Annotated in this window: 116 protein-coding genes, 2 tRNA genes and 1 riboswitch (1 of these 119 cut by a window edge); of the genes, 69 read left to right on the top strand and 49 right to left on the bottom strand. The window is 58.9% G+C overall.

The features are described from left to right. A protein-coding gene (locus tag J5Y17_RS13255; RefSeq protein ID WP_219785726.1) for a translocation/assembly module TamB domain-containing protein crosses the window boundary here: on the bottom strand, positions 1–1,038 show its start. Its footprint begins 2,250 nt before the window's first position; 1,038 of the gene's 3,288 nt are visible here — the first part of the coding sequence; its start codon is at positions 1,036–1,038; its stop codon lies off the left edge, out of view. After that, entirely contained in the window at positions 1,038–2,804 is a 1,767-nt protein-coding gene (locus J5Y17_RS13250; RefSeq protein ID WP_219785725.1) for an autotransporter assembly complex family protein, read from the bottom strand. The genes J5Y17_RS13255 and J5Y17_RS13250 overlap by 1 nt, the downstream gene beginning before the upstream one ends. 216 nt (positions 2,805–3,020) lie before the next feature. Between J5Y17_RS13250 and J5Y17_RS13245 the strand changes: the two genes are divergently transcribed. Both J5Y17_RS13245 and J5Y17_RS13240 read left to right on the top strand, forming a co-directional pair. Then, a complete protein-coding gene (locus J5Y17_RS13245; RefSeq protein WP_219785724.1) occupies positions 3,021–3,527 on the top strand; it encodes an alkylphosphonate utilization protein in 507 nt (168 codons plus the stop codon). A 143-nt stretch (positions 3,528–3,670) separates the two neighbouring features. Further along, positions 3,671–4,621, top strand: coding sequence for a class I SAM-dependent methyltransferase (locus tag J5Y17_RS13240; protein WP_219785723.1), 951 nt, complete (start codon positions 3,671–3,673; stop codon positions 4,619–4,621). 68 nt (positions 4,622–4,689) lie between these two features. Here J5Y17_RS13240 and J5Y17_RS13235 read toward each other — a convergent pair whose 3' ends face one another. Next, a complete protein-coding gene (locus J5Y17_RS13235; RefSeq protein WP_219785722.1) occupies positions 4,690–4,896 on the bottom strand; it encodes a cold-shock protein in 207 nt (68 codons plus the stop codon). A gap of 1,553 nt (positions 4,897–6,449) precedes the next feature. Beyond that, positions 6,450–8,105, bottom strand: coding sequence for an energy-dependent translational throttle protein EttA (gene ettA / locus J5Y17_RS13230; protein ID WP_219785721.1), 1,656 nt, complete (start codon positions 8,103–8,105; stop codon positions 6,450–6,452). 124 nt (positions 8,106–8,229) lie between these two features. Here ettA and J5Y17_RS13225 point away from each other — a divergent pair, with 124 nt between their 5' ends. Next, complete coding sequence (locus J5Y17_RS13225; protein ID WP_219785720.1) at positions 8,230–9,039, top strand: hypothetical protein; 810 nt, start codon at positions 8,230–8,232, stop codon at positions 9,037–9,039. Positions 9,040–9,042: 3 nt separating this feature from the next. Here the strand turns inward: J5Y17_RS13225 and J5Y17_RS13220 are convergent, their stop codons facing one another. Further along, complete coding sequence (locus tag J5Y17_RS13220) at positions 9,043–9,918, bottom strand: helix-turn-helix domain-containing GNAT family N-acetyltransferase (protein WP_219785719.1); 876 nt, start codon at positions 9,916–9,918, stop codon at positions 9,043–9,045. Between the two features lie 106 nt (positions 9,919–10,024). On the opposite strand from J5Y17_RS13220, the gene J5Y17_RS13215 reads away from it, so the two are divergent. Continuing rightward, positions 10,025–10,630 carry a nicotinate-nucleotide adenylyltransferase gene (locus J5Y17_RS13215; RefSeq protein ID WP_219785746.1) on the top strand — a complete coding sequence of 202 codons (606 nt, stop codon included), beginning with the start codon at positions 10,025–10,027 and terminating at the stop codon, positions 10,628–10,630. Between the two features lie 125 nt (positions 10,631–10,755). After that, the gene (gene dacB, locus J5Y17_RS13210) at positions 10,756–12,243 is read left to right on the top strand and encodes a D-alanyl-D-alanine carboxypeptidase/D-alanyl-D-alanine-endopeptidase (protein WP_255572083.1); all 1,488 of its coding nucleotides are present in this window, start codon (positions 10,756–10,758) and stop codon (positions 12,241–12,243) included. An 11-nt stretch (positions 12,244–12,254) separates the two neighbouring features. On the opposite strand, the gene J5Y17_RS13205 is transcribed toward dacB, so the two are convergent. Together J5Y17_RS13205 and J5Y17_RS13200 are read right to left on the bottom strand one after the other, a co-directional pair. Continuing rightward, complete coding sequence (locus tag J5Y17_RS13205; RefSeq protein ID WP_219785718.1) at positions 12,255–12,863, bottom strand: DsbA family protein; 609 nt, start codon at positions 12,861–12,863, stop codon at positions 12,255–12,257. A gap of 40 nt (positions 12,864–12,903) precedes the next feature. Continuing rightward, complete coding sequence (locus J5Y17_RS13200; protein WP_219785717.1) at positions 12,904–13,338, bottom strand: tellurite resistance TerB family protein; 435 nt, start codon at positions 13,336–13,338, stop codon at positions 12,904–12,906. 112 nt (positions 13,339–13,450) lie between these two features. On the opposite strand from J5Y17_RS13200, the gene J5Y17_RS13195 reads away from it, so the two are divergent. Beyond that, entirely contained in the window at positions 13,451–15,094 is a 1,644-nt protein-coding gene (locus tag J5Y17_RS13195; protein WP_219785716.1) for a lysine--tRNA ligase, read from the top strand. A gap of 46 nt (positions 15,095–15,140) precedes the next feature. On the opposite strand, the gene J5Y17_RS13190 is transcribed toward J5Y17_RS13195, so the two are convergent. Continuing rightward, entirely contained in the window at positions 15,141–16,025 is an 885-nt protein-coding gene (locus J5Y17_RS13190; protein ID WP_219785715.1) for a CHAD domain-containing protein, read from the bottom strand. Positions 16,026–16,290: 265 nt separating this feature from the next. Here J5Y17_RS13190 and J5Y17_RS13185 point away from each other — a divergent pair, with 265 nt between their 5' ends. Further along, complete coding sequence (locus tag J5Y17_RS13185; protein ID WP_219785714.1) at positions 16,291–18,579, top strand: glycoside hydrolase family 55 protein; 2,289 nt, start codon at positions 16,291–16,293, stop codon at positions 18,577–18,579. A 51-nt stretch (positions 18,580–18,630) separates the two neighbouring features. Here J5Y17_RS13185 and J5Y17_RS13180 read toward each other — a convergent pair whose 3' ends face one another. After that, complete coding sequence (locus J5Y17_RS13180) at positions 18,631–19,131, bottom strand: HugZ family protein (protein WP_219785713.1); 501 nt, start codon at positions 19,129–19,131, stop codon at positions 18,631–18,633. Between the two features lie 93 nt (positions 19,132–19,224). After that, on the bottom strand, positions 19,225–20,226 hold the full coding sequence (locus tag J5Y17_RS13175) for a type IV pili methyl-accepting chemotaxis transducer N-terminal domain-containing protein (protein ID WP_219785712.1): 1,002 nt from the start codon (positions 20,224–20,226) through the stop codon (positions 19,225–19,227). A 594-nt stretch (positions 20,227–20,820) separates the two neighbouring features. Between J5Y17_RS13175 and J5Y17_RS13170 the strand changes: the two genes are divergently transcribed. The 5 genes from J5Y17_RS13170 (at position 20,821) to J5Y17_RS13150 (ending at position 24,144) form a co-directional block, all read left to right on the top strand. Beyond that, complete coding sequence (locus J5Y17_RS13170; RefSeq protein ID WP_219785711.1) at positions 20,821–21,138, top strand: antibiotic biosynthesis monooxygenase; 318 nt, start codon at positions 20,821–20,823, stop codon at positions 21,136–21,138. Next, positions 21,138–21,737 (top strand): rhodanese-like domain-containing protein, encoded by a 600-nt coding sequence (locus J5Y17_RS13165; RefSeq protein ID WP_219785710.1) that lies wholly within the window; start codon positions 21,138–21,140, stop codon positions 21,735–21,737. The genes J5Y17_RS13170 and J5Y17_RS13165 overlap by 1 nt, the downstream gene beginning before the upstream one ends. A 172-nt stretch (positions 21,738–21,909) precedes the next feature. After that, the gene (locus tag J5Y17_RS13160) at positions 21,910–22,209 is read left to right on the top strand and encodes a hypothetical protein (RefSeq protein ID WP_219785709.1); all 300 of its coding nucleotides are present in this window, start codon (positions 21,910–21,912) and stop codon (positions 22,207–22,209) included. Positions 22,210–22,333: 124 nt separating this feature from the next. Then, positions 22,334–23,461 carry a mechanosensitive ion channel family protein gene (locus J5Y17_RS13155; protein ID WP_255572082.1) on the top strand — a complete coding sequence of 376 codons (1,128 nt, stop codon included), beginning with the start codon at positions 22,334–22,336 and terminating at the stop codon, positions 23,459–23,461. Positions 23,462–23,604: 143 nt separating this feature from the next. Further along, on the top strand, positions 23,605–24,144 hold the full coding sequence (locus tag J5Y17_RS13150; protein ID WP_219785708.1) for a hypothetical protein: 540 nt from the start codon (positions 23,605–23,607) through the stop codon (positions 24,142–24,144). 20 nt (positions 24,145–24,164) lie between these two features. Here the strand turns inward: J5Y17_RS13150 and uvrB are convergent, their stop codons facing one another. Next, the gene (uvrB, locus tag J5Y17_RS13145; protein ID WP_304518553.1) at positions 24,165–26,345 is read right to left on the bottom strand and encodes an excinuclease ABC subunit UvrB; all 2,181 of its coding nucleotides are present in this window, start codon (positions 26,343–26,345) and stop codon (positions 24,165–24,167) included. A gap of 425 nt (positions 26,346–26,770) precedes the next feature. On the opposite strand from uvrB, the gene J5Y17_RS13140 reads away from it, so the two are divergent. From J5Y17_RS13140 to ggpS, 8 genes are all read left to right on the top strand, one after another. Next, the gene (locus J5Y17_RS13140) at positions 26,771–27,082 is read left to right on the top strand and encodes an ETC complex I subunit (RefSeq protein ID WP_219785707.1); all 312 of its coding nucleotides are present in this window, start codon (positions 26,771–26,773) and stop codon (positions 27,080–27,082) included. Positions 27,083–27,164: 82 nt separating this feature from the next. Then, positions 27,165–27,241, top strand: a tRNA-Arg gene (locus J5Y17_RS13135). A 362-nt stretch (positions 27,242–27,603) separates the two neighbouring features. Further along, the gene (locus J5Y17_RS13130) at positions 27,604–28,080 is read left to right on the top strand and encodes a hypothetical protein (protein ID WP_219785706.1); all 477 of its coding nucleotides are present in this window, start codon (positions 27,604–27,606) and stop codon (positions 28,078–28,080) included. Between the two features lie 5 nt (positions 28,081–28,085). After that, positions 28,086–28,898: a hypothetical protein gene (locus J5Y17_RS13125; RefSeq protein ID WP_219785705.1), complete on the top strand. Its 813-nt coding sequence runs from the start codon at positions 28,086–28,088 to the stop codon at positions 28,896–28,898. A gap of 34 nt (positions 28,899–28,932) precedes the next feature. Next, positions 28,933–29,841: a hypothetical protein gene (locus J5Y17_RS13120; RefSeq protein ID WP_219785704.1), complete on the top strand. Its 909-nt coding sequence runs from the start codon at positions 28,933–28,935 to the stop codon at positions 29,839–29,841. A gap of 411 nt (positions 29,842–30,252) precedes the next feature. Then, positions 30,253–31,281 (top strand): NAD(P)H-dependent glycerol-3-phosphate dehydrogenase, encoded by a 1,029-nt coding sequence (locus tag J5Y17_RS13115; RefSeq protein WP_255572092.1) that lies wholly within the window; start codon positions 30,253–30,255, stop codon positions 31,279–31,281. Continuing rightward, the gene (locus tag J5Y17_RS13110; RefSeq protein WP_219785703.1) at positions 31,278–32,084 is read left to right on the top strand and encodes an HAD-IIB family hydrolase; all 807 of its coding nucleotides are present in this window, start codon (positions 31,278–31,280) and stop codon (positions 32,082–32,084) included. Before J5Y17_RS13115 ends, J5Y17_RS13110 begins: the two co-directional genes overlap by 4 nt. 1 nt (position 32,085) lies before the next feature. Next, entirely contained in the window at positions 32,086–33,597 is a 1,512-nt protein-coding gene (gene ggpS / locus J5Y17_RS13105; RefSeq protein WP_219785702.1) for a glucosylglycerol-phosphate synthase, read from the top strand. Here ggpS and J5Y17_RS13100 read toward each other — a convergent pair. From J5Y17_RS13100 to J5Y17_RS13060, 9 genes are all read right to left on the bottom strand, one after another. Next, the gene (locus J5Y17_RS13100) at positions 33,594–34,505 is read right to left on the bottom strand and encodes a peptidoglycan DD-metalloendopeptidase family protein (RefSeq protein ID WP_219785701.1); all 912 of its coding nucleotides are present in this window, start codon (positions 34,503–34,505) and stop codon (positions 33,594–33,596) included. The two genes, ggpS and J5Y17_RS13100, sit on opposite strands and share 4 nt — an antisense overlap. Positions 34,506–34,603: 98 nt before the next feature. Next, entirely contained in the window at positions 34,604–36,118 is a 1,515-nt protein-coding gene (locus tag J5Y17_RS13095; RefSeq protein WP_370628950.1) for an acetyl-CoA hydrolase/transferase family protein, read from the bottom strand. 318 nt (positions 36,119–36,436) lie between these two features. Beyond that, positions 36,437–36,625 carry a hypothetical protein gene (locus tag J5Y17_RS13090; RefSeq protein WP_219785700.1) on the bottom strand — a complete coding sequence of 63 codons (189 nt, stop codon included), beginning with the start codon at positions 36,623–36,625 and terminating at the stop codon, positions 36,437–36,439. Positions 36,626–36,718: 93 nt separating this feature from the next. Continuing rightward, positions 36,719–37,930 carry a TCR/Tet family MFS transporter gene (locus J5Y17_RS13085; RefSeq protein WP_219785699.1) on the bottom strand — a complete coding sequence of 404 codons (1,212 nt, stop codon included), beginning with the start codon at positions 37,928–37,930 and terminating at the stop codon, positions 36,719–36,721. 54 nt (positions 37,931–37,984) lie between these two features. Beyond that, a complete protein-coding gene (locus J5Y17_RS13080; protein WP_219785698.1) occupies positions 37,985–38,713 on the bottom strand; it encodes an alpha/beta fold hydrolase in 729 nt (242 codons plus the stop codon). Beyond that, complete coding sequence (gene pcaD / locus J5Y17_RS13075; protein WP_219785697.1) at positions 38,706–39,593, bottom strand: 3-oxoadipate enol-lactonase; 888 nt, start codon at positions 39,591–39,593, stop codon at positions 38,706–38,708. The genes J5Y17_RS13080 and pcaD overlap by 8 nt, the downstream gene beginning before the upstream one ends. A 62-nt stretch (positions 39,594–39,655) precedes the next feature. After that, a complete protein-coding gene (locus J5Y17_RS13070; protein ID WP_219785696.1) occupies positions 39,656–39,988 on the bottom strand; it encodes a 5-aminolevulinate synthase in 333 nt (110 codons plus the stop codon). 137 nt (positions 39,989–40,125) lie between these two features. Further along, the gene (locus tag J5Y17_RS13065) at positions 40,126–40,965 is read right to left on the bottom strand and encodes an alpha/beta fold hydrolase (RefSeq protein WP_219785695.1); all 840 of its coding nucleotides are present in this window, start codon (positions 40,963–40,965) and stop codon (positions 40,126–40,128) included. Positions 40,966–41,029: 64 nt separating this feature from the next. Next, the gene (locus J5Y17_RS13060) at positions 41,030–41,797 is read right to left on the bottom strand and encodes a hypothetical protein (RefSeq protein ID WP_219785694.1); all 768 of its coding nucleotides are present in this window, start codon (positions 41,795–41,797) and stop codon (positions 41,030–41,032) included. A 283-nt stretch (positions 41,798–42,080) separates the two neighbouring features. Here J5Y17_RS13060 and J5Y17_RS13055 point away from each other — a divergent pair, with 283 nt between their 5' ends. Next, positions 42,081–42,701, top strand: a complete 621-nt coding sequence (locus tag J5Y17_RS13055; protein ID WP_219785693.1) for a hypothetical protein — start codon at positions 42,081–42,083, stop codon at positions 42,699–42,701. 82 nt (positions 42,702–42,783) lie between these two features. Here the strand turns inward: J5Y17_RS13055 and J5Y17_RS13050 are convergent, their stop codons facing one another. The 3 genes from J5Y17_RS13050 to fabA are packed head-to-tail and all read right to left on the bottom strand — an operon-like array spanning position 42,784 to position 45,361. After that, entirely contained in the window at positions 42,784–43,572 is a 789-nt protein-coding gene (locus J5Y17_RS13050) for an enoyl-ACP reductase (protein WP_219785692.1), read from the bottom strand. A 9-nt stretch (positions 43,573–43,581) separates the two neighbouring features. Beyond that, positions 43,582–44,811: a beta-ketoacyl-ACP synthase I gene (gene fabB, locus J5Y17_RS13045; protein ID WP_219785691.1), complete on the bottom strand. Its 1,230-nt coding sequence runs from the start codon at positions 44,809–44,811 to the stop codon at positions 43,582–43,584. Positions 44,812–44,851: 40 nt separating this feature from the next. Continuing rightward, complete coding sequence (gene fabA, locus J5Y17_RS13040) at positions 44,852–45,361, bottom strand: bifunctional 3-hydroxydecanoyl-ACP dehydratase/trans-2-decenoyl-ACP isomerase (RefSeq protein ID WP_219785690.1); 510 nt, start codon at positions 45,359–45,361, stop codon at positions 44,852–44,854. Positions 45,362–45,580: 219 nt separating this feature from the next. Here fabA and irrA point away from each other — a divergent pair, with 219 nt between their 5' ends. The 5 genes from irrA to J5Y17_RS13015 all read left to right on the top strand — a co-directional run bounded on the left by irrA (position 45,581) and on the right by J5Y17_RS13015 (position 47,946). Further along, on the top strand, positions 45,581–46,015 hold the full coding sequence (gene irrA, locus J5Y17_RS13035; RefSeq protein WP_219785689.1) for an iron response transcriptional regulator IrrA: 435 nt from the start codon (positions 45,581–45,583) through the stop codon (positions 46,013–46,015). 23 nt (positions 46,016–46,038) lie between these two features. Next, complete coding sequence (locus tag J5Y17_RS13030) at positions 46,039–46,371, top strand: hypothetical protein (protein WP_219785688.1); 333 nt, start codon at positions 46,039–46,041, stop codon at positions 46,369–46,371. Between the two features lie 84 nt (positions 46,372–46,455). Further along, positions 46,456–47,037 carry a TetR/AcrR family transcriptional regulator gene (locus J5Y17_RS13025; protein WP_219785687.1) on the top strand — a complete coding sequence of 194 codons (582 nt, stop codon included), beginning with the start codon at positions 46,456–46,458 and terminating at the stop codon, positions 47,035–47,037. 9 nt (positions 47,038–47,046) lie between these two features. After that, positions 47,047–47,331, top strand: coding sequence for a YciI family protein (locus J5Y17_RS13020; protein ID WP_219785686.1), 285 nt, complete (start codon positions 47,047–47,049; stop codon positions 47,329–47,331). 3 nt (positions 47,332–47,334) lie between these two features. Then, positions 47,335–47,946 (top strand): DNA-3-methyladenine glycosylase I, encoded by a 612-nt coding sequence (locus J5Y17_RS13015; RefSeq protein WP_219785685.1) that lies wholly within the window; start codon positions 47,335–47,337, stop codon positions 47,944–47,946. Here J5Y17_RS13015 and J5Y17_RS13010 read toward each other — a convergent pair. The 3 genes from J5Y17_RS13010 to J5Y17_RS13000 form a co-directional block, all read right to left on the bottom strand. Further along, a complete protein-coding gene (locus J5Y17_RS13010) occupies positions 47,927–48,418 on the bottom strand; it encodes a hypothetical protein (RefSeq protein WP_219785684.1) in 492 nt (163 codons plus the stop codon). The genes J5Y17_RS13015 and J5Y17_RS13010 overlap by 20 nt on opposite strands. A gap of 111 nt (positions 48,419–48,529) precedes the next feature. Then, a complete protein-coding gene (locus J5Y17_RS13005) occupies positions 48,530–48,958 on the bottom strand; it encodes a peptidylprolyl isomerase (protein ID WP_219785683.1) in 429 nt (142 codons plus the stop codon). A 243-nt stretch (positions 48,959–49,201) separates the two neighbouring features. Further along, on the bottom strand, positions 49,202–50,065 hold the full coding sequence (locus J5Y17_RS13000; protein ID WP_219785682.1) for a glycosyltransferase family 2 protein: 864 nt from the start codon (positions 50,063–50,065) through the stop codon (positions 49,202–49,204). Between the two features lie 231 nt (positions 50,066–50,296). On the opposite strand from J5Y17_RS13000, the gene miaB reads away from it, so the two are divergent. The 24 genes from miaB (at position 50,297) to J5Y17_RS12880 (ending at position 71,792) form a co-directional block, all read left to right on the top strand. Next, positions 50,297–51,634, top strand: a complete 1,338-nt coding sequence (gene miaB / locus J5Y17_RS12995; RefSeq protein ID WP_219785681.1) for a tRNA (N6-isopentenyl adenosine(37)-C2)-methylthiotransferase MiaB — start codon at positions 50,297–50,299, stop codon at positions 51,632–51,634. A gap of 308 nt (positions 51,635–51,942) precedes the next feature. Then, on the top strand, positions 51,943–52,458 hold the full coding sequence (locus tag J5Y17_RS12990; protein ID WP_219785740.1) for an OmpA family protein: 516 nt from the start codon (positions 51,943–51,945) through the stop codon (positions 52,456–52,458). A gap of 11 nt (positions 52,459–52,469) precedes the next feature. After that, the gene (locus tag J5Y17_RS12985; RefSeq protein WP_219785680.1) at positions 52,470–52,799 is read left to right on the top strand and encodes a hypothetical protein; all 330 of its coding nucleotides are present in this window, start codon (positions 52,470–52,472) and stop codon (positions 52,797–52,799) included. 223 nt (positions 52,800–53,022) lie between these two features. Beyond that, a complete protein-coding gene (locus J5Y17_RS12980; protein WP_219785679.1) occupies positions 53,023–54,033 on the top strand; it encodes a PhoH family protein in 1,011 nt (336 codons plus the stop codon). Positions 54,034–54,048: 15 nt separating this feature from the next. Continuing rightward, positions 54,049–54,537, top strand: a complete 489-nt coding sequence (gene ybeY / locus J5Y17_RS12975; protein WP_219785678.1) for an rRNA maturation RNase YbeY — start codon at positions 54,049–54,051, stop codon at positions 54,535–54,537. 42 nt (positions 54,538–54,579) lie between these two features. Beyond that, complete coding sequence (locus J5Y17_RS12970; RefSeq protein WP_219785677.1) at positions 54,580–55,515, top strand: transporter associated domain-containing protein; 936 nt, start codon at positions 54,580–54,582, stop codon at positions 55,513–55,515. Between the two features lie 3 nt (positions 55,516–55,518). Beyond that, positions 55,519–57,033 carry an apolipoprotein N-acyltransferase gene (gene lnt, locus J5Y17_RS12965; protein ID WP_219785676.1) on the top strand — a complete coding sequence of 505 codons (1,515 nt, stop codon included), beginning with the start codon at positions 55,519–55,521 and terminating at the stop codon, positions 57,031–57,033. A gap of 37 nt (positions 57,034–57,070) precedes the next feature. Further along, a riboswitch (SAM-SAH riboswitch) is annotated at positions 57,071–57,121 on the top strand. An 8-nt stretch (positions 57,122–57,129) separates the two neighbouring features. Then, on the top strand, positions 57,130–58,311 hold the full coding sequence (gene metK, locus J5Y17_RS12960; protein WP_219785675.1) for a methionine adenosyltransferase: 1,182 nt from the start codon (positions 57,130–57,132) through the stop codon (positions 58,309–58,311). Positions 58,312–58,375: 64 nt separating this feature from the next. Then, positions 58,376–58,840, top strand: a complete 465-nt coding sequence (gene queF / locus J5Y17_RS12955) for a preQ(1) synthase (RefSeq protein WP_219785674.1) — start codon at positions 58,376–58,378, stop codon at positions 58,838–58,840. A 23-nt stretch (positions 58,841–58,863) separates the two neighbouring features. Beyond that, positions 58,864–59,310: a DMT family transporter gene (locus tag J5Y17_RS12950; protein WP_255572080.1), complete on the top strand. Its 447-nt coding sequence runs from the start codon at positions 58,864–58,866 to the stop codon at positions 59,308–59,310. A 98-nt stretch (positions 59,311–59,408) separates the two neighbouring features. Beyond that, positions 59,409–60,128, top strand: coding sequence for a tRNA (guanosine(46)-N(7))-methyltransferase TrmB (locus J5Y17_RS12945; protein ID WP_219785673.1), 720 nt, complete (start codon positions 59,409–59,411; stop codon positions 60,126–60,128). 99 nt (positions 60,129–60,227) lie between these two features. Next, a complete protein-coding gene (gene aroA / locus J5Y17_RS12940) occupies positions 60,228–61,577 on the top strand; it encodes a 3-phosphoshikimate 1-carboxyvinyltransferase (protein WP_219785672.1) in 1,350 nt (449 codons plus the stop codon). A gap of 63 nt (positions 61,578–61,640) precedes the next feature. Beyond that, positions 61,641–62,249, top strand: a complete 609-nt coding sequence (locus tag J5Y17_RS12935; protein ID WP_219785671.1) for a d(CMP) kinase — start codon at positions 61,641–61,643, stop codon at positions 62,247–62,249. Then, positions 62,246–63,193, top strand: coding sequence for a hypothetical protein (locus J5Y17_RS12930; RefSeq protein WP_219785670.1), 948 nt, complete (start codon positions 62,246–62,248; stop codon positions 63,191–63,193). Before J5Y17_RS12935 ends, J5Y17_RS12930 begins: the two co-directional genes overlap by 4 nt. 272 nt (positions 63,194–63,465) lie before the next feature. Beyond that, positions 63,466–63,975 carry a BLUF domain-containing protein gene (locus tag J5Y17_RS12925; RefSeq protein ID WP_219785669.1) on the top strand — a complete coding sequence of 170 codons (510 nt, stop codon included), beginning with the start codon at positions 63,466–63,468 and terminating at the stop codon, positions 63,973–63,975. Positions 63,976–64,236: 261 nt separating this feature from the next. Next, on the top strand, positions 64,237–65,916 hold the full coding sequence (gene rpsA, locus J5Y17_RS12920) for a 30S ribosomal protein S1 (protein ID WP_219785668.1): 1,680 nt from the start codon (positions 64,237–64,239) through the stop codon (positions 65,914–65,916). A gap of 385 nt (positions 65,917–66,301) precedes the next feature. Next, the gene (ihfB, locus tag J5Y17_RS12915; protein WP_167601791.1) at positions 66,302–66,583 is read left to right on the top strand and encodes an integration host factor subunit beta; all 282 of its coding nucleotides are present in this window, start codon (positions 66,302–66,304) and stop codon (positions 66,581–66,583) included. A gap of 18 nt (positions 66,584–66,601) precedes the next feature. Beyond that, positions 66,602–66,949, top strand: a complete 348-nt coding sequence (locus tag J5Y17_RS12910) for a lipopolysaccharide assembly LapA domain-containing protein (RefSeq protein WP_219785667.1) — start codon at positions 66,602–66,604, stop codon at positions 66,947–66,949. A gap of 14 nt (positions 66,950–66,963) precedes the next feature. After that, positions 66,964–67,605, top strand: coding sequence for a phosphoribosylanthranilate isomerase (locus tag J5Y17_RS12905; protein WP_219785666.1), 642 nt, complete (start codon positions 66,964–66,966; stop codon positions 67,603–67,605). Positions 67,606–67,616: 11 nt separating this feature from the next. Then, positions 67,617–68,717 carry a hypothetical protein gene (locus J5Y17_RS12900; RefSeq protein ID WP_219785665.1) on the top strand — a complete coding sequence of 367 codons (1,101 nt, stop codon included), beginning with the start codon at positions 67,617–67,619 and terminating at the stop codon, positions 68,715–68,717. Between the two features lie 99 nt (positions 68,718–68,816). Further along, on the top strand, positions 68,817–70,067 hold the full coding sequence (gene trpB, locus J5Y17_RS12895; RefSeq protein ID WP_219785664.1) for a tryptophan synthase subunit beta: 1,251 nt from the start codon (positions 68,817–68,819) through the stop codon (positions 70,065–70,067). Between the two features lie 245 nt (positions 70,068–70,312). After that, entirely contained in the window at positions 70,313–70,765 is a 453-nt protein-coding gene (locus J5Y17_RS12890) for a hypothetical protein (RefSeq protein ID WP_219785663.1), read from the top strand. A gap of 148 nt (positions 70,766–70,913) precedes the next feature. Then, positions 70,914–71,264, top strand: coding sequence for a hypothetical protein (locus tag J5Y17_RS12885; protein WP_255572079.1), 351 nt, complete (start codon positions 70,914–70,916; stop codon positions 71,262–71,264). A 12-nt stretch (positions 71,265–71,276) separates the two neighbouring features. Further along, positions 71,277–71,792 (top strand): LuxR family transcriptional regulator, encoded by a 516-nt coding sequence (locus J5Y17_RS12880; protein WP_219785662.1) that lies wholly within the window; start codon positions 71,277–71,279, stop codon positions 71,790–71,792. A gap of 4 nt (positions 71,793–71,796) precedes the next feature. On the opposite strand, the gene J5Y17_RS12875 is transcribed toward J5Y17_RS12880, so the two are convergent. The 4 genes from J5Y17_RS12875 to J5Y17_RS12860 form a co-directional block, all read right to left on the bottom strand. Next, positions 71,797–72,171 carry a DUF2237 family protein gene (locus J5Y17_RS12875; RefSeq protein WP_219785661.1) on the bottom strand — a complete coding sequence of 125 codons (375 nt, stop codon included), beginning with the start codon at positions 72,169–72,171 and terminating at the stop codon, positions 71,797–71,799. A gap of 50 nt (positions 72,172–72,221) precedes the next feature. Next, a complete protein-coding gene (pth, locus tag J5Y17_RS12870) occupies positions 72,222–72,923 on the bottom strand; it encodes an aminoacyl-tRNA hydrolase (RefSeq protein ID WP_219785660.1) in 702 nt (233 codons plus the stop codon). Between the two features lie 31 nt (positions 72,924–72,954). Continuing rightward, positions 72,955–73,704, bottom strand: a complete 750-nt coding sequence (locus tag J5Y17_RS12865) for a glycerophosphodiester phosphodiesterase family protein (protein WP_219785659.1) — start codon at positions 73,702–73,704, stop codon at positions 72,955–72,957. A 110-nt stretch (positions 73,705–73,814) separates the two neighbouring features. After that, positions 73,815–74,441: a 50S ribosomal protein L25/general stress protein Ctc gene (locus J5Y17_RS12860; RefSeq protein ID WP_219785658.1), complete on the bottom strand. Its 627-nt coding sequence runs from the start codon at positions 74,439–74,441 to the stop codon at positions 73,815–73,817. Between the two features lie 268 nt (positions 74,442–74,709). On the opposite strand from J5Y17_RS12860, the gene J5Y17_RS12855 reads away from it, so the two are divergent. After that, a complete protein-coding gene (locus J5Y17_RS12855) occupies positions 74,710–75,861 on the top strand; it encodes an MFS transporter (RefSeq protein WP_219785657.1) in 1,152 nt (383 codons plus the stop codon). A gap of 31 nt (positions 75,862–75,892) precedes the next feature. On the opposite strand, the gene J5Y17_RS12850 is transcribed toward J5Y17_RS12855, so the two are convergent. The 3 genes from J5Y17_RS12850 to nspC all read right to left on the bottom strand — a co-directional run bounded on the left by J5Y17_RS12850 (position 75,893) and on the right by nspC (position 79,818). Beyond that, on the bottom strand, positions 75,893–77,056 hold the full coding sequence (locus tag J5Y17_RS12850) for an alpha-hydroxy acid oxidase (RefSeq protein WP_219785656.1): 1,164 nt from the start codon (positions 77,054–77,056) through the stop codon (positions 75,893–75,895). A 377-nt stretch (positions 77,057–77,433) separates the two neighbouring features. After that, entirely contained in the window at positions 77,434–78,678 is a 1,245-nt protein-coding gene (locus tag J5Y17_RS12845; RefSeq protein WP_219785655.1) for a saccharopine dehydrogenase family protein, read from the bottom strand. A 45-nt stretch (positions 78,679–78,723) separates the two neighbouring features. Beyond that, on the bottom strand, positions 78,724–79,818 hold the full coding sequence (gene nspC / locus J5Y17_RS12840) for a carboxynorspermidine decarboxylase (RefSeq protein WP_219785654.1): 1,095 nt from the start codon (positions 79,816–79,818) through the stop codon (positions 78,724–78,726). A 246-nt stretch (positions 79,819–80,064) separates the two neighbouring features. Between nspC and J5Y17_RS12835 the strand changes: the two genes are divergently transcribed. Next, entirely contained in the window at positions 80,065–80,535 is a 471-nt protein-coding gene (locus tag J5Y17_RS12835) for a GNAT family N-acetyltransferase (RefSeq protein ID WP_219785653.1), read from the top strand. 18 nt (positions 80,536–80,553) lie between these two features. On the opposite strand, the gene trpA is transcribed toward J5Y17_RS12835, so the two are convergent. Together trpA and J5Y17_RS12825 are read right to left on the bottom strand one after the other, a co-directional pair. Next, positions 80,554–81,345, bottom strand: coding sequence for a tryptophan synthase subunit alpha (trpA, locus tag J5Y17_RS12830; RefSeq protein WP_219785652.1), 792 nt, complete (start codon positions 81,343–81,345; stop codon positions 80,554–80,556). 111 nt (positions 81,346–81,456) lie between these two features. Continuing rightward, a complete protein-coding gene (locus tag J5Y17_RS12825) occupies positions 81,457–81,870 on the bottom strand; it encodes a VOC family protein (protein ID WP_219785651.1) in 414 nt (137 codons plus the stop codon). A 138-nt stretch (positions 81,871–82,008) separates the two neighbouring features. Here J5Y17_RS12825 and ychF point away from each other — a divergent pair, with 138 nt between their 5' ends. The 3 genes from ychF to J5Y17_RS12810 all read left to right on the top strand — a co-directional run bounded on the left by ychF (position 82,009) and on the right by J5Y17_RS12810 (position 85,242). Next, positions 82,009–83,106 carry a redox-regulated ATPase YchF gene (gene ychF / locus J5Y17_RS12820; protein WP_219785650.1) on the top strand — a complete coding sequence of 366 codons (1,098 nt, stop codon included), beginning with the start codon at positions 82,009–82,011 and terminating at the stop codon, positions 83,104–83,106. Between the two features lie 193 nt (positions 83,107–83,299). Next, on the top strand, positions 83,300–84,172 hold the full coding sequence (locus tag J5Y17_RS12815; protein WP_219785649.1) for a glycosyl transferase family 90: 873 nt from the start codon (positions 83,300–83,302) through the stop codon (positions 84,170–84,172). 32 nt (positions 84,173–84,204) lie between these two features. Next, the gene (locus tag J5Y17_RS12810; RefSeq protein WP_219785648.1) at positions 84,205–85,242 is read left to right on the top strand and encodes a UDP-glucuronic acid decarboxylase family protein; all 1,038 of its coding nucleotides are present in this window, start codon (positions 84,205–84,207) and stop codon (positions 85,240–85,242) included. On the opposite strand, the gene J5Y17_RS12805 is transcribed toward J5Y17_RS12810, so the two are convergent. From J5Y17_RS12805 to J5Y17_RS12795, 3 genes are all read right to left on the bottom strand, one after another. Then, a complete protein-coding gene (locus J5Y17_RS12805) occupies positions 85,184–86,524 on the bottom strand; it encodes an anti-phage deoxyguanosine triphosphatase (RefSeq protein ID WP_219785647.1) in 1,341 nt (446 codons plus the stop codon). The genes J5Y17_RS12810 and J5Y17_RS12805 overlap by 59 nt on opposite strands. Before the next feature lie 112 nt (positions 86,525–86,636). Further along, positions 86,637–87,947 (bottom strand): esterase-like activity of phytase family protein, encoded by a 1,311-nt coding sequence (locus J5Y17_RS12800; protein WP_219785646.1) that lies wholly within the window; start codon positions 87,945–87,947, stop codon positions 86,637–86,639. A 138-nt stretch (positions 87,948–88,085) separates the two neighbouring features. Next, positions 88,086–89,507: a coniferyl aldehyde dehydrogenase gene (locus J5Y17_RS12795; RefSeq protein ID WP_219785645.1), complete on the bottom strand. Its 1,422-nt coding sequence runs from the start codon at positions 89,505–89,507 to the stop codon at positions 88,086–88,088. 423 nt (positions 89,508–89,930) lie between these two features. Here J5Y17_RS12795 and J5Y17_RS12790 point away from each other — a divergent pair, with 423 nt between their 5' ends. The 4 genes from J5Y17_RS12790 (at position 89,931) to J5Y17_RS12775 (ending at position 92,984) form a co-directional block, all read left to right on the top strand. Next, positions 89,931–91,097, top strand: coding sequence for a nucleotide sugar dehydrogenase (locus tag J5Y17_RS12790; protein WP_219785644.1), 1,167 nt, complete (start codon positions 89,931–89,933; stop codon positions 91,095–91,097). A 39-nt stretch (positions 91,098–91,136) separates the two neighbouring features. Then, on the top strand, positions 91,137–92,147 hold the full coding sequence (locus tag J5Y17_RS12785; protein WP_219785643.1) for a GDP-mannose 4,6-dehydratase: 1,011 nt from the start codon (positions 91,137–91,139) through the stop codon (positions 92,145–92,147). A 77-nt stretch (positions 92,148–92,224) separates the two neighbouring features. Then, positions 92,225–92,314, top strand: a tRNA-Ser gene (locus J5Y17_RS12780). Between the two features lie 247 nt (positions 92,315–92,561). Further along, complete coding sequence (locus tag J5Y17_RS12775; protein ID WP_219785642.1) at positions 92,562–92,984, top strand: hypothetical protein; 423 nt, start codon at positions 92,562–92,564, stop codon at positions 92,982–92,984. Positions 92,985–93,292: 308 nt separating this feature from the next. Here the strand turns inward: J5Y17_RS12775 and J5Y17_RS12770 are convergent, their stop codons facing one another. Next, positions 93,293–94,411 (bottom strand): cytochrome c3 family protein, encoded by a 1,119-nt coding sequence (locus J5Y17_RS12770; protein ID WP_255572078.1) that lies wholly within the window; start codon positions 94,409–94,411, stop codon positions 93,293–93,295. Between the two features lie 200 nt (positions 94,412–94,611). On the opposite strand from J5Y17_RS12770, the gene J5Y17_RS12765 reads away from it, so the two are divergent. Genes J5Y17_RS12765 through J5Y17_RS12725 form a run of 9 tightly spaced genes read left to right on the top strand, consistent with a single transcriptional unit; the run spans position 94,612 to position 101,488 of the window. After that, positions 94,612–95,883 carry a biotin/lipoyl-containing protein gene (locus tag J5Y17_RS12765; protein ID WP_219785640.1) on the top strand — a complete coding sequence of 424 codons (1,272 nt, stop codon included), beginning with the start codon at positions 94,612–94,614 and terminating at the stop codon, positions 95,881–95,883. Then, the gene (locus tag J5Y17_RS12760) at positions 95,880–96,659 is read left to right on the top strand and encodes an RnfABCDGE type electron transport complex subunit D (RefSeq protein WP_219785639.1); all 780 of its coding nucleotides are present in this window, start codon (positions 95,880–95,882) and stop codon (positions 96,657–96,659) included. The genes J5Y17_RS12765 and J5Y17_RS12760 overlap by 4 nt, the downstream gene beginning before the upstream one ends. Further along, the gene (locus J5Y17_RS12755; RefSeq protein ID WP_219785638.1) at positions 96,652–97,452 is read left to right on the top strand and encodes an FMN-binding protein; all 801 of its coding nucleotides are present in this window, start codon (positions 96,652–96,654) and stop codon (positions 97,450–97,452) included. Before J5Y17_RS12760 ends, J5Y17_RS12755 begins: the two co-directional genes overlap by 8 nt. A 3-nt stretch (positions 97,453–97,455) precedes the next feature. Then, positions 97,456–98,121 (top strand): NADH:ubiquinone reductase (Na(+)-transporting) subunit D, encoded by a 666-nt coding sequence (locus tag J5Y17_RS12750; RefSeq protein ID WP_107818203.1) that lies wholly within the window; start codon positions 97,456–97,458, stop codon positions 98,119–98,121. After that, positions 98,118–98,729: an NADH:ubiquinone reductase (Na(+)-transporting) subunit E gene (gene nqrE / locus J5Y17_RS12745; RefSeq protein WP_219785637.1), complete on the top strand. Its 612-nt coding sequence runs from the start codon at positions 98,118–98,120 to the stop codon at positions 98,727–98,729. The genes J5Y17_RS12750 and nqrE overlap by 4 nt, the downstream gene beginning before the upstream one ends. Then, positions 98,726–99,946: an NADH:ubiquinone reductase (Na(+)-transporting) subunit F gene (gene nqrF, locus J5Y17_RS12740; RefSeq protein ID WP_219785636.1), complete on the top strand. Its 1,221-nt coding sequence runs from the start codon at positions 98,726–98,728 to the stop codon at positions 99,944–99,946. Before nqrE ends, nqrF begins: the two co-directional genes overlap by 4 nt. A gap of 3 nt (positions 99,947–99,949) precedes the next feature. Further along, positions 99,950–100,918, top strand: a complete 969-nt coding sequence (locus J5Y17_RS12735) for an FAD:protein FMN transferase (RefSeq protein WP_219785635.1) — start codon at positions 99,950–99,952, stop codon at positions 100,916–100,918. Positions 100,919–100,928: 10 nt separating this feature from the next. Further along, positions 100,929–101,096: a (Na+)-NQR maturation NqrM gene (gene nqrM, locus J5Y17_RS12730; protein WP_107818199.1), complete on the top strand. Its 168-nt coding sequence runs from the start codon at positions 100,929–100,931 to the stop codon at positions 101,094–101,096. Next, on the top strand, positions 101,093–101,488 hold the full coding sequence (locus tag J5Y17_RS12725; RefSeq protein WP_107818198.1) for a CBS domain-containing protein: 396 nt from the start codon (positions 101,093–101,095) through the stop codon (positions 101,486–101,488). Before nqrM ends, J5Y17_RS12725 begins: the two co-directional genes overlap by 4 nt. A gap of 108 nt (positions 101,489–101,596) precedes the next feature. Here the strand turns inward: J5Y17_RS12725 and J5Y17_RS19325 are convergent, their stop codons facing one another. Continuing rightward, positions 101,597–101,929: a cupin domain-containing protein gene (locus tag J5Y17_RS19325; RefSeq protein ID WP_219785634.1), complete on the bottom strand. Its 333-nt coding sequence runs from the start codon at positions 101,927–101,929 to the stop codon at positions 101,597–101,599. Positions 101,930–102,053: 124 nt separating this feature from the next. Further along, positions 102,054–103,025, bottom strand: a complete 972-nt coding sequence (locus J5Y17_RS12715; RefSeq protein ID WP_219785633.1) for a LysR family transcriptional regulator — start codon at positions 103,023–103,025, stop codon at positions 102,054–102,056. A 35-nt stretch (positions 103,026–103,060) separates the two neighbouring features. Between J5Y17_RS12715 and J5Y17_RS12710 the strand changes: the two genes are divergently transcribed. After that, complete coding sequence (locus J5Y17_RS12710; protein WP_255572077.1) at positions 103,061–103,579, top strand: cupin domain-containing protein; 519 nt, start codon at positions 103,061–103,063, stop codon at positions 103,577–103,579. An 80-nt stretch (positions 103,580–103,659) separates the two neighbouring features. On the opposite strand, the gene J5Y17_RS12705 is transcribed toward J5Y17_RS12710, so the two are convergent. From J5Y17_RS12705 to J5Y17_RS12670, 8 genes are all read right to left on the bottom strand, one after another. After that, positions 103,660–104,805, bottom strand: coding sequence for an alpha-hydroxy acid oxidase (locus tag J5Y17_RS12705; RefSeq protein WP_219785632.1), 1,146 nt, complete (start codon positions 104,803–104,805; stop codon positions 103,660–103,662). Further along, positions 104,796–106,175 carry an FGGY-family carbohydrate kinase gene (locus J5Y17_RS12700; RefSeq protein WP_219785631.1) on the bottom strand — a complete coding sequence of 460 codons (1,380 nt, stop codon included), beginning with the start codon at positions 106,173–106,175 and terminating at the stop codon, positions 104,796–104,798. The genes J5Y17_RS12705 and J5Y17_RS12700 overlap by 10 nt, the downstream gene beginning before the upstream one ends. Continuing rightward, positions 106,172–106,486 carry an L-rhamnose mutarotase gene (locus J5Y17_RS12695; RefSeq protein WP_219785630.1) on the bottom strand — a complete coding sequence of 105 codons (315 nt, stop codon included), beginning with the start codon at positions 106,484–106,486 and terminating at the stop codon, positions 106,172–106,174. Before J5Y17_RS12695 ends, J5Y17_RS12700 begins: the two co-directional genes overlap by 4 nt. Further along, on the bottom strand, positions 106,486–107,490 hold the full coding sequence (locus J5Y17_RS12690; protein WP_219785629.1) for an ABC transporter permease: 1,005 nt from the start codon (positions 107,488–107,490) through the stop codon (positions 106,486–106,488). Before J5Y17_RS12690 ends, J5Y17_RS12695 begins: the two co-directional genes overlap by 1 nt. Beyond that, positions 107,487–108,464, bottom strand: coding sequence for an ABC transporter permease (locus tag J5Y17_RS12685; RefSeq protein ID WP_219785628.1), 978 nt, complete (start codon positions 108,462–108,464; stop codon positions 107,487–107,489). Before J5Y17_RS12685 ends, J5Y17_RS12690 begins: the two co-directional genes overlap by 4 nt. Continuing rightward, a complete protein-coding gene (locus tag J5Y17_RS12680) occupies positions 108,461–109,987 on the bottom strand; it encodes a sugar ABC transporter ATP-binding protein (protein WP_219785627.1) in 1,527 nt (508 codons plus the stop codon). Before J5Y17_RS12680 ends, J5Y17_RS12685 begins: the two co-directional genes overlap by 4 nt. Positions 109,988–110,092: 105 nt before the next feature. Then, on the bottom strand, positions 110,093–111,085 hold the full coding sequence (gene rhaS, locus J5Y17_RS12675) for a rhamnose ABC transporter substrate-binding protein (RefSeq protein ID WP_219785626.1): 993 nt from the start codon (positions 111,083–111,085) through the stop codon (positions 110,093–110,095). 50 nt (positions 111,086–111,135) lie between these two features. Then, on the bottom strand, positions 111,136–111,936 hold the full coding sequence (locus J5Y17_RS12670; RefSeq protein ID WP_219785625.1) for a DeoR/GlpR family DNA-binding transcription regulator: 801 nt from the start codon (positions 111,934–111,936) through the stop codon (positions 111,136–111,138). Positions 111,937–112,059: the final 123 nt, after the last annotated feature.

Genomic DNA, 112,059 nt, shown 5'->3' with positions numbered 1-112,059 from the left:
TGCGCTTGGCCAACCGTCGGTGCCGATGGTCGTGGTTCCGATCAGGGATAGTGTGCGGGTCGAAAGCGCGAAGCGTTCAAGGTCGAACCCGCCGTCGGGATAGGACACACCTTCTGCATTCAGCGTCGAGGAAGGACCGAAGAATTGCGCGTAGTCCGCGCTAAAGAGCGGGGTCAGATCGCCGGATAGATCGGCGGAGAAACGGCGGGGCGCTGCGGCGTCTGGGGCCTCGGGGTCGACCTCCGCGTTCAAGGCGACGCGACCGGTCAGCCGGTCTTCGCCGCGGGTGGCCAATGCAATGTCGGCTGCGAATTCATCGAGAGGACCCGCACCTTTGGCGGTCAGGGAAAGCGGTGGGGAGCCGGGCAGATTTGCGAGCGTCGAGACAATGCCGCCCGCATCCTCGGTGAGGGAGAGGTCGAGGTCGAGCACCTCGGTGGCGTTGTCGTAAGAGACCGAGACAGAGAACTGCTCGTCGGCGGCGTCCAGTCGCTCGATCTCAAGCACGGCTTCGCCCGAGCCATCGTCCAGCTTCGCCGAGCCATTCAGGGACAATTCGACCGCCTCGCCGATCTTCAAAACCGTTGCGCCGAGGTGAACACGCTCTGCCTCGATGGCACCGATGTCGATGGAGACAGGAAGGTCGGGCAGGGAAAAGGGCTTGGCCTCCGGGTCGGGCAAATCGACGCCCTCGGTGCTGGTCTCCGGCAGGCGTTCGAAGACGATTTCTTCGGCGGCAATGCGCGTGACTTCGACACGTCCGGCCAAAAGCGCCGTGCGGCTCCAATCCAACTCGGCATTGCGGAGCGTGAACCAGGTGCCGTTTTCATCGGCAATGGTCAGTTCGTCCATCGTTGCGGTCGAGGACAGGAGCCCGCGGAACCCTTCGATGCGAATGTCACGTCCGGCACCGGAAAGATTGTCCTCGAGAAAGCCGACGATCATGGATCGATCGCGGGCCGTCTCCGAGGAGGAATTGTCCTGTGCAATCAGCGCAGCAGGTACAAGCAGTGTGGAAGCAAGGAGAATACGTTTCATCAAAAGGCCTGCCCAATCCCGATATAAATCTGGATGCCGTCACCGGTATCGCCGGAGATGGGGGTCGCGACGTCGAAACGGATCGGACCGAAGCCCGTATTGTAGCGTAGGCCAAGCCCCGCGCCCGCGTGCCATTCGGCGTCCTCGCCGGGCAAAGCCGAGGTGCCAATGCCGCCGAGATCATAAAAGCCGACGGCGGAAATGTTGCCTCGGACTTTGGCGCGCAGTTCGCCTGAGAGGCCGAGGAAACTCGATCCGCCGATCTCGTCGCCGCCGCCGATGTCAATGTTGAGCGATTGGTAGGGCTGGCCCCGCACAGTGCCGCCACCGCCGGAGAAGAACAGCATGTCGGGGGGCACATCGGTATACTCGGCACCATAGATCGATCCGAGTTGCAACCGGCCAGCAAGGGTGAAGCGGTCGTCGTCGCCAAAGGACATGTAGCCTCGTCCATCGCCAAACAGACGTACGCCGCTGGCGGAGTCGTTCAGCGCGACAAAGGGCATGACTTCAGCGGCGAGATAGGTGCCTTTGGTTGGATTGAGTGAATTGTCACGCGTGTCGCGGGAGCCCTCGAAGGGCAGGATCAGATAGGAGAAGTTGCGCGAGCCGAGATCGTCCTCTACTTCGGAATATCGGTAACCGATGCCGCCGTAGAAGGTCGAATTGGGAGAGGTTTCCACGTCGAACCCGAGCGTGAATTCGCCGCTGTCCGAGAGGAAATCCGGTTCATCGAGATGTTCCAGAGCTGCGCCAAGAACCAATGTCGTTTTTCGCGTTACCGTGGCCGGTCGGCGATAGGTGGCAGCGACTGTCACATCGATCCCCGTGTTGCCGCCGATGCCGGACACCTCACCGTCAAAGCGGAGCCGGTCGGCATTGTTGGTCAGGTTGCGATGAATCCAATAGGCGCTGAGCGTGCCGCCCTCAAGCGAGGACAGCTCGGCACCAAACCCGAGGCGGCGACGCTTTTCATCGACCAGCGTTGCGATGATGTCGAGGCTGCCGTCGTCGTTCAACTCTTCAGCTTCGCGCAGGGTGATCGAGCGGAAGGTTCCGGTTTTCTGGAACCGTTTGGTCACCAGATCCAGTTTCTCGGGATGATAGGCGGTGCCCGTCGCCAGATTACCGATCCGCCAGAGACGGTCCTCGCGCACAGTGGTATTTCCGGCAAACCGCAACCGGCCCAATTTGACCGGGGGGCCAGGGTCAATCTCGACATCGACATCCAAGGTTTTGGTCGGATGATCGGCGGTCACGGTCTGGCCTTTGGGCTGGGCTTTGGCGTGCGAGGCCTCGCGCCATCCTCGGATCGCGGCGTCGGTCGCATCACCGACAAGATAGGAATGTGCAATCTCGCCGCGACGAAAGTCCTCTGGCAATTCCGTGTCTCTGGCAAGCGGGTTGACTGTGGTGTCACCGAAGACGAACTGGGGGCCGGGATCCACTTCGATGGTCACTCTGTTGACTTGAGAAGGAAGTGAAATCAACGACATGGAGGCGCCTTCGCGCCCGTCCACGCGGATCGAAATCTTTGGCCCGTAGTAGCCCTCGCGATAGAGGGTGCCGATCAAAGTGCGGTAATCCGATTGCACGGCGGCGATGATTTCTTCGGGGGCGGTGATGTCCGTGTCTGCTGCCTCTATCACGGCGGAGGCGGCCCGCAGGCGCTTTTTGAGATCGTCGTCAGCTGTGGATGCAAATTGCACTTCGAACGCTTGCGCAGCGGTGGCGCAGACCAGAAACGCGGCGGTCAATTTTAACATCTGCTGAACATCCGGCCCTCGCATCAGATGGCCCCCCGATTAAACCTTTTTTTCGACTATGCGGTGTTCGGGCCTCAGTTTAAAGGGGGTTTTTCTCCACTTTTCCGAACGCTTTCAGATGGTGTGGCGGTTTGCCGCTTGCTCCGGCGAGGGTGTCTCCTTAAAGCCTGTGTCCATATCGCTTTCAGATTGATGCAAAAGAGGGAGACCGAGGTCATGCAATGCGAGATTTGTGGCGCAGAGGGCCCTTTGACAGCGGTTGCGGTGCAACCGCGCACTGAAGCGGTCAATCTCTGTGAGACTTGTGCGAACGGCTTGAAAGGCGACGCAGTGCCCGAGGGGCATTGGCAGGCGCTCACCACCTCCATGTGGTCCGAAAGCGATGCGGTCAAGGTCGTGTCCTGGCGGTTGCTCAACCGCTTCCGGGATGAGGCCTGGGCGGCGGATGCGCTCGATATGCTCTACTTGGAGCCTGAGGTTGAAGAATGGGCCAAGGCCGCCGGTCCCGAGGTAATCCATCGCGACAGCGTCGGAGCGGTGTTGTCGTCTGGCGATACGGTCATTCTGATCAAGGACCTTCCGGTCAAGGGCGGCGGGTTTACCGCCAAACGCGGAACGGCGGTGCGTGGGATTTCCTTGGTGCCCGACAATGCAGGCCATATCGAAGGCCGGGTCGAAGGCCAGCGGATCGTGATCCTGACGGAATTCGTCAAAAAGCGCTGAGGCTCCACACAGAAAAATTGACAGACCCGCAGCGGCGGCGTATCGGGCGCGTGATGCAGATGGATGCAGCGTGTTGCCCGCCGCGTGGCCTGTCGACAGGGTCGATCCGGCAAATGAGCGGGCCCTTTTGAAAGTTTGGGATCATGGCGGGAAGCCTGTTTTCCTCGGGCGATCTGACGGCGGACCGTCGGGCGTCCTTTGCCGAAACGCTGGCGCATTTGGGCGATCTGGCGGGGGCGATTGAAACTCTGTCGGGGGGGCTTGAATTGGCGCCGTCTTGGGCGGCGGGGTGGTTTCGGCTTGGAGAATTTTTCGAGCTTGTGGGCGAGGTCGAGGCGGCCTGTCAGGCGTGGGACAAGGCGGTTCTGGCCGACCCGAGCGATCCTTTGGGTGCGGGGCTAAAGCGTGATCTGGCGCGTAAGGTGCCTGTCGCGGAGGCGATGCCGTCCGCTTTTGTCGAGTTGCTTTTTGACCAATATGCGCCGCGGTTCGAGGCCTCTCTGGTCGAGAAACTCCGCTATCGCGGGCCTGAGATCATTATGGAGGCCTTGCATCTGGCCGGGCGGACACAGTTCGGCGCGGTGCTTGATCTCGGCTGCGGCACCGGGCTGATGGGGGCCGTGTTGCGGCCCGTGTCGGCGCATCTTGTCGGCTATGACATTTCCGACGGCATGCTGGTCGAGGCGGATCGCAAGGGAATCTACGATGTGCTCGACAAACGCGACATCGCCCAGCTTGAGGTGACGGAGCAGCGGTTTGACCTGATCGTCGCGGCGGATGTGTTCATCTACCTTGGTGCACTGGAGCGCGTCATTGGCTGGTGTGCCGGATCTCTGGCGGCGGGCGGTGTCTTGGCCTTTACCGTTGAGCTGGGCGATAGGCCCGTGGAGCTGCGTGACAGTCGGCGGTTTGCCCATGCGCAGAGCTATGTCGGGGCGCTGTTGTCCGAGGCGGGGTTTGGGACCGTGCAACTGACGCCCTGCATCCTGCGCGAGGATCGCGGCACGCCGATCGAGGGGCTTGCGATCGTGGCCAGCGGGTTGGCGCAGCAGGTCGCGCGCGAGGGTGATGGTGATCTTATGGCGCTGGTTTGAGAATGCGGAACAGAAAAAGGCCCGGACGCGAAACGCCCGGGCCCTAAATGTCCTACGCGTGCCTGAGATTAGGCGACGACGAGGTTCACCGCAGATTCGCGACCGTCACGACCGGCTTCGATGTCGAAGGTAACCTTCGCGCCATCGGCCAGGCCGGTGAGGCCAGAACGCTCAACGGCAGAGATGTGCACGAACACGTCTTTGCTGCCGCCTTCCGGCTGAATGAAGCCGTAACCTTTGGTGGAATTGAACCATTTCACGGTGCCATTGGCCATCGTGTTTACTCCTGTTTGTCTTGTCGCTCGCGAGAGTGCAGCAACCCGGCGTCGTCGTAGTCGTTCGATGACTGTGGCCGGTGAAGGAGAACAGAAGGGTCGAAAGAGGTAACTTAGCCCGACCCGTATGGCAGATTTCCAGTGAATTGTATAGGGATTTCCACTGCGATGAAACGTCTTGAAAAGACGAGGGACGAGCGACAAATGGATTGCGGTTCTTCCATGGCGAAATGATGTTTTGGGCCGTGCCGGTAGGTTTGGTGAATGTCGGGAAAAGCCGTCTTTTGATCACATTGATGCCCCAAACATCCTCTTTAAAGTGAAGTTCAACCTCTGGTTGACATGGTTTTGACCAAAAATGGGCGCGAATTGGGCGCTTTTTGGTCCATTTTTTGCCAAAACGTGGCGCAATAGTGATCCTGTGTAGTGATTGTGGCGGTTTGAGTAACAAACGAGACACTGACTTACAGGGACCCCCCCATGAATACTTTCGCTGGCATTTTGCATACTGAACGGAACAACACGCCGGAGCAGCGCACGCGTCATATTGCGCCGCGCCGAAAGGGAGAAGGCTCCTTTCAATTCTGCGACACGCCGTTTGAGCGACTCGGTCGCCCGATCTAATCGCCACAGTTCCCCGAACGCCTCAATTCCAACACCGCAGAGATACACACGGAGATATGCAATGACCAACTTCGCAGAAAAAGCCCGCAACGGACGCCTCAACGCCCTCGATCACCGTACGCGCACCCTCGTCTTGGGGCGTGAGAGCGCGCCAGTGTTCGCATCTCAACGTTCTAAAGCCGCGGGGCGAGGCGTGTTCTGAGATGGACCTGGAAAGCGTTTGAGTGTGGGGTACAGGACGCCCTTGGCATCTTAAACGCGAGTCTTCGCGGAGCACTGTGCGAAAGCCGCCAGAGCCGCTCCGTCACGCCGAAGGTGTGCCGACTGGGAACGGCGCACCTCTTGTACAAAAGGAACGCGTTTCACTCGAACCTCCTCGGGTCAGGCGCGGAGGGGGGGAAATCAATGAGGGCGGCCCGAAGACCGCCCGACGATCATATAAAAAGCGCTATGATTGTCAGTACGAGTGATATGGTTCCAATAATGTCACCATACGAGACCCGTCCCTCGATTTTGAATGAAAACCGCATTGGAATTTATCCTAAGCGATGCTCATCCGGATGAGCGATTAAGGTTCGCTCAGTATTTATATTCCGCCCCAATTCCGGCGGTTTGAGCAACCTTTCGGCCGATTAGTTGCTCGGGCGGAAGTTGTCCGAACAGCATCCCGCTGTCGGGCCTCCTTAGCCTTTCGCCGCTAGTTTACTCGACATAGCCCCGCTAGGGGCTGACTCTCGTTCAGAATGACTTTCACCGTACTCGCTCTGCGAGGTGCTAAGTCATCTTCGTACCGCATTTAGTGGTGCTTCAAGGTATGTCATACAAAATACAGATTCTCTGGGGTGCGGTCAATTGCGTATCGGAACAAAATGAGAACAATCTCTTTGTCAGCAACAAAAAAGGCGCCCGAAGGCGCCTTTTGATCCATTTTAGCGGCTGAATTTTTTATACTTCAGACGCTTGGGCTCCAAGGCATCCGGCCCCAACCGACGCTTCTTGTCTTCCTCATAATCCTCGAAGTTGCCTTCGAACCATTCCACATGGGCGTCGCCTTCGAACGCCAGAATATGGGTACAAATCCGGTCGAGGAAGAAGCGGTCGTGGGAGATAACCACAGCACAACCGGCAAACTCAGTGAGCGCGTCTTCCAGCGCGCGCAGGGTTTCCACGTCCAAATCGTTGGTCGGTTCGTCGAGGAGGAGGACGTTGCCGCCCGATTTCAACAGGCGCGCCATGTGGACGCGGTTGCGTTCCCCGCCGGAGAGGACGCCGACTTTCTTCTGCTGATCGCCGCCTTTGAAGTTAAAGGCGGAACAGTAGGCGCGGCCGTTCATCTCCGCGTCGCCCAAAGCGATCACTTGCTGACCGTCGGAAATCGCCTCGAACACGGTGGCGTTCGGGTCGAGATCGTCGCGGGACTGGTCGACGTAGCTGAGCTTGACCGTGTCGCCGTATTCGACGGTGCCAGCGTCGGGTTCCAACTGGCCGGTGAGCATGCGGAAGAGCGTCGATTTACCGGCGCCGTTCGGGCCGATCACGCCGACGATGCCACCCGGCGGCAGGGCAAAGTCGAGCCCTTCGATCAACTGCTTGTCGCCCATATGCTTCGACAGGCCATTGACCTCGATAACCTTGGAGCCAAGGCGCGGGCCGTTCGGGATGACGATCTGGGCGCGAGTGATCTTGTCGCGCTCGGATTGCGAGGCGAGGTCGTTGTAGCGGTCGATCCGGGCCTTTTGCTTGGCCTGACGGGCTTTCTGCCCTTGCCGCATCCACTCAAGTTCGCGCTCAAGGGTCTTCTGACGGGTCTTGTCTTCCTTGGCTTCCTGTTCAAGGCGCTTGGCTTTTTGCTCAAGCCATGCGGAATAGTTGCCCTCGTAAGGGATGCCGCGGCCACGGTCCAGCTCGAGAATCCAGCCGGTGATGTCATCAAGGAAGTAACGGTCGTGGGTGACGATCAGGATCGTGCCCTTATACTCGATGAGGTGCTGTTGCAGCCAGGCGATGGTCTCGGCGTCGAGGTGGTTGGTCGGTTCGTCGAGCAGCAGCATGTCGGGGGCTTCGAGCAGCAGTTTGCAAAGCGCGACACGGCGTTTCTCGCCGCCCGACAGCGTGGTGACATCGGCGTCGTCGGGGGGGCAACGCAGCGCCTCCATGGAGACGTCGATCTGGCTGTCGAGATCCCAGAGGTTCTGGGCGTCGATCTCGTCTTGGAGCTTGGCCATCTCCTCGGCGGTCTCGTCGGAGTAGTTCATGGCGAGCTCGTTATAGCGGTCGAGGATCGCCTTTTTGGCGGCCACACCGAGCATCACGTTGCCGCGCACGTCCAGCGACGGATCAAGTTCGGGCTCCTGCGGTAGATAGCCGACTTTGGCACCTTCGGCGGCCCAGGCCTCGCCTTGGTAGTCCTTGTCCATGCCCGCCATGATGCGCATGAGGGTCGATTTACCGGTGCCGTTGACACCGACGACACCGATTTTGACGCCGGGGAGGAAGGACAGACGGATGTTCTCGAACACCTTCTTGCCGCCGGGGTAGGTCTTGGACACGCCGTCCATGTGGTAGACGTATTGATAGGCTGCCATTGTACGGGCTCCTTTGGGGGGAATGGTTTGGGCGGTGGTTTAGCGTGGGAAGAGGGGGGATGGCAATTGGAACGATGAAGCTTAGACTTCAGAAGGCGTCTTATATTTGTCCGGGGGGTGTTCAATGAAGTTATCAAAAGTCGAATTTCTAGAAATCAACGTTAACAAGTCTGATCTCGAGACGATTGGGGAAGATGCGGCCGCGCTTTTGCTTACAATTGTCATGTTTGCAGAAGAGGTGAACCACTTACGAATGATGTTGATGGCATCGATAGCAGGCCGACCAGAAAATCCCACATTGGCAAAGGTCGCTGTGTCGCGCGATCACATGTACATTCGGCTGCTCAACCTCAAAGTTTGCGAGACCATCTTCGCGCTCGGCGGGTTTCTAGAAAATAGAAGAAAAAAACGAAATGCCGAGCAAGCTGAGCAAAATGCATTCGAAGCTGCTGTGGAAAAGTGCTTTGAGCCTGTCGAAGCACTCAGGCACAGTAAGTGGCATAAATTTTCAAAGCAGATGAGAAATCATCTTGGCGGACACACTCCGCCATCCGAAGTAAAAAGTTGGCTGAAAGCAGATCTCCCTAATGCGGATGGTCGTATGCTGTTTCATGACACAATGGGTGCTTCTTCTTTCCCCACTGTGGATGATTGGGTGTTCGCGGGCTTTCTCGAAACGCACCTCGAGGCTGAAACACGGCAAGAGCGAGTTGAGAAATATCAGGACTTCCTCGATTGGTTGCTTCTCGATGCTTCTTCGGAGGTCATACGCGCAGCGCATATTCTTTCGAAAGGTATTTTCGTTGACCACCTAGGCCGCGATCAGGAAGCGACGGTCGAGTATGAATTTCCATCCGAACTCGTTCAGAAGTCAGGTGAGTTCAAATTGCCATTACTGATCTTAGCCCCTGGTGACGCTCGCGACGACGATTAACCCTCACACCCTCTTCTCAAAAAACAAATCCGGATAAGGATCGTCGTTAAAACGGTCTATCTCACTCCACTCCAACCGCTGATACAATCCCGCCGCTTCCGGGAGGGCTGAATTGGTGTCCAGTCGAAGCGTGGTAATGCCCATCTCACGCGCGTGGTTTTCAACCTCTGACATCAGGCGTTTCGCCAATCCCAGCCCCCTTGCAGAAGGCGCGACCCAGAGGCGTTTGATTTCAGCGTAGCCTTTATCGGTGCCTTTCAATCCCACGCAGCCGGACGGCAACCCATCTGACAAGGCCACGAGGAATTGCCCGCGCGGGGGGCGCATGTCTTCGCTGCCGGCGCGGGCGGCTTTGGCCGGGTCGTAGCCGGCGGAGAGGCGGGTGGCCAATTCGGCGTAGTAGCTTTCCAGGCAATGAAACGCGGTGGGGCTGTCGGGGTCCATTTCGACGATCTCAATCCGGTCGCGGCCCAGGGCAGAGGCGATCAGATCCATCGCTGCCAAGAGCTGTTCCGGATGGGGATGGCGGTCCAAAAGCGCCTGCGCGCGGTCGTTGGACAGCGCCTCATAGGCCTCGTATTCGCGATGCCCCTCCGGCGTCAGAACGGCAAAGCGGCGGCGTTTGTCTTTGCGGTCTTCCGCGACGTCGATCAGGCCCTCGTCCTCAAGGCTGCGCAAAAGGCGCGACAACAGCCCGGTGTCGAGATCGAGAAAGGCCCGGATGTCGGAGACAGCGCGCCCCGCAGGACCGATGGCGTTCAAAACTCGGGCCGCGCCAAGAGGGCGGCCACGTCCGAGAAAGCTTTGATCCAAGACGCCGGTTTCAGTCGTGACAGCGCGGTTGAAACGGCGGATGCGGGAGACGGGATTGAGGGGCATGAAGATACCTGACTGAAGTCTTTTATTTTTCCTGACTTTAGTCAGGTAAGTTTTGGCGTCAAGGGAGAGATTGACAGTCACACGGCTTGTCGCCATGCAGGACGGCATGCGTTGTAACCTGCCATATGCCCGCCCCGGTCAAGTGATCGGCCTGCTCGGGGGATCGTTTGATCCCGCGCATGAGGGGCATGTGCATATCACCAAAATGGCGCTGAAACGATTTAATCTTGATCGTGTCTGGTGGTTGGTCAGCCCGGGGAACCCTTTGAAAGAAAAGGGTCCTGCAAGTATGGAGCGGCGCCTGGCCCACGCCCGCGAGATCATGGATCACCCCAAAGTCGAAGTCACGGACATCGAGGCGCGCACGGGCACGCGCTATACGTCGGCGACGCTTGAGGCGATCAAAGCACTCTATCCTGGCGTGACCTTCGTGTGGCTGATGGGAGCCGACAATCTGGCGCAGTTTCATCTCTGGCAGGATTGGCGAGAGATTATGAAAACCACGCCTGTAGGCGTAATTGCCCGACCCGGCACGCGCGGTGCTGCGCGCAATTCGGTGGCGGCGCAAAGCTTTGCCCATGCGAAACTCTCGCCCCGCGCCTCGCGGCTTTTGGGGCGATGCGGGGCTCCTTGTTGGTGTTTTATCAACGTGCCGATGTCGGATGCTTCCTCGACGGAGATCCGAGCAAAGGGCGGTTGGGTGCGGGACTGACCGCATGTGCCCCGCGGGCTCAGGGGGAGCAAAAGACAGGTTTTCCCGTCTTGCCCATGACGCAAACGCAGGCTTAACTCACGGCCATGATGCAGACAGGAAATTCACGGATCAATCGACGCGGGATGCTTGGGCTTCTGCTGGGTGGTGTCGCCCACGCAGGGATGGCACGCGGCGCTTTGGCGCAAGAACTGGTTGCTTCTCCGCTGCCGAAGCCGCGTCCTGCGGATCTTTATCTTCAGTCGATCCCGACCGGCGAAGCTTTGATCGCAGCCTCTGGGCTGTCGGGGCAGGTCAGCTATGCCGTGGCGGACAGTGCAACCGGCGTTCTTCATGAAACCCACGGGCCGTTGCTTCGACTGCCGCCAGCTTCGGTCGCTAAGGCCGTGACCGCGCTTTATGCGCTCGAACATCTGGGCGCGGACCATCGTTTTGCCACGCGGGTGCTGCGCAGCGGGCCGGTGGTGAACGGGATCGTGCAGGGCGATCTGATCCTGTCGGGCGGGGGCGACCCGACCTTGGATACGGATGGTTTGGCTGCGCTGGCCGGACAGCTTGTGGAGCAAGGCATCAAAGGCGTCAGCGGTCGGTTTTTGATCGATGACACGGCCTTGCCCCGGATTGATGAGATCGACGCGGCGCAGACGGACTATGCGGGCTATAATCCGACGATTTCGGGGCTGAACCTGAATTACAACCGCGTGCATTTCGAATGGAAAAAACAGGGCGAGGGCTACAGTCTCAAGATGGACGCCCGCGCCGAGCGCTATGCGCCGGATGTGCGCATTGCGAGGATCAGCGTGGCCGCGCGCAATTTGCCGGTGTTTGATCATGTGGCCGGGCAGGGACGCGATGAATGGACTGTGGCGCGAAGCGCATTGGGAAATGGCGGCGCGCGGTGGTTGCCGGTGCGGCTCCCGGGGCTTTACGCGGGTGAAGTGTTTCAGGCGGTGGCCGGCGCGCAGGGGCTTCGATTGCCTCAAGGGCAGAGGCTGGCGGAGACCGGCGAGGAGATCGCGCGGATCGAAAGCGCGCCTTTGAGTGTCGTCGTGCGCGATATGTTGAAGTATTCGACCAATCTGACCGCAGAGGTTTTGGGGCTTGCGGCCACTCTATCCCGAGGTCTCGCAGTGAATGGTTTGCTGAGCTCAGCCCAAGCGATGAGTGACTGGGCGCGTGAGGCGCTGAACATGCGTCATATATCTTTTGTGGATCATTCGGGCCTTGGAGGTGCATCAGAAGTGACCACGGTTGATCTTGCCCATATGTTGGTGGCGCCGGGTGTCGAGGCGCGTTTGGCACCACTTCTGAAGCAATTCCTGATGAAAGATGACCGGGGTGGCGTGATAAAGGATCACCCGCTGACGGTTGTGGCCAAGACCGGAACGCTGAATTTCGTGTCAACTCTGGCGGGGTATTTGGACGCGCCGGGGGGCAAGCGTATGGCGTTCGCGATCTTTGTCGCCGATGTGTCGCGGCGCGAAGCGGCACAGGCACAAGGCGCGGAAATTCCGCGAGGGGCGCGGCCGTTCAATGCTCGTGCTAAAAGATTGCAGCAGGCATTGATTGAGCGCTGGGGCGCCTTGGGGCCGGCCGGTGCATTCGCTGAGTAGCCGCCGGTGGGTCAGGTCAACAGCGTGGTGATCTCATCCGGCTGGCGATAATAGTCCGACAGAGCAACGTTGTAGAGCGTGTCGTCGCGCTCCATGATCAGCACCGGCACGCCGGACAGGCCGTATTGGTGCATCAGGGTTTCCGTTTCGCGCGCCATTTTAAGCGCGGGCGCTTTGCCCTCAGAGAGCGGTGTCTCAATGCCGAACTCTTTGCGCAGAATTTCCGTGATGTAATCGGCATCCTGTGCCGAACGGCCCTCTTCCCAGCGCGCCTTTTGCAGACGGCGGGCCAGCGCCATTTCGACTTTTGCGCCTTGGTCATGGACAAGGGCGGCCGCCGCAGCGGTCAGGCTCGAGTCGAGTTTTTCGTCGGGCGCACGCAGGATGTTTTCGCGGTACAGATCGCTGAACGGTTGGCCGGACAGCTGCTCCGCGCGGGCGTCGTGTTGTTCGATCATGGCGCCGAGGCCCGCACCCATCCTTTGGGCATGCTCTGGCGCGAACAAAAGACGGTGATGCATCGTCACCTCTGCGCCCGCCTCGACCAAGGCGGAGATCACGGGCGCGCCGGCGTAGCACCAGCCACAATAGGTGTCGTAGAGATAGGTGAAACGGGGCATGCGGGCCTCCCATGGGGTGTGCGGGCCCGAAGCCCAAGTGTCAGATCGTGTCGTGGATCAGCATGTAGCGCGCACGGGCACCCCGTTCAATGGCAGCGGCATGAAGGCGGTCGATGTTCAATTCGTAGCGAATCTCTTCGAGCAGACGCAGCTCGGCCTCATAGGTATGGCCATCGGCGGCGGCGACGTCACAGGCCAGCGCATAGGCGGTCTCGTGCAGATAGATGGGCAGGTTGTCGCGAATAAGGCCGAAAAGCGCGTCCAAACCGTCCTCTTCGGAAAACAGGTCGAAGACGGTCGAGGAGACGACTTTGATGCGGTCCGGGTCATATTCGCCGAAAATGGGCAAATGGTTAACGATATTCTCGATGGTCACCAATTCGGCGGTGCGGATGTTCTCATCGGACATCGACAGAGCGATCATCACGGCGACGAGACAGTCCTGGGGGGTCAGGGAATGGGGAATATCGTTCATTTTATTGGCTCCAAAGGGGCATGTGCGGTCAAACAATATTGACGCAAGCCGGGGTGTTCAATAGGAGTTGCGCCTTGCGGGAGAGACCCGTGCGACAAAAGGATTGCTTAAAATGACGGACCTGCGTGATGCCGGTATGAGCTCGAAAGCCTGGCCCTTTGAAGAGGCCCGGACTGTACTCAAACGGTATGAGGCATCCAAGGACAAGAAGGGCTATGTGCTCTTTGAGACCGGTTACGGTCCGTCGGGTTTGCCGCATATCGGGACCTTTGGCGAGGTGCTGCGCACGACAATGATCCGCCGCGCGTTTGAGGTGATCTCGGACGTGCCGACGCGTTTGATCTGTTTTTCTGATGATATGGACGGGATGCGCAAGATTCCGTCGAACGTGCCGAACCAGGAGCGCCTGAAAGAAGACATTCAAAAGCCGCTGACCTCTGTCTACGACCCGTTCGAAGAGTTCGAAAGCTTTGGCCATCACAACAATGCCATGCTGCGCCGGTTCCTCGACACCTTCGGGTTCGAGTATGAGTTCTATTCGGCGACCGAGTTCTACAAATCAGGTCAGTTCGACGAGGTTCTGAAGCGCGCCGTCGAGAAATACGACGATGTGATGAAGGTGATGTTGAAGTCTCTGCGTGAGGAACGCGCGGCGACCTATTCCATTTTCCTGCCGATCCACCCGGAAACCGGTCGTGTGCTCTACGTGCCGATGAAAGAGGTGAACAAGGACGATTACACGATCACCTTTGATGACGAGGATGGCAAAGAGTGGACCCTTCCGGTCACCGGCGGCAATGTGAAATTGCAGTGGAAACCGGACTTTGGCGCGCGCTGGGCGGCCCTTGGTGTGGATTTCGAGATGTATGGCAAGGACCACTCGACCAACACGCCGATCTACGACCGGATTTGTGAAATCCTGGGCGGGCAAAAGCCGGAGCATTTCACCTATGAACTGTTCTTGGACGCCAATGGTCAGAAAATCTCGAAATCTTCGGGCAATGGTCTGTCGATTGACGAATGGCTGACCTATGCCTCGACCGAGAGTCTCGCCTATTTCATGTATCAAAAGCCGAAAACGGCGAAGCGGATGCATTTCGATGTGATCCCACGGGCGATGGATGAGTATCATCAACAGCTCCGCGCCTACCCTACGCAGGACGCGGCGAAACAGGCGGCGAACCCGGTGTTCCACATCCACGGCGCCGATGTGCCAGCGTCTGATATGGTGGTGCCGTTCTCAATGCTTTTGAACCTCGCCTCCGTGGCGGGTGCAGAAGAAAAGGACCAACTTTGGGGGTTTATCCAGCGCTATGCGCCGGAAGCCTCACCGCAAGCCAACCCGCAGCTTGATGCGGCGGCAGGCTATGCGGTGCGCTATTACAACGACTTCGTGAAACCGGAAAAAACCTTCCGTGCGCCGAGTGATCAGGAACGCGCAGCTATGGAAGACCTCAAGGCGGCCTTTGGCTCCGAAGAGGTGGCATTGGCCGCGATTGCCAAGAAGAACGCTGATATGGGCAACGATGAGCCGTTGCCGGAGGCGAATTTCGCGGATGGCGATTTCCTGCAGAGCATTGTTTTCGCAGTCGGCAAGAACAACGGGTTCGAGAACCTGCGCGACTGGTTCAAGGCGCTCTATGAGGTGCTTTTGGGTCAATCCCAAGGACCGCGTTTCGGGTCCTTCGCGGCGCTCTATGGTGTAAACGAGACCATCGGTCTGATCGAAAAGGGTCTGAACGGCGAACTGTCGTAAGTCTTATTTCGAACGTGTTTTCAAAGGGCTGCTTCGGCGGCCCTTTTTATTTGGCGTGACGCCACAGCCGATACCAGACCGACCAGCGATGCGTCAGCGCCTCCGGCGTATCCGCGAAAAGGCGCGCGCCATCGAGAAAGGCCTGTTTTTCATGGGTGGCGATCTGCGCTTTTAATCCAGCTTCCAGTGTCTTAACCGCGGCTTCGTTTAGGCCCGCAGACCGCGCCTCATGGCTCAGAACGATCAGGTCGTGATGCTTTCCCAAAAGTTCGCCGAGACTTTCGGCGGCCTTGACTTGTGCCTCCATCGCGTCCGGCCAGATCGGGGCAAGCAGGCGAGCATGGAAGAAGTGATATTTCACATGTTTGCGCCAGGTGTGGAAATCTTCTGGCTCTCGGGTTTCGCGGGCCCGTTCCATTGTGTCATATGCGGCTTTGTAAGTGGCGGAGAGACCGGGGAAGAGCGCCTTGCGCCCTTTGTGCCGCAGGTGCCAGTCCGCGCTGGATTTGAGCATCTTGTTCAATTCCTGCGCCACGTTGCTCAGAGGATCGCCCGCGTTGCCATAAGCCGTGTCGCGCGTCTGGGCCAAGTGGTTGAGGTAGAGCGTGATGTGATCGTCCGATAAGGCGACATAGTTGGACAGTTGGCCCAGAGTGTCGCAGCGGACTTTGATGTCGCGCAGGTCGGACAGTTGGCGCCCGATGTCGCGCAAGCGCCGATCCATCTGTTTGTATCCATCGAAATCCGGACCCACGAGGCGCAGGAGACCGCGTATTTCCTTGAGACGTTTGCGAATGTCATGGACGGCGGTCATCCGTGCCTCCAGCGTGTCCGCTTCGCATGACTTAATCGCGCGCCCCAAACGGTCTTGCGAGATGCGGCGGAATGCTTGGGTCATGTCGCGGTCTTTAGACTGGATAGAATAGCTCATGCGGGCCTCTTTCCATTCAAATGTAGGCCAAGGTCCGTGACAGGCCAATGACAAGAATGAGGCTGTTGCGTTCGGGCGCAGAGCGGCGTTCGGAGGTTTAAGCGGCGGGTTAACTTGCTCCTGTAGACCTGTGCCCATCTCGGGGCTCATGCGTCCCGAGTTTCCATGACGAGAGATTTCGACTTTGCCCGGACGGCCTCGTCCAGGGCCGAGATCCGTCGTGCAGATCGGTGCGCATGGAATTGAAGGATTGAAAGGGGTTCGGATGAACAAGGCCATTACTGATGGGCTGGTGCTGATGCCACCGGCGTTCGAAGACGGGCTGGGCGTTTGGTCCAGCGAAGATGGAACACCGGGGTCGGCGACCTATGATGGCGCGGTCAACGCGGCATTTGTACCCGCGGATGCTGATTTTGGCGGCTGTCTTGAGTTGGTCAAAAACGATACGCTGACCATGTTGCGATACATGGGCGAGACGCCTTTGCAACCGGGGATGTATCTTCAGATCAAGGCGCGGGTGAAAGCCATTTCGGGCAACCTTCCCTCTGTGCGGATCGCGGGTTGGGCGGGCAATGCGTCATTCTCGCATGTCGCGGGGCTGGCCGAGACCGGCGCTTCGGTGGACTTGACCTCCTACGGTGAGGTGGTCGAGGTGACGGCCATTGTGGGCTCGGGTGATCGTGGCGGCGTGGACATGCCATGGGGGCTTGAGCCGGTTTACGGCCATTTCGGGCTTGATCTAACGGGCGCCAACGGCGGGACCGTGCGGATTGATGATCTCGTGATTGAGGATGTCTCCGAATGGTTCCTGAGCGACAGCTCCGGCATGATCGACGTGCGTGATTACGGGGCTGTCGGCGATGGCATCACTGACAATACGGATGCGTTCAACGCGGCTAATACTGCGGCGGAAGGGCGGAAAATCCTTGTGCCGGAAGGGGTGTATCACCTTGCCAACACGGTGGCCTTCACAGAAGAGGCGGTCTTCGACGGCACTGTGACCATGCCTGCATCGGCGCGTCTGATCCTGCGTCACAGCTTTCATCTGAACGCCTATATCGATGCCTTCGGCGATGAGACCGAAGGCCTGAAACGCGCGTTACAGGCGATGTTCTATTACACGGATCACGACAGCCTCGACATGCGTGGGCGTCGTATTGAACTGTCGGCACCGCTGGATGTGGCTGAGATCACGGGTGCCAGCACGCTGGAAGTGCGCCGTGTGATCCGCAACGGCCAGATCAATGTGCAGAGCTCAAGCGATTGGGATACCGAGGAGGTGACGTCCCAAGCGAGCTATAGCGCGGCCAACGCGCGCACGCTGAGCAATGTCGCCAATATCGCGAATATTCAGGTCGGCAGCTTGGTCACTGGCACTGGGGTCGGGCGCGAGGTTTATGTCGAGTCGGTCAACGTCGGCAACCAGACATTGACGCTGAACCATCCTTTGTTTGGGCCGAATACGACGCAGACCTATACCTTCACCCGCTTCAAATATGTGTTCGATTTCTCCGGCCTGTCGAAGCTTTCTCAGTTCGAGTTTTTCGATGTGGAATTGCTTTGCAATGGTCGGGCGTCGGGCATCATGTTGGCCATGGGCGGGAACAACTTCCACCTGCGCGATTGTCATATCAAGTCCCCTCTCAATCGTGGCGTGACCTCGATCGGTGGCGGGTGTCAGGATTTGCACATCGATCGCTGTACGTTTGTGTCCAATGAGCAGCCGCTTCGGGCCGAAGACCGTCAGTCGATCGCGTTCAACATCAATTCGAACGACTGCAAGATCCGGGACAACCGTTTTCAGCGCTTTGGGCATACGGGGATTGTTTACGGCAACGGGCATATGTTTGTGGGCAACCACTGGTTCCAGGGCGACGATTTTACCGATAGCACGCGCATGGCCGGTTTGGTCTTTACATACCCCAATATGAAATCCGTGGTGACCGGCAACTACATCGACAACTCGTTTATTGAGATCACGAACGAGCATGATGTGGCCCCGGATTTTTCGTCTGAATATTCCTTTGGGGGACTGACCATCACGGGCAATATTTTCACCGTGAATGACAGTGCGAGTTCTTTCTCCTGGATCGTGATCAAACCCTATGGTCCGGGTCACTTTATTCAGGGGCTGGCCGTTCAGAACAATACGTTCAAATCCTTGAACGGCTTTATCGATCGGGTGGAGCGGGTCGATACGACCTATGCGGACCTCGAGTTCAACTCGTCGCGGAATGTCACCTTTGAAGGCAACAGCTTCAATGGGGTCAGCCAAAATACTATCAATCCGGTGTCTTTGGAGTTCAGCCAAAATACGGCGTCGACCTCATGGGTGCTGGCCCCGTCCGGTTATCTGCCGTTTGGCGGTTGGGCGCGAGTGGTGGAGAGCATCGTGTTCCGCAATGCTTTGACGAACGCCGGAGGCGGCACTGTTTTCGCGACGCCCTATGTGACGGTCAACTATGGTTCGAACAAGGATCAGGTTTTGTTGACGTTCGGTGAGGCGGTCAAGGGCACGGTGAACCTCATCGCGCGGATGGACCGTCCGATCTGATTTGGCGATAAAAAGAGAAATGCGAAGCCGGGCTGCCTTTGCAGCCCGGTTTTATGAGTCCAACTGCATGTCCTGCGCCCGCAAACGGTATGCTTTTCCGAAGCCGCCGTTCAGATCGGCGCTGATGGGCGTGAAGGTGACGAAAGAAAAATCCGCGAAATCGACGTAAAGTGCCGATTTCGGGTGATGCTCCAGCCAAGCAGCGCGATGTGCGGCATGTTCGGGGCTGTTTCTAGAAATGAAGTCCGGTGTCGCTTGAGCCGACAGCCGGGGGAAAGCCAGAGGGTCACCCTTTGTCGGCGCTTCTCCCAGCAATAGACCGACCTGGGGCGTCGCACGTAAAGCGCGCGTGTGAAAGGCGAGGTCGGAGACCAGAGTGAGCCATTGGCCTTTGGCGCCAAGCCCGAAGGCCACACGCGTCACATGCGGGGCACCGCTTTCGGGATCAAGCACGGCAAGCGCGGCGATGCGGGCCTGCTGGATCAGGCCACGCGCTAAGCCTCGTGCGTCATCATCCGTCGGGCGGATGGGGGAGGGGCTGTCTTTCGTCATGCGCCGAAGGTAGGGGGAAAGGTGGCGTTATGCCATAGTAAAATTGTCGGCTATGATCGGCGCGGACGAAAGACAAAACCAAGCCTCGAGGCGCTAAAGCCGGGCATATTCTTGAACCGTCCTGTCGAGCGCATTCAGAAAAAATTCCACGCTGTTCGAAAGTTCATGCAATTCGAGTTCGCTGAGTTTCTCAGTGTTCAGGCTTTCGAAAAGCGGGACAAGATTGCTCCATTCCTGCCAATGATTGAAATTTTCGGTTTCGATTTCCACAGTGGGAGGAGCTGGCAGGCCGAGCTCGCGGGATGAGAAGGCCAGGCCAAAGGCGGACTTCTCGAACATTGTGATGGTCTTTTGCAATTGCTCGAGATGCGGAGCCATCTCGTGATGGGTGTCGGCCAGCTGCGCCAGACAGGCCTCTTTGCCCGCCTTTTGAATCAACATCCTTTGTCGCCCGGAAATGTTGATCATTCGGCCAAGGTCGGGATTGTTTTGGCTCGCGAGAGCGCTGTAGCGGTCGTCAAGGTTTTCGACCAAAGCATTTGATGTCTTCAAAAGATGCATGGACATCTCAGACAGTGCGGAGAAATCCGAATATCTTTCCAAATTGCCCTTCTTGGCTTCGGTGATACGCCCTTTAAAGACATCCCAAATCTCTTCGATTTCGGAAATAATCGCCAGAGTTTTGGGGTCGGTTTCCGGTTGGAACTTTTCGGGTCCGCCGCCGTTTCTGAGTTCTTTGAGCGTACTGTCGAACAGGAATTTCGAGGTTAACAACAACGTGATGTTTCGCTCTCGGTTGACATCCAGCTGCGCATTACAGGCCGTGCGCACCATGCGCTGGCTCAACATCCGCTGGCGGCCTGCGACATCAATGCGCACCTGAAGCTCAGAAGAGGACATTGGCGTCTCACCGGCGTGGAGTGGGGCGGAAATCGTCAGCCCAGTTCCCGATGAGACGAGGAAAAGGAGAAGGAAAATACGAAGCATGTTGCCTTTCCATATGAGGGATCGTTCAGCGAACTCTCGTTGATCACTAGTCAAAGAAAGTTTACGGGGCCTTAAAATGGGCCGATGCTCGAGAATTTGATCGATCAACCTGTTTCTTTGCAGATCTTGACGTAATCCGTTCCCTCAGTTCCCAAAACTTTTCGGCCATCTCGGCATCCCTGCTACAGTTGATCAATCAATTTGTGCCCCGCGATTGCCCGGTTCACGAGGAGCCAGGCGTCGGTCAGGCCGGGAGTTGCGATCACTGCATTCCATCTGGATTCGGCACACAGCAAGCGCATGACAGGCCCTTTGGCGACGCGCTTTTAGGGGGCGAATGGGGCCATTCTGGAGATGGTGCGGGGCCGATTTTTAGGCCTTTAGGATGTTGCTAGAGATTTGGCTAAATGCTCTCTCTGTCTGTCAGCGATTTTTGATGGTTAATATGCTGAAATTATAATGGAAATAACATGTCGCGCTTGCCTTCGGAAAATGTCCGGAGTCCTAGCTTGGGATCACGCATAGGCTTCGAAGAAAAGCCGAACACCACTGGTTCACGCAGATCAGATCGTGATGCGGAATACAAAAGACTCAGTCACCACGCGAGTAAGTCGCAAAATCACCTCTGGCTAAAATGAGATACATTCATGCTATGCTCGGATCAGGCCCATATTCGGCCAGACGCATCTGAGGGAGGAGACGATGCCGACCATTTCCAAGGACAAGACCTGTCAAACCGTTCTGACGACCTTCGAGACCACGCCCGGCGTGGCGCAGGACCTCATGGAGGCGCTTCAGTCCGCCTTCGATGAGGTGATCTCGAAACAGCCGGGCTTTATCGCGGCGGCGTTGCATATCAACGACGCGCAAACCCGGATCGCCAATTATTCGCAATGGCAGAAACGGGAAGATTACCAGGCGATGCTGCGCTCGGATGAGATGCGCAAACGCAATCGGGAGATCAATGGCATGTGCAAGTCGTTCGAACCCGTCATGTATGAAGTGGAGGGAATTTATTGATGCATAGGATTTTGGCAGCTGGGCCTCTTGCGGCGTTGCTCATGCTCGCGGGCGGTGCTTGGGCCGAACCGGTGGGGATCACCCCTGACATGATGTCCGTGACGGTGGAGACGCCTTCGGGGCCGGTGGAGATTTCCCGCATTCAGGACAACGACAACATGGTCTCGGGGGAATGGGCCCAGACCTCGCGCCCCTGTCCGAGTTTCTGTATCCAGCCGATGAGCCCGGCGGAAGGCGTGACCACCATCGGCGAGCTGGAACTCATTGCGATGCTTCAGGACCCGGACGCGATGGTGCTCGACAGCCGCGTTAAACCGGATTTCGACGGCGGCGCCATCCCCGGTGCGGTGCATATGCCCTATACGGAGGCCGCTGATCGTCTTGGCGAGCTGGGCTGTGAGCCGGATTTCGAGGGCTTCATCTGCGAGGGCGATCAGATCAAAACCGTCGCGCTCTATTGCAATGGGCCGTGGTGCGGCCAATCTCCGACGGCGGCCCGGCGCATGATCGAAGCGGGTTTTCCGGCGGAGAAAATCTACTATTACCGCGGTGGCATGCAGGTCTGGCGGATGCTGGGGTTGAGCGTCACCGGGGAGTAAATCTCGCAAAACGGCGTATCGGCAGTACCCCGCCTGATCGCCTTTCATTGCTGCGCCGCGTCGGGACTCCCGGCGCGGTTTCGCTATAATTACAGACTCAGTGCGCGTGAAGCACAAAGCCTGCCAAGATATGCCGAAGCGCGCCCGCCACAGGTTTTGGGGAGGAAAACCAATGGGAAAAGCCAGTTTTGCACGCGTTACCCCGTATCAGTTGAAACCCGGAATGCGCGACGTCGCCACGCAAAAGATCAATGGCATGAAGGGCCAGATCATGGCGCTTCATGGGATGCAAAGGTTCCTGAATGTCGTGAATTCGGACCACAGCGGCTATATCGTCGCGGTTCTCGACAGCGAAGAAGCGTCGAATAAGAACATGGCAAAGGTTCGTGAGATTTGGGGCTCCATGGCAGATTGTCTGCAAGAAATGCCGACCCCCATGGGCTATGATATCGTGATGGAATGGGAAAACTGATCGGCGATCTGAACGGCTTCTGACATTTTCTGAATATCCTTGGGAACCCGAGCGCATCTTGCTGCGTTTGGTCTTGTATTCTGCATGTGCAATCAAAGACCGGATCGCGAGGCCAGCCCAAGTTTTGACCTTTCAGGAATTATTAGCCCAAGCCCAAGTATTCGTCAGAAGGCTCGACTACTTCTTCGTGGATGTGGCGGTCGTTTTTGGTGCCGTCCTACTCGGGCTGGCTGTCAATTGGGGCCTTCGCGCTCTCATCCGGCGCGCCTTTTCTGATCGGTCCCACATCGCGCGGGTCACCATGCGACAGGCCAGTATTCCGATGCGCCTCATGGCAGTGTTCCTGTCCTTGATGATCATTCTGCCCGTCGTCTCGCTGCCCTCCGCCTGGCTCGCCAATATCCGTCATGTCATGGGCATCATCCTGATCCTGACGCTCGGCTGGGCCAGCTACATCGTCGCCAACCATTTCACCACCCGCGCGATGACGCGCTATCAGACGGATGACGAAGAAAACCTCACCGCGCGCAAGACGCTGACTCAGTTACGAGTGCTGCGCCAAGTGATGTTCTTCGTTATCTTCATGTTTACCGCAGGTGGCATCCTTTTGACCTTCCCTGGCGTGCGCGAGATCGGTACCGGGCTTTTCGCCTCCGCCGGTGTCGCGGGTCTCGTGCTGGGTATTGCCGCGCGCCCCGTGCTGTCGAATGTCTTCGCTGGCATCCAGATTGCCCTCACCCAGCCGATCCGCATCAACGATGTGGTGATCGTCGAGGGTGAATGGGGCTGGATAGAAGAAATTACCGCCACCTATGTCGTCATCCGCATCTGGGATTGGCGGCGTCTGGTCGTGCCGCTGACCTATTTCATCGAGCACCCGTTCGAGAACTGGACCCGCGACAGCACCAACGTCATCGGCGCCGTCATGTGGCGCGTCGACTACACCGCGCCGATTGATGACATCCGCGCGAAGGTGAAGGAGTTCGTGCAAGAGAGCGACTATTGGGACGGGCAGGTGGTGAACCTGCAAGTCGTGGACAGCGCGTCGGACGTGGTGGAACTGCGTGGCCTGATGTCGGCACGGACCTCGCCGAGATTGTGGGAATTGCGCTGTGAAGTGCGGGAGAAATTGCTGACGTGGTTGCAGGGCGCGCATCCCCATGCGCTGCCGCGCACGCGGGCGAGTTTCGAGATCAAGGGAGAGACGCCAAGCGGGCAGGGGCCTTTGGGCAAGGGGCTGGCGGCGGAGTAGGGGGGGGGCTCGCGCAGACTATTGAGAAGTCCTTCGATGCATTTTTGAATGTATAGCTGCGTCGCTCTTGCATTTACGATCTGACTTGTCCGACAATTGAGGCGATCGTTTCGTGATGCTGGAGTATTGGTTTGGATCAGGTTTTGAGTGATATCCGTTATTTTTTGGCGGAGCCGTCCCTAGAGGCGATTTTTGGCTATTGGCCATTTCTCTTGGCCATCTTCTTGCTCTACCTTGCTTCTCAATTTGTCCAGCGCCGTAAGCTGGTTCGCACGCCGTTTGCCATCATGGACGGGTCGAACATCATGTATTGGAAAGACGAACGCCCTGATCTTTCGACCGTTCGTGCTGCAATCGAAACTGTGAAGTCCAAAGGCTACGTGCCAATTGTCTGGTTTGATGCGAATGTTGGATATCTGGTGTCAAATGCCTATCTCGGTCCGGTGCGACTGGCGCGCACTCTGGGGCTGAATGCCCAACAGGTGAAGGTGTCACCGAAAGGCACCCCCGCCGATCCGCTGATCCTGCGTATGGCACAACAGCGCAAGGCACTTGTCGTGACCAATGATCGCTACCGGGATTGGCACAATGACTTTCCAATCCTGCGTCAGGGCAAAGTCTTGGTGCGCGGTCATTTTGCGCGGGGACGAGTGCATCTAAAAGACATGCCTTCTTTGAAATAGATTTTTGGGGAGGAGCGTTGCTACTTCTTCCTCCCCCGTCCAGCCTTCCCACCACGCATCCCCGGTCTCCCGGCCGTCGACCGCCCACTCTTCGCCTTCGCATCCGCCACCGCATCGTCCACCGCCGACTGCCGCGCGAGCGGGTCGTCGTGGAGCACCAGATCGACGGTTTCCAGACGTTTGATCTCGTCCCGCAACCGCGCGGCTTCTTCGAATTCCAGGTTCTCGGCGGCCACGCGCATGTCGGTTTTTAGACCGTCCAGCACGGCTTGCAGGTTCTGCCCTGCCATCGGTTTGTCGATGGTCGCTGTCACGCGGTTCATGTCCACATCGCCCTGATAGAGCCCCGCCAGAATGTCATCGACGTTCTTCTTGACGGTCGCGGGCGTGATGCCGTGTTCTTCGTTATAGGCCATCTGACGCGCGCGGCGGCGGTCGGTTTCGTCCATGGCGCGCTGCATCGAGCCGGTGATTTTGTCGGCGTACAAAATGACACGGCCCTCGGCGTTCCGCGCGGCGCGGCCGATGGTCTGGATCAGCGAGGTCTCGGAGCGCAGGAAACCCTCTTTGTCCGCATCCAGAATGGCGACGAGGCCACATTCCGGGATGTCCAAACCCTCGCGCAAGAGGTTGATTCCGACCAGCACGTCAAAGGCCCCAAGCCGGAGGTCACGCAGGATCTCAATTCGTTCGATCGTATCAATATCGGAGTGCATATAGCGCACCCGCACGCCCTGTTCGTGGAGGTATTCGGTGAGGTCTTCGGCCATGCGTTTGGTGAGCGTCGTGACCAAAATCCGCCGCCCCAGCTCGGTCATCTTCTTGGCTTCGTCCAACAGGTCGTCCACCTGCGTGTCCACCGGGCGGATTTCCACCACAGGGTCCAAAAGGCCGGTCGGACGGATGATCTGTTCGACGAAAACACCGCCGGATTGCTCCAGCTCCCAGTCCTTCGGCGTCGCGGACACGAACACCGATTGCGGCCGCATCGCGTCCCATTCCTCGAATTTCAAAGGTCGGTTGTCCATGCAGGACGGCAAGCGGAATCCATGCTCTGCCAAGACCGATTTGCGCCGAAAGTCGCCCCGATACATGCCGCCGATCTGCGGCACGGAGACGTGGCTTTCGTCCGCAAAGACAATCGCATTGTCCGGGATGAATTCGAACAGCGTGGGCGGCGGCTCGCCCGGCGCGCGGCCCGTCAGATAGCGCGAATAATTCTCGATCCCGTTGCAAAAGCCCGAGGCCTCCAGCATCTCAAGATCGAAATTCGTGCGCTGCTCCAGCCGCTGCGCCTCAAGCAATTTGCCCTCATCGGTGAAGCGGATAAGTTGTTGTTTCAGTTCAGCTTTGATGCCGTTGATCGCCTGTTTGATCGTCGGTTTCGGCGTCACATAGTGCGAATTCGCGTAGACCCGCACCTGTTCCAGCGTGTCGGTTTTCTTGCCCGTAAGCGGGTCGAATTCGGTGATGCTCTCAAGCTCCTCGCCAAAGAACGACAGCTTCCACGCGCGGTCCTCCATGTGGGCGGGCCAGATTTCCAAACTGTCGCCGCGTACCCGGAACGAGCCGCGATCAAAGGCCGTGTCATTGCGGCGGTATTGCAGCTCGACCAGATCGCTCATCAATTGCCGCTGGTCATACTCCTGCCCCATCATCAAATCGATGGTCATCGCCATATAGAGTTCGGGCGAGCCGAGGCCGTAGATGCAGGACACGGAGGCCACGATGATCACATCATCGCGCTCCAACAAAGACCGGGTGGCGGCGTGGCGCATCCGGTCGATCTGTTCGTTGATCTGGCTCTCTTTCTCGATGAAGGTGTCCGACCGCGCGACATAGGCCTCTGGCTGATAATAGTCATAGTAGGACACGAAATATTCGACGGCGTTTTCCGGGAAGAAGCCTTTGAATTCACCATACAGCTGCGCCGCCAGCGTTTTGTTCGGCGCGAGAATGATCGCCGGGCGCTGGGTCTGCTCGATCACCTTCGCCATGGTAAAGGTCTTGCCCGTGCCGGTGGCGCCCAAGAGCACCTGATTGTGCTCGCCCGCCTCGATGGCGGCGGAGAGCTCCGCGATAGCGGTCGGCTGGTCGCCAGAGGGTTCGAACTGGCTGTGCATGACAAAGCGCTTGCCGCCTTCGAGCTTGGGGCGATTTTTCAGATCCTTTGGCGGATCGGTCATCATCAGCGGGTCCATGTCGGCTCCTTGAAGGCAGGGAGGGAAGATCGTTAACAAATGATCTCTTTTTGTTCACGTTTCAAGTCTAGGGCAGAGACTCTTGAGGTTGAGCTGCGGCGGACGACGAAAGGTAAACAAAGATCTGCCACTATAAGATGAATTTTATAGTTTATTTTACAACCTATGCGATATTTTTCCTTGCTTAACGAAAGCGTTCTCGCCTAATCTGACGATGCAAGCAGCAGAACAGACTGACCCGGCCGGGCGTGTATCACCCCACCCCACCCCTCGCTCCCACACCCCGGTCGGGCAGTCACTTCACCGTATCCCGCCCTGATAGGCGGGTTTTTTATTGCGCAAACTGCACGCGCTATGGTTTTGAAAGGCTTGAAACACCCGACAGAAACGGGGATAACGCTGGCAAGGAACAAAGGAGTCCCCTGATGCGCGCTCGTATCTATCAGCCCGCTCGCAACGCGATGCAATCCGGGCAAGGCAAGACCAAACACTGGCTGCTCGATTTCGCTCCGGCCACCAGCCGAGATATTGATCCCCTGATGGGTTGGACCTCGTCCAAGGACACCCAAACGCAGGTGCGCCTGACCTTTGATAGCAAGGAACAGGCCATCGCCTATGCTGAGGAGCATGGCATCGACTACGTCGTGCAAGAGCCGAAAAGCCGTGCGCACAATATCCGCCCTGGCGGCTACGGCGAAAACTTCGCGACCAACAGACGGATGCCCTGGACCCACTGATCCGGTGCGATTTCGTGACTGACAAGCGCCGGTCCGCCGGCGCTTTTTTGACCCTGACCATGGTCCAAACTGGTCAACGTGCGGTCCCTTAGCTCAACTGGATAGAGCAGCTGACTTCTAATCAGCAGGTTTGGGGTTCGAGTCCTCAAGGGATCGCCAGTTTAACTTATTCCGAACGTTTACGGCCGTCGCCAAGACCAGCACCTTCATTGCGGAGGTCTTTGCGCGCAGCACTGCTGAGAGGGCCGTGCCTGCGGTTTCTTGGACAAGGTTGGTCTTGCCCTTTTCTTTGCCGGCTTCAGGCTGCCTTGAAATGCTAGTGCCTTCACGGGCTGTTGTTTTCAAATAGGAAATTCCTAGTCTCCTTACTGCTCCGTTTCGACTTCTCTTGGATATTTTCTTTGGGAAAATGGGTGGAAATTTCCCCCTCCTCTTCATGTGTGCGGAACGTAGTACTGAACCCGAAATTGGGCCGCAGACGGCGCTCATGACTTCAAGCGAATTTTTATTGAGGACGACCAATGACCAAATTCTTTTTTGCAACCGCCTTGATTCTTGTCGCCGGGGGGGCGCAGGCAGGGCAATATTGCCTGCTCGATGGCACGGAAATGTTCTCATGCACCTTCAATGGCGGCGCCAAGGCGGTCGAGATTTGCGATGCGATTTGGGAAGACGGCGAGATGGCCTCCTACGGTTTTTTCAAAGCCAACGGCGAGGTGGAAAAAGAAATCCTGCAGGAAAAGGTGACGCTGTCCTATGCGGCTTGGAACGGGATGGGCACATATATGACCGATTCCGTGACCTTTCATGCCGACGGCGGCTATGACTATGAGGTCTGGGCTGGTGCGGAGCGTGATGCGGAGGCCGATTTCGAAGGCGGCATCACCGTGATCCAGAACAACGAGGTGCTCGCGACTCTGACCTGCGATGCGGGCTCTGTTTCGTCTGATCTCGGAGCGCTGATCGAGATGATCGATTTGGCGCAGGTCTCGCCGTAACAGTCATGCACACATTTATCCGAAAGGCAGTTCTGAGCTGTCTGGCAGTAGGCCTTGCCCAAAGTGTGGCCGCGCAGGCCGTTTGCGATGGGGAGGTCGTGTTCCAATGCGCGACCGAAGCCGAGGTCCGCGAGCAAATCACCGTCTGCGCGCAAGATGAGAGCTTTAGCCTCGTCCGTCACACGCTTGAAACCGGCGAGCCCTATTACGACACGCAGCTGATCGCGGAGGCGGCGAACACGTGGTTTAGCTGGCAAGAGGGCGATGATCTTCGCGTTGAATTGGGGTTCTGGAGTACCGATCTGAATGAGCCCGTGACGCTTCATGCCAGCCTGCCTTGGGACGACATGGAAGAGGCGGTGGCAGAAGACGGCCCCACCGACATGTGGTTGCAATCTGCGCATTGGCGGCAGGACGTCGAGCAGACACTCTGCCAGCCGCAAACCGTCTACGCCGACACGGAGGCGCTTTGGGAGCCGCTCGAGGCGCGCGGGCCTATCGGGCTGTTCTTTTCGCAGGATGTCGTGGTCCCGGAGCCCAATGCGGTTGGCGTCGCAGAGGTGATGCCCCTGCCGACAGGCGAAGGGCTTCCGGTCTATGCGAACGCTCGTCCAAACGCTGCGACGCCCGTCTGGTGGCGGCTCTTTGAGGGCGACACCGTGGACGTCATCGCCCGCAAGGGCGACTTTATCGCCGTGGCAATCCCCACCAATGGGGTCACCTCCTGTCTCATTCGCCCCGACCAGCTTTATGCGCCCTATCACGGCCCCTGTGCGACGGGCTGGTTCGATGGCGCATTTCTTGACCGCGTGCAGTGACGCAGGTCTCAAAACGGATGTAAGGACTTTAACGATGCGATTTTTTACCCCCTGTTTCACCCTGGCCCTCTTGTCTTCGACGGCGGGCGCCCATGCGTTTTGCGACGACATTCTGGCGACGCAGGTGCTTTGCGTGACCGAGGAGGCCGAAGAGATCAAACTCTGCGGCGCGCAGCATCCCGAAACGGGCGCCCCGGCTTTTGAGCTGCATGTCACGCCGCAGATCTCAGACGGGCCGCTCACCCAGCTGGCCATCGACACGCCGTTCGACATGACGCCGGGCACCGGGGGTTATCCTTGGGACAGCTACAGCCTGACGTTTTTGCATGAGGGGGGGCGGGCCGTGCTCAACATCCAAACCCCGATTGATGGAGGAGGCGCGGGGGATACGGAGATTTGGCTCGAACTTTATCATCGGAATGCGACGCCAATCCGCACGCTGTCTTGTCTAACTCCGGCGCTCAGTGCCGAGGTGGCGGACATTCTCACCGCGCGGGAGATTGCGCTCAATAGCTTTCGCACCGGGCCGAGCCGTCAAAGCGCTGCCTATTATCAGCCCCGCATGCCGCTTGTTGGCGCGGCACCCTACGGTGGGGCCGAGTGTCGTGAAGTCAGTGGCGTGCTTAGCAATGAGGGCACGGACAACGGACAGATCGTGTTGTATGCCGCGCCCTTCGAGGAGGCGGCCATTTTGGGCTATATCTCGCCTTACGCCTTGGAGAACGCCTTTGAATGCGATTTCGACAACGGATTTTCCGGTATCATCTGGACGGATCCGGAGAAGGGCGACGGTGCAGGCGGTTATATGAGTGAACTGGATTATGACGCCAAGCTGGAGGCCTGCGGTTTGACGCCAGAGGGCTGGCCAACGGATGTCGCCTATCTCGGAAAATGCTCTTCGGCTTGGGTTCGAGAGGGCAATGTCGCGGGCTTTGAACCGTGATTGACTGGGTTGGCACACGTCTCTGTGAACGCTAAAATAAAAAAGTTTCCTTTTATTACAAGGATCTTCGCCGCATTGCGGCGAGGTTGGGTTGAAATTTAAGACAGGATTGCTACCCTATTAAAAGGGTTCACGCGACGGACCCGCTCGGCACGGATGCGGCCCAAAAAGGGCTTGAACTGCGAATGTGTACGACCCGCTTGGCGCTGACGGCACATCTGCCTGTCTCTGCCCCTTGTCGCGCGGCCAGTATGGCGGGTGGGGCGCGCGGAACCTGAAGAAGACATATTGAGTAAGAGCACCCAAAAGGAGCTCCCCATCAAGGATTCCATCTCCCATACCCCGTCGCAGCCCTACGCCCGCGTCGCCGTTCTTGGCGCCGGCAGCTGGGGCACTGCGCTCGCCTCCGTTCTGTCCCGTAATGGCCGCCAAGTGTGCCTCTGGGCGCGTCGCCCGGACCTTGCTCAACGGATCAACGAAACGAAACAGAATGCGGATTACCTGCCCGAGGTCGATCTTCCAAACGGTCTGACGGCCACCTCTGATCTCGCAGAGGCGCTGGCCGGTGCCGAGGCCGTTTTGATGGTCACACCCTCGTCGACATTGCGACCCATGTGTCAGGCTATTGCACCGCTGATCCCGAAAGGCATCCCGATCGCGCTGGCCTGTAAAGGCGTTGAACGGCGCACAGGATACCTGTTGTCCGAAGTTGTGTCCGAAGAATTGCCCGGCCATCCGGTCGGCGCCGTCTCTGGTCCGACATTCGCGCGTGAAACCGCCCTCGATCATCCGACGGCGGCCACGGTCGCTTTTCCGTTTTCCTATGCGGATCGTTTGAACCCCGAAAAAAGCCCGGCGGCGCGTCTCGCCGTGTCGCTCTCTGGCGGCGGCTTTCGCCCCTATGTCTCCGACGACCTCGTCGGCGTCGAAGTCGGCGGCGCGGTGAAAAACGTGATTGCCATCGCCTGCGGGATGATGTCCGGGGCGGGCTTTGCCGAAAACACTCGCGCAGCTCTGATCACCCGCGGCACGGATGAGATGAAACAGCTCGCGCAGGCTTTGGGCGGGTCGCGCGAAACCGTGACCGGCCTGTCGGGCGCGGGCGATCTGACGCTGACCTGTAGCTCGACCACCTCGCGCAACATGTCTTTGGGCTATCAGCTTGGCCAAGGGATCGCGCGCCCGTCCTGTTTCGAGGGCCGCCCCGTCGTGGTCGAAGGCGAGGTCAACGCCGTCTCCGTCACCGATCTGGCGCATCGCATCGGGGTGCCGATGCCGATCTGCGAAACCGTGCATGATGTGCTGCACAAAGGTGCCGATCTGCAAGCGGCCTTCACCGCGCTTTGGGCCCGTCCGATCGAGGCGGAGCCCAACGCGCTCGATCTCATGCTCACCCATCCCACCCCCAATATGCCGCTGCAATTCGGAGCCAACTCATGAATGTTCACGCCACACCGCGCCCGGCCATTGCCGCGCGCCGCTTCACTCTTGCGACCGATCTGGATGGGACGTTTTTGGGTGGTTCAGACGAGGAGCGCAAAACGCTATACGACTGGATCGAAGCCAATCGCGATACGGTCGGTTTGATCTTTGTCACCGGGCGCGACCCGGAATTCATCATGGAGATGTGCCGCGAACAAGGTCTGCCCTGGCCGGAATATGTCGTGGGCGACGTGGGCACGACGATTGCCCATGTCCGCGACGACGGCCATGTTGAACCGATCCCAGAGCTTGAGACGGACATTGCCGAACGTTGGGGCGATAAGGGCAACGCGGTACGTGTGACGCTTGAGGGCGTATCCGGCCTGTCGCTTCAGCCGACGCCGTTTCGCTATCGGGTGAGCTACGATCTGACGCCAAACGCCTACGACGCCACCGCCGAAGTGCTGGTCGAGGAATTGGGTCTGGATTGGCTCATTTCGGACAACCGCTATTTCGACGTGCTGCCCAAGGGCGTCTCGAAAGGCCCGTCGATCAAGCGGCTGATCGCGCATTTGGGTATTCCCGAGGCCCGCGTGCTCTGCGCGGGGGACACGATGAACGACCTGTCGATGCTGATCTCCGGCCTTCCGGCTGTGGCGGTCGGCAATTCGGAAACCGCGCTCAAACAGCGGCTGCATGGCCGCGACACTGTTTATCACGCGACGCGCTTCGGTGCCGCTGGCATCCTTGAGGCCATCACCGCGCTCGACCTGCATGACGCCCCCGATCATGCATCAAATCTCGCCCTGAAAGGAGCCTGATATGTCTTCCAATCTTGTGATCGTTTACCACCGCCAGCCTTACGAAGAGGTCGAGGTGAACGGCAAAATTGAATATCGCGAAAACAAAAGCCCGAATGGCATCGTGCCGACGCTCAAAAGCTTTTTCGGGCGTGTCGACAAGGGCGCTTGGATCGCGTGGAAACACGCCGACGATCCGGCGAACCCGGACTTTGATCGCGTCATCGAGATCGACGACGCTTACGGCAAATACACCGTCTCGCGCCTGCCTCTGACGCCGGAGCAGGTGACGAGTTTCTACCATGTCTCCTCGAAAGAGGCCTTCTGGCCGATCCTGCATGGTTTCAAGGAACGCTACAATTACGACCCCGTCGATTGGCCCACATTCCGTGAGGTAAACTGGGCCTTTGCCGAGGCCGCCGCCGCCGAGGCCGCCGAGGGCGCTGTGGTCTGGGTGCATGACTACAACCTTTGGCTGGTGCCGGGCTACCTGCGCACGCTGCGCCCCGATGTGAAGATCAGTTTCTTCCACCACACGCCCTTCCCGAACGCCGATATTTTCAATGTGCTGCCGTGGCGCAAGGAGATTTTGGAAAGCCTTCTGGCCTGTGATGTCGTCGGCTTCCATATCCCGCGTTACGTGAACAATTTCGTCTCCGCCGCACGGTCTCTGTTGGAGGTCGAGACGCTGAAACGCGAGAAGGTGAAGCCGGAACTGGCGTCTGAGACCTCTGCGCTTTCCGAGCAATCCGTGGTGACCGAGGTGGGCTACGCCGACCGTACCGTGCGGCTTCAGGCCAGCCCGGTGGGCGTCGATGTCGATTATATCGAAAGCCTTGCGCAGAGCGATAAGACGGCGGCTAAGGTCAAGGAGATCAAACAAGAGATCGGCGACGGTCAGTTGATCCTGTCTGTCGGGCGCACCGACTACACTAAAGGCGGCATTGAACAGCTTGAAAGCTATGAGCGCCTGTTGGAAAGCCGCCCCGATCTGCGCGGCAAGGTGCGGCTGATGCATGTCTCCGTGGCGGCCAACTCCAACATGACCGCCTATGAGGAGATTCAACGCGATCTCGAGCATCTCGCGGGCAAGATCAACGGGCGTTACGGCACTTTTGAGTGGCAACCCATCGCGCTGATCTCGCGGCCCGTGCCGTTTGAGGATCTGGTGGCCTACTATCGCGCCGCCGATGTCGCCTGGATCACGCCTTTGGCGGATGGCATGAACTTGGTGTGCAAGGAATATTGCGCCGCGCGCACGGATGAGGATGGGGTTTTGGTCCTGTCCGAATTCGCGGGCGCTGCGGTCGAACTCGCGGCCGCCGTGCCGACCAATCCGTTCTCTCACAAGTCGATGGATGGCGCGATCCAGTTCGCGCTCGACCTACCGAAAGAGGAACGCCGCGGCCGGATGATCACCAACCGCAAGATGGTCAAACTGCAAGACATCCGCTTCTGGGCGGAAGATCAGATGCAGGCCTTTGGCGCGGATGAGGTGCCGGTCGATCTGATGCCAAATGGCGAAGCGGCCTAAAGTGTGAACGCCGCCTCAGGCAATCGCAAAATCAGGTTCGGGTCGGGAGAAATCTCGGCCCAAACCGGCCAGAGGCTGTCATGGCCTACGCCAAAGAAATTGCCGCCGGTCTGGGACAGCAGGCTGGTGATCAGCTGAAAATGCAGATGTGGCGCCCAGCCGCCGTTCTCATGCCAGTCACCCAAAGGGGCGAGGGTCTGACCGGCTGCAACCTCTTGGCCCTCTGACACGATGGGCTGGCCCAAATGGCCGTTCAACGTCCAGAACGACAGGCCGTCCTCCGTCACATGTTCCACAATCACCGTATGACCGTAATCGAGCGGGTCGGCGTTATAGGCGACGCGGTGCACGCGGCCAGCCAAGGGCGCGGTGATGGGTAGGCCTGCGGGCGCGAAAATATCGATGCCAAGATGGCGCGCCCGAGGTTCCGGTCCCGAGGCATCGCGATATTGATCGGCCAGATAGACACTGCGCTTTTCGCCATAAAGCCCGTAGCCGTAGAGCATCTCATCGCCCTCGCGCAGGTTCTCGAACCACGGATCAAACTTGCGGTCAGAAAAGGCGGGCATGCCGGGCCGGTCGGAGGGCAGAGCGGTGAAGCGCGTGGTCTTTGGATCGGGGGAGATCACCGGAGCCATGTCGGTATCGCGCAGATAGGCCTGAACCGAGGCCGCACCGGGGATAGGGTTAAACCCTGCGCCATGACGGATCACAGCGGTCAGAAACCCCGCGTCCAACTGCGAGAGGCGGGTGGCAAGAGGGGCGTCTGCGCGTTCACGGATCAGGGACAAAAGCGCGTTGGCCTCCGCTTCGGAAAGATGTGCCTGTGCCAGTTCCGCCAAAAGCGTTTGGTGCAGATCTACGGCATCCGAAAGCGCGGTTGCGAGGGTGTTTGAAAACACGTTCATTTGGTTTGTCGTCATGTCGGCAGGGTGACGGAGGATGCGCGAAGAGGCCAGAAAAAAAGGCCCCCGATCCGGAGGCCTTTTTGATGTCATCGATTGGCTTATTTCATTGTGCCGGTGTCGATGAACCGTTGATGCCAGCTCAGCGCCTCGCGCAGATCATGGGGCGCATGGCCGCCGAACGAGCTTTTCTTCGCCCGCTCGTAATAATCGCGCAGCATGTCGCGATAGGCGGGATGTGCACATTTCTCGATGATCAACTCGGCCTTCTGTTTCGGATCGAGGCCGCGCAGATCGGCGAGGCCTTGTTCCGTCACGATGACCTGAACGTCTTGGTTGATGTGATCCACATGGCTGGCCATCGGCACAATCGCCGAAATCGCGCCCCCTTTGGCGGTCGAGGGCGTCATGAAGATTGACACAAAGGCATTCCGTGCGAAATCGCCCGACCCACCAATGCCGTTCATAATGCGCGAGCCCATCACGTGGGTCGAGTTGACGTTGCCGTAGATATCCGCCTCGATCAGACCGTTCATTGCGACGCAACCCAAACGCCGCACCAGCTCCGGATGGTTGGAGATTTCCTGCGGGCGCAGGATGAGCTTGTCGCGGTAGCGATGTGCCTCGGCGTTGAACCGTTCCGCCGCCTCGGGCGACAGAGAGAACGCGGTGGCCGAGGCCATGCGCAACTTGCCCGCGTCGAGCATGTCCAACATGCCGTCCTGGATCACCTCGGTGAAGGCGGTCATGTTCTCGAACGGGCTGTCCAAAAGCCCGGCAAGCACAGCGTTGGTGACATTGCCGACACCGGATTGCAGCGGCAAAAGCTCCTTCGGCATCCGGCCCATTTTCAGTTCATGCGACAGGAATTCCAAAAGGTGCCCGGCGATGTCCAAAGCGGTCTGGTCGGGCTTCGCGAAAGGTGCGTTGCGGTCTGGGGTGTCGGTCTCGACGATGGCGACGATCTTGGCCGGGTCGACTTTGAAATGGGGCTGTCCGATGCGGTCGTCTGCCTTGATCAGCGGAATGCCAACCCGGTTCGGCGGGAGCGCTGTGCCGTAGTAAATGTCATGCATCCCGTTGAGATGCTCGCTCTGCCACGAGTTCAGCTCAAGGATGATCTTGTCCGCGCACTCAAGCCAGGTTTTGTTGTTGCCAATCGACGAAGACGGGATCAGATCGCCTTCCGGCGTGATGCCGGAAATCTCCACGACCGCTGTGTCGAGCTTGCCAAGAAATCCCTGCCAGGCCATAGGCGCCACTTGGCTGAGGTGCATGTCGAAATAGTTCATCTCGCCCTTGTTGATCTTTTCGCGCGCGATCGGATCGGAGTTGTAGGGCAGGCGAAAATCGATGCCGTCGGCCTTGGCGAGCGCCCCGTCAAGCTCCGGACCCGTCGAGGCGCCAGACCAGATCTTGATGCGGAATTTTTCGCCCGCCGCGTGTTTGTCCTCGATCCTTGCGGCCAGCGCGAGGGGCACGGCTTTCGGATAGCCGGAGCCAGTAAAGCCGCTCATGCCCACAGTCGCGCCATTGTCGACGAGGGCGGCGGCGTCTTCGGCCGACATGATTTTAGACTGTAGAGATGCGGGAATAGGACGGCGCGTGATGGTCACGAGGTTTCTCTCCGGCTGAATGAAAATGCGGGGGCGGTTCGGGGAAGAGAGGTCTCGCGGCGCGCGGGTCGGGTGCCTCCTCCCACAGAGTCTCCCAGTTCTCCGCATCTACGCGCCATCCGCGGGGAGCTTCCAGTCACATTCTGATGAGGCAACCCGGATATGCAATTTGCGCACAGATTTTTGAATCATTCTTTGCAAAAGCAATATATTAGGATGAATTTGCAAATGAGATTTGCAGCGGCTAACCCTGCCGCGCAAAGCAAAGGCCCGCAGCGGGTGCGGGCCTGAAACTGTCTTCGCGAAAAGCGGGGGGGGTTAGGTCGAAATGCCCCGGTCAATCCGCAGGAATTGTTTGATGCGGGACAGGCCTTTCGGGCTCTGGCGCTCACGGTCCATTTTGGTCCAGACGCGGGAGCGGCCATTGGAGCGATCTTGGCTCAAATATTGCACCAGACGACTGGAATCGGACTTGCGGTGCGGTCGGTCTGTAATATGGCGTGTCATAAGGTCTCCTCCTCTTATGGATCGCCAGTATAGCAGATTCTGTCGAGGATGCTTGGATTCAGATCAAATCGCGTAAAATGCGATTTACACCGCTCAGGTGAACGATTGGCGGCGATGCCAGCGCCAGAGGATTACCCCCCCGATCATGACGATGACCAAGGACAAAAGAAACGGTGCGCCGGGCATGTAATGCGGGGTGCCGGGTCGCGAAAAGATGGCGAAGGTTTCGGTCATTACCAAGGGGCTGAGGATGGTCGCGAGCGCGGCGATGGAACCGGTGACACCCTGCAATTCGCCTTGCTGGTCGTCGGGTGTGGCGCGGCTCATCATGCCTTGAAGTGCGGGGATGGAGATCGCGGAAATGCCCGACAGAACCGACATGATCCAGAGCATCGGCACGCTCGTCGTGATGCCGAAGGTCAGAAACACCACCGCATCCATCACGATCCCCGCCATGGCGACGCGGTAGGCGCCAAAGCGTTTGACCAGAGGGCCGACCAAAAGCGCCTGCGCCAGTCCCAAGGAGACGCCAAAGGCAAAGAGCGTCATGCCGGTGGCGACCGTGTCGAAGCCAAAGCGTTCTTCCGTGTAAAACGCCCAGACCGCTGGGTAGACGAAATAGGCCAGCTCATAGAGGCCGAAGACGATGAGCAAACCGGTGAGGCCCTTGAGTGATCCGATGGCGCGGAAGGCACCAAAAGGATTGGCGCGGCGCCAGTCGAACCGGCGACGTTTCTCGGGCGCGAGGCTTTCGGGCATGACGAAAAACCCGAACATCATATTGGCCCCGGCAATGACGGCAGCGGCATAAAACGGTGCACGGGTGTCAATCCCGGCCAAGAGCCCGCCGATCATGGGCCCCAAGGCAAAGCCCACCCCGAAGGCGGCATGGATATAGCCGAAGTTGCGCTCGCGATCCTCGGGCGCGGAAATATCGGCCATAAATGCGGCGGCCGTGCCGGGCGTGGCTGCGGTGATCCCGGCGATCAGGCGCCCGATCAGCAAAAGCCAGATCGTCGGCGCCACGGCCATGACGAGATAGTCGAGCATCATGACGAAAAGCGCCGTCAGAAGGATCGGTTTGCGCCCGAAACGGTCCGAGAGGTTGCCCACCAAAGGCCCGAACAGGAATTGCATCACTGCAAAACCGGTCGCCAATACCCCGCCCCAGATCGCCGCATCGGCCAATGCGCGCCCGGTCAGCTCGCGGATGAGCGAGGGCATCACTGGGAAAATCAACCCGATGCCGATGGCGTCGATAAGAACCGTGAGGATGATGAACAGAACAGGAAGGCGGGTGAGCATAGTGGGTATCCAAAACAACCCCGCCTTTGTGGCCGCAAGTGCGCGCCCTGTCCATCACTCTTGCCGCACAATCTCGCTCAACAGATCTGCAAGTCGCTCTGGCATGGCGAAAAACGGCGAATGCCCGGAGGGCAGGTGATGGATGTGTTCCTCGGGCCAGCCTTGGACCATCTTGCGCTGTTCCGCGGGAGGGATCACACGGTCGTTGTCGCAGATCACATAGTGACGCGGCAGATCGGTCGAGGCCTCGGTGATATGGAGCGGCGTTTCCTGCGGGGCGATGGCTTGTGGGCCGAGATTTGCCTTGGCGAATTCGGCGACCTCCTCGGGGCAGTCGTGATAGAGCGCTGTGATCCCTGCGTCCGGTTTGAACCGAAAGGCGCGGCCATCGTCGGTGCGTTCGATCAGGTCGAGAACAGGCTGATCGGCAGCCCTTCTGCGCATGTCGGCAAGGCTCATCCCGTCCTGAGGTACATAGGCGCAAATATAGACGAGGCTGGCGATTTTATCCGGCGCTGTCTCTGCGACGGCTGTGATTGGATAGCCACCGGCAGAATGGCCAACCAAGGCGACCGGCCCGCCGTGTTTCGCGATGTCGGCCAGAATGGCATCGCGGTAGCGCTCCAGGGTGACTTCCGTGTAATCCGTCAGGCTCTCGCCATGGGACGGGAGATCGAGCGCGCGGGCTTTTAGTCCCTGGCGCTCAAGCTCTGGCAGTAGATCGCGCCAGCACCACGCGCCATGGGCGGAGCCGTGGACCAGAAGGATCGTAGGGTCAGCCATCGTCATGCTCATCGTGGGAATGGTCATGGTGGTGGTGATGTCCGTGATGAGGGTCATTGAGCATCGGCAGATGATCATGCGGGTTCGGATCGCGCCGGACATGGGCGATCTCGGTGAGAAATTGACTCAGGATCGCGGCATAATCTTCGGGCGCATCGACGGGCGGCAGATGGCCGGAGCGGCGCATCAGATGGAACTGCGCACCGGGAATGACGCCCAGCGTTTCCTGCACCAGATCGGGCGGGGTCGAACCGTCATAGCCGCCCGCAATGCCCAGACAGGCGAGACGAAGCCCTGAGGTCGGCGTGTAGAAATCCGTGCCCGCAATGGCAGAAGCGCAGCCGAGATAGCCCTCCAGCGATGTGTCGAGAATGGACTGCCCCCAGCGCTTGGCCTCCTCCGTTTTGCGAAATCCGGGGGCGAACCAACGCTCCATCGTGGGGGCCACAAGAGCCTCCATACCTTTCTCGCGCACCTCCGCGATGCGTTTGTCCCAGACGCTGCGCACGCCGATCTTGGCCGCCGTGTTCGACAGCACCAGCGCGCGCACCTGATCGAGCCGCTTGACCGCCAGCCCCTGTGCGATCAGCCCGCCGATGGAAATGCCGACAAACACCGCGTCCTGCACCTTGAGCGCGTCCAAGAGCCGCTCTGCATCGCGCACCAGCGTGCCCATCGCATAGGGGCCCTTCGGCACGTCCGACCCGCCATGGCCGCGCAGGTCATAGCGAATGAGGCGTAAGCCTTCGGGGAGATGCGGCAGGACCGCGTCCCAGAGATGCAGATTGGTTCCCAAGGCATGGGCAAAGACCACGGGCGCGCCGTCTTCCGGCCCGCTCACCTCGACGTTCAGCGACAGCTCTCCGATCTCGACCCGCATCTGGTTCTCCTTTTTGAGGGCACCATAGGCGGGGCACAGGGGAGGCTCAACCTCATGCGCTCCTAATGGGCGACGGTCGCCAGCCCGACAAAGATGAACCCCATGCCAAGCGCCAGCCGCGGCGTAATCTGTTCGCCGATCAGACAGGCAAAGCTCAAGACGATGGCCGTCTCGACCGCGATGACGATGAGATAGAGCTGGCTGACCGGGGCCTGTCGCAAAAGGATGATTTCGAAGATGATCGCAGCGAGAAGCCCCGCGACGATCAGACAAAGGCCGAAGGACGAGGGCATCGCGCCGGAACTGGCGACGAGTTTCATTCCGACGGTGGCAAGGGCATAGCCCGCCCCGACAAGGACCAGAAACACCAAATGGTGCGAAGGAAGCGCATACATGGAACACCAAAACACAAGTTAACACATGCGAAAGAGACCCTCACGCGGCGTGGCCCTGATACGCCGCGCAGTCCGACCCTTTGCCACGTTACGTTGAACGCCGCGTGTCCTTGCGTCAAGTCCGGTAAACCTGTCCTTCAGGCGTCGATACGGGCGAGGAACCGCGCGATCACGTCGAGGCTTTCCGGCTCGTCGAGAAAGGGCACATGGCCGCGATCCTTGACCTCTACGGCGATCATGTCGGGGCGGCGGCGTTGCATTTCGTCAAAGGTGCTGCGCGGCAGGAGGTCGGAGTTTTCACCCCTCAGAAGCGCCAAAGGGAGGCCGTCGAAGGCCTCAAACAGGGGCCACAGATCGGGCAGGGCGCCTGTGACACTTTGCGCCTCGATGGCGTCGCGTAGGCGCGGGTCGTAGCGCAGTTGCAGACGGCTGTCCCCCTCTGACCAGATGCGGCGCGCATAGGTCAGCCATTGATCACGGCTGAGATTGGGAAATTGCGCGCCCAGAGCCTTCGGCAATTTATCGGCGGCGTCCTCAAAGCTGCGATAGGCTGAGGGGCGGCCCAAGTAATCCATGATATGCGACAGGCCCTGCGGGTCCATTTCCGGCCCAATGTCATTGAGCAGCACGCCGGACAGCCGCGCCTTTGCCGTCACGGCCAGCGCCATGGCAATCAGCCCGCCGCGCGAGGTGCCCAAGATGGCCGCCTTGTCGATCCCGAGATGATCAAGCAGCGCCAGCGCATCGGCGCTTTCCTGCGGTATGGAGTAGTTCATCATATTCGGGTCGTGATCCGAGGCGCCACGGCCGCGGCTGTCGAGACGGATGATCTGGGCGTCGCCTGCGAAATGATCGACCACGGGTTCAAAGTCGTCCATGTTGCGGGTCAGTCCCGCGAGACAGAGCACAGGTATGCCCGCGCCCTGGACGTCATAGGCCAACCGTAGCCCGTCGGAGGTGGTGAAATATTGAACCATGATTTTCCCCTCTACCTAAAGCCAGAGTGTCACGACATCGCGATAGAGGAAAGCAAATGTTGGATCAGACCAACCCGGTTAAAAGCCAGAAACCGCCGGTGAAATGTACCGTCAGCACAAAGGCATAGCAGGACATCACCAAAAGCGCCTGGTTGTGCGTCAGGCGTTCCTGTGCAGGGCGGCGGCGGTGCAGAAGGCTCTGAAACCCTGCGACGGCGAGGATGGCCATGGCGATGGAGTGATCGCGCAGTGCGGCGGAGGCGAAGGCGGCGCTCATGAACAGCGTTACGAAGGTGCCGAGCCGGGGCCAGAAGGCGTCGGAGACGCTTTGCACGACGCGCCCGCCGCCAAAGGGCAGAAAGGGCAGGAGCATTATGAAATTGAAGGTGCCGAGCATGATTGCCATGACCCGCATCACATTGGCTGCCGCGGGTGCAATAGGAGCCAGCACATGGAAGAGGCCAAAGCCGATTACCATGGGCGGGATCGCAAGCGCGGGGGCGTAAAGAGCGGCAAAACTTTCCTCAAGCGCGTGATCGAAGGGGCGATCCGAGCGCGGCGCGGCCAGATAGGGCAGGGGCACGAGGCGGACGCGGGCCACGTCGTGGCCGATGATGCGCACCGCCATGGCCGAACCGACTTCATGTATGAGCACCGCAAGGACAAAGCCAAAGCCGAACATCGGAGAGGTGATTGCCGCCACCGCGATCGTGATGACGAAGCCGATGATTACGCCTATGCCATTGAACCCGCTGGCCCGAATCTGCCCCTCTGTCGGGGCTGGGCTGGTCACGAGCGGCAGGGCCATGAGGCCGAGAGCAAGGGCGATCATCAAGAAAAACATCGGAAAACCAAACCGTGGCACAAGGTAACATTTAAGGTTTTGATGCGTCTTAAATGTGGCGAGAATGTGGCAGGGTGCCGGACGAGGCGCGAAGTTTCCGGCGTTCAACGCAGTGTTTCTTAACTGGTGACATTGTTATCGTCACCATCGTGGCCTTCACGATCGTGCAGAGCAACAGTTCCCACAAAAACGCCTTTCCCTCCCGTTACGCCGCTTGCCAGACGGTGCGAAGGCTCTACCCTATCCGGAAAAGCAGTGGCTGGAGGCCCGGATGAACAGCACAGTGGAAAAACTCCGCGAAAGCCTGCGGGATTTGCAACTTCAGCTTGAAAAAGAAGCCCAAGAGGCGCGCGAACGCTTTCAGTATCGGCTTTCGAACGGGCGCGTGGTTTTTGAGGAAGAGGCGCGCAAACGCGGCCGTCTCTTACGCGTCCGCTGGTCAGTCTTTCTGCGCCGCGCGCGGCCTTGGGAAATCGTCACAGCACCTGTGATCTATGGTTTGATCATCCCTTTCGCGCTGATGGATCTGTTTGTGACGGTCTATCAACTGATCTGTTTTCCGGTGTATGGCATCCCGAAGGTGGAGCGTAAAAAATACATCGCCGTGGACCGGCACAAGCTGACCTATCTCAACTTTATGCAGAAACTGAACTGCATCTATTGCGGCTATTGTAACGGGCTTTTGGCCTATGTCCGCGAGGTGGCGGGGCGCACGGAGTATTATTGGTGCCCGATCAAACACGCGCGCAACCTGCCGGACCGGCATGAGCAATATCAACACTTTCTCGAATTCGGCGATGGCGAGTCTTGGGACGAGAAATTCATCGAGATGAAGGGCCGCGCGCGGGCCTGTGAAAGCTGCGACAGCTGTGGGCCGGGGGGCTGTCACTGAGCGACAGTTGATATGTAAAAGCCCCGCCGGAGGCAGGGCTTTAAAAACTCCATAATGCGCCTCCCTAAAGAGGCGTTCGGAGTCAGATGTTTTCGATCCGGGGCATGCCCATGATGTGATAGCCGCCATCGACGCGGATGATCTCGCCGGTGGTGAAAGCCCCGCCGTCAGAGGCCAGATAGACCGCCGTGGCGCCCACCGCTTCGAGCGTCGCGTTGGACTGCATCGGCGCGTTTTGTTCGGCGTGCTTATACGTCCGGCGCGCGCCGCCGATGGCGGAGCCTGCGAGCGTTTTCATCGGGCCGGGGGAGATCGCGTTGACGCGGATGCCCTCGGGGCCGAGATCGTTGGCGAGGTAGCGCACGGAGGACTCCAGCGCCGCCTTGGCCACGCCCATCACGTTGTAATTCGGCACGACCATGTTCGAGCCTTCAAAGGTCAGCGTCATCAAAGTGCCGCCCTCGGTCATCAACTCGGACGCGCGTTTGGCGACGTCGATGAAGCTGAAACACGAGATGTGCAGCGAGTTCTTGAAATTCGCCTCGGTGGTGTCGCGGAACCGGCCCGTCAGTTCGGATTTGTCCGAATAGGCAATGGCGTGGACGACGAAATCGAGCTTGCCCCATTTGTCTTTGAGCGCCGCAAAAGCCGCGTCCATTTGCTCCGGGTTGGTGACATCGACATCGACCATCGTGTCGGAACCAACGGAGGTGGCGAGCGGTTCAAGGCGTTTGCCAAAGGCCTCGCCCTGATAGGTAAACGCCAGCTCCGCGCCCTCATCGGCGCAGGCCTTCGCGATGCCCCAGGCAATGGAGCGCTCATTGGCGACGCCCATCACGAGCCCGCGTTTGCCTTTGAGAAGATCAGCCATCTGTGTCTCTTACCCCAGATATTTCGACAGGATCATCGAGCCGTTGGTGCCACCGAACCCAAAGGAGTTGGTCATCACCGAGTCGAGACCCGCATTTTCCACCAGTTTGGTGGCAATCTCACCCTCGTTGATCGCGGGATCAAGCGTTTCGACGTTGATCGAGGGGATGATGAAATCGTTCTGAAGCGCCAGCAAACAATAGACGGCCTCTTGCGCGCCGGTGGCGCCCTGAGAGTGGCCGGTCATGGATTTCGTCGAGGAAATCACCGGGGTCTGGCCTTCGCCGAACACGCGGCGGACGGCTTCGACCTCGCCCACGTCGCCCACAGGCGTCGAGGTGCCATGCGCGTTGATGTAGCCGACCTTGCGGCCCTCTTCGAGGGTGGAGAGCGCCAGGCGCATCGCGCGCTCGCCGCCTTCGCCGGAGGGCGCCACCATGTCCGCGCCGTCGGAAGTGGCGGCAAAGCCGGTCACTTCGGCGTAGATTTTCGCACCACGGGCTTTCGCGTGTTCCAGCTCTTCGAGCACCAGAATGGCCCCGCCGCCGGAGATTACGAACCCATCGCGGTTCGCATCAAACGCGCGCGAGGCTTTCTCGGGCGTGTCGTTATATTTGGAGGACATCGCGCCCATGGCGTCGAACAGGCAGGACAGGGTCCAGTCGAGTTCCTCGCCACCGCCCGCGAACATGACGTCCTGTTTGCCCATCATGATCTGCTCGGCGGCATTGCCGATGCAGTGCAGGGAGGTCGAACAGGCCGAGGTGATCGAGTAGTTGATGCCCTTGATCTGATACGCCGTCGCGAGGTTTGCCGAGATCGTCGACCCCATGCATTTCGGAACAGCAAACGGCCCGACGCGCTTGGTGGACATCGATTTGAGCACAGACTGGTGCGCGGTGAACATGGCGGAGGTGGACGGACCACCCGAGCCCGCAATCAGACCCGTGCGCGGGTTGATCACATCGCTCTCTTCGAGGCCGGAGTCCGCAATCGCCTGGTTCATCGCGATATAGGCATAGGCCGCACCCGGCCCCATGAACCGCAGCGCACGCTTGTCGACATGCTCCTTGATGTCAATGTCCACGGCGCCCGCGATTTGCGAGCGGAACCCGTATTCCTTCATGTCCTCATTGGCGGTGATGCCAGATTTGCCCGTTTTCAGAGAGGCAAGCACTTCTTCGGCATTCGTGCCGATGGAGGAGACGATCCCGAGACCTGTGACGACGACGCGACGCATGGGCGTATTCCTTTTGTTTGAGTTCGACTGTGTCCTGAGATCAGCTCTCGGACAGCGCGACTTTCATATCCTTGACCTGATAGATCACTTCGCCGTCGGCTTCGACGATGCCGTCCGCGACACCCATGGTCAGGCGGCGGGTCTGGATCGCTTTGGTGAAGTCGATCTTGTAGGTCAGCATTTTGCGATCCGGGCGAACCATGCCGGTGAGTTTCACTTCGCCAACGCCAAGCGCGTACCCGCGCCCCTGCCAGCCGCGCCAGCCAAGGTTAAATCCGGTAAGCTGCCACAGACCATCGAGGCCGAGACAGCCTGGCATGATCGGGTTGCCGGGGAAGTGGCATTCGAAGAACCACAGATCGGGCGTGATATCGAATTCTGCGATCACGTGGCCTTTGCCATGCGCGCCGCCATCGCCGGAGATTTCCGTGATGCGGTCCATCATCAGCATCGGCGGCGCCGGAAGCTGGGCGTTGCCCGGCCCGAACAGCTCGCCTGCGGCGCATTTCAAAAGGTCTTCTTTCGTGAAGCTCGTCGGATAGTCTGCCATCGCTCTGCGCTCTGCCTCCCACATATCTTTAGGTCGCACCCCCTCTATCACCCGGCGCCCCGCGCGTGCAAGGGCAACAGGAAGAGGTCGCGTTCATGGTTTCGTGCCATGATACACCGCAGGATATAAGGGTTTTGATCCAACGTGTAAGGGATTTACGATTGAATTTCGCATTCCTTTTCCCCTATATTCTCCTCTGTACCCAGGAAATGAACGCACATGACCCAGATTGCAGACACAGAAATTCGCCGAGGTGAGGCTTGGTTGGCCGGTGGCGGCGTGCGCCCGACCCGTCAGCGTGTAGCCCTTGCCACGCTTTTGGTCGGCGATGGGCACGACCGCCATGTGACTGCCGAAAGCCTGTTCGAGGCCGCGCAGGATGCCGGCGAAAAGGTGTCTCTGGCCACGGTCTACAACACGTTGCGCGCCTTTTGTCAGGCTGGCCTGATGCAAGAGGTCACAGTCGACGGCACCCGCAGCTATTTCGACACCAATATGGACGAGCACCCGCATTTCTTCTGGGAAGACAATGGCGAGCTGACCGATGCGCCTTCCGAACAGCTCAAGATCGAACGCCTGCCTGCCGCACCCGAAGGCATGGAGATCGCCTCCGTCGATGTGGTGATCCGCCTGCGTCCGAAGGCCAAACACTGATTTTTAGACGTTTTACCCGACTGTTGATCGGCGCCGTGGTCGCGGCGGTGCCGGGTCTTTGTGTCGCGCAGGGCATGGGGCAGGGCGCCTTGCCTGTCCGTTTCGATGAGGCCGCTGAGATCGACCAATTCCATGTGTTCTTTACGGATCGTGAATTGCTGGCCGATGAGACATGGTTCGTTGTAGGGCGGTGCCAAACGGCGCCGGAATCTGCGTCTTTGAACGTGGTTGCCTTTGAACATCTGGCCGACACGACGGTCTATCTCACGTCTTATGGCTACACCGCCGACCGCCAGGTCTGCCTCGTCAATCCCGATGACGCCCCGCCCGCCTTTTGGAGCGCCTATCCGCGATAGTTTTGATCTGCGATCCGGTCGATCGCGCGGCCTTGACGAATCTAGGATGATTGTCCTAATTTTGTATCAAACAAGGACCCCGCGATGGCACGACACGGAGACACACGGCAAAAGATCGTCGAAGCGGCTGACACGCTGTTCTATGAACAGGGCGTTGGCGCTAGTTCATTTGCCGATATTGCCGGGGCTGTCGGCCTGTCGCGCGGCAATTTCTATCACCATTTCCAAAGCAAGGATGCGATCCTGGAGGCGGTGATCGAACGCCGCCTGACGCGCACCCGCGAGATGCTGGCGCAGTGGCAGCGGGACGGCGGCACGCCACGGGATCGGATCGTCTCTTTCGTGCAGATGCTGATCGCCAACCGCGCCAAGATCATGGCGTTTGGCTGTCCGGTCGGCACGCTCAGCACGGAATTGGCCAAGCTCGATCACATCGCCGCCCCCCGCGCGGCGGAGGTGTTTACCCTGTTTCTCGACTGGCTGGAGGCACAGTTTCAGGCCGCCGGGTTTGTCCCCGACCGCGCCCGCGCTTTGGCGCATCACGCCATGATGCTGGCGCAGGGCATCGCCACACTGGCCGCTGCCTTCAAGGACGAAACACAGCTTCGGCAAGACGTCGACGACTTCACCGGATGGCTCGATGAGACCCTCAGCTCAAAAGGATAAGGACCCGCCATGTTCATCGGATTTCTGACATTCAGAGACAAAGCCAAAGCGCCCGACTGGATGGCCAGGCATAACGCTTGGCTCGACGCGGGCTTTGCGCGTGGCGAGATCGTGCTATCGGGCGGTTTGCAGCCGGGATTGGGCGGGGCGGTGATCCTGACCGTGCCGGACCGGGCGCGCGCCGAAGCCGTCTTGGCAGAAGACCCTTTCGTGATCCATGGTGTCGTGACGCCTGAGCTGCTTGAGGTCACGCCCGGACGCCTTGCGCCGGGCCTGGAGGCGTTGAAAGGATAAGCCATGTCGAACCTCTTCGAAGGCCCTGATGGGCAAAGCCGCTGTTCTTGGTGCGCCAGCCATCCGGACTACATTCGTTACCACGACGAGGAATGGGGGTATCCGGTCTCTGAGGATCAACGCCTGTTTGAGAAAATCTGTCTCGAAGGATTTCAGTCCGGTCTGTCGTGGTGGACGATCCTGCAAAAGCGCGACAACTTCCGCGCCGCTTTCGAGGGCTTTGCTTTCCACAAGGTCGCCGCCTTCGGCCAAGCCGACATCGAGCGCCTGTTGCAAGACAAAGGCATCGTGCGTCACCGTGGCAAGATCGCGGCCACGATCAACAACGCCGCCCGCGCCATCGAGATGCAGCAAGAGTTCGGCAGTCTCGCGGCCTTTTTCTGGACCTATGAGGGCCGCGAAGAGGCGCGTCACATCGAAGGCGTACCTTCGGTCACCGAAATCTCCAAACGCCTGTCGAAAGACTTGAAAAAGCGCGGGTGGAACTTTGTCGGGCCGACCACCTGCTATGCATTCATGCAGGCGATGGGACTGGTAAATGACCATCACCCGGACTGCGCGCATCATGCAAAGGTCGAGGCCGAACGCGCCGCTTTCACTCCGCCCGTGAAATAAAAGGCGCGAGGCTTTTGAGCCAGTCACGCGCTGGTTTTGTGTCGAAAGAAGTCAGGCTCTCGATGTCAGTTTTCGCGCCCTCAAGGGTTTCCCCCCATGCCGTGAGTTCGCCAAGTTTCTCATCGGGCAAAGGCAAGGCGCGCGCCGCCAGCATCATCTGATGTAACTCCTGCACTGACCGCATGGCGCGAAAGGCATTCATCATCGGCGTCGTCAGGGCTGGATCACGGCGCCAATTCTCGGAAAACATTGCGGTCACGCGCTGACCGGCGCCGAGACACTCAAAGGCGACGCAACCCCGATAGCCTTTCACCTCTAGATCTTCATGAATGGAACAGGACATCCGGTCCAGCCGATGGCAGGGCAGCCCCGCAGGCTTGTCATGACCAAACATCTCGCCTTCATCGAACGCCAAAGCCATGCAGCATAGCGCGGCGCAGTTGGAACAGTCTGAGGCGAACTCTGAAGTCATGTCGCCATTTGACGCCAAACAGGCTTATGATCAATGAAAAAGGCGGCCCGCCAACTGCGCGCCGCCCTGTTTTCTTCTTGGCGAAAATACTCCCGCCGGAGGCGTTTGGCCTCAGACGATTTCGACCAACTCGATGGCAAAGGTCAGGTCTTCGCCTGCCAGACGGTGGTTGGCGTCCAGCGTCACTTCTTCGTCGGTCACTTCGACGACGGTGACGGGGATCACTTGGCCCTGCGGCGACTGCATCTGAAGCTGAAGACCAACTTCGAGCGGAATCTCCGCCGGGATTTGCGCGCGCGGTACGGCTTGTTGGGCGTCGGGGTGACGCTGGCCATAGGCCTCGTCGGCGACGGCGACGATGGTTTTCTTTTCGCCCACGGTCATGCCCGGCAGGTGCTTGTCCATGCCCGGAATGATCTGGCCGGAGCCAACGGTGAATTCCAGCGGGTCACGGCCTTCGGAGCTGTCAAAGACGGTGCCGTCCGCCAGCGTGCCGGTGTAGTGAATGCGTACTTTGTCGCCCGATTTAACTTCGGTCATGAAGGTGTCCTAACTGTTCGGGGTGAGTTTTTGGGGCCGCGCCTTCGCGGGTGCCCAATGACGATTGCGCGAGAGGATAGGCGGTGATCTGTGAAATGCAACCCGATGGCAGGAAAAAGCCGTAAAAGACGTAGAACCAATCGCATGTGAACGCGTTTTCGGGGAAAACGCTGCCTCACATGCGGAGTTTTTGAAACGCTGCGCTTTTTGATGGTGCGGTGCGACTTTTCGTAGAAAAGTCGCCTAGAACCACTGTCCCGGTTCCATCAGCCCCAGATCCAGCAACTGCTGGCTATGCCATTCGAACTCGGTCGAGTTATGCCACATGAAATTCTGGATGTCGAAGGTCGAGCCCGCGTTGCTTTTCAGCGCTTTTGCGGTGCGGAACGACGCGATGGTGGCGGTCAGGTTGTGATGCCAGGGGCAGGCGTAGGTGTTGTATTCCTCGTCGTTGAACAGATGTTCCTCGCTGAGGCGCAGGCCCTTCTTCGCCTTGAAAATCGCGATACGGTCGATGCGGCGGCGATGCGGAGGCATGTGCTCTTCGAACCGCCACCGAAGGCCGCCGAAAAAGTCGAGTTGCCGCTCTTTTGGATGCCCCTGCGCGTCAGGGCGCCCAAGCGCGTAATAGCCAGAGCGGTCGAGGTGCGCGTTCTCCAGAGAGACCGCATTCGGATGTGCGCTCAGGTCCTCGGCATAAAGATCGGCGACATAGCAAAGCATCGCGTCGCGGCGTTCTTCGGTGTGAAAGGTCACCATATCGGTGATCGTGCGCGTCTCGCAGAACGGAAAGAACAGGTATTCCGCGTTGTAGCAGTAATACATCCAAATTTCCGGCGCTGCCTCGATCATCCGGTTTACGGCCTCTGACAGCATATTTGGCGCGCGAGTGGCGTAGCGGATGCGATGGATTTTCGCCTCCAACCCTTCGGGCAGACGCACTTCGTCAGGGGCGAAGAGCAGCACGTGTTTGAACCCCAAGGACAAATGATGGCGAAGCGTCGTGTCGACCTCGACCAGATCCTCGGCAAAAATCATCGCAATCGGCCCTTTCAAAAGGGCCTCTTTGCCGTCTTTGAGAAATGTGTCGAGGCTGTCGTAGCGCATGAAAATCCTTTGTCGGGGGAATGTCCCCGTTTCGGGTAAAAAATGCATGAAGGGCAGGGGATTGCAAGGCGTGTGGAAACAGTCTTGTCGCCTGTTTTCCCGCCGGTCGCTTATGCGTCGCAGAGAAATGCCTTTGGCGCATCTGTTCTCTCAGGGCAAAACCCGTTTGATCCATCGCAGCGCATGCGATAGAGAAGCGCCTTAATTCCCAGCATTCGTGGACCCTTCCTCATGGCCGAGACACCGAGCAACACCAAAAAGCTGTTCATCAAGACCTATGGTTGCCAGATGAATGTTTACGACAGTGAACGCATGGCCGAGGCGCTGGGCGGGTCGGGCTATACCGAGGTCTCCTCGCCGGAAGAGGCGGATATGATCCTTTTGAACACCTGTCACATCCGTGAAAAGGCGGCCGAAAAGGTCTATTCCGAGTTGGGCCGTTACAAGGACCTCAAGATCGCCAATCCCGATCTCAAAATCGGCGTGGCGGGCTGTGTGGCCCAAGCCGAGGGCGAAGAGATCATCAAGCGTCAGCCGATGGTGGACCTTGTGGTCGGCCCGCAGTCCTATCACCGACTGCCTGAGCTTGAGGCCAAGGCGGGGCAGGGCGAAAAGGCGCTCGACACGGATTTCCCCGAGGAAGACAAGTTCGAAAAGCTGAAATCCCGGCCCAAAGCAAAACGCGCCCCGGCGGCGTTTTTGACTGTGCAGGAAGGTTGTGACAAATTCTGCGCTTTCTGCGTTGTGCCCTACACGCGTGGCGCCGAAGTGTCGCGTCCGGTCGCCCGCGTGCTCGATGAAGCGCGTGATTTGGTGGAGCGTGGCGTGCGCGAAATCACTCTGCTGGGCCAGAACGTCAACGCCTACCACGGTGCGGGCGAAGGCGGCACTTGGGGCCTTGCGCGCCTGATCCGCGAACTGGCAAAGGTCGACGGGCTGGAGCGCATCCGCTTCACCACGTCCCACCCGAACGACATGGAAGACGACCTGATCGCCGCCCATGGCGATTGCGACAAGCTCATGCCCTACCTGCATCTTCCGGTGCAGTCCGGGTCGAATAAAATTCTCAAGGCGATGAACCGCAAGCATACTGCCGAGGAGTATCTCCGCCTGATCGAGCGCATCCGCGCCGCGCGACCTGACATCGCCATGTCCGGTGACTTCATTGTCGGCTTCCCCGGGGAGACGGATCAGGATTTCGAGGATACGATGAGCCTCGTGCGCGAAGTGGGCTATGGCTCCGCGTTCTCGTTCAAATACTCGCCGCGTCCGGGCACGCCCGCCGCCGAGAAAGAAGCCAAAATGGTTGACCCCGAAGTGGCCTCTGAGCGGCTCTATCGGTTGCAGGAACTGATCACCGAACAACAACGTGCGTTTCAGGACTCGATGGTCGGACGCGAGGTTTCTGTGCTCTTTGAACGCAAGGGGCGCCTGCCGGGCCAGATGGTCGGGAAATCTGACTATCTTCATGCGGTTCATGTCACGGACGATGTCGCGGTGGGCGAGATCAAACGCGTGAGAATCGTTGAAAGCGGCCCGAATTCCTTGGGCGGTGTTCTGCTGCGCTGAGGCGGGGCGCTTCCTGAGAGGCATTGGTTTTTTCTCCGGCTGATGCCCAAGGCGTCAACAATTCTGGGAAATGCATGATTTCGTTTGGAAATCCTGCACAATGTCTCGTTATTTTTCTTCACTTGCCTCCAAAGTTTGTTATCCCTTTACCTCAATAGTGGTGAGTAGGGCGCGGGCAGTGGTTGCCGGAGCGCATTTGGTATGAGCGGCCCGAAAACGCGAACATTTGGGGGACAGCGAACGTGACCATCGAATTTCTCAGAAAAGGCCGCATCGGGTTTGCTTTCGCAGCGAGCCTTGGTTTGGCAATGGCAACCTTTGCCACAGCACCGGTTCAGGCGCAAATGGTGCCCGGAACGGTGAATGGCGAGCGCTATGTTCCGACCATTTGGATTGATCCGGATGGCTGTGAACATTGGGTCATGGACGACGGTGTTGAGGGCTATATGGACCTTAAAGTGGACCGTCAGGGCAAGCCGACCTGTCACCCGGTGGAAAGCTGTGCGGTGATGAATTCAGACCAGCTGTTTGCCACCGACAAATATGCGATTTCCGCCGCAGGTCGCAAACGCCTCACGGATTTCTTCGCTCAGGCGAATGCCACAGCCTATATCATCATCGGTCATACCGACAGCCGCGCCTCTGACGAATACAACATGCGTCTGAGCTACAACCGCGCCAATGCGGTGGCCAAGATTGCGCAAGGCACTGGTGCGCGCATCGCCGACGTGCGTGGCTACGGCGAACGGATGCCGAAAGCGTCAAACGCGACCGCCGCCGGCATGCAGCAAAACCGCCGCGTCGAAATCATCTGCATTAAGTGAGGAGAGACACGATGAACGTTCTGAAATCCATCGCCCTTCTCGCCGTGCTCGGCTCCACCACCGCCTGCACCGAGGCGATGATGGGCGAGTCGGGCTACGAATCGCATAAAACCGACAAGACCGTGGACCGTGGATTCGACAGCAAGCACTTGTCCACTCTGGTTGCGGGCATCTGGATTGATCCGGTGGGCTGTGATCACTGGATCATCGATGACGGTGTTGAGGGTTATCTTTCCCCGCGCGTCGACAAATACGGCAAGCCGGTCTGTTCCGGTGTTGCGGAACCCAACACGGCGATTGGGCCGTATAAAGACGGTTCGACCTTCCCCGATCCGGTCTAAAGCCGGTTAGGACTTGCGAAATTTGAACGGCCATTCCTTGTGAGTGGCCGTTTGTCTGCGTGCAGTCGGGTGCTTATTTTTTGTGCAAGTGACCAAGGTGCGGGCGTGTCTTCGAAGGGCCATTTGCGAAGATTTTGTGTCCCCGCTTGCCAGAACCGCAATCCCTTGGCACCATGAAGCTAGGAACCATCACCAGAGTCGGACCATAACCGGAGAGACATATTTGGGCCTGAGCGCGTTGACACCCCCGAAATCGCAGGACGCAGTCCACGAAACGCTTCTTGAATTCCATGACAACAGGTTGCTGATTGACCTGTGCGGTGAATTCGACCGAAACCTCGCTCAGATCGAGCATAAGCTCGAAGTCCAGATCGTCCGACGAGGCAACATGCTCTCCGTCATGGGCACAGGCTCAGCCCGTGGTCGCGCAGCCTCTGTCTTGCAAGAGCTTTACGGTAAACTCGAAGCCGGACGTGAAATCGAACCGGGTGACATCGACGGTATGATCCGCATGGGGGAGACCGCAGCGGACAAAGGTCTGCCGGGCGATCAGATGGAAATGTTCCGCGGTGGCGAGGTCGAGATCAAGACCCGCAAGAAACTCGTGGAGCCCCGCACAGAGGCGCAAAAGACCTATGTGCAGAACCTGTTCAAAAACGAGCTGGCCTTTGGCATCGGGCCCGCGGGTACCGGCAAGACCTATCTCGCGGTGGCGGTGGGCGTGAACATGCTGATCAACGGCCATGTCGACAAGATGATCCTGTCACGTCCTGCTGTGGAGGCCGGCGAGCGTCTGGGCTTTTTGCCCGGCACGCAGGACGAGAAGGTCGATCCCTACATGCAGCCCTTGTATGACGCGCTGAATGACTTCCTGCCCGCCAAGCAGGTGCAGAAAATGCGCGAGGAAAAGACCATCGAGATCGCGCCCTTGGCCTTTATGCGGGGCCGGACGCTGTCGCGTGCCTTCGTGGTTTTGGACGAGGCACAAAACGCCACCACCATGCAGATGAAAATGTTCCTGACCCGTCTGGGCGAAGGCTCGCGCATGGTGATCACCGGCGACCGTTCTCAGGTCGATTTGCCGCGCGGCGTGCAATCGGGTCTGCGCGATGCCGAGCGCATCCTTGCAGGCGTGCCGAACATCTCGTTCAACTACTTCTCGTCGAAAGACGTCGTGCGTCACCCGCTTGTCGCGGCGATCATCGAGGCCTATGAAGCGGACGAAGCACAATAACCGCAGGTGGGCCCCGTGGCCGTGGACGTGATCATCGAAGACCCGCGCTGGGTTGAGGCGGGATTGGACCAACTGACAGAGCGCGCATTTGCGGCGCTCTGTTCGCATTTGGGCTTAGAGGCCGAGCTGTGCGAAGGTTCCGTGCTGGCCTGTGACGATGACCGGATCAAAGTGCTGAACGCGGATTTTCGTGAAAAGGACAAAGCGACCAACGTGTTGTCCTGGCCCGCCGAGGAACGTGCCACGCCCGGCGCACGTCCGCCGCTGCCGGAGGAGGATTTCGACGGCACCATCGAGCTGGGCGACATCGCGATTTCCTATGACACCTGCGCGCACGAGGCCGCAGAGGCCGACAAGCCTATGTCTGATCATGTCACGCATCTGATCGTTCATGGCCTGTTGCATCTGTTGGGTTATGATCACATTTCCGACGATGACGCCGAAATTATGGAAGGCACAGAGGTCGAAATACTTGCAACTATGGGGATAGAAGACCCATATTAAGCGAACGGCCGTGTTTGGGCCGGTTCATATTGGAAAGGACGCATGGGCGATACCGAGCCTGGGTCTTCTATGGCAGCGCAGAGCGCGCCAACGGACCCCATAAGTAAAACGCAGAGCCATTCGACCAACACAGGTGTCAAATCCGAAGGTTGGTTCGAGCGCATCAAGGCGGCGTTTTCCTCCAAACCCGTTAAAACCCCGACGATTGCCGACACACCGGCCCCCGCCGCACAGGTTCCGCCTGCGCAGCGGCCGGGTATGGTCAATCTACGCCGTATGCGCGTGGATGACGTGGCCGTGCCGAAAGCCGAAATCGTCGCCGTTCCTTCCGACATCCGAAAAGACGATCTGGTTCAGGTCTTCCGCGAAAGCGGCATGACCCGCCTGCCGGTCTACAAGGGCACGCTCGACACGCCCGTGGGCCTCGTGCACCTGAAAGACTTTGCGCTTCAGCACGGGTTCAACGGCAAGGGCGCGGATCGCTTCAACCTCAAGAAAATGCTGCGCCCGCTGATCTACGCGCCGCCCTCAATGCCCATCGGCATCCTGCTGCAAAAGATGCAGTCGGATCGGATGCATATGGCCTTGGTGATCGACGAATACGGCGGCGTGGATGGCTTGGTGACGCTCGAGGATCTGGTCGAACAGGTGATCGGCGAGATCGAGGATGAACACGACATCGACGAAGATGTGTTCTGGACCCAGAGCGCGCCCGGCGTCTTTATCGCTCAGGCCAAAGCGCCGCTCGACGAGTTCGAGGCCGCCATTGGCTTGCGTCTTGCCGATGAGGAAGAAGACGAGGAAATCGACACGCTCGGCGGCTTGGTCTTTCTGCTCTCGGGCCGCGTGCCCGCGCGTGGCGAGGTGATCCCGCATGATTCTGGCGCGGAGTTCGAGATCATCGACGCCGACCCGCGTCGGATCAAGCGCATCCGCGTGCGTCTGCCCTCCGCCGTCAAACCCAAGACCGAGGCCTAACACATGACGCAACGCCGGCCCCGCTTGCGGCGCCTGATCACGCCGCCGCGGGCCTTTGCGCTCAGCGGCGGTGTGTTGATCGCCGCTGGACAGGCGCCGTTGGGCTTTTGGCCGGTGGCCTTGATCGGCCTCACCATGGCGGCGATCAGTTGGCGCATGGCGTTGACCCCCGGCCAAGCCGCCCTGCGCGGCTGGCTTGTGGGCCTGTCGACATTTCTGATCTCGCTCAGCTGGATCGTGAACCCGTTTCTCGTCGAGCCATGGCGGCACGGCTGGATGATCCCCTTCGCGCTGTTTTTGATGGCGGGCGGTCTGGCGCTGTTTTGGGCCTTGGCCTTCTACTTGGCAAAAAGACTCAAAACCGGTCTGCCGGGATTGGCCGCGTTCTGGGGGCTTATGGAGTTGGCGCGCGGGCACGTCTTTACTGGGTTTCCGTGGGCCATGCCCGGCTACATCTGGCTCGACACCCCCATCGCGCAGCTGTCCGCCTTCATCGGTCCCTATGCGCTCACCGCGTTGAGTTTCGCCTATGCCGCGCTTTTGGCCCATGCGGTGCTGGCGCGCTCCCGCAAAATGGCGGTGTTGGCAGTCGTCTGTTTCATAGCCACTTGGATCGGCGGCGCCTACCGCCTGTCGCAACCGATGCCCCCGAATGCAGCGCATAACATCCGTGTGGTTCAGCCCAACGCGCCGCAGCATCTCAAATGGGACCCGGATTACATCCCTGTCTTCTACAATCGCGCGCTCGATCTGACCGCGCCCGATGCCTCCGAAGCCCCCGCCGATCTGGTGATTTGGCCCGAGACCTCCGTCGCAGCCCCGCTCTACGCCGCCGGTCCCTACCTGCGCGAGATTGCCGAAGTCGCCGCGCCCGCGCGCGCCATCGTTGGCCTCAACCGAGTCGATGGGATGCAGGGCTATAACAGCGCCATCCACCTCGATGAGGCGGGGCAGGTGATCGAAAGCTACGACAAACATCACCTCGTGCCCTTCGGGGAATACATGCCGTTGCCGTGGCTGTTGGAGCGTATCGGGCTGCGGGCGTTCACGGCGAAGAATGGCTACGGCTATTCCGCTGGTCCGGGGCCGCAGCTGTTCGATGCGGGCGCCTTGGGACAGGCCTTGCCGCTGATTTGCTACGAGGCCATTTTCCCGCGCGATCTGCGCACCGAAACCCGTCCCGATTGGCTTTTACAGATGACAAATGACGCATGGTTCGGCACTTTTTCCGGTCCGCAACAAGCGCTTGCACAGGCGCGGTTCCGGGCGATCGAGACGGGATTGCCGATGGTGCGCGGGGCCAACACCGGCGTCTCCGCGCTGATCAATGCGCGTGGCGAGGTCTTGGCGCAGATCCCTCTGGGCACCTCTGGCGCCTTCACGGCACCTCTGCCCGGCAAGCTCTCTGAGACCCCGTATCTGCGCCTCAAAGAAGGTCCTGTTTGGGCTTTGTTAACCCTCCTGGTGATAGCTGGATGGGCAAGAACGCGGATGGGGTCCGCCAGAAAAACCGATTGACCCTCTGACGCGAGCGACTATATCGCATTCTAATCAACGGCCCACACAACGGCTTCCTGACGTGTGGGCGACATAATCTAATGGAGCACGACCCCCATGTCCCGCCAAGACTACGTATTCACCTCGGAATCCGTTTCCGAAGGTCACCCCGACAAGGTGTGCGACCGCATTTCCGATGCTGTCCTTGACGCTTTGATCTCCGAAGAGCCCGAAGCGCGCGTTGCGTGCGAGACATTCGCCACCACGAACCGCGTCGTCATCGGCGGCGAGATCGGCCTGTCCGATCAGGACAAGCTGCGTGGCTACATGGACAAGGTCGACGGCATCGTGCGCGACTGTGTGCGCGACATCGGTTATGAACAGGACAAGTTCCATTGGAAGACGCTGGAGGTGACGAACCTCCTGCACGAACAATCCGCCCATATCGCCCAAGGCGTCGATGCCGCCGGCAACAAGGACGAGGGCGCGGGCGATCAGGGCATCATGTTCGGGTTTGCCACGAATGAGACCGAGGCGATGATGCCGGCCCCGATCCAGTTCTCTCACGCTATTCTGCGCCGTCTGGCCGAGGTGCGCAAAAACGGCACCGAGCCGGCTCTTGGCCCGGACGCCAAGGCGCAGCTCTCCGTGCGTTACAAGGGCGGCAAGCCGGTCGAGGTCTCTTCGCTTGTGCTGTCGACCCAGCACCTTGACGAAAGCCTGTCGTCGGAAGACGTGCGCGCCATTGTGGCCCCCTATATCGAGGAAGTGCTGCCGGACGGCTGGCTGACCGCGAACACGGTCTGGCACGTCAATCCGACCGGAAAATTCGTCATTGGCGGTCCTGATGGGGACGCGGGTCTTACAGGCCGCAAGATCATCGTGGACACATATGGTGGCGCGGCGCCGCATGGTGGCGGGGCGTTTTCCGGCAAGGATCCGACCAAGGTGGACCGTTCGGCCGCCTATGCTGCGCGCTATCTGGCGAAAAACGTCGTGGCGGCGGGGCTTGCGGACAAGGCGACGATCCAGCTCAGCTACGCCATCGGTGTGGCTGCGCCCTTGTCGATCTATGCCGACCTGCACGGCACGGGCAAAGTCGATGAAGCATTGATCGAGGCCGCAATCCCGAAGGTGATGGACCTGACCCCGCGCGGCATCCGCACCCATCTGGCGCTGAACAAACCGATCTACCAACGCACCGCCGCCTACGGCCACTTTGGCCGCGCGCCGGATGCCGATGGTGGGTTCAGTTGGGAGCGCACCGATTTGGCAGAGGCGTTGAACAACGCGGTCTGATCGGCCATAGACAAAAGGGCGGGACTTCCCGCCCTTTTCGCTTTTGGAGCCTTGGGAGAGAGCCATGGTCAAGACAGACACATCCAGCCTGACACAACTCGGCGGCGCCACTGCTCTGCCGGCCTCGCCTGAGGAAGCCGTTCTCGAACGTGTGCCGCACACCCATGAGGGCGAGCGCTATGTTGCGCGCTTTACGGCACCAGAGTTCACTTCTCTCTGCCCGATGACCGGCCAGCCGGATTTCGGTCATCTGATGATCGACTACATCCCGCGCAAATGGTTGGTTGAGAGCAAGTCTCTCAAGCTGTTCCTCGGCTCTTTCCGCAATCACGGCGCCTTTCATGAGGATTGTTCGGTCTATATCGGCAAGCGCCTGACCGAGTTTCTCGACCCCGAATGGCTGCGCATCGGCGCCTATTGGTATCCGCGCGGCGGCATTCCGATTGACGTGTTCTGGGCCTCGGGCCCGGAGCCGAAAGACGTCTGGATTCCCGATCAGGGCGTGCCACCCTATCGCGGGCGCGGGTAATCGCCAGCCGGGAGGAGGCTGATATGTCCGAGACCTTGCGTGATCCGTTGGTGATGCTTTTGGCCGGGATCGGCATCCCGATCTTTGCGGCGTTGAATGCGCAACTGGGCGCACGCTTGGGCTCGCCCGCTTTGGCGGCCTTGGTTTTCGCTGTCGTCGCCTTCAGTTCGATCTTTGTTTATCGCGCCATTCTGGGCCCGGCCGTGCCAGTCTCGCAGTTGTTGCACCAACCGGCGCATCTGTTTTTCGCAGGCGTGCTCTTTGCCTTCTACATCCTCTCAATCACCACGATCGCGCCCCGGTTCGGGGTAGGGAATGCGGTGTTCTTCGTGCTGTTGGGGCAAATCTTGTCTGCGGGGATCATTGACCACTTTGGCCTGTTCGGCGCGGCACGTGCGCCCATATCGGCAATGCGTGCCGCTGGCATGCTGACCATGGCGGCGGGGCTTTACATGATTCAGCGGGCCTGAATGGGGCGAGAGCGCGGATCGCGTCAGTCTCCATTGCTTTCGATTGCTTTCCCTGTCGTTTCTTGGCAAAAGCCCCGCCGTAACACGCGGGGTTTTCCATGTCTGACGATCAACAGCACCAATCGGGCGCGCCGTGGCGCAACTTCTATGGCCGTATCCACGGTAAGACGCTCAATCAGGCGCAAAAGGACTACCTCGAAGAGGACCTGCCGAAGCTTGCGCCGGGGCCGGTGACTTGGGAAGAAAATCCGGATCGAGAAAAGCTCGACCTGACCGCGCGGTTTGGTGGCAAACCCGTTTGGCTCGAAGTGGGCTTCGGCGCTGGCGAGCATCTGATCCATATGGCGCAGAGCTATCCCGGTGTAGCGATCATCGGCTGTGAACCCTATGTCAACGGCGTGGCGTCTTGTCTCGGTCATATCCGTCGTGTGGGTGGACTCGACAATGTGGCGATCCATGCGGGCGATGCGCGCGATCTGTTCGATGTGCTGCCGGACGAGAGCCTCGACAAAGCCTTTTTGAACTACCCCGATCCCTGGCCGAAAGCGCGTCATCACCGCCGCCGTTTCGTGACCGCAGAGCACCTTGAGCCGCTTTATCGCGCGCTGAAACCCGGTGCGGAATTCCGTGTGGCGACCGACATTCCGGATTATGTACGCCAGACCATGGAAGAGGTCCCGCGTGCAGGGTTCGAATGGCTGGGCGAGAGTGCCGAGGATTGGCGCAAGCCGTGGTCGGACTGGTTTTCAACCCGCTACGAGAAAAAGGCGATCCGCGAAGGCCGCACGCCGCACTACATGACCTTTCGCAAAAACTGACGGAAACATCTGAGTATTTTGGCTGCGATGAAGACAGCCGATAGACCGCCTGCCGGGCTTGCGTTATCAGAACGGCGAGGAATGTGAGGAGAGCTACCCATGTCGAGCCACGGCACCCCGATCCCGATGTCATCGCGCAAGAACGGACCTTTGAAAGGCACCGCGGCGGTACCGGGAGACAAATCCATCTCGCACCGGGCGCTGATTTTTGGCGCGATGGCGGTGGGCGAGACCAAGATCACGGGGCTTTTGGAGGGCGAGGATGTGCTCGACACCGCCAAGGCGATGCAGGCCTTGGGCGCTGATGTGGTGCGCGAGGGCGCGGGCGAATGGACCGTGCATGGCGTTGGCGTTGGCGGGTTCACGGAGCCCGAAGACATCATCGATTGTGGCAACTCCGGCACCGGTGTGCGGCTGATCATGGGCTGCGTCGCAACTTATGATTTCTGCACGACCTTCACGGGCGACGGCTCGTTGCGCAAACGCCCGATGGCGCGGGTGACCGATCCTTTGGCGCTGTTCGGGACGCGGTCTGTCGGGCGTTCTGGCGGGCGTTTGCCGCTGACGCTTGTGGGCGCTGCCGATCCGGTGCCGGTGGAATATGAGACGCCGGTGCCCTCCGCGCAGGTGAAATCCGCAGTTTTGCTCGCGGGTCTCAACGCGCCGGGCAAGACCGTGGTAATTGAGAAAGAGGCCACCCGCGATCACACGGAGCGCATGCTCAGAGGGTTCGGCGCCGAGGTCGTCACCGAGAAGACGCCCGAAGGCTACAACAAGATCACGCTCACAGGGCGTCCCGAGTTGACCCCGCAAGAGGTCGCCGTGCCGCGCGATCCGTCGTCCGCGGCTTTCCCGGTCTGTGCGGCGTTGATCGTCGAGGGGTCGGATATCTTCGTGCCGGGCGTGAGCCAGAACCTGACGCGCAACGGGCTTTACACGACTCTCGTTGAGATGGGCGCCGAGATCGCATTCGAGAATGAGCGCGAAGAGGGAGGCGAACCGGTGGCCGATCTGCGCGTGAAATACTCGAAACTCAAAGGCATCGAAGTGCCGCCCGAACGCGCCGCTTCCATGATCGACGAATACCCGATCCTGTCGGTGGTTGCGGCCTATGCCGAGGGCACCACGGTGATGCGCGGCGTCAAGGAATTGCGCGTGAAGGAATCGGATCGCATCGACGCCATGGCGCGCGGGCTCGAGGCTTGCGGTGTGACCATCGAAGAGGACGAGGACACGCTGATCGTCCATGGTCTTGGGCCGAACGGCGTCAAGGGCGGCGCCACCTGTGCGACCCATATCGACCACCGGATTGCGATGTCCTTCCTCGTGCTGGGCATGGCCTCGAAAGAGCCGGTGACGGTGGACGATGGTAGCCCGATTGCGACCTCTTTCCCGGTCTTTGAAAAACTGATGACGGATCTTGGCGCGCATGTGACGCGGGACAACTGAAGCGCGGAAATTGACAGTGCCGCGCGGCTTTGTCAGAACTTGTCTCCCGAACTGGAGGTTCACATGAGTTTCTGCATCGCCATTGATGGCCCCGCCGCCGCCGGCAAAGGCACGATTTCCAAAGCCGTCGCCAAACATTTCGGATTTGCCCATCTCGATACCGGGCTTTTGTACCGTGCGACCGGGGCAAAGACCTTTGAGGGGCTGACTCCGATTGAGGCGGCAGAATCGCTGGTTGCTGCGGATTTGGATCGTGACGATCTGCGTTCAGGTGATGCCGGGCAAGCTGCGTCCCGTGTGGCCGCCGTGCCCGAAGTCCGCGCCGCTCTCGTGGATTTTCAACAGGCTTTCGCCCGCCGTGAAGGCGGCGCCGTTCTGGACGGGCGCGACATCGGCACGGTGATTTGCCCGGATGCCGAGGTGAAGCTCTATGTCATCGCCTCTGACGAGGTGCGTGCACAGCGTCGCCACAAAGAGCTGGTCGAGAAGGGCGAAGACATCACGCTTGAAGACGTGTTGGAAGACCTGCGCGAGCGCGACGAACGCGATGCGGCGCGGGCAACGGCGCCTCTGAAACCTGCCGAGGATGCCACCGTGATCGACACGACCGAGATGGGTATCGAAGAGGCAGTGGCGAAGGTGATCGCTCTGATCGAAGCCCGCCGCGCATGACGGCAAAGCTCGTCCTCCATCTGCCCGATCATGAGCGGGCGGCCTTGGAGGCGGGCAAGATGGCGTCGCTTTATCCGCGCCTCAAACGCATGATTGAACGGCGCGGCGGCAGGGTGGAGATCGCCCCGCGCTTTCCGCCCACAGCGCCGGACGGCAACCTGCATGTCGTGGACAATGCTCGCAAACCCCACCCGGATGTGCTGATTTCTGCGCTGGCCTATCTTGACGGCTGCTGGCATCTCGACCCGAAGGGTGTGCTGGCCGACAGTTCTATCGCCGGACGCCCTTTCGATCCTGAGACGGTCGATCCGGCGGAGGCGGAGGCCTATGTGGCCACTCTCAGGGCCCGGTTTTCCGACCAGCGCAGTTCTCGCTATCATCAAAAGAAAGCCGTCGAAGAGATCGACCCCCAGGGCATCGTGGTCTTTCTGCAAGGCCCGCCGCCCTATCGCCGGGGGCATGCCTATATGAGCCTCGACGAGATGCTGCGCACTGTCCTGGAGGGTGCGGGCAGGAGGCCCGTTTACATCAAGCCACATCCAATCCGCAAAGACGAAGGTGTGCAGGTGATCAAGGACCTGAAGGCACTGGGCTACAAACCGATCAAGACCAACGCCAATGTGCACGATCTGTTGCGCCAGGCGGCTGTGACGGTTTCGGCCAATTCGGCCGCCTCTCTGGAAGGATTCCTGCATGGCACGCCAACGCTTTTGTTCGCGCGTGCTGATTTCGATCAGGTGGCGGGGCGTGTCCGGAGGCCGGAGGATTTCGCACCTGCGCTCGAGGAGGCTCTGGTGGGCAAGCGCGATTACACCAAATTCCTCTATTGGTATTTCTCGCAGTGCCTTTGGCTGGACGATCCGGACTTCGAGACACAGGTATTGCGTCGCTTTTCCGAGATCGGATTTGATGCCGAGCGGCTTGGGCTGTCTCTTGTGCCGTGAGCCATGCTGAGCGGTTCCGGTTTCCCGCGTCAGAAATGTGCCCGAGAGGGGCGTTTCGATGATGGTCTGGCCTGACTGGCAAAGAGCTCATCTCCGTCGCCTTGGGGAACGTTCCGGGCCTCTTGGACAGAAATTTGTGAGGCTCTGACAGGGCTTGGCGAATTTCAGCCACCATTCTTTCATTTTAGAACAGCCTTGTGCGAATTTATCTTGCCTGTTTCTTTGCGCCGGGGCAATTTCGCGCGACTGACGATCTGCGCGAGGAGGGCAGCATGGAGAGCCAGGTGACCCCGTTTGTTCAAATCCTGTATCGCTCTGTCGCGCGTCACGAGGACTTTCACCCCTCGGACCTCGACATCCTGCGCACGGCGATCAAATTCAATGCCGCTCATGGTGTGACGGGGATTCTGCTACGCATTGACGAGCAGTTCTTTCAGGCCCTGCATGGGCCGGTCCGTGATATTGAGGCACTCATGGCCCGTATTGCAGACGATGAGCGCCATCAGAATATGGAAATCCTACTGCGTGAAGAAGCGTTGGATATCTCGCCTTTTACCGATTGGTCGATGTCATATGATTCGATCCTCGGTTTTGAACAGGAGCTGGGGCTTCAGGAGGATGGCACTTATCCCTTGATTTCCACTGATCGCGCCCGCGCGTTGATTGCGCTCTTCGCCAAAACCGCGACCAGCGTCGCCACCTACGGCTCCGCCTTCCCTTTCGCACGCTTGTCGGGCGAAAACGACGCGGCTTATCTGGAGCGACTCGACGGTTTGGCGTGAGGTCGGGGCAGGTGTTTGTCGCGATTTTCCTTGCTTTTAACGGGATTCGGCGGTAGACGCGCGTCAGTCTATGAGGCCATCAGACGTCATCAAGACATTACGGGCAGGGTCGGAGAATAGCTTCGGCCCTGATTTGTGTTTTTCCCGCAGTGTCTTCTGAACGTCGTCTTTTGAAGGGTGGGTCATGGGCAATCTGAAATCAAGACCGGCGGAGACAACCGCTTGGCCCGCATAAACGTATGAAAAGGAAATTGAGACCACATGGCTCAGAACGTATCTATGGAGGATTTCGAAGCCCTCCTGAATGAAAGCTTCGAAATCGACACCCCGGCTGAAGGCTCGGTTGTCAAAGGCAAAGTGATCGCCATCGAGGCCGGTCAAGCCATCATCGACGTCGGCTACAAAATGGAAGGCCGCGTTGACCTGAAAGAATTCTCCAACCCGGGCGAAGCACCGACCGTTGCCGTTGGCGACGAAGTCGAAGTGTTCCTCGACCGCGTTGAAAACGCACGTGGCGAAGCCGTCATCTCCCGCGACAAAGCCCGTCGCGAAGAAGCATGGGATCGTCTCGAAAAAGCCTACGCTTCCGAAGAGCGCGTCGAAGGCGCCATCTTTGGCCGCGTCAAAGGCGGTTTCACTGTCGATCTGGGCGGCGCAGTTGCTTTCCTTCCGGGTTCGCAAGTCGACGTCCGTCCGGTGCGCGACGCTGGCCCGCTCATGGGTCTCAAGCAGCCGTTCCAAATCCTCAAAATGGACCGTCGTCGTGGCAACATCGTTGTCTCCCGTCGTGCGATCCTCGAAGAGTCCCGTGCAGAACAGCGCGCTGAAGTCATCGGCAACCTCTCCGAAGGTCAGACCGTTGACGGTGTCGTCAAAAACATCACCGAATATGGTGCCTTCGTGGACCTCGGCGGTGTCGACGGCCTGCTGCACGTCACCGACATGGCATGGCGCCGTGTGAACCACCCGTCCGAGATCCTCTCCATCGGCGAGACGATCAAGGTTCAGGTGATCAAGATCAACAAAGACACCCACCGTATCTCCCTCGGCATGAAACAGCTGCAGGACGATCCGTGGGATTCCGTTGAGTCCAAATACCCGCTCGAATCCGTGCACACTGGCCGCGTGACCAACATCACCGACTACGGCGCATTCGTTGAGCTGGAAGCTGGCGTTGAAGGTCTGGTTCACGTCTCCGAGATGTCCTGGACCAAGAAAAACGTCCACCCGGGCAAAATCGTCTCCACCTCGCAAGAAGTGGAAGTCATGGTGCTCGAGATCGACCCGTCCAAGCGTCGCGTGTCCCTCGGCCTCAAACAAACCATGCGCAACCCGTGGGAGCTCTTTGCCGAGACTCACCCGGAAGGCACCGTGGTCGAAGGCGAAGTCAAGAACATCACCGAATTCGGTCTGTTCGTTGGTCTGCCGGGCGACATCGACGGCATGGTTCACCTCTCCGACCTGTCTTGGGAAGAGCGTGGCGAGGATGCCATTCAGAACTACCACAAGAACGACATGGTCAAAGCCGTCGTCACCGAAGTGGACGTGGAAAAAGAGCGTATCTCTCTCTCCATCAAAGCTCTCGACGACAGCTTCTCCGGTGCGGTTGAGGGCGTGAAACGCGGCTCCATCGTGACCGTGACCGTGACCGCCATCGAAGACGGCGGCATCGAAGTGGAATATGAAGGTGCGAAATCCTTCATCCGCCGCTCCGACCTGTCCCGTGACCGTGCGGAACAGCGCCCCGAGCGCTTCCAGATCGGTGACCACATCGATGTGCGCGTGACCAACGTGGATCAGAAAACCCGTCGTCTGGGTCTGTCCATCAAAGCACGTGAGATCGCAGAAGAGAAAGAAGCCGTCGAACAGTACGGTTCCTCTGACTCCGGCGCGTCCCTCGGCGATATCCTCGGCGCGGCTCTGAAGTCCGGCGACGAGTAATCTCGTACGATAGAATTGAGAAAGGCCCCGCATTTGCGGGGCCTTTTTTGTGCGTTGCGCCTAGCTTGTCAAAAATCGTTTTCAGACGATCTCGAGAGTGGAAAGAGGGTTTGCACTTCGCGACGAAGCCGAATCGCATGATGCAATGCCGCGATGCGGCAAGGCCAGTGATCCTGAGAAAAGTCCGATTTTGGACGGGCAAGTTGGATTTTTGGGCTAAAACTCAGGGGATTAGCCCTAAAAAACACCGTTCCCTCCCCTACGAGACGCTTTCCCGGATCGTGTTCCCATCCTATAGTCGGAATACGAAAAACACATGCGGGGGATGATCTCGCCGCATGAGATGAGAACGCAAAATGCGCCTGATATGTAAGGGGGGACTTTCATGATCCGGTCCGAGCTGATCCAGAAGATCGCCGATGAGAACCCGCATCTTTATCAACGAGATGTGGAGCGTATCGTAAATACGATTTTCGAGGAAATCATCGAAGCGATGGCGCGTGGCGACCGGGTGGAGCTGCGCGGTTTTGGCGCGTTTTCCGTCAAGAAGCGCGATGCCAGAATGGGACGCAACCCGCGCACTGGCGAGAGCGTGCCTGTTGAGGAAAAACATGTGCCGTTCTTCAAAACCGGTAAGCTGCTGCGCGACCGCTTGAACGACGAATAAGACGATAGAGGCCTCCCCATGCGATACATCCGTTACGCTTTTCTCGCGGCGCTTGCCGTGGTGTTGGTGACCGTTGCCATCGCAAACCGGGATATGGTGACCCTCAATCTTTTGCCTGCCGATCTTGCGGTGCTGAGCGGCGTGTCCTTGTCGATCAGCCTGCCGCTCTTCGTGGTGATCTTTGGCGCCATTGTGGCTGGTCTTTTGATCGGTTTCGTCTGGGAGTGGATGCGGGAATACAAACACCGCTCCGCCGCCTCGACGCATAAGCGCGAGAAAGAACAGCTGGCCCGCGAAGTGAGCAAGCTGAAGACCGACAAGGCCAAAAAAGAGGGCGACGAAGTCCTCGCTTTGCTGGAACGCTGATTAGCGACAGACTGATGGACACACGTGTAAAAATCTGCGGGCTGAAAACGCCCGAGGCAGTGGATGCTGCCGTCGAGGCCGGGGCGCAATACCTCGGTTTTGTCTTCTTCCCGAAATCTCCGCGTCACGTCGAGATCGCCACCGCACGCGATCTGGCGATGGAGGTGCCGGTGGGCGTCGCGAAAGTGGCGCTTGTGGTGAACCCGACGGATGCCGAGCTCGACCGGATCACCTCTGAGGTGCCGCTCGATATGTTGCAGCTTCATGGCAAGGAAAGCCCGGAGCGGGTGGCGGAAGTGCGCGCACGCTATGGTTTGCCGGTGATGAAGGCGGTGGGCGTGGCAACGGCCGACGATGTGCCCGCGCTCGATGCCTATGGCATGGTCTGCGACCAGCTTTTGGTCGATGCCAAAGCCCCGAAAGGCGCGGACTTGCCGGGCGGCAATGGTCTAGCCTTTGACTGGCAGCTGATTTCCAAACGCGCCTGGAACCGGCCCTGGATGCTGGCAGGCGGGCTGACGCCTGAAAATGTCGTCTTGGCGATCCAGATGACGGGCGCGAAACAGGTGGATGTGTCCTCGGGTGTTGAAAGCGCGCCGGGTGTGAAAGACCCGGCCAAAATCCGAGCTTTCATTGAAGCGGTTCGCGCTGGTTAAACTAGGGCGACATGAGACAGATATATCTGCATATCGGTCACTTGAAGACGGGTTCCAGCGCACTTCAAGTGGCCTTTGCACGTAGCAAAGACGCTTTGCGCGAGCACGGATACATCTATCCGGATCATCGCTCGACGGAGTTGGCGCTTTCTGGAAAATTTACAGCGGGCAATGTTTTGCCTCACCGACTGATTGAAAACCTTGAAACGGCTCTTGATGAGGCTCGGCCTGATGAGAAGGTGCTTTTTTCCTCCGAAGGATTGTTCGACGATCTGGATGCCGAAGACTGTCAAATCGCCAATCTGGTCGGCCGAGGTGCCGAAATCTCTGTCCTGTTATTTCTGAGACATCCTATCGAGTTTGCGATCTCGACCTATCAGCAGACAGTTCAGGGCGCAGGATATGAGGGCACTCTTGAGGAGTTTCTCCCTGTCTTCGATAAATTCCATCAGGTCGAACGCGTTCTGACACGTCTTGAGGCGCTCGGTATTGGCGTGACGATAAAGAGTTTTGATCGCACAAAAATGGTTCTTATAGATGAGGTGGAACTCTGGTTGGGTCTGCCGAAGAACACGCTTCAGCGACTGGGAGATGCGCCGGTCAATCGCTCGTTGAGCCGCGCAGAACAAGCTTTTTTGCGACGCCTCAGTGGGCATCTCGGCGTGTCAGGCTCGGATCATATCGGGGCGTCACTGGTGAACGGATTACCGGTCATGCCACGCGAGAAAGCTGTGTTGTCGCGCGAAAGCTATGATGAATTTGTGGCCCGTATCACTCCGGTCGTTGCGCGTCTCAACGCGCGTCTGCCTGCGTCATTGCAGTATGAGATCACAGCCTTCGATGCGTTATGCGAAGAACATCCGAAAGAAGAGGTCTATAGCTTTACCGGCGAGCAGCTGGACATCATTACCAAAGCACTCGCAACGCGGACACCTGGGCCAGAACTTGTGCGTAAATTTGTGATGTGGCTCAAAAGTAATCCCGAAGAGACACAGCTTCAGGCCGAGCAAATCTACATGCTCAATCGTATTGGGCATGCGTTGCGCCCCGGACAGTTTCCGGAGAAGCGTATGAAGAGGCTGCTGAACAAGGCCAAGCGCCCGAAGGTCTGAGCACTTTACCGCGGCATTATGTGTGCGAAAAGATGCTGGGCGCTTTACCGACCTCCGCCCTTGCGCTACATCCTGTGAGATCCGCAAAGGAGCATCGCGATGAACGATCTTTTCAACAGCTTTATGAGTGGCCCGGACGAGAAGGGGCGCTTTGGTATTTACGGCGGGCGGTTTGTGTCGGAGACATTGATGCCGCTGATCCTCTCTTTGGAAGAGGAATACAACAAGGCCAAGGACGATCCGTCGTTCTGGGAAGAAATGCGCGATCTCTGGAAGCATTACGTGGGCCGTCCTTCGCCGCTGTATTTTGCGGAGAAGATGACCAATGAGCTGGGCGGCGCGAAGATCTATCTCAAGCGCGAAGAACTCAACCACACTGGTGCGCATAAGATCAACAATGTGCTGGGGCAAATCCTGTTGGCGCGCCGCATGGGCAAGACGCGGATCATCGCCGAAACCGGCGCGGGTCAGCATGGTGTGGCGACGGCAACGGTCTGTGCCAAGTTCGGTCTGGAGTGCATCGTCTATATGGGCGCCACCGATGTGGAGCGTCAAAAGCCGAACGTGTTCCGCATGCAGCTTTTGGGCGCCAAGGTTGTGCCGGTGGAATCCGGTCGCGGCACGCTCAAGGACGCGATGAACGATGCGTTGCGCGATTGGGTGACCAATGTGCGCGACACGTTCTATTGCATCGGCACGGTGGCGGGGCCGCACCCCTATCCGGCAATGGTGCGCGATTATCAGGCCATCATCGGCCAGGAAACCCGTTGGCAGCTGGCCGAGCAAGAGGGCGAAGGCCGCCTTCCCGATACGCTTGTGGCGGCTGTGGGCGGGGGCTCCAACGCCATGGGCCTGTTCCACCCGTTCCTTGACGACGAGAGCGTGAACATCATTGGTGTCGAGGCTGGTGGCCATGGCGTTGACGACCGGATGGAGCATTGTGCCTCTCTGACGGGTGGTCGTCCGGGCGTTTTGCACGGCAACCGCACCTATCTGTTGCAGGATGAGGACGGGCAGATTCTCGAAGGTCATTCGATCTCTGCGGGTCTCGATTACCCGGGGATCGGGCCGGAGCACAGCTGGCTGCATGACACCAAACGCGCGACTTATGTGTCGATCACGGACAAAGAAGCGCTTGAGGCCTTCCAATTCTGTTGCCGCACCGAAGGCATCATTCCGGCGCTCGAGTCGAGCCATGCGGTGGCCCATGTGATGAAAATCGCGGGCGATCTGCCGAAGGATCATATCATCGTCATCAACCTTTCGGGGCGAGGCGACAAAGATATCTTCACCGTGGCGCGTCACCTGGGCGCGGATCTTGCCGGAGAAGAAGGCCGTGACATGGAGTGATCTCACTCATGAATTTCTCTTTAAAAGCCGTCCCTTGGGACGGCTTTTGCTTTTCTGAGGTGCCTTAAACAAAAGTTTATGTCCGAATGCCAAAGGTTTAGGGGCTGGCAAATCAACCGGGATAAACTTCATGCCAATGGGCATATGCCAGATTTCGAGCGAGTCTGAGGGCGTGGTCAGCATGATCCATTTCACGATGACCCAGCCTTAAAGTTTTGTTTGAAAACCTATGAAAGGATACTCCAATGCAAAAGGTTCTTATGGTGTCTGCACTCGTTTGCGGACTGGGTGCATCGGCCGCGTCGGCCCAGCAGCCGACGACCGAAGAGATCGTGGCGCAATATCCCGGCGCGACCCGGATCGAGATTGAGCGCGGGTTCCGCTATACCGAGGTCGAGGTCTATATCGACGGCAAGGAAATTGAGCTGCGCATCGACAATTCCACGGGCGAGGTTGTGAGCCAGAGCGAGCGTGTCCTGAGCGAGAGCGAATGGAAGGACGAGGCTCTTGATGAGGATGACGATGACGATCGCTATGAAGATGACGATGATTACGATGATGATCACGATGACGACGATCATGATGATGATCACGACGATGACGATCATGATGATGATCACGACGATGACGATGATGATGACGACGACGATGATGACGATCATGATGATGATCATGATGACGACGACGACGACGATTGATCCGTCACGCCTATGAGATCAGCGCCTGCCCCATAGTGGGGCGGGTCGCAAATGTGCTAACACAGCGGGAGGCAGGACAGGAAAGGACATTATGCACCGCAGGCTTTTCATAACCGGACTGACCTCCGCCATGCTGACGGGATCTCCCATGTTTGCGCAATCCGCGAGCGTGGTCGATCAGGTCATCGCCCAGCTCAAAGCTCAGGGCTACACCAAAATCTCCTTGGGCCGGACCTTTTTAGGACGCACAAGGATCGTGGCGCAAAGCGATGAGATGCGCCGTGAAATCATCATCAACCCGGCGACGGGCGAGGTGCTTCGCGATTATTGGGAGATTGATGACGACGATCATGATGATGATCATGGGGGCTCCGATAGCGGCCATCGAGATCACGATGATGACGATCATGATGATGATCGTGATGACGACGATGATCGCGATGACGACGACGATGATGATGACGACGATGACGACGATGACGACGATGATGATGACTGAGGTGCCAAGCCCGTGAAAGACAGTGTCGTCCTCGCCATTATTCTCGCGGTGCAGTCTCTCTGCGCCATTTTCTTTGTTTTCGATATCGTTGCCTCGGTTCTGGGCCTGCGCGCACGACCGATTTCATGGCAAATTCGTGAGGTCATCGAATTGGGGGCCGCACTCGGTTTGATCCTCGGCGTGATCATGGGCGGGTTGGCCCTCAGGCGTTCGATGATCCGGCGCACAATGGCCGAGAGCAAGCTGCGCCGTGCGGCTTCGGCCTTTGCCGATGTTCTCGAAGACCGGTTCACGACCTGGGGTCTGACGCCCGCAGAGCGCGAGGTGGCGCTCTTTCTGATCAAGGGCTGTCCCATCGCGGAGATCGCCCGCCTCCGTCAAACCTCCGAAGGCACCGTCAAAGCGCAGACCAATGCGGTTTACCGCAAAGCGGGCGTGGGCGGCTCATCGCAGCTTTTGAGCCTGTTTATCGACGATCTGATGGACGATCAGATCATGCCCACTGAGGCCGAGGACCGCGTGGCCTGACCTCTTATAGATCGATGGCGTGGCGTTTCAGAATGTCCAAAGGCACAATCTCGAGCGCGCGCAGGTGGGTCGCCGCCAGTGTGACCTTTGGCGCGCAGCCTTCGTCATGGGCTTGTAGGAACCGCCCGGCGCAGAGGCACCACTGATCTCCCGGTTTCAGGCCTGCAAAGCCAAACTCCGGGCGCGGCGTCGACAGGTCGTTGCCGACATATTTCGAATAGGCCAGAAATTCCGCGGTCATCACCGCGCAAACCGTGTGGCTGCCGTGATCCTCAGCACAGGTGTTGCAAGCCCCATCGCGAAAGAAACCGGTCAGAGGATCGGTGGAGCAGGGGGCGAGCGTGCCGCCCAGAACATTGAGGGAAGGGGCCTTTTCCATCCTTGTCTCCATTTCAGTTGTGGCGCGGTCGCGGATCCGCGCGCCTCAGATCATTGAAACTTATCTTTGAGTTTCTGTAGCGGAGAACGGGTGTCTTCGGCTGGCGCTACTGGCGCTTTTGCTTGTGGCTTTCCCGGCTTGGTCTGGTCTTGTTTTTGCGGCTTTGTCCCGGTCGAGCTGCGCGGCGGCGCGGTTCTGAGCGCGACAGCGTTGGAAAACTTCGCGGGCTCATCGTCGGCCAGTGCCGCAGCGCCATCGGAACACCCGCGGAGCACATCGTCGAGCCACTCCTGTTCAGCCTTTGCGAAATCCGACAACACATAGGGCGCCACGCGGTCCTTATGCCCCGGATGCCCGATGCCGAGGCGCACGCGGTCATACTCCGCGCCGATATGCTGATGGATCGAGCGCAACCCGTTGTGTCCGGCATGCCCGCCGCCGGATTTCACCCGCACCTTTCCGGGCGCCAGATCCAACTCGTCGTGGAACACCACCACGTCGGCGGAGGTAAGCTTGTAGAACCGCATCGCTTCGCCGACGGATTGGCCGGAGAGGTTCATGAAGGTTTCCGGTTTGAGCAAAATGACTTTGTCGCGGCCCAGACGGCCCTCTGTCACCTGACCCTGAAACTTTGCCCGCCACGGGCCAAAGCCGTGATCGTCGGCAATCCGGTCCAGCACCATGAAGCCGATATTGTGACGGTTGTGCGCGTATTTTGCGCCAGGATTGCCGAGGCCAACGAAGAGTTTCATGCGCGTCTCCTTTGCGAAGACACCTAAAGCCTCAGAGCAGGATTTGCGAGTCCTGTGACATGCGAAAGGCGTTGAAGGCCGCGACGTGATCAGTGTTGATGCAATCGACGCCCCAATCGCGGACACGGGCGAAGAGTTCGGGATCGTTGCGCTCCGAATAGACCTGTGTCCTGAGGCCTGCAGCCTGAGCAGCGCGCACATTTTCCAATGTGAAGTCATGCCCCGCGTTGTCTCCATCAACGAATTCGACGATGGCGGCGTTGTATTTCTCGATCAGAAGGTCCGCGTCGGCTTCGCGACGCCAATGCACCATCTGGCGCAGCTTGGGCGCATGACGCAACATGTCGAGGTGCATCTGTTCAGAGAAGGAGCAGGTGTAGCTTTGCGCGGTGATGTCATGGGCGCGGATCAGCTTGGCGATTTCGGCGCAATCGGCCCATTTGACCTCAATGTAGAATTGAGCGCGGGCTTTGTAGCGCGCGAAAAAGGCATCAAGCCGGGGCAGGCGCAGACCCTCAAAGCGTGGGTGAAACCACGCGCCGGCGTCAAGCGCATCAAGCTCTCGCGATGTCATGTGCGCGACCTCGCCGCTACCATTCGTCGTGCGATCGACCGTGGCGTCATGCACCACATAAAGCACGCCGTCGCGCGACTGCCGTACATCGAATTCGAGGACGTCGCCGCCCTGCGCGAGTGCTGCATCAAAGCTGGCATCGGTGTTTTCAGGAGCGGTGAAACGTGCGCCGCGGTGGCAGGCGATTTGGGGCGTGAGATATGTCATGACGCGAAGCTTAGCGATGTGCCATGACGGGGGCGTGACAGAGGTCGCACCAAAAGAAAAACGCGGACCCGAAGGCCCGCGTTTCTATTCTAGCCAGAGGCTGCGGAGGATTATTCCTCTGCAGCGGCCTCTTCAGCTTCGTCTTCATCGGAAGCACCACCACCGAGACCGGCCGGGGCTGCGATGTTGGCGATCACGAAGTCACGCTCGATGACCGGTTTCACGCCAGCCGGCAGGGTCACGTTGGAGATGTGGTACACATCGCCAATGTTGCCGCCGGTGATGTCGAGGGTGATTTTTTCCGGAATGTCGGAAGCGGTCACGATCAGTTCGACATCGGTACGGACGTGGGTCACAACGCCGCCCTTTTTGATGCCCGGAGCAGCCTCTTCGCCGACGATTTCGACGGGGATGAAGAGGTTGATGCGGGAGTTGCGGTGCAGACGCATGAAGTCGACGTGGGTCGGAAGGTCTTTCACAACGTCACGCTGAACGCCGCGGCAGATCACGCGCACGTCGTCCTGGCCTTCAACTTTGAGGTTGAAGAGCGTCGAGAGGAAACGGCCCTGTTTCAGGCGCTTCAGCAGCTCGTTGAATTTGATGTTGATCGGAAGCGGTTCTTTGTCATCACCGTAAACGATCCCCGGAACCAGACCCTCGCGACGAGCCTGACGAGCGGCGCCCTTGCCTGTCCCCGTACGTTCCAAGGCAATAAGATCAGGAATCTCACCAGCCATTTTGAATTCTCCATAAATAGGGCGGGACTCCTCCAAGGCTGTAGTCCCGCGTGAAGCCGTGGCCTTACACGGGAATCGGTGAAATGGGAAGGCTTTTGTTGTCCGGGCCGCATGTTTCCCTGAACTGGGGGCTCTCAGGGCGTGTCAGGCGCTTGAAGCAGGTGATCTGATAAATCTGTTGTGTCCAGAGCGCGATGCGTCTTAGCTATGAAAAAATGGGCCAAAGCGCTTTGAGAATCCTGTAGCGCCCAAATCAGAAGGTCGAACCATGTCACAGTCTCTCGTCAAAGCGGTCACCGTGTCCCGCGCGCCTTTGGCGGCTCTGGGCGCGACGGGTTTTCTTTGGGGCACATTCGCGGCCATGGTGCCCGTGGTCAAGATGCGCGCCGAGGCATCGGATTCCGTCTTTGGATTGGCGCTTTTGGGCTCTGCGGCAGGGGGTATGTTGGCCATGTATCTCGCGCCCGGCCTCAACAGGTGGCTTGGGCGGCTGGCTTTGCCGGTGCTTGGGCTGTGCTCGCTCATCGCGTTGCAACTGCCGGTTCTGGTGACGAGCCCTCTGACCCTGTTTCCTGTCATGATGGCCTTGGGCATGGTTGTCGCGAGTTTCGACGTGAACGCCAATTTGCGGATTTCCAGCCTTGAGGACCAGCACGGCCTTCATCTTATGAACCTCAATCACGCGATGTTTTCCCTCTGCTTCGGGATGGCCTCTCTGGCGGTCGGGGCGATGCGCGCGCGTGGAATGCTGCTGGAGCATGTGTTGCCTTTGATGGGCGTCGTGATTTTGGCGGCGGGGATTTTGACGATCGAACGTCGGGGCTTTGTCGCGGAAGATGAGGATCAGAGCCCGACGCCCGATCGATTGCCTTGGCGGGCCATTTTGTTGATCGCCCTGATGATGTTTGTGGCTTTCGTCAGCGAAAATACGGTGGAAACCTGGTCGGCGCTCTTTTTGGAGCGCGAACTGGGCGGCGCGCCGGGGCAGGGCGGTTTCGGGCCTGCGATGCTGGGGTTTACCATGGCCGGGTTTCGAATGGCCGGGCAATTGACGACGGAGCGTTTGGGCGAGCGCCGTGTGATCTTTTGGTCGGGTCTCATCGGTATGTGCGGAGCTGTGGCCCTGTCTCAGGCGCCGACACAGGGCATGGCTTTGCTGGGGATCGCGCTCATGGCCACAGGGCTCGCGGTGATCGTGCCGACGGCGACGTCGCTTTTGGGCAAACTCAGTCATCGCAGGCAGCGTGACACCGCCATTTCACGCGCTTGGATGATTGGCTTTGTCGGCTTCTTTGTTGGGCCGACCAGCATTGGCTATCTGTCTGAACATTTCGGATTGCGCGTGGCGTTTCTGGTGGTGGCGGTGCTCATTGGGCTGATCATCCCGGCGATTTTGAGCCTGCCTACGCGCAAAGACTGAGGCGGCACAGAGGCCGCCTCGTCATTTGGCGTTAGGCCCATCGTCCAGCAAAATCTTCCGGCACGCGCAGGATGTCGCGGTCGACATTCTCGATATGTTTGCGGCCGCAAAGCGCCATGGACACGTCCAGCTCTTTGTGGATCACCTCAAGCGCCTTGGTCACGCCAGCCTCGCCCATGGCGCCAAGGCCATGCACAAAGGCGCGGCCGATATAGGTGCCTTTCGCGCCCATCGCCATCGCCTTTAGCACGTCCTGGCCGGAGCGAATGCCGCTGTCGATATGGACCTCGACTTGATCGCCCACCGCATCGATAATGGGCGGCAGCGCGCGGATCGACGACAGTGCTCCGTCCAGTTGACGCCCGCCGTGGTTCGACACGACAATGGCATCGCAGCCGGTTTTGGCGGCCATGATCGCGTCTTCAGGCTCCATCACACCCTTGAGGATCAGCGGCCCGCCCCACATTTCTTTGATGGCTTCGATCTTGCCCCAGTCGAGGCGCGGGTCGAATTGTTCGGCGGTCCATTTGAACAGCGAGGACGGGTCATCGACATCTTTCGCATGGCCGATGATATTGCCGAAGCCACGGCGTTTTGTCTGAAGCATCTCCAGACCCCAGCCCCATTTCGTCGCCAGATCGGCGATCACGGCGGGGGTCAGTTTCGGCGGGGCGGAGAGGCCGTTTTTCAGATCCTTGTGGCGTTGGCCGAGGATTTGCAGATCGAGAGTCAGGACAAGCGCCGAGCAGCCGGCATCCTTGGCACGCTGGATGACGTTTTTCAGATAGTCCTGATCGCGCATCACATAGAGCTGGAACCAGAAGGGTTTCGTGGTGTGGGCGGCGACGTCTTCGATCGAACAGATCGACATGGTCGAGAGCGTGAAGGGGACACCAAATTTCTCCGCCGCTTTCGCCGCTTTGATCTCGCCATCGGCGCGCTGCATGCCGGTGAGGCCGACAGGCGCGAGTGCTACAGGCATGGCAACGTCCTGACCGATCATTTTCGTGGCGGTGGAGCGGCCTTCCATATCGACGGCGACGCGCTGGCGCAGGCGGATTTGGTCGAAATCCGATACGTTCTCGCGAAAGGTCTGCTCGGTCCAGGAGCCGCTTTCGCAATAGTCGTAGAACATCTTCGGCGTGCGTCGTTTGTGCAGCCGCTTGAGGTCGTTGATATTGGTGATGACCGTCATATCACTCTTCTTTGCCAAATTGGTTTGATTGCATAACCAATTCGCACATATTTCGATGCACTCCAAGCCGCAATGCGCGTTAGTGCCGCGGTGCGGCATCACATCTTCTTACGTCAATGTGCCATGAAAATGTCGAGCGTCTCCACAAGTTGCGGGGCCATATGTGCGATGCTGAATGACAACTCTGGAAGGAGATCAAGAATTAGAAGAGGAGCTTACGCAATGCGCACTGAGCCTCTCTGCTTTTAGGTTGCCTGAGGCTGCTAGGTTGCCTGAGGCTGCGTGCTTCTCCTTTCCAAGGGGGTTAAGCCGCGGCGAGTGCATGAAAAAGCCCGCTAAAAGCGGGCTTTCGTCAGTCTCGTGATGTCAAAACGCGATCAGGCGTCCCAGGCTTTGTCTTCGCCGCCAAGCCCGCCGATCTGCACGCGGGTCGGAAGACCCATCTTGTCGAGCAGGGTGAAGAACGGTTTCGGGTCCAGTTCCTCGACGTTTTTCATCGTGCCCGCGTCCCAGTCGCCAGAGGCGATGAGCATGGCGGCGGCCACCGGTGGCACACCTGCGGTGTAGGAAATACCCTGCGAGCCGACCTCGTTATAGGCCTCTTTGTGGTCCGCCACGTTGTAGACGAAGACCTCGAAATCCTCGCCGTCCTTCACGCCTTTCACCAGATCGCCGATGCAGGTCTTGCCCTCGTAATTGGGCGCCAGAGAGGAGGGATCGGGCAGCACGGCCTTGACCACTTTGAGCGGCACAACCTCAAGCCCTTCGGCGGTTTTCACCGGCTGTTCGGACAGAAGGCCGAGGTTTTGCAACACGGTGAAGACATTGATGTAATGCTCGCCAAAGCCCATCCAGAAGCGCACATCGGCCTGCGGATAGTTGGTCGCAAGGCTGTGCACCTCATCGTGGCCCGACTGATAGGCGCGGCAGGTGCCCACGACCGGCAGGTCCCAATCGTGCCCGCTCTCGAACATCTTTTTCTCTTTCCACTGGCCGTCTTCCCAATAGTAGACGACGCCGGTGAATTCGCGGAAGTTGATCTCCGGGTCGAAGTTCGTGGCGAAATATTTGCCATGCGAGCCCGCGTTGATGTCCACGATGTCGATCGATTTGACCTCATCCATCATGTCGATCGCAAAGCGCGCATAGGCGTTCACGACACCTGGATCGAACCCCGCGCCGAGGATGGCGGTGACGCCTTTCTCCGCGCAGAGATCGCGTTTCTTCCACTCGTAGTTGCCGTACCACGGAGGGGTCTCGCAGATCTTGGTTGGGTCTTCGTGGATCGCCGTGTCGATATAGGCGGCGCCCGTCTCGATACAGGCGTCGAGTACAGTCATGTTCACGAACGCCGAGCCGACGTTGATCACGATCTCAGCGCCGATTTTTTCGATCAGGGCGGCGACGGCTTTGCTGTCCATCGCGTCGACCTGATGGGCCTCAAGAACGCCCTCCTGTTTCATCGCGGCCTTTTCACGGACCGACTCAAGGATCGCTTCGCATTTCGAAAGCGTCCGGCTTGCGATATGAATTTCGCCAAGCACATCGTTGTTTTGGGCGCATTTATGCGCGACGACCTGAGCGACGCCGCCGGCGCCGATGATGAGTACGTTCTGTTTCAACTGTAGAGACCCCCTTATCGTTTCGGGTGGTGAATGGAGCAGCGCTTATCCAAGGGCTGCGACGAAATCCTCGTAACCGAAGTCACGTACCAGTTTGACGGTGCCGTCGAGGTCGCGCACTGCGATCCCCGGCATTTTGACCCCGTTAAACCAGTTCTTTTTAACCATTGTGTAACCGGCAGCATCGTCGATGGAGATTTTATCCCCGATTTCGAGCGGTTTGTCGAATTTGGCATCGCCAAAGATGTCGCCCGCCAGACAGGTCTTGCCCGCGATCTGATACTCATGCGTGCCGTTTTTCGGCAGTTTTGCGGTCTCGCGATAAATCAGCAGATCGAGCATATGGGCTTCGATGGAGCTGTCGACGATGGCGACTTTCTTGCCGTTGTCGATGATGTCCAGAACGGAAACCTCCAACGTGGTGGAGCGGGTGATCGAGGCCTCGCCGGGCTCCAGATAGACCTGCACGCCCATCGCGTCAGAGAAAGATTTAAGCCGATCAGCCAGCTTGTCGAGCGGATAGCCCTCGCCCGTGAAATGAATGCCGCCACCGAGCGAGACCCAATCGAGTCGCTTCAGGAAGGCGCCAAAGTCGCGCTCGATGCGCGAAAGCTGCTCGGAGAACAGGGCGAAGTCATTGTTTTCACAGTTGTAGTGGATCATCACGCCATTAATGCGATCCTCAGCCATCTCAAGGCGCGCCATGTCCCATTCGCCCAGACGCGAATAGGGCCGCGCCGGGTCGGCAAGATCAAAGCCCGAGGTCGAGAACCGCGGATTGAGGCGCAGGCCGGTGGCGATGCCCTTGGCCTTGTCGCCAAACCGACCCAACTGGCCGAGAGAGTTGAAGATGATCTTGTCGGCGTAGCTCACCGCCTCGTCGATCTCATTGTCGGCCCAACCCACGGAATAGGCATGGGTTTCCTTGCCGAATTTCTCGGCACCGAGACGCAATTCGTAGAGTGAGGACGAGGTCGTCCCGTCCATATAGTCGCGCATGAAATTGAACACCGGCCAAGTGGAGAAACACTTGAGCGCAAGCAAAGCCTTCGCCCCGGAGTTTTCCCGCAGCCAGGCGATTTTTTCCATGTTCGGAAGCAAACGCGCCTTGTCGATCAGGTAATACGGCGTCTGGATCATCTCATTCCCCCAACGGGCCCCCAAAGGTCAAAAAGGAACGGCATTAGGGGGCTGCACTTAGGGCGATTCAACCGATGAGGCAAGAAAAACATAGGGAATAAAATGTGACACTTTTCTGCGAATGGGCTGAGAACGGGGCGACGAAAACGTGATGCCTTGGTGAGCGGGGCGCGCTTGACCGGCGCGTATGAGATATGCCCCATAAGCGCTCCGACGTTGTTGTTTCACTTTGTAAGGCAGGCCCGCATGACCGATCTTCATTTCGCCCGTTTGACGGAGGTGCCCGCCGCCGAGATCCTCGACCACATGCGCGACCCGCGCGTGGCGGAGCATATGCCGCTTTTGACCATGCCGTGGACGGAGGACACCGTCGCCGCATTTGTGGCCGCCAAGGAAGCCTGCTGGACACGGGACGGGTTGGGTCATTGGGCGTTTCTGGCGGATGGGGAGTATGTCGGCTGGGGCGGGTTCCAGAAAGAGGGCGAGGAGTGGGATTTCGGTCTGGTTCTGCGCCCGGGTCGCTTTGGACTGGGCGTAAAGATTGCGAAAAAGGCGCTGGAGTTTGCCCACAATGACGCACGCATTCCCTACGTCACCTTCCTCCTGCCGCCCTCGCGCCGCCATCTCGGCGCTTTGAAACGCATGGGGGCGGAGCAGGTGGGAGAGACCCTCTATGAGGGCAATCGCTTTCTTAAGTTTCGGTTGGAGACAGGCTGACGGCGCTGACGCCAAATATCACGCCCGGTGCGCACCATCCGCCAGAGATTTCACATAGGCTGCGACCTCTTCGACCGATTTGCCTTCTGCGATCTCGCTGACGATGGCAGAGCCGACGACGGTGCCGTCGGCGACCGCTGCGATCTCTTCGGCCTTTTCCGGTGTGCGCACGCCAAAGCCCACAATCACCGGCAGGTCGGTCTTGGCCTTGATCCGCGCCACTTCAGGGGCGACATCGGCGCCCGACGCGGCGGCGGCGCCCGTGGTGCCGGTCACGGAGACATAATAGACGAAACCGGAGGTGTTTTGCAGCACGGTCGGCAGGCGTTTGTCATCGGTCGTGGGCGTCGCCAGACGGATGAAGTTCAGGCCCGCTTTCTGCGCCGGAATACAAAGCTCGTCGTCTTCTTCGGGCGGCAGGTCCACCACGATCAGCCCGTCGATCCCGGCCTCCACCGCGTCGACCAGAAACTGATCCACGCCATGCGAATAAATCGGGTTGTAATAGCCCATCAGAACGATCGGCGTGGTGGTGTCGGTCTTGCGGAATTCTTTCGCCAAGCCGAGCGTCTTGTTCAGCGTCATGCCCTGATCCAGAGCGCGTTGACCGGCGAGCTGAATGGTCGGGCCGTCGGCCATCGGATCGGTGAAGGGCAGGCCCAGCTCGATGATGTCCACACCAGCTTCGGGCAGCGCCTTGACGATCTGAAGCGACTTTTCCTCATCCGGATCGCCCGCCATGACATAAGCGACGAAAGCTTTCTTTCCGGCGGCTTTCAATTCGGCGAATTTGGCGTCGATACGGGTCATGTGGCGGCACTCCATTAGCTTGCGCAAAAGGGAGTGCAACAAATGCGGGGCAAGAGCAAGGGGGCAGAGCGTTTATCGGTCTTTCTGACGCTTCAGAGCCTCACGAGTGCCTCAGGACGCTGGTTTTACGGGCGTCGACATCACGATCCAGCTTGTGCCGAAACGATCCACGCAGGTGCCAAAGCCCGGCGAAAAGAAGGTGCTGCCATATTCCATTGTGGGCGTGCCGCCCTCGACTAGAGCGCCAAAGATGCGCCGCCCGTCTGCAACCGTGTCTACGGGAACGGTGACGGAGACCGAGGATTGCGGTTTAGACGCGACATGCGGCGGGTAATCGGAAGCCATGAGGTCGCCATAAGGCGACATCAGTGCGGAATGCATGATGGCCTCGGAATGGGCATAGCCTTCGGGCGCCTCGGGCATTTCCTTATATCGCATGAGGTCGAGATCGCCGCCGAGGATTTGCCGATAGGCGGTCATGGCCTCTTCGCAATGGCCCTCGAAATGCAAGTAAGGTGTGATCATGACAGCCTCCCCTCTCTCATTGACCTGACGTTTCCTACCTTCAGGATACGCCTGTCGCACGATTCCCGCAAAGCGCGGCTTGCGCGAGGCTGCGTTGGGCCTTAGACAGCCCATGAATTTCGGACAAAGGAGGCCGCAATGGGCTTCAAGATGGGCATCGTCGGTCTGCCGAACGTGGGCAAATCGACGCTTTTCAATGCGCTGACCAAAACCGCCGCGGCGCAGGCGGCGAACTTTCCGTTCTGCACCATCGAGCCCAACGTGGGCGATGTGGCGGTGCCGGACCCGCGTTTGGACAAGCTGGCGGAGATCGCCGGCTCGAAACAGATCATCCCGACACGCATGTCTTTCGTGGACATCGCGGGTCTGGTGAAAGGCGCCTCCAAAGGTGAGGGCCTTGGTAACCAGTTCCTCGCGAACATCCGCGAGTGTGACGCGATCGCCCATGTGGTGCGCTGTTTCGAGGACGGGGATGTGACCCACGTCGAGGGTCGCGTCGATCCGGTGGACGATGCGCAGGTCATCGAGATGGAGCTGATGCTGGCCGATCTGGAAAGCATCGCCAAACGTCGCGCCAACCTTGTTCGCAAGCTCAAGGGCAACGACAAGGAAGCGAAACTCCAAGACGATCTCTTGGCCCGTGCGCAGGCGGCTCTCGAGGCCGACAAACCGGCCCGCACCGTCGAGATCACCGACGAAGAGCGCAAGCAATGGAACATGCTGCAACTTTTGACGCAAAAGCCGATCCTTTACGTCTGCAACGTAGAGGAAGAGAACGCCGCCAAGGGCAACGCCTTCTCCGATGCGGTCGCGAAAATGGCCGAAGAACAGGGCGCAGGCACCGTGGTGATTTCCGCCAAGATCGAGGAAGAGATTTCCCAACTCGACGGCGACGAGGCCGAGATGTTCCTCGAAGAGCTGGGTCTGCACGAAGCCGGTCTCGACCGCCTTATTCGCGCGGGCTACGAGCTTTTGCATCTTGAGACTTATTTCACGGTTGGCCCGAAAGAGGCCCGCGCTTGGACCATCACCAAAGGTACCGCCGCACCGCAGGCCGCTGGCGTCATCCACGGTGATTTCGAACGGGGCTTCATCCGTGCCGAAACCATCGCCTATGACGATTTCATTGCCTGCAAGGGCGAAGCGGGCGCGAAAGAAGCGGGCAAGATGCGTGCGGAAGGCAAAGGCTACATCGTGCAGGACGGCGACGTGATGCACTTCTTGTTCAACACCTGACGGGACCAACAAACTGTTGTTACGTTCGATGAAAGATACCGAATGGTATCGGGCCTATCGGAAACGGCGAAATGCCGCGAGGCATGTTCGTAAGTCGGAGCGGCTTGAAAGCGTAGTCCATGCGAAGGTGCAGCAGTATTTTAAGAAGGTTGGGGTATCCGGCCCCAACCTGAGTTTTTCGCCTTCGCAAGAAGTGAAGAGTGACTTCGAGATTCATCTGGTTCGCAATGGCGATGGCTTTCGATATCTCTACAATCTCGACCATTTTCGCCGATACACCTATCAGCACCAACATGTTTCCTCCGCCTACATCTATTGGCTGATGCAATCTGCCCCGTCGGTGGAGCGCATCTCCTGCGATTTGTCCGATGGCGAATTTGTCGGGCAGGCGCGCTTTACCTATTCAAGCTGTTTTCGCGACAAGGTTCTTGTGCCGGACCAGCATTTTTTCCGCGATCGCGGATATATCGAAACCGACCGGCTTGCTGAAAACGCGCCCGATTGGGCGGCGCGCGGCGACACGATTTATTGGCGCGGCCAGAACAACAGCGTCGGGCTCTTCTCCTTGGACCCGGAGCATATGGATAAGCCCTGGGTGATGCAGCGGCTTCGGTTCGCCATGGCCGCGCGTGAGATCGAGGGGGTCGATGCCCGCTTCGTGTCCGGCGGCTCGCATAAACAAGAGGCGCAATGTGCCGTCGCCGGATTGATGGGGCCACGACGGCCATGGCAGAACTGGGCCGGTGACAAATACGCCCTTGATGTGGACGGTTTCTCCAATGCCTGGTGCAATTTTATGCAACGCCTGAAACTTGGGTGTTGCGTGCTCAAAGTGGACAGCCAATTCGGCTTTCAACAATGGTATTATGACCAAATCGTTCCTTTCGAACATTACGTTCCGGTGAAAGCCGACCTGTCGGATTTGGCGGAAAAGGTCGAGTGGGTGCGAAGCCACGATCGCGAGGCGCGCGAGATCGCGGCCCATGGCCAAGCCTTCGCTCGCACCCTCACATTTGAACATGTCACCGCACAGGCCACACAGATTATCGAGCAGAATTGGGCCTGAACTGGCCTCGACATTTTTAGGAAAGAGTTGACATGGCGCGCATTTACGACAGTCGCAAACGTATCCTCGTGACCGGCGGGGCGGGGTTTATCGGGTCTCATCTGGTGGATCGCCTGCTTGAACAGGGGCATGAGGTGCTCTGCGTTGACAACCTGTTCACCGGAACCAAGCGCAACATCGACCATTTGCATGGGCATCCGCGGTTCGAATTCATGCGCCATGATGTCACTTTTCCTCTCTACGTCGAGGTCGACGAAATCTACAATCTCGCCTGTCCGGCCTCTCCGGTGCATTACCAACATGACCCGGTGCAGACGACGAAGACCTCCGTGCTGGGCGCCATCAACATGCTGGGTCTTGCAAAGCGTTTGAAGTGCAAGATTTTCCAGGCCTCAACCAGTGAGGTATACGGCGACCCGGAGGTGCATCCGCAACCGGAAGGGTACTGGGGCAACGTGAACCCGATCGGCCTGCGCTCCTGTTATGACGAGGGCAAGCGTTGCGCGGAGACGTTGTTTTTCGACTATCACCGGCAACACGGTCTGGAGATCAAAGTGGCGCGGATTTTCAACACCTATGGGCCACGCATGCATCACGCGGACGGCCGTGTGGTGTCGAATTTCATCATGCAGGCCCTGCTGGGCGAGCCGATCACGCTTTATGGCGATGGTCGCCAGACACGGTCTTTCTGTTATGTTGATGATCTGGTCGAGGGCTTCATCCGGCTGATGGACACGGGGCCCGAGATCAGCGGCCCGATCAATCTCGGGAACCCCAACGAATTCACCATCCGCGAGCTGGCGGAGAGGGTCGTGGAGATGACCGGATCTCAATCTGAGTTGGTGTTCCGCGATCTGCCGCAGGACGATCCCAAACAGCGCCAGCCAAATATTTCCCTAGCCCGCGAGCGGCTGGACTGGGCGCCGACGATCGAACTTCAGGCGGGTCTGGAGCGCACGGTGGCCTATTTTGGCGCGCTTTTGCCGGAGCTTGCGGGAACGGATCGTCTTCTCAAAGCCGGTCGAACACCGAGCCCATCCGTGGCGCAAACATCCGCTCGTAGGTCTTGAGAAGCGCCGCGTCCGTCATGCTCGCCACATAGTCGCAGATCACTCGCAGATCGCCCGCCGTCTCCGCGTAGCGTTCCTGATGGTCGCGCGGCAAAAGCCGCTGGGGATCGGAACAGAGCGCCTCGAAAACTGAGACCACCATCTGCTGCCCCTTGAATTCGAGCTGCTGCACGTTGGGGCTTTTGATCACCACTTTGAAAACCAGGTCTTTCAGCGCCTTCAACACCGGACGTCGCGCGGCGGGCAGGCTGGCGCGGTAGCGCAACAGCGGTTCAGAGAACTCAGATGCTTCGGAATATTCGACGGCGGTGATCAGATAATTCACAAACCGGGAGATGAAGCGCTTGCGGGTGTCGCGTCCGCCGAAGAGCCCGTCGAGCATCTGGCCATAGACGTCATTGCCGAACTGGTCCGGGTATTTGTGTTTGAGCATGTTGAGAAAATCGCCGATCTGATCCGCCGATACATGCGCTACGAAATCCTCGCGGGTCAAAAGCGACAGGGCAATCGCATCCTCCAGATCATGCACCCCGTAGGCGATGTCATCGGCCAGATCCATGATGCTGCAATCAAAGGATTTATGCAGCGCCTTGCGGTGTTTCCCGGCCTCCACCGGCCCCATGGCACAAAACGCCGTGCGGTCTTCGGGGGAGAGTGGTGAAAGCACCCATTCGACCACGTCCTGCTCGCTGTCGAGGTAACATTTTGGCGGTGTCGAGGTCTCTGTGTCGATCAGCTTGAGTGTGTCAGGACGGTCGCTCAGTTTTGGACGCAGCGCGGAATTGCGGGCCTGCGTGTAGGAGACCGGGTATTTCAAGAGGCCCAAAAGGCTGCGCCGGGTAAGGTTGGCGCCGCTTTTGGCCGAAAAGCTCTCCAGCCGGGACAGGATGCGCAGGCTTTGACCATTGCCCTCAAAGCCGCCCGCTTCGCGCATGCAGTAATTCAGCGCCACCTCACCACCATGACCGAACGGCGGATGGCCCAGATCGTGCGAACAGCCCACGGCATGGATCATCGAGCGATCCGGCAGATGGGCGGTTGCGGGATGTGTGGGAAAGCTCTGTTCCAGTTGCCGCGCAAGGCCTCCGGCGATCTGCGCCACTTCCAGCGAATGCGTCAGACGGGTGCGATAGAAATCGCTGTCGCCCAGATTGAGAATCTGCGTCTTGCCCTGAAGCCGCCGAAAGGAGGCGGAATGGATCACGCGCGCATAATCGACATCGCCCGCACCGCGCGCGTCTTCGGAATGCCCGCTCCATGTCTCTCTGCGTTCAAGCCACATCTGCGCCTCCTCGTGGTTCGGGCGCACCATATGGGGCGCGACGCGGGAAGGCCAGATAGGGAAACCCCGGAGCGGCACGATGAAGAAAAGGCGCACCGCTCCGGGGCAGAGATTATTCCGCCTTCAAAAACTCGGCGACGTCCAAGAGGATCATCTCATTGTCGTCAACCCGGCCTTGCTGGCGACCGGTCGAGAAGGGGTAGTTGTTGTCATTGGCGACGACGATGGTGGTCTCATCCACACGATCCACATCCTCGATGGTGAAATAGGGGAAAGTGTATACCCCATCCATAGTGCCACGCGGCGCGATGCCGTCAGGGTCTTGAATGTTCATCAGGTCGATATAGGCGATTTTTTCCAAGACATTGTTCTCGTCCATCCGCTCCAGATCAATCAGGTAGATGCGTTTGAACATCGCCGGATTTTCGGACCAACCTTCGCGCGGGTCGCCTTGGAAGTTGTCGCGCTCGATGATCAGGCCACGGGTGCCTTCGATCAGGTTGAAATCGCCGATGGCGTGGTTTTCGTCCTCAAGCGGGAAGTAGCGCACCGTGTCACCCCACGCGCCGGTCTCGGTGGACAGCTCGAACATCGACAGAACCGGCTTGCCGCCGACATGTTTCTTGCCGCCGGTTTCCGGGTCATAGACCGGCTTTTCCAAAAGCGGATAGAGGGTTTTCATATCCTCGGACAGGGCCATGCCCTCATAGCCGCCGGAGCGGTAGGAGACGACTGTCTCAGGCAGGGCGCTGCCGGGGTTCGGCGTGGCGACAAAGAAGTTGTCGGGGGATTGGATCAACTGGCCGCCCGGCTCGGTCGCCAGAATTTGTTGCACTTCGCCTTCGCCGTTTACTTCGATGATCCACGGACCGAATTCGTCGCCGATCCAGAAGTTCTCACCGACCGGCTGAATGGATTCCAGATCGAAATCCGCACCGGTGAGCGTGCGGGCTTCGGTGGCTTCGTTCATGATCGGGAAGGGGACGACGTGGTCCGGGTCGGACAGTTGGATCGTTTTTTCGATGCCAACGCGACCGGTCTCCCAATCGACTTTGACGATGTTGAACATCAGGACGATGTCCGACGAATTGGCTTTCGTGCCAAAGCCGTTGTCGGTCAGCACGAGGAAACGATCGTCACCCATGGAGCGGATGCCGGAAAACCCCTGAAGTGGCTGGCCGGGGAACGGCAGCGACAGGCCGGTGGCCTCTTGGAAATTGCTGTAGAGCGCCTCATTGCGCGCGCCATTGGTGAAGCGGCCCGAGGTGTTGTAATAGGTCGAGGCGCCTTCGGGGGCGGGAACAAAAGTGTGGCCGGAAAGCTCGGCCTGCGCCTTGAGTGTGGCGGGGAAGGCCTCTTGGGCTTGGGCTGCGCCGGCAAGCATGAGGGCCGCAAGGGCTGCACCGTAAACGGTCTTGGTCATGTCACTGTCCTGTGTGTGATGCGTTTCTTTTGCGCACGGGCGCTGTGCGGCACCCAAAGCGATGCGCGCAAGGAACCGAAGAAACGCAACGGATTTGCGACCGTTTGGTCAAAATCCCACAAAACTTGCGTGACAGCTTTACATCAACTTGCGCATCATCCCCAGCGAGCGTTTGCGCCAGCCTTTGAACGGAGGCTCGGCCAACGCCATGCCGTTTCGCTTGGCCTGCCGCACAACGGGTTTCAGATGGCTAAACGTCTCAAAGCCTGCGCGGCCATGATAGGCGCCCTGACCAGACGCGCCGACGCCGCCGAAAGGGAGTGTGCCAAAGCCCACATGAATCGCAACATCATTGATCGTCACGCCGCCGGAGATGGAGTGGTCGAGCCAAAGCTCTTGCTCGTCCTTGTCCTCGGAGAAAATGTAAAGCGCCAGTGGATGGTGACGCGCGGCCACGAAAGCCAATGCCTCTTGCGGGTCGTCATAGGGGATGATCGGCAAGATCGGCCCGAAGATTTCCTCCTGCATCAAGGCAATATCCTGTGGCGGATCGAGCACCAGGGTGGGGGCGAATTTGCGGGCGTCTCCTGTCGGGCCTTCGAGGTGGAACATTTGAGCGCCGCGTGTCTCGGCCTCGGCCAGCATTGCGGACAGACGCGCGTGATGGCGTTCTGAAATGATTGCGGCGTAATCCTCGCTCCCGGGTCCTTCAGGGAAGAAATGCATGAAGCCGCCCATGATCGCATCAGCTATGGGCAACATCTTTTTGCGCGGGACCAAGACGTAATCGGGCGCGACACAAACCTGACCGGAATTCATCGCCTTGCCCCAGGCAATCCGCCGCCCCGCGCGGTCGAGATCGGCGCTTGGCATGATCACGGCGGGGCTTTTGCCACCCAGCTCCAAAGTGACAGGTGTGAGATTGCGCGCCGCTGCCGCGGCCACTTTGCGCCCGACCGATGTGGAGCCGGTGAAGAACAGATGATCAAAGGGCAGGGCGGAAAACGCTTGTGCCACCTCAGGCCCGCCGGTGATGGTCGTGACCTCTTCGGGGGAGAAAGCGCTGCCAAGCATCTCGGCCAGCGCCTTTGATGTGCGTGGCGTTAGTTCAGAAGGCTTGAGCATCACACGGTTCCCAGCGGCCAAGGCGGCCACCATCGGTGCCAGCGCAAGTTGCACTGGGAAATTCCATGGAGATATGATGCCGACAATGCCCAGTGGCTGTGGCCGAATTTCGGCACGGGCGGGTTTGTAAACCAGCGGCACAGGCGCGCTTCGCACCCGCATCCAGCGTTTCAGGTGGCGCTTGGCTTGACGGATTTCACCCAGAACCAGATCGATGTCGTAAAGGCGGCTCTCAATGGCGGGACGATAGGAAAAGTCATCGGACATCGCCGCGATCAACGCGGGTTCGGCGGCGAGCAAAGCCTCTTGTAGCCGCGTGAGCCGGTCCAGCCGCAGCGCCAGATCGACAACGGGTTGGCCGCGCTGGGCCGCTTTCTGGCGGCGGAACAGGACGGTTATCTCGGCTTTGATTGCGGTTTGGATTTCGGCGGTCATGTCGGCCTCTCGCATCGTTTCCGGCATTCAGCCAGAAAAGATGGGCAAGAAAAAGGCCGGCCGGATGCTTCAGAAGCTGTAGCGGCTCAGAACGCGACGTAACGTTGCGCGAAACCCGTTGCGGGATGGTTCCCACAGGCAGCCCAGCACGAAGGCGAAAGGTCTAATCTCGGTCATATCTCAGGTCCCCTCCAAAGAAGACGCTCGGCAGATGATGTTAAGCTGCTGGTAAGGAATAAATGTCTCAGTCCGGTGACAGCCTTGCGAAACCGTTGTGACGATCCGCGGGAGAGGTATGTAGGAGTTTCTGCGGCAAATTGCCTAAAAACTCTGCAAATTGAAGCGCATCTCAAATGTTCTCTGGATTGCCGGAAAGGCATCCTTTAGCATGAAACCCGATAATATTTGTGCAAGGGTTCAGAGATGAAAATTGCGGTTGCCGGGATCGGCTATGTGGGGATGTCGAACGCGGTTTTGCTCGCGCAGCATCATGAGGTTGTTGCGGTGGACATTTCCGAGGCGCGGGTCCAGATGGTCAATGACCGCAAATCTCCGATCGTCGATGCCGAGCTCGAAGATTTTCTGGCGCACAAAGAGCTCAACCTGACGGCGACGACGGACGGCGCCTCGGCCTACACCGGTGCGGATTTCGTCATCGTGGCAACGCCGACCAATTACGATGAAAAATCCAATTATTTTGACACCTCTTCCGTGGAAGCAGTGATCGCACAGGTGATTGCGGTCAATCCGAAGGCGACCATCGTGGTCAAATCGACCATCCCCGTGGGCTTTGTCACTCGCGTGCGGGCGGAGATGAACACAGATCAAGTGATCTTTTCGCCGGAATTCCTGCGCGAAGGCCGCGCACTTTACGACAACCTGCACCCGTCGCGGATCATCGTGGGTGAGCAATCCGAGCGCGCGCGCGTCTTTGCCGATCTCTTGCTTGAGGGCGCCGTGGACAAGGACGTGTCGGTGCTTTTTACCGACGCCGACGAGGCCGAGGCGATCAAGCTTTTTGCCAACACCTATCTCGCGATGCGGGTTGCGTTCTTCAACGAATTGGACAGCTATGCCATGGCGCGTGGAATGGACACGCGCCAGATCATCGATGGCATCGGGTTGGATCCGCGCATCGGCAGCCATTACAACAACCCTTCCTTTGGCTATGGCGGCTATTGCCTTCCGAAAGACACCAAACAGCTGCTCGCCAACTACTCCGAAGTGCCACAAAACCTGATCGCGGCCATCGTCGAAACCAACCGCACGCGCAAGGATTTCCTCGCCGATCAGATCATCGCCAAGCGCCCGAACGTTGTGGGCGTCTACCGTCTGGTGATGAAAGCGGGTTCGGACAACTTCCGCCAGTCGTCGATCCAAGGCATCATGAAGCGGATCAAGGCCAAGGGCATCGAGGTGATCGTCTATGAACCGGTGCTCGAGGATGATGACTTTTTTGGCTCGCGCGTGGTGCGCGATCTCGGGGCGTTCAAAGCGGAGGCCGATGTCATCATCGCCAACCGCATGACCGACGATGTTGCGGATGTCGCGGAAAAGATCTTTACCCGTGATCTGTTTCACGCCGATTGATTTTGGCCGACTAACCCGCGCCGACTAAGGATACACACAATGCCCACCGCTCTCGTCACCGGCGCTGCCGGGTTCATTGGCTCTTTCGTTTGTCGCACCCTGCTCGAAGAAGGCTGGCGCGTCATTGGCCTCGATTGCCTGTCGGACTACTACGATGTCGCCCTCAAAGAACGGCGCGAAGAGACGCTTTCGGCCTACGAGGGCTATCGCTCCGTGCATGACAAGGTCGAAACCCCCGGCCTGTTGATGTCTTTGTTCGAGGAGGAAAAGCCGGAGGTGGTGATCCACCTCGCCGCTCAAGCTGGTGTGCGCTATTCCATCGAGAATCCGCGGTCTTACCTTGAGAGCAACATCATCGGCACGTTCGAGTTGCTGGAGGCCGCGCGGGCCCATCCGCCGAAACACATGCTTTTGGCGTCTACCTCTTCGGCCTACGGCGCCAACACGGTGATGCCCTATCAGGAGACGGTGAAGGCCGATCATCAGATGTCCTTCTATGCGGCCACGAAAAAGTCGACCGAAAGCATGGCGCATAGCTACGCGCATCTCTTCGGCCTGCCGATCACTATGTTCCGCTTTTTCACGGTCTATGGTCCGTGGGGACGGCCCGATATGGCGCTCTTTAAATTCACCAAGGCGATCCTCGAGGGCAAGCCCATCGACGTCTACAATTACGGCGATATGAAGCGCGATTTCACCTATGTCGAAGACCTCGTGCACGCCATCCGCCTGTTGATCGACGCCGTGCCCGTCCGGCCTGAAGATGGCGTGGTCGAAGAGGGCGACAGCCTCTCCCCTGTGGCGCCTTTCCGTGTGGTGAACATCGGCAACTCGGACGCCGTGCAGCTCACTGATTTCATTGCTGCCATCGAGGCTGCCACCGGCCAAACTGCCGAACGCAACCTGATGGAGATGCAGCCGGGCGATGTGCCGGCCACTTGGGCCGATGCCTCCTTGCTCAAGCGTCTGACAGGCTACGCGCCGAAAACCTCCGTGCCCGAAGGCGTGGCCAATTTCGTGCGGTGGTATCGGCAATATTACAACGCCTGATCTCCGACGCTTTTCAGTGCGATTTGACGTGAGATTTTGCCTTGTGTCTCTGTGACAGCTCCATTACACGGGTCGACGGAGACGTGGCCGAGTGGTCGAAGGCGCTCCCCTGCTAAGGGAGTAGGCGGGAAACCGTCTCGAGGGTTCGAATCCCTTCGTCTCCGCCATAAAGGCAATCTCATGAATTGATTTGAAGAGTTAAATCTTTCATTGGGGCTGTATGCCCCCCCCCCCATCACATCCCCCGTGCCGACGAAGACTGTCGCGGAATATGTGGCAAATAGCTGCGTGACCAAACCGTTTGGCAGTGTTAAGTTGTTCCCGCAGCCAACACGCTGACTTTCCCTAAAAATCGCATATTACGTTGCCGCGCCCAGCAAGCGCGGTCGCATATATTTTCGAAAGGAGTGGAATATGGACCTTGAACGCGCCATTGAAATAGCAGCCTCAGCCCACCGAGGGCAGATTGATAAGGCGGGCCAGCTCTACATCTTGCACCCTTTGCGAGTGATGCTTGCCTGCGAAGGTCAGGCCGCGCGCATCGTTGCTGTTCTACACGATGTCATCGAAGACACCGACTGGACTTCGGATGCCTTGCGCAAAGAAGGCGCCAGCGCCGATATTCTCGCGGCTTTGGATGCGGTGACGAAGCGGAAGGGCGAAAGCTATTCCGAATTCATTGAAAGAGCGGCACAAAACCCCATTGGACGTGACGTGAAAATGGCGGACCTGCGAGACAATATGGATTTGTCGCGGATCGCCGAACCGTCTGCGGCTGATCTCGCGAGAATGGATCGGTATCGCAGCGCACTGCGGACGCTCAATTCTCTCTCGTGATCGTTTTTCATGTTAGCGACCGTATCCATTCAACAGATCGAGGCAGGAACGACGATGTGCGATTTCTCTCTCCGGTCGCCGAAAGCCACGAAGGCCAATGGGCGGCAAGCGGTCGTTTGGTCGACGTGGGCCGGTCCCCAATCCAAACCCTCAGAAATGATGCAGTGGCAGGTTAAAGATTGAATACCTGTGACACTTTTCTTGCTGCGTCGAGGCTGCTTTGCTCGGCTAGGTAAAAAGCCACCCGGCCCTTGTCGGGACGAATGGCTCGATTTTGAACTGTCTGCACCGAGTTGGTCAGAAGCCTGTCAGCGCATCATTCCGGTGTCTAAGATATCGAGGCCAAGCGCGTTCGCGAGGTCTTCACTCGAGTCGTAGAGCAGTTCCAACACGTAGTGCGGATTGTGGGCAAAGGCCCCTTTGTCGGTCGTCACGAACTTCCAGTTGTAAGCGGCTTTCAGCAGGCGCGGTGTCCATGTGTTGTAGGCGACCGAACGCCCGTCATTGATATCGATCTGACCGTCGTTGTTCGCGTCAGCGAAGAAATAGGGATACTGATGCCCGTCATAGAGGATCGCAGTTCCCGCAACCGTCTCGGCATAGTCTTGAATGAACCCCATCAGCCGTTCGGCGTTATGTGACACGTCGGTGCGGAGCCCTTGGTCGAGGTTGCCGCTGCCATCATAGCTGACGCGTGAGAGGCGGATGCTATCCGGTGCGCCGTTTTCATGGCAGCTCATGCATGTGTTTTGCGACACCTCGAGGCTATGCGGATCGTGACAGGACACACAGGTGGCGACGGGGCGCGCGTGGAAGAACCGGCCCGAATAATCTTTGCCATCGTAGTGATACCCAGAACCGCCATAACCGCCGAGCCATGTCGACGCCGCGACAGCGTAATGCGGATTGATAAAGCGCAAATCCACATTCGTGTCGTCCAGCGCCATGTCCGCGACGGACGCAGAGATGTTCAGTCCGGAGGCGCGACCTTGGTGGCATGTGAGGCAGGAGGCCTCTCCGGGTGCGATGGGATGCATCAGGCCGCTTGGGAACTTGACCTCTTCGACGGCAGCCAGCCCCGGATTGTGGCATGTATCACAATCGACCACCCCGCCGGTTGGCACAGGCGCCTCGACTGTTCCCGCATCGCTTCCATCGAGGCCGTAAAAGGCTCTAAATCCGGCCCCGCTGTGACAGGTTGCACAGGCGACAGGCACTTCGCCTTCTTCATCCCAATGGGTGAACGCCTCAGCCGTCGACAGGGCGTGACCGGATCGCGCCCACTCGCCAATCGCCAATTTGTTCTTGATCTCGATCTGGTCAGGACGGAATGGACCGGCGTCCGGCATTACATAGAGTTCGAGATCTTCGACGATTTCCTCGATGTCACGGACCGGCTCCTCGGCCTGATCTTGTGCAGCCACCATACTGGGGCCGACGGCGACAGCAAAACCAACAAGGAGTGAAAAAAAGAATTTATGTTTGAAAGGCATGGCCGATAGACCCTCGCTAAAGATACTCCACTTTCGCGCACAAACATGTTATCTGAATTTACAGATTCACGCAATTCACCTGACGCCTCGATATTCAAACAGATTGGTATTTCGGCGCGAAAATGGACGTTGAGATGTTTGGCTCAATTTTTACTGCGGGACTTATAGTGCCCCGCGTCGGTCCGCCGCTAAAGCCCGACGCCCCGGCGCGCCACATCACAGACGAAGCCGCGATCACGCCAGCTCATGGGGAGGAGTTGCGGGTCGAGCCTTTGGTCGGGGACGGCGAGAGCGTCGCGCAAGGGCAGCCTCTTCTGAGAGTGCGGGCCATGCCGGATATGTATCTGACGGCCCCAATGGCGGGACGTGTCGCGAAAATTGATCTTCGACCGGGCCATCGGTTGTCGCAATTGGTGCTGTTTCATGACGCCGGTGGCGATCGCTATTCCTTTGATGTGTCTCTCGCGGGCCAAGATGTGGACGAGTTGCGCAGGGTCCTGCAGATGTCTGGCTTGTGGCGGATGTTGCGGAGCCGCCCTTTCGGTCGCGTGCCAAAACCTGGCGCGATCCCCGCCGCGATTTTCGTGATGGCGACCGACAGTCGGCCTGACGCGCCAGATCCGCTCCTGCGGCTGTGGAGTCGTGAAGAGGAGTTCTCGCGCGGTCTTGATGCTCTTTCGCGCCTGACGGATGCGAAGATTTTCCTGTGTCAGGCGGAGGCGACATCTTATACGGGTGCGCCCCCGGCAGGTGTCAGCCGCATTTTAACGGGCCGGACGCATCCGAACGGGCTTTCAGGGTTGATGATCCATCGCCATATGCCGGCACGGGTCGACGCATCCGTTTGGGATATTCATGCCGAGGATGTCGCGGATATCGGGGCTTTTCTGGAGAATGGGTATGTTCCTGCGACGCGCGTGGTCTCTATCTCGGGCGATGCGCTCAGGGAGGCGAAACGCGTCGAGTGCCAGCCGGGCGCAGATTTGCGCGGGTTGTGCCAGCCAATTCTGCGCCCGGGACCTCATGCGGTCTTGTCGGGCTCGTCGCTTGACGGGCGGCCTGCGCATTGGTTGTCGCTTCGGGACCGGCAGGTCACTGTTCTTAAACGCGACACAACCTCAAAGAACCGTCACTGGTTTAACGAAGCGCTCGACCATGCCTCGCGGCGTGCGCCGATCATTCCGACTGCTGCGCTCGATCTCGCGTTCGGCGGTGTGCTTCCCGCTGCTGCATTGGTCCGCGTTCTGGCGTCCGGAGATGTGGAGGGGTTCACGCGTCTCGGCGGTTTGTCCCTCTTGGAAGAAGATTTGGCACTCGCAGATTATGCAACGGGCGCGCGGCCGCGTCTCATGACTCAGGTGCGCGCGATTTTGGACCGCATCGAAGAAGAGGAAGGTGTCGCATGAGGCGCGGGATGTGGGATCGCGAGATGGTCGCGGCGCTCTTGCTCATGGCAAGTATGCCGATGGTGCTGACGTGGCTTTGGTTCGGCGGCGTCGAGGCGATCGGACGGCTCGCCCTCACCCTGATCATCTCCGGCCTTTGGCATATGGTCTTCATGCTGGCACGGGCCCAGCCGCCCTCCCTTGCAGGTGCACTGTCTGCAATCGCAGTCGCCATGCTTGCACCCGAAGATTTGGGTTTGATCCGATTGGCTCTTGGCATCAGTTTCGGCACGGTGGCGGCGGAGCTGGTTTTTGGAGGTTGGGGGCGTAATGTGCTCAATCCGGCAACAGTCACGATCGCCTTCCTTGGCTTTGGCTTTCCCGCTGAGCCGTGGCCCGAGTTCGTCGCGCCTGTGATCTGGGCGGCGCTTCCCGCATTGGGGATCGGCGCGATGTTCGGAATTCTGTCCATGCGCGTGATCTTTGCGGCTTTTGTGGCACTGGGGATCGCATATTACGGCGGTGATCCGGCGATCTCTGTGATTTTGCCCACGGCTGTTTTGGTGCTGGCGCTTCTGGTCACCGATCCTGTCGCGGGCGCTTCTACCTCGCTCGGTCGCTGGCTTTACGGAGGGGCTTACGGAGGATTTGTCGTCCTCTTCGCGTATGAATGGGAAGGGGCTGCGCCCGTGCAAATGGCCGTCTCTGCCGCCTTTTTGGCGTCTTTGTTTGCGCCAATCTTTGACGAGGCTGCGCTTGCGCTCTGGGTAAGACGAAGGAGAAAACGTCATGGCTGACATGAACCCGATCACCGTGTGGCGGAAACTCCTTGCCCTGCCGAATGAAAGTCGGACTAAAACTTTGGTTATGGCGTTTCTGGTCTCGGCCATCTGCGCCCTCGGGGTCAGTGGGGCGACCGTCATCTTGCGCCCGATCCAGGCCGCCAACCGCGCCGCCGAGCAACAGGCACGTCTGGAGGGGCTGATCGCAGGCATCCCCGGCATGTCCGAGCTTTTGGCGGCTGAGGGCGGTTCCCTGTCCACAGTCGTTGTCGATCTCACCGAAGCGAAGGCGGCGACCGAGGTCACGCCCGCGACACTCTCTGTCGCGCTGGAGGACAATGCGAATTGGACGGGATTGTCCGAGGGGCAGGACATTGCTGGCCTCGGACAACGTCCGGACTATGCGCAGGTCTATTTCCTGCGTGGCGCCGATGGTGAAATTTCTCTCGCGCTGCTGCCAATCAGCGGTGCCGGCTACGTCGGGCCGATTGATGCAATTCTCGCGCTCAGGGCGGATATGAACACCATCGCGGGACTGGCCGTTTTGGGCCAATCCGAAACGCCCGGTCTGGGGGGGCGTATCGAAGAACCTGCGTGGTTGTCCCAATGGCGCGGAAAAGAGATCGCGGACGCAAGCGGTGCAGTCCGCTTTGCGGTCGCCAAAGGCCGTGCGAGCAGTGAGTTCGAGGTGGACGGCATCACGGGGGCGACGCGCACCTCAAGCGCCGTCACGCGCATTATGCGCTTTTGGCTTGGTCCCGATGGCTATGGCCCTCTGATCGACGCCATCCAGCGCGGGGAGTTTTGAACCATGCCCGCCCGCGCAAGCCTTTGGAGCACTCTCACTGATCCTCTGGTTCACCAAAACCCGGTGACACTTCAGATTCTCGGGATTTGCTCAGCTTTGGCGGTGACGACCTCTGTTGCGACGGCCTTGACCATGTCGGCAGCACTGACTGCGGTCTTGGTCATGTCTGCCGGTCTAATTAGCCTGATCCGCCACCATATCCCGGGCTCAATTCGCCTGATCGTCCAGATCGTGATCGTGGCCTCGCTTGTGATCGTGATCGATCAAATTCTTCAGGCCTATCTTTTTGAAATCAGTCAAAAGCTTTCGGTCTTTGTCAGCCTGATCACCACGAACTGTCTTGTGCTCGGGCGCACCGAGTCGTTTTCCCGTCATAATCCACCGGGACGGTCCATGGTGGATGCGTTGGGCAATGGGCTCGGTTACTCCCTCGTTCTGGTTGTGATTGGCTCCGTGCGCGAACTCTTTGGCGCCGGATCTCTTCTCGGGTTGCAGGTATTTCAGACCGTCGACCAGGGCGGGTGGTTTACTCCTCTGAGCCTAATGCTCTTGGCGCCATCGGCGTTCTTTCTTTTGGGCGGATTGGTTTGGATCCTTCGCACGCTCTTGCCGGATCAGACCGAGACCCTTGAGTTGTTGTCACCGGACAAGCCGGAGGACCTGTCATGAGTGATCTGGTGTCTCTCTTCCTGAGTGCAGCCTTTGTGGAGAATATGCCCCTCACGCTGTTCCTTGGCCTCTGCACCTTTATCGCCCTGTCCAGAAAAACCGGCTCGGCTGTGGGGCTCGGGATTGCGGTCGTCGCTGTCATGGGTGTGACAGTGCCGCTCAATCAACTGATCTACTCGGCACTTCTGGCGCCGGGGGCATGGGCTTGGGCAGGGTTGCCGGAGACGGATTTGTCTTACCTCAAACTGATCGCCTTTATCGGCGTCATTGCGGCCACGGTTCAGTTGCTGGAAATGGTGCTGGACCGGTTTTTCCCTGCGATCTACGCCTCTTTTGGGGTCTTTCTGCCTCTGCTGACGGTCCAATGTGCCATCCTTGCCGGAAGCCTGTTCATGGTGGAGCGAAGCTTTACGCTCGTCGAGTCTGCTGTGTTCGGCCTTGGGTCGGGAACGGGTTTTGCCACCTCTGTCGTCATGCTCGGAGCGATCCGCGCGCGGTTGGCCTATGCGCATGTCCCTGAAGCGCTGCGCGGTTTGGGCATCACGTTCCTCCTCGCCGGTATGATGTCTCTCGGCTTTTCTGCCTTTGCCCAGATGGTGGCGTCATGACGGAGATTGTTCTTGGTGTCTTCATCATCGTTGGGCTGATCATCGCCCTGACCGTCGTCTTGCTTCTGACGCGGCAAAAGCTTGTTCCAGCCGAAGCGCTTCAGATCACGGTCAACGACACTGAAAAACTCGATGTTGCGCGTGGGGAAAAGCTTTTGGGCGTTCTGCACCGCTCGGGCATTGGTATCCCTGCGGCCTGCGGCGGCTCTGGCACCTGTGGGTTGTGCCGCGTCGTTGTAGACGGGGAGGGGGCTGGCACCGCGATCGCTACGGAAAAAGGCATATTGTCTGCGGCAGAGCGCAAGGCCCATGTGAGACTGGCTTGTCAAACAACTCTGCGTGGGCCGTGCCGTGTCACGGTGCCGCAAGAGTTCCTCGGAGCGACTGGGTTTACCTGCCGCGTTGTGTCGAACAGACAGCTGGCGCCGCTGATCCGGGAATTGGTTCTCGAACTTCCGCCAGAGCAGCCGTTTGCGTTCAGGGCAGGCGGCTTTATGCAGTTGACCGCGCCGGCCTACCGGCTCGACTTCGCGGACATCGACGTAGAGCCGGCCTTTTCGCAGACATGGGACTTGGCCGATTGGCCAACGATGCAAGCCTCGTCAGACCAGCCCGTCACGCGCGCCTATTCCATCGCCAACACGCCAGCTAATGTCGGGCAGGCTGTGTTCAATATCCGCCTCGCCGTTCCACCTGCTGGCAAAGAACATGACATCGCGCCGGGAGTGGTCTCGTCGTGGCTTTTCTCCCTGAAGCCGGGGGCCGAAGTGGCCGCATCCGGTCCCTTCGGTGAGTTCCACGTTCAACCGACAGAGCGTGATATGGTCTTTATCGGAGGCGGCGTTGGCATGGCGCCTCTGCGGGCCATGATCCACGAACAGATCGGCAAAGGAACGACCCGCAAGATGCGATATTTCTATGGTGCGCGCTCAGCGGCGGACCTGTTCTATGTCGAGGAATTCGAGGCGATTGCTAGGGAACACCCCAATTTTGCATGGACCCCGGCACTGTCGGACCCGGCGCCGGGGGACCGGTGGCGCGGGGAAACCGGATTTATCCACGATACCGTGCGGGCGGCCCTGTCCAAGCATCCCGCGCCAGAGAATTGCGAATATTATCTCTGCGGTCCGCCGGTCATGATGTCGGCGGTCCTGAACACGCTCGCCAAACTGGGCGTCGAACCAGAGTCCATCTATAATGATGACTTCGGAGGTTGAACCATGCGCCGTGATTTTACCCGCCGTCAGATGATCGCCCTCAGCGGCGCCACGCTTTATGCGGGCGTGGCGGAGGCAAACAGTCTTGCTCCGACGCACAGCATGGAGGGCCGCGCCTTCGCGAGCCATTGGCGCGTGACCGCGCCCTCTGATGTACCGCTTGAGCCGCATCGTGCGGCCATCGACCGAATTTTGGCCAAAGTGGATGCCCAGATGTCGCCGTGGCGTCAGGACAGTGATGTGTCTCGGTTCAACCGAACTGCCGATGCCTGCCGTGTGTCCGGGGAAACGGCCTTTGTGACGCGTGCCGCATTGAAAATCGCGCGCGAGAGCGGTGGCCGGTTCGACCCCACGGTTGGCCCCTTGGTGTCGCAATGGGGATTTGGCCGGATTACTGGCGTATCCGGGGCATGGACAGCCCTCGCGACAGATGGCGATCAGTTGCGCAAGGACATTTCGGGATTGACGATTGACCTGTGCGGGATTGCGAAGGGACGCGCGCTCGATCTCGTGGACAGCTATTTCATGGAGGCCGGTCTTCGAGACGTCCTAATCGATTTGGGCGGCGAGTTGAAAAGTCGCGGGCAGCACCCGTCGGGGAGAGCGTGGCACGTTGCTGTCGAGGATCCACGGATCGGAGCGCTAAGCCCCGCCGCAGGACTGCGTCTGCCGTCCGGCTTCTCCGTCGCAACATCGGGTCTGCGGGCGCAAAGCTATAGCTTGGGCGATCATGTTTACAGCCACATCATAGATCCGCACCGGGCCAGACCTGTGGCGGGCGGGGCTGTGTCGGTCTCAGTGTTGGCGCCAGACGCGATGATCGCAGACGGTTGGGCCACCGCTTTGATGGCCGCCGCGGATCAGGGGCCTGACGTGGCGCGTCAAAATGGGCTTTCGGCCCTGTTCCTGTTCGCAATGGACACCGGTCTTTCCGCGACCACCACAGGCGATTTTGATCGCCATATGCTATAAGGGAGAAGATATGGAACTTGTCCTCGGCCTTCTCATCATTCTCTTTGCGGTCGGAGGGCTCGCTCTCGGCTCTCTGTTCGGGCGCGGTCCGGTCAAGGGCTCTTGTGGCGGCATGGCCTGTCTCAAAGATGTCGCCTGTGAAGGTTGCCCGCACAAACACGCGGAGGAGCAAACATGAGCCCTGTGCAGACCCTTAGAGATATTGTGCGCGATGATCTTCCTGTGCTGACGCCCGAGATGCCCATTCGGCGCGCTGTAGCTTTGCTGATCGAGGAGCGCGGTGCGGCGGGGGCCGTCCTGGATGAAGGCGGTGTGCTGCAAGGCATTCTGAGCCAGAAAGACTGTTTTCGGCCCGCCCTGAACGCAAGTTATTATCAGGAATGGAAAGGCACGGTTGCGGATTTCATGACGGTCGACGTGATGACGCTTTCCGCAACTGCAGATATCGCCACCGCTGCAGAAGCCTTTCTCAACCATCCGCATCGTGTTTTCCCCGTTCTTGACGGGGAGCAGTTCGTCGGAATGCTCCGACGATCCGACCTGTTGCGCGTCCTTGTCGGGCTGAGCTGAGAGGCCGCATTTTTCACCTGTCTGGCGTCAGGATGCGCCGATGAGGACCAGATTTCGCGGAGCATCGCAGAAATGCCAAGATTGCTAAATGTGATCTGCAGCGCGTGCCTACTTAAGCAAGTAGCGGTCGGCCTCTTCAAAAACATCAATGAGGCGGGATCCGGCCTTGATCCGTGCACCATGTTCAACGCCTGCGGGGATGGAGTAGCTGTCACCAACCCGATAGGTCCGCGTCTCGCCCCCAAGGGTCAATTCGATTTCACCCTCAACAACAGTTCCCCACTGTGCACCGTGCGAATGAGGCGGAATCTCCATATCTTTCAAGAAAGTCAGGAAGGCAACGAGGCCATGTTCAGAGCGCACCGCCGAGGTTTGAAGCACATCGTCTGAAAACGGAACGTCAAGGCTTGGAAAGGCCTCAATGAATTCAGGGTATGACACAGCGTCCCTCCTTCGACAGCAATGGCTTAGCCTTATTTTGTCGGGGATAGAGTAACAGATTGGCCTCTTTGCGACAATTCGAGCGGCAATTCGAGCGCGTTCCGGTCAGTCTTTGCGCTTCGGCCTACTCGTCTGAGCGCGAACTATAAACGGGCGGGCCGCCCATATCCTCAAGATCCAGTTCTTTCATCAGTTCAAAAATCTGCCTTCGCATCCATCCCGCCAAAAGGTTTCTGTCCGACCGTTTATGCCAGATCGCAATAATCTGAGCGTGTGGGACATCCATGGGGGGCTGGAAGATTTTTAATTGGAAATCCTTTGCCACTTTGCATGCCAACTGCTTTGGCACCATCGCGATCAGGTTGCTTTCGCTGACGACGCGGCAGACACCAGAGAAGAACGGCAAAGACATCGTTACCCGACGAGACCGCCCAACACGGGCCAGTGCATCATCCCCAAATGCACTCAACTTTCCTTCCGGTGAAAACAAGACGTGCGACAAACAGCAAAAGGTTTCGAACGGTATCGTCCCTCCTTCAGGTACGTCGGAAATACTTGGGTTCGAAGCGCTTGCGATGACGACGAAGGGCGACCGGAAGAGCGGTTCCCGGCTGATCCAGTCGGGCGTATCCACTTCGGGAAGAAGAGCGATATCTGCGTCATACCGTTCGAGGCTGGAAACGGAGTCATACGGCACCAAATCGACAAGTTGCGCCCGGATATTCGGGGCCTTTTTGTTTAAGAGATCACCCAACTGCGGCATCAGGAGCTCCGCGAAAAAATCGCTGGCAGCAACCTTAAAAGTCCCGTTCGCAAATGTCGGGTCAAATGTATGAGGTGGCGTAAGGAGGCTTTCGATCCGATTGAGTTCTTCTCTGAGATCGTCCTGAATAGACGCGGTGAAGTCGGTTGCAACCAATCGGTTGCCTTGGCGAACGAACAAATCGTCATCAAGCGCCTTCCGCAACCGGGCCAATGCGTTCGAAACAGCTGATTGGGACAGGCCCAAGCGTATCCCGGCCTTCACCGTTGATCCCTCCCGAAGGATCGCGTCAAAGACACGAAGAAGGTTCAGATCGAATGTCGCCAAATTCATCTGAGTGATACCCTTTATTTGGAGGTTTCGTTTGAATGATAGACCAAACGTCGAATAATATGAACTTATCGAAAGCGCTTTCGTTTCAATCCCAAAAAGGTGAGGAAACGATGGAAGATTTAAACCGCACAGACGATTTCGTTGACTGGCTTGGCGTCAAATATAAAACCATCCTCAGCTCTGCCGACAGCGGTGGCGCTATAGCTGTCGTCGACAGCATCTCGCCCCCGAACAGTGGCCCGCCTCGGCATATCCACCACAAAGAAGATGAGGTTTTCGTCATCGTGACCGGAGCTTGTCGGTTCTGGCTCGAAGGCATCGAGAGGATCGCCAAAGCCGGAGAGAGCGTCTTTATCCCACGCGGCAAAGAACACACGTTCAAGGTTATAGGTGAAGAGGATTGCCGACACTTCGTCATTTTGACGCCGGGCGGTTTCGAAGGGTTTTTTGCCGACATGGCCGCAGGACAATTTGGTATTCCGGACGATATGCCTGCCATCAATGAATCCGCGACGCGCCATCACATGACATTCACCGGGCCACCGCTGGATTGAGGATCACAGTCCTTCTGGCGCCGACTGGCAGGCCAGACGGGCAAGAGGTGTGTATATCTGTTTCGACGGGAACCTGTCCGTCAGCGGAACCGCAGCATATCCGGTTTGAGGTCTGACACCCGCGTCACGCCCATCAGGCGCATGTCGCGGGTGATCTCGGCGGTCAGTTGGGTGAGCATCCGCTCGATCCCCGGCTGGCCCGCCGCCGCGAGTGCGTAGAGATAGGCGCGGCCCAGACCCACAGCTTTTGCGCCAAGGGCAAGTGCCTTAAGCACATGGGTGCCGCGCTGGAAACCGCCATCGACCATAACGTCCATCTTGTCGCCCACCGCCTGCACAATCTCATCGAGCTGATCAAACCCTGACCGCGAGCCGTCCAACTGCCGCCCGCCGTGGTTTGACAAAACGATCCCCCGACAGCCGATCTCGGCGGCTTGCTTCGCATCCTCGACGCTCATCACGCCTTTGAGACAGAATGGGCCGCCCCATTCCGCGACCATGCGTTCCACATCGTCCCAGTTCATCGACGGGTCGAGCATCTCGGTGAAATATCGCCCGATGGTCAGTGTATCGCCCTTCATGTCGATATGGGCGTCGAGCTGCGGCAGGCTGAATTTTTCGTGGGTGACATAGTTGATCCCCCACATCGGTTTGATGGCGAATTGGATCAAACCCGCGAGCGTCAGGCGGAAGGGGATCGAAAAGCCGGTGCGCAGATCGCGTTCGCGGTTGCCGCCGGTGATGCTGTCGACTGTGAGCATCATGACGTTGATGCCGCTCTCTTTTGCCTTTTGCATCATCGCGGAATTGAGGCCGCGATCCTTGTGGAAATAGAATTGGTAGACCTGTGGCGTGTCGTGTTTCGTGGCAAGCTCGGCCATGGAGACGGTGCCGAGAGAAGAGACCCCGAACATCGTGCCGAACTTGGCGGCGGCGGCGGCCGTGGCGCGTTCGCCTTCGTGATGGAAGAGGCGCTGAAGGGCGGTGGGGGATAGGTAGACGGGCAGGGCGAGTTTCTGGCCCATGATCTCCGTCGACAGATCCACATCGGTCACGCCGCGCAGGACGTTGGGGACGAGATCGACGTGCTCGAAGGCTGCGGTGTTGCGGCGCAGGGTCACTTCGTCATCCGCGCCACCGTCGATGTAGTTGAAGATCGGCCCCGGCAGGCGGCGCTCTGCCAAACGGCGGAAATCGTGGAAGTTGTGACAATCGGTCAGGCGCATGTGGTTTCCCCTTCAACTCTGGCTTGCCAGATCATGGCATAGTTCGAGAGCAAGTCACTCGCTGGAGGTTTGATTTTGTGGGTCTCCGGCGGGGAGGCGTTTTCCGCGAACAGCATCGCTGCGCCCACAGATGTGCCGGTGGCGGAGGCAGCAATTTCGACGCCGCCGTCGTGAAGCGTGGCGAGCATGTCGAGATATTCGCGATTGCGGGCAAAAGGGCCTTCGATGATCACCGGGCCGTCTGCGCCAACGAGATCAAGGCAGGTTTTGGTCATCAGGGCGAGGTAAAACCCGAGCGCGGCCATGCGCTGTTCCTGTTCCGCTGGCTCAAGGGTCCAACTGGCCTCACGCCCTCGGAACGGGCCTGAGCCCGGCTCGACGGCGGGGAGGAGCATGATGTGTTCCGCGAGCACAGTTGCACGGTCGGAGTCCCTCACCTCTGTGTCGCCGCCCGCGCGGATGATTTCGTATTCCCGCCCGCCCATGAACCGCGCGGAGGGCACGGCCTGACCGAGTGCGTTGACGTTGACGAGCGTATCGCGGTTAGGATCGAGTGCGGTTGACCGTCCGCCCATCGACATGACGATGACCCAAGTGCCCGTGGAGACTACAGAGAACGCTCCCTTGCGCCCGAGCACATGGGGCAGGAGAGAGGCGTTTGAATCGTGGATGCCACAGACGACTGGCGTGTCGGGCGACAAGCCGGTGCGGGCGGCGATGTCGTCGGACACCGTGCCAAGCACGTCTGCGGAGGGATGCGCGGTGGCGAGTTTGTCGGTGAGACCGAGACGGTCGACAAGCGACGAGAACTGCCCCTCCCACGGGTTCCACAGATCGGTGTGACAGCCCAGAGAGGTGACGTCAGTCGCCATGCGGCCTGTGAGGCGATAGCCCCAATACTGCGGATAGGTGAGCACATTGGCGACGCGGTCGCGGAGACCCGGATCGGTTTCGAACTGCCAGTACAGCTGCGCACCGACGTTCAGGCCCATGCCGAGGCGCGGAGACCCGGTCTCGGAAAACTGCGGGCGGATCGCGTCATATTCGGAGGTGAGGCTGTCCGGCCCGTCATACTCATAGTCGAGCATCGGCGCAGCCAGTTCGCCCTCAGCGTCAAGCAAAACTGCCGAGGCGCCATGCGTGGTGACGGAAATCGCATCGATCCCGTGGCTTTCATGGAATGCCGCGAGGTGGTCGAGAAAGAACGCCCAATGCCCTTCAAGGTCGAAATGCGGCCAGGGAGGCCCCGCCAGAACGGTGTTCGGACGGGTGACGACGGCGATTTCCGTCAGGCTGTCGGCATCGACCAACGCGAGCTTGGCGTTGGTTTTCCCGACATCGAGAACGGCGATATGGCGCGGCATGGTCATGGCAGGTGAAACACGGTTTCAAGCGGTTGCTCTTTCGGGCGGTTGTCCGGATGGGTCTCCATGATATCCGCCATATGCGCCCACCAGCGCTTCATCGCCGGATGATCAGGCAGGGCCGCCATGCCGTGATCGTCGCGTCGCCAAAGGACACCAAACAGGTGACGGGTCTCCGGGTCGTAGTGGATGGAGTAATCCTCGACACCTGCGTCTTTGAGCAGGGTGACCAGCTCCGGCCAGATCTCGTCATGGCGTTTGCGGTATTCGTCCAGACACCCTTCGTTCAGGATCATGCGGAAGGCGTATTTTTCCATCATTTCCTCCGAAGATTCTGGTAGATGCGCGGCAGGGCGATCACGCCGATCAGAAGTGCGCCGACCACAATGGACATCACGATGCCCGGCACGTTCAAAAGGCCGAGGCCGAAGGTCACGAGGCCCATCACAAAAGCCGCGATCACTACACCGGGGATCGAGCCGGACCCGCCGAGGATGCTGACACCGCCAAGCACCACCATGGTCACGACTTCCAACTCCATGCCGGAGGCGATGGAGGGGCGTGTGGAGCCGAGGCGCGAGGTGAGGCAGACGGAGGCCAGCCCCGACATCAGACCCGTGAGAAGGAAGAGGATGAATTTCACGCGCTCCACACGGATGCCGGAAAAGGTCGCGGCGGTGGCGTTGTTGCCGATGGCATAGACCGCGCGGCCGAAGTTGGTTTTGTGCAGCACGATGCCATAGATCACAGCGAGGATTGCAAAGATCGTCAGCTCGACGGTGATCACCCAGAACACATAGCCCTGACCGAACCACGCGAAATCAGAGGGGTAGCCACGAAATGCGCCGTCGCCGAGAACGATATAGCTGATGCCGCGAAACAGGCTCATGGTGCCGATGGTCACAACGATGGACGGGAGGCCTAGACGCGTGACCAATACGCCGTTGAACGCGCCGCAGAGAAGCCCGGTGACGAGGCCCGTGGCGACAATCGCGGGGGTGCCAAACCCCGCCTGCATCACGAGACCCATCGCGGTGGAGGCGAGCGCAATGATGGAGGCGACTGAAAGGTCGATCTCGCCTGAAATGATCAGCAGTGCCATCGCAAAGGCGATCATCGCCTTTTCTGTAAAGTTGAACGTCGCATCCGACAGGTTCCAGGCATTCAGGAAGTAAGGCGAGGCAAAGCTGTTGAGGATGAAAATTCCGATGGCCACCAACAACAGCAGGCTTTCCCAGCTTTTTAGCGTCCGCGCGAGCGGTGTCGTCAGCCGGTCGGGAATGTGACGGGCAGTGGTCTGTTGTGTTTCTGCAAGGCTCATTGGGCATGCTCCGCGGATTTGAGAATGACACGGCCTTTCGAGCGGCCAGCGCGGGAGTTGAAGGTCACGGCAATGATGATCGCGGCCCCGGAGATGGCGAGTTGCCAGAAGGGGGAGACGTCAATCACCGGCAGGGCGTTCTTGATGATGCCCAAGAACAGCGCGCCCAAGACGGCGCCCGCGACGGTGGCGACTCCACCGGCGATGGAGATGCCGCCGATCACACAGGCCGCGACGACATCAAGTTCGAACCCGCCCGCAATGTCGACATAGGCCACGGCATAGCGGGCGACCCAGAGGTAGCCGGTGAGGCCGGCCAGCATGCCGGATATCACAAAGGCGAGAAACTGGGTCCGGCCGACATTGATACCGGTGTAGACGGCAGCATGCGGGTTGCCGCCGACCGCGAAAAAGGCACGTCCCAACGTGGTCCGGCTCATGACAAGGCCAAGGATTAGGGTGACGATAACGGCGATCCACCCCAAGAGCGGCAGGCCAAGGATGTTCTCCCGCGGGAAGGCCTTGAATGCGCTGCTCATCTGGTGGGAGTTGACCCAGCTGCCGTTGGTCAGAAGAAAGATGATACCGCGGAAAATCGTCATCGTGCCAAGCGTCACCACGATGGGCGGGATCGTCAGTTTCCAGACCAGAAACCCGTTGATCGCGCCCATAAGCGCGCCGAGCCCGAGCGCCAGCGCGACCAGAACCGGCACCGGCACGCCCGGAAACGCGACGTTGATCAGAGCACAGACCATCCCTGTCAGCGCGAGGTTCGCGGCGACAGAGAGGTCGATGGAGCGGGTCAGGATGACGACCATCTGCCCCAGCGCGAGGATGATCAGCGGCGCGGTGTCGGTGAACACGGCGACGAGGTTCGAAGGGGTCACAAACCCCGGAAAACGGCTCGCGACCAGAGCCAGAAGAAGCAGGATGGCGCCAACAAGGATCGCCTCGCGGGATTTCAGCAGGGTCATGCTGCTTCTCCTTTCGATGAGATACCCGCCGCGTGGCGGACGAGGGTTTCGGGGGTCAGCTCGTCGCCTTCCAACTCGGCCACCATCCGGCCTTCGCGCATCACGATCACGCGGTCGGACATGCCGAGGATTTCGGGAATTTCAGAGCTGACCATGATGACTGAGAGACCTTCGGAGGCGAGTTCAGACATAAAGTCGTGCACAGCGGCCTTGGACCCGATGTCGATGCCTTTGGTGGGTTCATCCAGAATGATGACGGTCGGCTGCGTGGCGAGCCATTTGGCGATGACCACCTTTTGCTGGTTGCCGCCGGACAGGCTCCCCACCGTGGTGTCGAGCGAGGCCGCACGCAGATCGAGCCGTTCCGTATATTGGCGGGCAAGCGAGAATTCCTCTGCCATCTGGGTGAAGCCGTTTTTGGACAGGCGCGGCAGCGAGGGCAGGGTGACATTCTGGAAAATCGGCATGTCGAGGATCGCGCCCTGTTTGCCGCGATCTTCGGGGACATAGACGATCCCGGCGGCGATGGCATCGGCGGGCGAGCGGATGACCCGCACTTTGTCGTTCAGCCGGATCGCCCCTTTCGAGGGCCGTGTCACACCGATCAGGCTTTGCATAAATTCCGAGCGTCCCGCACCCACAAGCCCGTAGAAGCCAAGGATTTCACCACGGCGCAGGGTAAAGTGGATGTCTTCGAATTCGGTGGGGTGGCTGTAGCCAGCAACGATCAACACATCCTCACCGATCTGTGCGGCGCGTTTCGGGAAAATCTGGTCGACGGAGCGCCCGACCATCATTTTCACCAACTCGGCCTCGGTGATGTCCGCCATGTCGCCCGCGCCGATATACTGCCCGTCACGAAAGACGGTGTAGCGGTCGGCGATGCGGAAGATTTCGTCGAATTTGTGAGAGATAAACAGGATCGCTTTGCCCTGCGCCTTGAGCGCATCCACTAGCTCGTAAAGCTCTTCGATCTCTTTGCGGCTCAGTGCGGCGGTCGGTTCGTCCATGATCACAACGCGGGCCTCAACCGAGAGGGCGCGCGCAATCGCAACGAGGTGGCGCGACGCGATGCCGAGATCTTTGAGTCGGACGCCCGCATCGATTTCTGCACCGATCCCGTCGAGAATGTCCTGCGCTTTCGTGCGCATCTCTTTGCGATCAATCAGTCCAAAACGCCCTTTGGGCGCATGGCCGAGAAAGATGTTTTCCGCGACAGACAATTCGTCGAACAGCACGGTTTCCTGATGGATCGCGGTCACACCCGCTGCAGAGGCGTCCTGCGCGGTCGGAAACCGAACCTCTTCGCCGTCCACGAGAATGCGCCCGCCATCTGGCTGGTAAATCCCAGTGAGCGTTTTCACTACGGTCGATTTGCCCGCGCCGTTTTCACCGATCAGGGCGGTCACTTGCCCGGCAAAGAGTTCGAGCGTGACGCCATCGAGCGCTTTGACGCCCGGGAATGTCTTTGTGATGCCGTCAAGCGCGAGAACCGGCGCGGCATGTGTCTGTGCGTGGCCCATGGCTACCCCATTGGCTGTATGTCTGTCGAAAAAGTGGAATTGGGCGGCGCTATGGCCCAGTGTCTGGGTATAGAGGGCGCCGCCCGCAAAGACCGTCTTCGGGAGTTAGAAGATGTCTTTGAAGTCTGCGATATTGGACGCATCGTAAACGAACGGATCGGCCATCGCGCCGGAGTTCGTCTCATCAAGCGTCACTTCGCCCATGCGGCCCATCGGGATGCTGGCGCCCGGCTCCGCCACGGCGTCGCCTTTGGACAGGTGATAGGCGATCATCGTCGCCGAATAGCCGAGATCGATCGGGTTCCAGATCGCAAAGGATTTGGACGCGCCGCTTTCGATTGCACCCGCCATCTCGGACGGTAGGCCGAGACCGGTCACATTGACCTGACCCACTTTGCCAGCGTCCACCACGGCCTGAGCTGCGGCCACGATGCCCACAGATGTCGGCGCGATGATGGCGTCGAGATCCGGGTAGGATTGCATGAGGCCGGTGGCTTCACGATAGGATTTGTCCGCGAGGTCATCGCCGTACACGGTCGCGACGACTTCGACGCCCGGGTAGTTGCCCATCACCTTGTTCATCTCTTCGATCCAGATGTTCTGGTTCGTTGAGGTGGTGGTGGCGGAGAGCACGGCCACTTCGCCGCCCTCGGGCAATTCATCGGCGGCCAGTTTGATGATCATGTTGCCGATCAGCGGGTTGGACGACGGGTTGAGGTGCATTTGGCGACCATCTTCGGCCACGCCGGAGTCCCAGGAGATCACCGTGATACCGCGCTGCATCGCCTTTTTCAGGGTCGGCACAAGCGCGTCGGTGTCGTTGGCGGACACGGCGATGGCATCGACATTCTGTGCAATCAGCGAGTTGATCACTTCGATCTGGCCCTCGGCCGTGGTGTCGGTCGGGCCGGTGTAGATGATTTCCACGCCACCCAGTTCGGATGCGGCTTCTTCGGCGCCTTTTGCGGCTGCTTCGAAGAAGCCAATGCCCAGAGCCTTCACGACAAGAGCGATGCGCATGTCCTCGGCAGACGCAGCTCCTGCAAACAGGCCGGTCGCAATGGCGGCGGTGGTCAGCAGTTTCGATAGTTTTTTCATTTGGAGTCCTCCCTAAGTCTCCTGGTTGAATTTTTGCGTCCCGAGCAATGTCAGGACGCGACGTCCTCCTGCGCCGCGCTGGATGGCGCGACGATGAGTTTGATGTCGGCGGCCTCAATCATGGCCGCCTCCCGATCACCAATGCCCTCGTCGGTGATCAGCACGTCGATGCGATCAAGCGGACAGAGCACAAGGCTGGACCGGTTTTTGAATTTCGTGGAATCGACCAGCAGCACAAGCTCATCGGCCTGACCTATCAGTTTCTGTTCGGCCTGGATGAGCAGCGGGTCGGCTTCCATCACGCCCAAGGGCGCGACGCCTTGCGCCCCCATGAACATGCGGCGCGCGTAGAAGTTGCGCGTGACGTCATTGTCGAAAGGCGACAGCACGATGTTCTGCTCGCGGTAGATCACGCCGCCGGAAATCAGCACCGAGTTTTTCGAGGTCTTCAAAAGATGCTCGGCAATCGGAAACGAGTTGGTGAAAACCTGGCAGCGACGCGTGGCCAGCGGGTGCACCATCTGGAATGTGGTCGTGCCGCCGTTGATAATAATCGGCTCTCCGTCTTCGATCATATCGACGGCTGCGCGTGCGATTGCTTGCTTTTGCTTGATGTTGCGCGTTTCGTTTACGGCGAAGGTGCGGCCCGCGAGGCCGGGGAAGGGGTTCGGGGCCAATGCTTCGGCACCCCCGCGGACACGGCGCAGCTTCTTGGCGACGTGCAACGCGGCGATATCTCTACGAATAGTGGCCTCAGACGCACCTGTCAGGCCGCACAATTCAACGACGGTCACGACGGGCCGTTCTTGAATGGCGGACAGAATGATTCCGTGGCGCTCTCTCTCGTGCATTGATGAAATTCCTCCCGTAGCTGAAACGTGGCGCTCAAAACGATCATTGTCAATCATAAAATGTCATATAAATCATTCTGCAGCTGCATAATGATTGCTTTTGATTATTTGTGATTGACAATC

Source organism: Celeribacter sp. PS-C1 (assembly GCF_019429625.1).
Classification (GTDB): domain Bacteria; phylum Pseudomonadota; class Alphaproteobacteria; order Rhodobacterales; family Rhodobacteraceae; genus Celeribacter.
Note: the sequence above shows the minus strand (reverse complement) of the source record. Positions and strands in the feature narration are given on the sequence as shown.

Coding starts and splice junctions, on each gene's coding strand:
- J5Y17_RS13250 (WP_219785725.1), bottom strand. CDS start 2,804: ATGTTAAAATTGACCGCCGCGTTTCTGGTCTGCGCCACCGCTGCGCAA.
- J5Y17_RS13245 (WP_219785724.1), top strand. CDS start 3,021: ATGCAATGCGAGATTTGTGGCGCAGAGGGCCCTTTGACAGCGGTTGCG.
- J5Y17_RS13240 (WP_219785723.1), top strand. CDS start 3,671: ATGGCGGGAAGCCTGTTTTCCTCGGGCGATCTGACGGCGGACCGTCGG.
- J5Y17_RS13235 (WP_219785722.1), bottom strand. CDS start 4,896: ATGGCCAATGGCACCGTGAAATGGTTCAATTCCACCAAAGGTTACGGC.
- ettA (WP_219785721.1), bottom strand. CDS start 8,105: ATGGCAGCCTATCAATACGTCTACCACATGGACGGCGTGTCCAAGACC.
- J5Y17_RS13225 (WP_219785720.1), top strand. CDS start 8,230: ATGAAGTTATCAAAAGTCGAATTTCTAGAAATCAACGTTAACAAGTCT.
- J5Y17_RS13220 (WP_219785719.1), bottom strand. CDS start 9,918: ATGCCCCTCAATCCCGTCTCCCGCATCCGCCGTTTCAACCGCGCTGTC.
- J5Y17_RS13215 (WP_219785746.1), top strand. CDS start 10,025: ATGCGTTGTAACCTGCCATATGCCCGCCCCGGTCAAGTGATCGGCCTG.
- dacB (WP_255572083.1), top strand. CDS start 10,756: ATGCTTGGGCTTCTGCTGGGTGGTGTCGCCCACGCAGGGATGGCACGC.
- J5Y17_RS13205 (WP_219785718.1), bottom strand. CDS start 12,863: ATGCCCCGTTTCACCTATCTCTACGACACCTATTGTGGCTGGTGCTAC.
- J5Y17_RS13200 (WP_219785717.1), bottom strand. CDS start 13,338: ATGAACGATATTCCCCATTCCCTGACCCCCCAGGACTGTCTCGTCGCC.
- J5Y17_RS13195 (WP_219785716.1), top strand. CDS start 13,451: ATGACGGACCTGCGTGATGCCGGTATGAGCTCGAAAGCCTGGCCCTTT.
- J5Y17_RS13190 (WP_219785715.1), bottom strand. CDS start 16,025: ATGAGCTATTCTATCCAGTCTAAAGACCGCGACATGACCCAAGCATTC.
- J5Y17_RS13185 (WP_219785714.1), top strand. CDS start 16,291: ATGAACAAGGCCATTACTGATGGGCTGGTGCTGATGCCACCGGCGTTC.
- J5Y17_RS13180 (WP_219785713.1), bottom strand. CDS start 19,131: ATGACGAAAGACAGCCCCTCCCCCATCCGCCCGACGGATGATGACGCA.
- J5Y17_RS13170 (WP_219785711.1), top strand. CDS start 20,821: ATGCCGACCATTTCCAAGGACAAGACCTGTCAAACCGTTCTGACGACC.
- J5Y17_RS13165 (WP_219785710.1), top strand. CDS start 21,138: ATGCATAGGATTTTGGCAGCTGGGCCTCTTGCGGCGTTGCTCATGCTC.
- J5Y17_RS13160 (WP_219785709.1), top strand. CDS start 21,910: ATGGGAAAAGCCAGTTTTGCACGCGTTACCCCGTATCAGTTGAAACCC.
- uvrB (WP_304518553.1), bottom strand. CDS start 26,345: ATGGACCCGCTGATGATGACCGATCCGCCAAAGGATCTGAAAAATCGC.
- J5Y17_RS13140 (WP_219785707.1), top strand. CDS start 26,771: ATGCGCGCTCGTATCTATCAGCCCGCTCGCAACGCGATGCAATCCGGG.
- J5Y17_RS13130 (WP_219785706.1), top strand. CDS start 27,604: ATGACCAAATTCTTTTTTGCAACCGCCTTGATTCTTGTCGCCGGGGGG.
- J5Y17_RS13125 (WP_219785705.1), top strand. CDS start 28,086: ATGCACACATTTATCCGAAAGGCAGTTCTGAGCTGTCTGGCAGTAGGC.
- J5Y17_RS13120 (WP_219785704.1), top strand. CDS start 28,933: ATGCGATTTTTTACCCCCTGTTTCACCCTGGCCCTCTTGTCTTCGACG.
- J5Y17_RS13110 (WP_219785703.1), top strand. CDS start 31,278: ATGAATGTTCACGCCACACCGCGCCCGGCCATTGCCGCGCGCCGCTTC.
- ggpS (WP_219785702.1), top strand. CDS start 32,086: ATGTCTTCCAATCTTGTGATCGTTTACCACCGCCAGCCTTACGAAGAG.
- J5Y17_RS13100 (WP_219785701.1), bottom strand. CDS start 34,505: ATGAACGTGTTTTCAAACACCCTCGCAACCGCGCTTTCGGATGCCGTA.
- J5Y17_RS13090 (WP_219785700.1), bottom strand. CDS start 36,625: ATGACACGCCATATTACAGACCGACCGCACCGCAAGTCCGATTCCAGT.
- J5Y17_RS13085 (WP_219785699.1), bottom strand. CDS start 37,930: ATGCTCACCCGCCTTCCTGTTCTGTTCATCATCCTCACGGTTCTTATC.
- J5Y17_RS13080 (WP_219785698.1), bottom strand. CDS start 38,713: ATGGCTGACCCTACGATCCTTCTGGTCCACGGCTCCGCCCATGGCGCG.
- pcaD (WP_219785697.1), bottom strand. CDS start 39,593: ATGCGGGTCGAGATCGGAGAGCTGTCGCTGAACGTCGAGGTGAGCGGG.
- J5Y17_RS13070 (WP_219785696.1), bottom strand. CDS start 39,988: ATGTATGCGCTTCCTTCGCACCATTTGGTGTTTCTGGTCCTTGTCGGG.
- J5Y17_RS13065 (WP_219785695.1), bottom strand. CDS start 40,965: ATGGTTCAATATTTCACCACCTCCGACGGGCTACGGTTGGCCTATGAC.
- J5Y17_RS13060 (WP_219785694.1), bottom strand. CDS start 41,797: ATGATCGCCCTTGCTCTCGGCCTCATGGCCCTGCCGCTCGTGACCAGC.
- J5Y17_RS13055 (WP_219785693.1), top strand. CDS start 42,081: ATGAACAGCACAGTGGAAAAACTCCGCGAAAGCCTGCGGGATTTGCAA.
- J5Y17_RS13050 (WP_219785692.1), bottom strand. CDS start 43,572: ATGGCTGATCTTCTCAAAGGCAAACGCGGGCTCGTGATGGGCGTCGCC.
- fabB (WP_219785691.1), bottom strand. CDS start 44,811: ATGCGTCGCGTCGTCGTCACAGGTCTCGGGATCGTCTCCTCCATCGGC.
- fabA (WP_219785690.1), bottom strand. CDS start 45,361: ATGGCAGACTATCCGACGAGCTTCACGAAAGAAGACCTTTTGAAATGC.
- irrA (WP_219785689.1), top strand. CDS start 45,581: ATGACCCAGATTGCAGACACAGAAATTCGCCGAGGTGAGGCTTGGTTG.
- J5Y17_RS13025 (WP_219785687.1), top strand. CDS start 46,456: ATGGCACGACACGGAGACACACGGCAAAAGATCGTCGAAGCGGCTGAC.
- J5Y17_RS13020 (WP_219785686.1), top strand. CDS start 47,047: ATGTTCATCGGATTTCTGACATTCAGAGACAAAGCCAAAGCGCCCGAC.
- J5Y17_RS13015 (WP_219785685.1), top strand. CDS start 47,335: ATGTCGAACCTCTTCGAAGGCCCTGATGGGCAAAGCCGCTGTTCTTGG.
- J5Y17_RS13010 (WP_219785684.1), bottom strand. CDS start 48,418: ATGACTTCAGAGTTCGCCTCAGACTGTTCCAACTGCGCCGCGCTATGC.
- J5Y17_RS13005 (WP_219785683.1), bottom strand. CDS start 48,958: ATGACCGAAGTTAAATCGGGCGACAAAGTACGCATTCACTACACCGGC.
- J5Y17_RS13000 (WP_219785682.1), bottom strand. CDS start 50,065: ATGCGCTACGACAGCCTCGACACATTTCTCAAAGACGGCAAAGAGGCC.
- miaB (WP_219785681.1), top strand. CDS start 50,297: ATGGCCGAGACACCGAGCAACACCAAAAAGCTGTTCATCAAGACCTAT.
- J5Y17_RS12990 (WP_219785740.1), top strand. CDS start 51,943: ATGGCAACCTTTGCCACAGCACCGGTTCAGGCGCAAATGGTGCCCGGA.
- J5Y17_RS12985 (WP_219785680.1), top strand. CDS start 52,470: ATGAACGTTCTGAAATCCATCGCCCTTCTCGCCGTGCTCGGCTCCACC.
- J5Y17_RS12970 (WP_219785677.1), top strand. CDS start 54,580: ATGGGCGATACCGAGCCTGGGTCTTCTATGGCAGCGCAGAGCGCGCCA.
- lnt (WP_219785676.1), top strand. CDS start 55,519: ATGACGCAACGCCGGCCCCGCTTGCGGCGCCTGATCACGCCGCCGCGG.
- metK (WP_219785675.1), top strand. CDS start 57,130: ATGTCCCGCCAAGACTACGTATTCACCTCGGAATCCGTTTCCGAAGGT.
- queF (WP_219785674.1), top strand. CDS start 58,376: ATGGTCAAGACAGACACATCCAGCCTGACACAACTCGGCGGCGCCACT.
- J5Y17_RS12950 (WP_255572080.1), top strand. CDS start 58,864: ATGTCCGAGACCTTGCGTGATCCGTTGGTGATGCTTTTGGCCGGGATC.
- J5Y17_RS12945 (WP_219785673.1), top strand. CDS start 59,409: ATGTCTGACGATCAACAGCACCAATCGGGCGCGCCGTGGCGCAACTTC.
- aroA (WP_219785672.1), top strand. CDS start 60,228: ATGTCGAGCCACGGCACCCCGATCCCGATGTCATCGCGCAAGAACGGA.
- J5Y17_RS12935 (WP_219785671.1), top strand. CDS start 61,641: ATGAGTTTCTGCATCGCCATTGATGGCCCCGCCGCCGCCGGCAAAGGC.
- J5Y17_RS12930 (WP_219785670.1), top strand. CDS start 62,246: ATGACGGCAAAGCTCGTCCTCCATCTGCCCGATCATGAGCGGGCGGCC.
- J5Y17_RS12925 (WP_219785669.1), top strand. CDS start 63,466: ATGGAGAGCCAGGTGACCCCGTTTGTTCAAATCCTGTATCGCTCTGTC.
- rpsA (WP_219785668.1), top strand. CDS start 64,237: ATGGCTCAGAACGTATCTATGGAGGATTTCGAAGCCCTCCTGAATGAA.
- ihfB (WP_167601791.1), top strand. CDS start 66,302: ATGATCCGGTCCGAGCTGATCCAGAAGATCGCCGATGAGAACCCGCAT.
- J5Y17_RS12910 (WP_219785667.1), top strand. CDS start 66,602: ATGCGATACATCCGTTACGCTTTTCTCGCGGCGCTTGCCGTGGTGTTG.
- J5Y17_RS12905 (WP_219785666.1), top strand. CDS start 66,964: ATGGACACACGTGTAAAAATCTGCGGGCTGAAAACGCCCGAGGCAGTG.
- J5Y17_RS12900 (WP_219785665.1), top strand. CDS start 67,617: ATGAGACAGATATATCTGCATATCGGTCACTTGAAGACGGGTTCCAGC.
- trpB (WP_219785664.1), top strand. CDS start 68,817: ATGAACGATCTTTTCAACAGCTTTATGAGTGGCCCGGACGAGAAGGGG.
- J5Y17_RS12890 (WP_219785663.1), top strand. CDS start 70,313: ATGCAAAAGGTTCTTATGGTGTCTGCACTCGTTTGCGGACTGGGTGCA.
- J5Y17_RS12885 (WP_255572079.1), top strand. CDS start 70,914: ATGTTTGCGCAATCCGCGAGCGTGGTCGATCAGGTCATCGCCCAGCTC.
- J5Y17_RS12875 (WP_219785661.1), bottom strand. CDS start 72,171: ATGGAAAAGGCCCCTTCCCTCAATGTTCTGGGCGGCACGCTCGCCCCC.
- pth (WP_219785660.1), bottom strand. CDS start 72,923: ATGAAACTCTTCGTTGGCCTCGGCAATCCTGGCGCAAAATACGCGCAC.
- J5Y17_RS12865 (WP_219785659.1), bottom strand. CDS start 73,704: ATGACATATCTCACGCCCCAAATCGCCTGCCACCGCGGCGCACGTTTC.
- J5Y17_RS12860 (WP_219785658.1), bottom strand. CDS start 74,441: ATGGCTGGTGAGATTCCTGATCTTATTGCCTTGGAACGTACGGGGACA.
- J5Y17_RS12855 (WP_219785657.1), top strand. CDS start 74,710: ATGTCACAGTCTCTCGTCAAAGCGGTCACCGTGTCCCGCGCGCCTTTG.
- J5Y17_RS12850 (WP_219785656.1), bottom strand. CDS start 77,056: ATGACGGTCATCACCAATATCAACGACCTCAAGCGGCTGCACAAACGA.
- nspC (WP_219785654.1), bottom strand. CDS start 79,818: ATGATCCAGACGCCGTATTACCTGATCGACAAGGCGCGTTTGCTTCCG.
- J5Y17_RS12835 (WP_219785653.1), top strand. CDS start 80,065: ATGACCGATCTTCATTTCGCCCGTTTGACGGAGGTGCCCGCCGCCGAG.
- trpA (WP_219785652.1), bottom strand. CDS start 81,345: ATGACCCGTATCGACGCCAAATTCGCCGAATTGAAAGCCGCCGGAAAG.
- J5Y17_RS12825 (WP_219785651.1), bottom strand. CDS start 81,870: ATGATCACACCTTACTTGCATTTCGAGGGCCATTGCGAAGAGGCCATG.
- ychF (WP_219785650.1), top strand. CDS start 82,009: ATGGGCTTCAAGATGGGCATCGTCGGTCTGCCGAACGTGGGCAAATCG.
- J5Y17_RS12810 (WP_219785648.1), top strand. CDS start 84,205: ATGGCGCGCATTTACGACAGTCGCAAACGTATCCTCGTGACCGGCGGG.
- J5Y17_RS12805 (WP_219785647.1), bottom strand. CDS start 86,524: ATGTGGCTTGAACGCAGAGAGACATGGAGCGGGCATTCCGAAGACGCG.
- J5Y17_RS12800 (WP_219785646.1), bottom strand. CDS start 87,947: ATGACCAAGACCGTTTACGGTGCAGCCCTTGCGGCCCTCATGCTTGCC.
- J5Y17_RS12795 (WP_219785645.1), bottom strand. CDS start 89,507: ATGACCGCCGAAATCCAAACCGCAATCAAAGCCGAGATAACCGTCCTG.
- J5Y17_RS12790 (WP_219785644.1), top strand. CDS start 89,931: ATGAAAATTGCGGTTGCCGGGATCGGCTATGTGGGGATGTCGAACGCG.
- J5Y17_RS12785 (WP_219785643.1), top strand. CDS start 91,137: ATGCCCACCGCTCTCGTCACCGGCGCTGCCGGGTTCATTGGCTCTTTC.
- J5Y17_RS12775 (WP_219785642.1), top strand. CDS start 92,562: ATGGACCTTGAACGCGCCATTGAAATAGCAGCCTCAGCCCACCGAGGG.
- J5Y17_RS12770 (WP_255572078.1), bottom strand. CDS start 94,411: ATGGTGGCTGCACAAGATCAGGCCGAGGAGCCGGTCCGTGACATCGAG.
- J5Y17_RS12765 (WP_219785640.1), top strand. CDS start 94,612: ATGTTTGGCTCAATTTTTACTGCGGGACTTATAGTGCCCCGCGTCGGT.
- J5Y17_RS12760 (WP_219785639.1), top strand. CDS start 95,880: ATGAGGCGCGGGATGTGGGATCGCGAGATGGTCGCGGCGCTCTTGCTC.
- J5Y17_RS12755 (WP_219785638.1), top strand. CDS start 96,652: ATGGCTGACATGAACCCGATCACCGTGTGGCGGAAACTCCTTGCCCTG.
- J5Y17_RS12750 (WP_107818203.1), top strand. CDS start 97,456: ATGCCCGCCCGCGCAAGCCTTTGGAGCACTCTCACTGATCCTCTGGTT.
- nqrE (WP_219785637.1), top strand. CDS start 98,118: ATGAGTGATCTGGTGTCTCTCTTCCTGAGTGCAGCCTTTGTGGAGAAT.
- nqrF (WP_219785636.1), top strand. CDS start 98,726: ATGACGGAGATTGTTCTTGGTGTCTTCATCATCGTTGGGCTGATCATC.
- J5Y17_RS12735 (WP_219785635.1), top strand. CDS start 99,950: ATGCGCCGTGATTTTACCCGCCGTCAGATGATCGCCCTCAGCGGCGCC.
- nqrM (WP_107818199.1), top strand. CDS start 100,929: ATGGAACTTGTCCTCGGCCTTCTCATCATTCTCTTTGCGGTCGGAGGG.
- J5Y17_RS12725 (WP_107818198.1), top strand. CDS start 101,093: ATGAGCCCTGTGCAGACCCTTAGAGATATTGTGCGCGATGATCTTCCT.
- J5Y17_RS12715 (WP_219785633.1), bottom strand. CDS start 103,025: ATGAATTTGGCGACATTCGATCTGAACCTTCTTCGTGTCTTTGACGCG.
- J5Y17_RS12710 (WP_255572077.1), top strand. CDS start 103,061: ATGATAGACCAAACGTCGAATAATATGAACTTATCGAAAGCGCTTTCG.
- J5Y17_RS12705 (WP_219785632.1), bottom strand. CDS start 104,805: ATGCGCCTGACCGATTGTCACAACTTCCACGATTTCCGCCGTTTGGCA.
- J5Y17_RS12700 (WP_219785631.1), bottom strand. CDS start 106,175: ATGACCATGCCGCGCCATATCGCCGTTCTCGATGTCGGGAAAACCAAC.
- J5Y17_RS12695 (WP_219785630.1), bottom strand. CDS start 106,486: ATGGAAAAATACGCCTTCCGCATGATCCTGAACGAAGGGTGTCTGGAC.
- J5Y17_RS12690 (WP_219785629.1), bottom strand. CDS start 107,490: ATGAGCCTTGCAGAAACACAACAGACCACTGCCCGTCACATTCCCGAC.
- J5Y17_RS12685 (WP_219785628.1), bottom strand. CDS start 108,464: ATGACCCTGCTGAAATCCCGCGAGGCGATCCTTGTTGGCGCCATCCTG.
- J5Y17_RS12680 (WP_219785627.1), bottom strand. CDS start 109,987: ATGGGCCACGCACAGACACATGCCGCGCCGGTTCTCGCGCTTGACGGC.
- rhaS (WP_219785626.1), bottom strand. CDS start 111,085: ATGAAAAAACTATCGAAACTGCTGACCACCGCCGCCATTGCGACCGGC.
- J5Y17_RS12670 (WP_219785625.1), bottom strand. CDS start 111,936: ATGCACGAGAGAGAGCGCCACGGAATCATTCTGTCCGCCATTCAAGAA.